The following is a 113,605-nucleotide window of genomic DNA, read 5'->3' as shown; positions in this document are numbered from 1 at the left end:
CGGCGCGCGGGCGGGCTACGCCGAAATGGCCTGTCAGCGCTTCAAGCGGGCGCACAAACCGGCGATAGAGAATGAAGTAGGCCAGCACCGCTTGCAGCGCCACGCCAAGAATTCCCAAACCCAGCGCAATCGAGAGTTTGCCGGCGATGCTCCGCCGCTGGATGTTGCGATCGACCAGTGAGACACTGAACCAGCCCGGGCCCTGCAAACGTGAATACGCTACCACCCACCGGCCGTCCCGACTGATCAGCGTGCCGAGTGTGCGTGTCGCCGGCTCCGCCAGCAGGAGTTCGGTAATCGCTGGCAGGTCGTAGGTGGCGGAAATTGCGTCGATCTGACCGTCTGTCACACGATCATGGATGAGGTCGGGGTGAGCGATCAGATGGCCGGCCTGGTCGAGCAGGATATTGACGCCATGCGCCGGCGGGCCCGCCATTGCAGCCTCGAAATAGGCGTGCAACTGGATCGTGGTTCCAAAGGCACCAACCGGAGAACCATCCAGATCGTAGGGCGTATAGCAACCGGTGGTCAGGGACTCTTCGTCGCGCACATAGATCAGCTGGGTCAGCTCGCCGCAGACGAATTGCCGGCCTGGATTGATGGCGGGCCGCATGAGTTCAACAAATGTCGCCCCGGTGAAGTCGAAATCGGCGGTGGCATCATGCCGGTAGAAGCGCAACTGGTCGTCGCGGTCGGCCGCCGAGATCACCAACTGATTGCGGAAGGTGAAGTAGTAGAAGTTGTCGACCAGCCCGTTTAGCGCCTGGCCCGTGCTGTCAACGACCTCATAGGCCGATACCAGTTGACGTCGTTCGAGTGGCGTCCAGTCTCCGGGCGGGTTCAGATAGGCGCCGACACCGGAATGGTGATTGCCCTGTTCGTCAAGATAACCGTCGAACATGTCGTCGCGGCTGCGTCGCGTGCCGTCCGGGCGGAGCGGGAACAAGGCATTGAAGCGCTGTTCGATCTCGTCGTCGGGCAAAGCGCCCAGGCGGCGTTCAAAGCGCTCGATCGCGGTCGCTTGCGCACGCTCCACGGTGTCGAAAATCGCGGCGTTCCGGCGGCCGCGTTCGTCGACATAATTTTCCAGCTGGATGAGTTGCTGGTTTTCGAGGTCGGTCCAAAAGGCCAGCGCTGCGACAAGAATGCCGGAGCCGGACACCAGCAGGGATGTCACCAGGATCACACTGAGCAGGGTCCAGGCGATGGAGCCACCCGTCCGGCGCGACACGCTTGGCCGAGTGATGCCTGTGCCTTGATCCATGCGAACGACCTCAGTTTTCCAGCGTGGCCCGGATTTCTGCCCGCATCACATCAATTGGGGCGAGACCCTGCTTGGTGCGGATATGCCAGTAGGTCCAGCCATTGCAGGACGGTGCGCTTTGCAGTTGGGCGCCGACCTGGTGGATGGAACCGGCACTGGTGCCGGCAATCAAGGTGCCATCTGCGCGCACCCGGGCCGTGTTGCGGCCCTTGGGACAATACAGCGTGTCGCCCGGCTTGAGCATGCCGCGCTCGACCAGGGCACCGAACGGAATGCGCGGCTGGGCGCGCTTGGACTGGGTGACATCGAGCGTGTCACTGGCGCCGCGCGTGATGGCGGCGAGCCGCTTGCGGGCAACATCCAGATATGCAGTGTCCCGTTCAATGCCGATATAATGGCGTCCCAGGCGCTTGGCGGCAGCGCCTGTGGTGCCGGTCCCGAAGAAGGGATCCAGGACCACATCGCCCGGATTGGTGGTCGACAGCAGGACGCGGTGCAGCAGCGATTCCGGCTTTTGCGTCGGGTGTGCCTTCTTGCCGTCCTCATCCTTCAGGCGTTCGCCACCGGTGCAGATCGGCAGGGTCCAGTCGGAGCGCATCTGGACACCGTCATTGAGCGCTTTCATGGCGGCATAGTTGAAGGTCGGGCGGGCGTCCTTGGTCTTGGCAGCCCAGATCAGGGTCTCGTGCGCATTTGTAAAGCGCGTTCCCTTGAAGTTCGGCATCGGGTTGGACTTGCGCCAGATGATGTCGTTGAGCACCCAGAAGCCGGCATCCTGGAGAATGCCGCCGACGCGGAAAATATTGTGATAGCTGCCGATCACCCAGATGGCGCCGTTCGGCTTGAGGACGCGGCGAGCCTCCTCCATCCAGTTCCAGGTGAACAGGTCATACTCGTCGAAGCCACCGATCTGGTCCCAGTCATTGTCGACCGCGGAGACTTTCGAATTGTCGGGGCGATGCAGATCGCCACCGAGCTGGAGATTGTAGGGCGGGTCGGCAAACACGAGGTCCACGCTTTCGTCCGGAAGTGACTTCATCACCTCCACGCATTCCCCTTCGAGGATCTGGTCGATCTTTGTTTTGGCCATAACGCGCCGCTCCACTCCCGATACAGAGGCAAGTTTTTCGGCTTTTAGGGCTAACGGGCCGTTAACCCTGCTTCAAGTTATCCACAGCGATTCGCATTTGTGGAAAACCGGGATTCGAGCGCGGCGCGGACCGGTGCATAGGACCGGCGGTGGATGGGGCAGGCGCCGGACGTCTCCAGCGCAGCCTTGTGTGCAGCGCTCGGATAACCCTTGTGGCCCTCGAAACCATAGCCGGGGAAACGGCGCGCGGCCTGTTCCATCAGGTCATCGCGCACGGTCTTGGCGATGATGGAGGCGGCGCCGATACAGGCTTCCTTGGCGTCGCCCTTGATTATGGCCTCGGCCGGGCAGGGCAGGCCCGGCGGAAGTCTGTTGCCATCGACCAGGACAAGGGTTGGCCGGACCGGCAGCCGGGCCACGGCGCGGCGCATGGCGGCCATGGTCGCGTGCAGGATGTTCAGGCGATCGATTTCGGCCGGTTCGGCTATGCCGATTCCGACCCAGGCATTGGCGCGGATCAGCCGGAAAAGTTCCCGTCGCCGTCTCTCGGAGAGCGCTTTGGAGTCCCCGAGCCCGGTGATGGGACGGGTTGGGTCAAGGATGACCGCGGCCGCAACAACCGGTCCGCTGAGGGGTCCGCGCCCGGCCTCATCGACGCCGGCAATCCGGACCGTATTGCCCATGCCGGCCTTGTTAAGGCTCTGATTGTCTTTTTGTGGAATGGTTACGCTCAAAGCAGATCCTTTGGGGCATTTGGTGTATCGCGTTTATTACTGCCTGACGGTTGAGCACGATCTCGGTCTTGTAGCGGTGGCGGCTCTTTTGTGTGCGCTATCCGGCCTCGCCGCAATGTCCATTGTCCGTCGGGCCAGAGAGGCGGACCGCGCGCGGCAACCCGCCTGGTTGCTGTTTGCCGGATTCGTAACCGGCACGGGCATCTGGGGCACACATTTCGTTTCCATGCTGGCCTATGAAAGTGTGGTGCCGATCGCTTTCGGGCTTCTCGAGACCGTGATTTCACTCGCTCTTGCGATCATTGTATCGGCCTGTGGCTGGGCATTCGCGATCCGCTCGGAGACCCGTTTCGCCGCTCCGATCGGTGGTGCGCTGGTCGGCGGCGGCATTGCTGCCATGCACTTCATGGGCATCGAGGCGATGCGGACCAATGCTATTTTCACCTGGGATGCTGGCCTGATCATCGCCGCCATCGTGCTGGCAATCCAGTTTTCTGCCGCGGCGTCGACCGTGGCTATGGGAAAGTCCCTGAAGCCAAGCCTGATCGGCGGCACTTTGCTTTTGGTCTGTGGCGTTGTCAGCCTGCACTTCATTTCGATGGGCGCCATGCAGCTTGTCCCTGACATGACCGTTGCCGAGCCGGAAGGCGGGCTGTCACCCAAATTATTGGCTGTCACGGTCGCGCTGGGCGTGGTTTTCGTCGTGAGCGTCGGCTTGGCGACGGCGGCGATTGATTTGCACCTCGGAAAGCGCCGGATGGCAGAAGGCGCCCGGATGCGAGCGCTGGCCGAGGCGACGTTCGAAGGCATTGCGGTCGTGCGCGACGGGCAGATGTACGACATGAATGGCCGCTTCTGTGAAATGCTGAACCTGGCGCGTGAGGATCTGGTCGGCACGCCAATCATGAAGCTCGCAGTCGACCCGGAGGATATTCGGGTCCTGCAGCTGGACCAGGATGATGCACCGACGACCTGTCGTCTTCGCTGCCGGGATCGCGCGCCGATAACGGTGCAGGTTCGCGCCCGGGTCATGGACTTTGATGGGCAATCATCGCGGATATTCACATTTCGCGACGTGTCATCGGAGGAGCGCGCCCGCGCCCGCATCACCCATCTCGCACACCACGACACTCTGACCGGCTTGCCCAACCGCCTGAAATTCCGCGAAGCACTTGAGGCCGAGCTGAGCAGTGCCTGGGATAATGACAGCCAGGTCGCGCTGATGTTCTTCGATCTGGATCGGTTCAAGGAAGTCAATGACGTTCACGGTCATGCGACGGGTGACCGCCTGCTTGTTGCCGTGTCCGAGCGATTGCTGGATGCGCTGCCGCGCAATGCTGTGGCCGCGCGCCTGAGCGGCGACGAGTTCGCCGTGATCCTGCCGGACGTGGACAGCCGCGAAGACGGGCTCAACACGGCCCGGCGCGTCGTCAACAATGTCGGTTCACCGCTGAGTATCGGCTCCCTGCACCTGAAGGTTTCAGCCTCGGGCGGCGTGACCATGTTCCCGCTGGATGGTGAGGACCCGGACCGCTTGATGAACCAGGCCGATCTCGCGCTCTATCGGGCCAAGGGGCAGGGCCGTAACCAGGTCTGTGATTTTGATCCCAAGCTCGGCATGATGATGCAGGAGCGCCGGATGCTGGAGGCCGACCTGGCCTTGGCCATTGAGGACGATCTGCTGACGCTGAACTATCAGCCGCAGGTAAGACTCGGCGACGGCTCCATTGCCGGCTTCGAGGCGTTGGTGCGTTGGCATGACGATCGCCGTGGCGCGGTTGCGCCGGCGGAATTCGTGCAGATTGCCGAAGAAACCGGACTGATCCTGAAAATGGGGGAATGGGTTCTCGAAACAGCCTGCCGGGAAGCGGTGAACTGGCCGAATGATCGACGGGTGGCCGTCAATGTCAGCCCGGCCCAGTTCAAGCAGGGCAATCTGGTCTATTCAGTCCAGCGTGCTCTGACCAATTCCGGGCTTGATCCGGCCCGTCTCGAGATCGAAATCACCGAAGGTGTGCTGATTGATGACGAGGCGCGGGCGCTGAAAGTGCTGCGCGGTCTCAAGGATCTGGGAGTCGGTCTGGCAATCGACGACTTCGGGACCGGTTACTCGTCGCTCAGCTATTTGCGCGCCTTCCCGTTCGACAAGATCAAGATCGACCGGTCCTTCATCACGGGCCTTCAAAATGACCAGGAAGCGCAGATCATTGTACGCGCGACCATAGCGCTGGCCCGTGATCTGAACATCGCCGTTGTTGTCGAGGGGGTCGAGGAATTTGATGAGCTTGGTGCGCTTGGTTATCAGCCGGACCTCGTCCTGCAGGGCTATTTGCTGTCCCGGCCGCTGACCCGGGGCCTGATTTCCGGGTTCGATGAGGCGTCGAAAGCCATTCGGGCCGAAATGGCGACCCTGGTCGCGTCGGCCAGGCCGTTGCGGCAGCGCAGCGCCTAGCGACCTGCCGGCGGGCGTCCTTCCCGGGCAAACGGGTCAAAACAGGCTTGGCTGTCCGGCCGATCCAAGCGGTCGTGCGAACCGGCTTGTGTCGAGCGCCTGACGCGGCACATCCAGACCGAAACGCTTGATGGCATGGCGAAAGCGGCTGGCGATCAACTTCGCGTAAGGGCCGGTGCCGCGGCCGCGCGTTCCCCAATTGGCATCATAATCCTTTCCGCCCCGCATCTGCCTGATCAGCGACATGACATGGTCGGCGGCATCTGGGCGCTTGTCGGCAAGCCATTCGCGGAACAGGTCGCGGATTTCCAGCGGCAGGCGCAAGAGAACATAGGCGGCATTGTCGGCGCCGGCCTCCGCCGCCGCTTCGAGCAGGGGCTCGATCTCGTGATCGGTGAGAGCGGGTATGACCGGCGCCATCATGACGGTGACCGGGATGCCAGCCTGTTTGAGGGCGGTGATGGTTTCCAGGCGACGATGCGGGGCTGCGGCGCGCGGCTCCATGTCGCGGGCGAGTTTGCGGTCCAGCGTGGTGATCGAGATTGCGGCCCTGACCAGGCCGTCGGCGGCCATTGGAGCGAGAATGTCGAGATCGCGACGGATCAGGGCTGATTTGGTGATGACGCTGATCGGATGCTTGTAGCGGGCGCAGACCTTGAGAATGTCACGCGTGTGCTGGCGCTCACGCTCCAGCGGCTGCCAGGCGTCTGTATTGGCGCCGATCATGATCGGTTTCGGTTGGTATCCGGCCTTGTTGAAATGGGCTTCCAGCAGGGTCGGGCCGTTCGGCTTGGCAAAGATCACGCTCTCAAAGTCGAGACCGGGCGAATAGCCCCAATAGGCGTGGCTGGGGCGGGCGTAACAATAAATGCAACCATGCTCGCAACCCCGATAGGGGTTGATCGACTGGTCAAAGGAAATATCCGGCGACTGGTTGGTCGAAATGATCGATTTCGACGCGTCTCGCAATACCAGGGTCGCCAGCTTGGGTGGCTCTCCGTCGGCGTCTGTCCATCCGTCGTCGAAAGCCTCTCGCCCCTGTGCCTCGAAACGTCCCGAATTGTTTGACCGAGCGCCCCGACCTCTCGCTCCGGGGCGGTGGAGCGGGGAGGCCTCCTGAGGGGCATTAAGGGCATAGCCACCAGGGCGCTCGGTCATGTCCGCATCATGACTCGAAAATGGAACAAATCAAGAACATTTTTCAGAAATCAGGTGATCAACACGTGCGCCGCCCTGATGTCATGATCCGTTCGGGGTGCCGAGTTGGTCGGCCAGGGCCAGCATGTCCTGCCAGGCGAGGCGCTTTTCGACAGGCCTTGCGAGCAAATAGCGCGGTGAGAACACCGGCAGCGCCTTGATCGAGGTGGATGTCGGATTGCCCTCGGCATCGCGCAAGACATAGTCGACCCATCGGCCGCGCAGGCGGGTAATGGCTGTGTCGCTGCGCAACAGGGCTCGCGCGCCCAGCTCGCCGGCCAGCACCAGTATGTCGGGCTTCTTCAGGGCAATATGCCGTTCGATGAAGGGCAGGCATTGCGCGATCTCGTCCTGCGTCGGCGCGCGATTGCCCGGCGGCCGCCAGTTCAGCATATGGGCGATGTAGGCCTGGTCCCGCTCGATACCGATTGCGGCGAACATCTGGTCAAGCAACCGGCCGCTCTGGCCGGCGAAGGGTTCGCCGCGCTCGTCCTCGTCCCGGCCCGGGGCCTCTCCGACCAGCATCACCCGGGCGGCGCGTTCACCGCGAGCAAAGACCGTATTGCGGGCGGTACGTTTCAGGGCGCAGCCTTCGAAGGCCTCGATCGCCTCCCGCAGCGCGTCGAGACTGTCCGCCTTGGCGGCGACAGACCGGGCACCAGGCCCGGTCGCCGGGCTGTCGCCAAATCCGGCCGCCCGTGCCGCTTGCGGCGTCGCGGCCCGGACCGGTTCGGCGGGCGCCTGACGCCTTGGCTCGGTCGTGTGGGGTGATACCGGCGCTGCCGCCGGGCGGGGTGTGACAATCGGCTCGTCCATCTCGATCCCGGCATCCGCCCACCAGGCAATCAGCGCCTGTAGCGCTTTCTCGTCTTGTAGGGTCAGGGTGGGTCCGGAATCGGTCATGGTTGACGTGCACGTTAACGTAATAGCTTTGATCCCGACGGCGGGACGCGCTAGATGGGTATTCGATCCTAGGGTATGACCGAAGACCTGCAAGCCGAACACCGCATTAAACAGACGCAGACCACGAAACGGGAAGGGTGCCAGCGAGATGACCGACGCCGCAATCGAACGCGAATCCATGGAATATGACGTCATCATCGTCGGAGGTGGCCCGGCCGGCCTGTCCGCCGCGATTCGTCTCAAGCAGATGGCCGCCGAAGCCGGCAGCGAGATTTCCATCGCCCTGCTGGAAAAGGGCGCCGAGGTCGGCGCGCACATCCTGTCCGGTGCCGTTGTCGATCCCAAGGCGATCAACGAGCTCTTCCCGAACTGGAAAGAGCTGGGCGCCCCGCTCGAGGACGAGGTCAAGACTGACATCTTCGAGGTCCTCGGCGCAGCCGGCTCGATCAGCCTGCCGACCCTGATGTTCCCGCCGCTGATGAGCAATCATGGCTGCTACATCGTTTCCCTGGCCAATGTCTGTCGCTGGCTGGCCGAGCAGGCCGAAGCGCTGGGTGTCGAGATCTATCCCGGCTTCCCGGCCGCCGATCTGATCGAGGAAGACGGTGTCATCAAGGGCGTGCTGACTGGTGATTTCGGTCTCGCCCGCGATGGCGGCCACAAGGATGGCTATCAGCCCGGCATGGAGCTGCGTGGCAAATACACGCTGATCGGCGAGGGCGTGCGTGGCTCGCTGGCGAAGAAGCTGATCAGCCGCTTCAACTTGTCAGAGGGCAAGGAACCGCAGAAATTCGGTATTGGTATCAAGGAACTCTGGCGCGTGAAGCCCGAGAACCACAAGCCCGGCATGGTCAAGCACACCATGGGCTGGCCGCTTGATGGCAAGACGGGCGGCGGCTCCTTCATGTATCATTTCGGCGATAATCTCGTTTCGGTCGGCTATGTGGTCCACCTGAACTACAAAAACCCCTACCTGTCGCCCTTCGAGGAATTCCAGCGCCTGAAGACGCACCCGGTGATGTCACCGGTGTTCGAGGGCGGCGAGCGTATTTCCTATGGTGCCCGTGCGATCACCGAGGGTGGCTACCAGTCCGTTCCCAAGCTGGCCTTCCCGGGCGGCGGGCTGATCGGCTGTTCGGCCGGTTTCGTGAATGTGCCGCGCATCAAGGGCAGCCATAACGCCATGAAGACCGGCATGCTGGCCGCGGAAAGCGTGTTCGCCGCCATTACCGACGGGCGCCAGCATGACGAGCTGAGCGACTACCAGATCGCCTATGAGAATTCCTGGGTGGCCAAGGACCTCAAGCGGGTCCGCAATGTCAAACCGCTCTGGTCCAGGCTGGGCACTTTCTTCGGCGTCGCTTTCGGCGGGCTGGACATGTGGTGCACCACGATCTTCGGGGGCTGGTCGCCGTTTGGCACGATGGGACACGGCAAGACCGACGCGGAAAGCCTTGAGCCGGCCTCCAGGCACAAGCCGATCGACTATCCCAAGCCGGATGGCGTGTTGACCTTTGATCGCCTGTCCTCGGTCTTCATCTCGAACACCAATCATGAGGAGGATCAGCCGATCCACCTCAAGCTCTCCGATGCCGAGCTGCAGAAACTGTCCGAGCTGGGCGAGTTTGCCGGCCCGTCGACCCGCTATTGCCCGGCCGGGGTGTATGAATGGGTCGAGGACGAGACGTCGGGCGACAAGCGCTTCCAGATCAACGCCCAGAACTGTGTTCATTGCAAGACGTGCGACATCAAGGATCCCAACCAGAATATCAACTGGACCACGCCCGAAGGCGGTGGTGGTCCGATGTACGCGAATATGTAGCGACAACCGCCTCCGGCCCTTGCGCCGGACGGCCAGCGGGGCGAGCATGCGGGCATGAGTTTTCCTGTCCGCCTGCTTCCGCTGTTTCTCGCCGCCACGGCCTTGTCTGCCTGTGCCAGCCCGTCCGATCCGCCAGCGGATGACGAGGCTTCGGTCTATGGCGCATTCCTGGCGGCCCGCTACGCCGGTGTGAACCGTGATGTTGCCGGCGCGGCTGCCAATTATGCCAGGGCCCTGGATCAGGCACCCGGCGACCCGACCCTCGCCGACCGGGCCTTCATCACGGCCTTGCTGGCCGGTGACCGATCACAGGCAGCGCGGCACGCTCGGACCACGGTTGAAGCCGGCGATCCAAGCCGCCTGGCCACGCTCTATCTCGCTTCCGACCAGATTGCCCGGCGCGAGTATCGGGCCGCGATCTCCAGCCTCGAAGCGGCTCCGGACTATGGGCCCTTCAATACGTTGATGCGTGACCTGCTGATGCAGTGGGCCCTGATGGGCGATGGCCGCGAGCTGGCCGCCATGGACGCTGCCAATGCGACGGCCGCCCCGGAATTCCTGTCGGCGCACCTCTGGCTTCACAAGGCCATGCTTGCGGACATTGCCGGTGAAACCGAGGCGGCAGACGGTGCCTATCGAACCGCTGCCTATTCGTCGGTCTTTCCGCGTCTGGCGGCGGAGATGTACGGCAATTTCCTCGAGCGTGAGGGGCGTGTCGACGAGGCGCGGGCGCTGTACCAGACCAATCTCGATGCCAGTCCTGACGAGCCTTTTGTGCTTGATGCGTTGCGACGACTGGACGCGGGTGAGCGTCCGAAGCGTCGTCTGACCGTTCCGGAAATGGCGTCGCGCTCCCTGTTCGGTCCCGCCTCGGAGCTCGCCGCCCAGGCTGATATGGATCTGTCGGTGATCTATCTGCGCATGGTCGAACGACTGGACCCGGCCTATGCGCCGACGCGGATGAGCCTGGCCGGTACACTTGAACGCATCAGCCTGCCCGAGGCTGCACTGGCAGAATATGCGGCCGTAGCCGAAGGGCCTTTCCGGTTTGCCGCCGACATAGATCAGATTTGGTTGCTCGGCCGGCTGGCCCGGACCGAGCAGGCGACTACCTTGGCACGGCGTCTGGTCGATCAAAGCGGTGATATCGAGGCGCGTCTGTTGCTGGCCGACCTGTTGCGGGTACAGGGGCAGTGCCCGGAAGCCATCACGCTGTACGAGCAGGTCATTGCGGACCGCGATGCTGCAGGCCAGGCTGGCGACTGGCGCTATCATTACTACGCCGGGGCCTGTCATTACGACGCCGACAACTGGTCCGATGCCGAAGCGCATTATCTTGCCGCGCTGACGCTGTCCCCGCGGGAAAGCCGCATCCTCAATGATCTCGGCTATTTCTGGATCGACCGCGGCGAACGCATCGATGAAGCTTTCGAAATGATCATGCTGGCAGCGGAACTCGATCCGGAAAACGGCAATGTGATCGACAGCCTTGGCTGGGCCCATTACCGGCTTGGCCAGTATGAAGCGGCCGTGCAGGCGCTGGAGCGTGCGGCAGAACTCTCTCCGGGCAATGCCACCGCCAACTATCATCTGGGCGATGCCTATTGGCAGGTCGGTCGCGAGCTGGAAGCGGGTTTCCAGTGGCGCAGGGCCGTCGATCTTGATCCGCGTCCCGAGCAGCTGGAGGGACTGGAATACCGCATCGCCCACGGCCAGCCGCCGGCTGACGACGAGGCTGTCGCGGCCACAGACGCTTCGGGCGAGCCTTGAACGCCGCACCGGTCATCGAAACCGCCGCCGCCAAGGTCAATCTGACCCTTCGTGTCGGGGCGGCCCGTGCTGACGGCTATCATCCGCTCGACAGTCTCGTGGTGTTTGCGGACTGGGGCGACACGGTCGAGGTGAGGGCAGCGCCCGGCCTGTTGCTGACCATGTCGGGCGAGGCCTCGAGGGGCCTCGCCGGTGACCATTCCAATCTTGTTCTCAAGGCCGCGCGGGCGTTGCAGGTGGCCGCTGGTACGGATGCGGGCGCAATGATCCGGCTGGACAAGCAGATCCCGGTCGAGGCCGGCCTTGGTGGCGGATCGGCCGATGCTGCGGCGACCTTGCGGGCCCTGAACCGGCTCTGGGGTCTGGACTGGCCGCTCGATCGTCTGGCTGAGACCGGCCTGACGCTGGGGGCGGATGTCCCGGCCTGTCTCTATTCGCGGCCGCTGCGCATGCGCGGCATTGGTGAGTGGATCGACATTCTGCCCCGCTTCGGGGCTTTCGATGCGGTGCTCGTCAATCCGGGCGTCAACGTGCCGACCGGACCGGTCTTCAAGGCTTTCGACAGGTCCGACCCGGCACCTCTGGCCGAAGCCGAACCGATGGGCGAGGACCGGCTGGATTGGTTGCGAAGCGAGCAAAATGCACTCGAGGCCGTAGCTTGTGCCCGCCATCCCGAGATTGCCGCGACGCTGGACTGGCTGCGCGCTCGCGACGGGGTCGAGCTGGCTCGCATGTCCGGCTCCGGTGCCAGCTGTTTCGCCCTGTGTCGCGACCGTGTCGCGGCCGAGCGCGTGGCCGAAGCCTTTGACGGCTTTGCTCGCGTCGTATGTCTGGGCGACCCGGTGTGATGATGGCGGCCGGTCTCCCGCTGGTGCTCGCATTTGTGTCGGGCCTGGTCGTTTCCGGCCTTGTGATGCGTGCCGGCATTCTTGACCATCCCAATGCCCGGTCCAGCCATGTCCAGCCGACCCCGCGCGGCGGCGGGCTGGGGATCGTTGTCGGCTTTCTTCTTGCCCTGCTTCTTCTTGTTCCGGTCGCGGCACCGACCGATCAGGCGGCCTTGGCCGGGATTGCCCTGTGCGCGCTGCTGGCGGCCGGCCTGGGTTTCATCGATGACCTTGTCACGCTGGGCGGGGCGCTGAAATTCGCAATTCTGGCACTGATCTCCCTGGCCCTTGCCGGGATGGCCGGACCGGTCACCGAGCTGGGCCTGGCCTTGCCGTGGATTCTGGGATGGCTTGGATCGGCCTTGTTCGTGTTCACGCTGGCCAATGCGGTCAATTTCATGGACGGGTCGGACGGGTTGATGGCCTCCAGCCTGATCCCGGCATCGCTGGCGCTGGCTGTGCTGGCCGACGGACCGATTTCCATCGCCGCGCTGGCCCTGGCCGCGGCGACAGCCGGGTTTGCGGTCTGGAATGCGCCGATACTGGCTGCTCGTGGCAAGCTGTTCAGCGGCGATGTCGGGTCTCTGGGCGCTTCGGTCATTCTGGCCGGACTGTCGCTGGCCTGGGCCTCTACCGGACCGGCCGGATCGGTCTGGCTGGTGCCGCTTCTGGTCCTGCCCCTGCTGGGCGATGTGCTGTTGACGATGGCGGCACGAGTGCGGGCGGGGCGTTCTCCCTTTGCGGCTCATCGGGCGCATGCCTACCAGCTGCTCATCTCGATCGGGCTCAGCCATCGCCGCGTGGCGCTGATCTGGGGTGTGATGGGCATGGGCTGTGGCGTGCTGGCCCTGGTCGGCACCGCCTTGCCGCCGAGCGGCAAGGCGGCCTGCCTGGTCGCGGCAGTCCTCATCTTCACGCTGGCACATCGCCATTGGCGCAAGCTGGCCGCTTCAAAGGGCTTGGATACCTACCAGTAGGCGTGATCAGTAGGCGCGGTCGGCGACGAAGTCGGCGAGGTCTTCCAGTGCGGTCCGCCATTTGTTGGCGGGGAAGATGGCCAGCGCCTCGCGCGCACGGCGGGCATGATTGCGGGCTTGCGTGACCGTCGCGGCCAGAGCGCCATGCGTATTGACCAGGCTGATCGCCCGCTCGAAATCGCCTTCGACCTGTTCGCCCCTGGCAATGACACGGTCCCAGAAGGCTGTTTCCTCTGTCGAGGCCGCCGCAATGGCGAGCGCGACCGGCAGGGTCACCTTGCCTTCGCGGAAATCATCGCCGGTCGACTTGCCCAGCTTGGCCGAGGCGCCGCTATAGTCGAGCGCGTCGTCGACCAGCTGGAAGGCCAGGCCCAGTTCGCGGCCATAGGTTTCCAGCGCCGTTTCCTCATTTGCCGGACGGTCGGCGACAATGCCCGACACCTGGGCCGCGGCGGCAAACAGGGCGGCGGTCTTGGCGTCGATGATCTGCATATAGGTCTCGACCGATACACCGACATCCTTGACCGCGGAGAGCTGGCGCACCTCGCCCTCGGCAATCGTCGAGGCCGCATCGGAGAGCACGCCGAGCGCTCGCATCGACCCGGCTTCGACCATCAGGGAAAAGGAGCGGGCGAACAGGAAGTCGCCGACCAGAACCGACGAGGCATTGCCCCAGACCAGATTGGCGGCGGCCTTGCCGCGCCGCATGCCGCTCTCGTCGACGACGTCGTCATGCAGCAGGGTCGCGGTGTGGATGAACTCGACGGCGGCAGCCAGCTTCAGCGGCGCAATGTCGGAATGGCCGATCATGTTGGCAGCGGCGACCGTGATCATTGGCCGGACGCGCTTGCCGCCGGCCTCGATCAGATAGCGGGCCAGTTCAGGGATCAGCTCGACATGGCTGTCCAGCCGTTCAAGAATGAGGGCGTCGACCCGGCGCATGTCGTCATGGGCCAGTCTTGCGAGCGCTTCGGCCGCATTCGGCCTGTCGGCGCTGTTCGCGACCGTTGCCGATTTGACACTCACCATGCTGTCCACGCCAGCTGTCCTCTTGATGCAGGCCCGATTGGTTCCGACAATAGAAATCGAGCGACCGCCCGGCAAGCGCAAGGGGCGGTGACGAAACAGCACAGGTCCGGCGGGAAGTTCCGTCCAGGCCGATCAAGACCAATCGAAGCGGAGGCGTGCCCACGTGAAAGAAGTCCTGCGGACCAATGATCCGGTCAAACTTTCCTATGCCCAGTCGCTTCTGCGCGATGCCGATATCGAGCCGATCGTGCTCGATCAGGGCATGTCATCCATGTATGGCGGCGGACTGCCGATGATCCGCGCCCGCATCATGGTGATCGATGAGGATGCCTGGCGGGCCGGGGAATTGCTGGCCGAGTTGCGCGAGGACGAGGCATGAGCACGACGCTCGACCGGCTGCTCGATGGCCGGGTCGTCCTGCGTCAGGGCCGGGACGGCTATCGTGCCGGCATGGATGCCGGCCTGCTCGCGGCGGCGCTGGATGCCAGTGAGGGCGAGATGCTGGCGGAATTCGGCTGCGGTGCCGGTGCAGCACTGCTGTGTGCCGCCTGGCGTCTCACCGGAGCGAGCTTTGTCGGTGTCGAGCGGGACCCCGAGGCGGCGGCGCTGGCCGGCGAGAATGCGGCAGCCAACGGCATGGGCGCGCGGGTGCGGGTGCAAAATTCCGACATCACCCAGCTGGGCACCTCATTGAAGGTCGACCAGGTCTTCTTCAATCCGCCCTTCTTCGACGACCCCGCCGCCCTGCGCCCCCCGAAGGACGAAAAGCGCGCCGCCTGGCTGACCGGCGATGTGCCCTTTGCCGACTGGGTGCGCTGTGCCGCCCGGGCGCTCAAGGCCAAGGGCAAGCTGACCCTGATCCATCGCGCCGACCGCCTGGCCGACATACTCACCGCGCTCGAACGGTCCTTCGGCTCGGTGGTGATCAAGCCGATCCATCCGCGTGCCGGCGAACCGGCCAAGCGGGTCATCGTGCGGGCGACGATCGGCGGCAAGTCGCCGCTTGTCCTGCTGGCCCCCTTGATCCTTCATGATGGTGAGAGCCATTCGGCCGAGGCGCACGCCATCCTGCGCGGCAAGGCGGTTCTGGAGATGACGCCATGACACTGACCCTTCTCCTCGTCCTGCTCGCTGTCATCCTGTGGCTGGCCTTTGCCAGTCGCGGTCGCCGGAAGCGGGACAATGCCGCCGAGGCGGCCCGACGCGCTGTCGAGGCCCGCTTTGAACCACCCGAGCGCGATGCTGCGTCGCACAAAGACGAGGACTCGCGTGCTTGATTACACGGGCCGGCTTGCCTAGTGTCCGCGCGATTTCTTGATCTCGATTTTTCCAGCGGGAATTAATGCCATGACGGCCGAAAAAGCGCCCTCCTTCCAGGAGCTGATCCTCCGTCTGCAGAGCTATTGGGCGAGCAAGGGCTGCGCCATCCTGCAGCCCTATGATGTCGAGGTCGGTGCCGGAACCCTGCACCCGGCGACCACGCTGCGCTCGCTCGGCCCGCGTCCCTGGAAGGCGGCCTATGTCCAGCCCTCGCGTCGCCCCGGCGATGGCCGCTATGGCGAGAACCCCAACCGGCTGCAGCATTATTACCAGTTCCAGGTGCTGCTGAAGCCGTGCCCGACCGATTTGCAGGACCTCTATCTGGGTTCGCTCGACGCCATCGGCATTGATCGCGACCTGCATGATGTCCGCTTCGTCGAGGACGACTGGGAGAACCCGACCGTCGGCGCCTGGGGCCTGGGCTGGGAAGTCTGGTGTGACGGCATGGAAGTCAGCCAGTTCACCTATTTCCAGCAGGTCGGCGGACAGGATGTCGAGCTGGTCTCCGGTGAGCTGACCTACGGGCTCGAACGCCTGGCGATGTATGTCCAGGGCGTCGAGAATGTCTATGATCTCGACTTCAACGGGGCCGGCATGACGTATGGCGACGTTTTCCTGGAAGCCGAGAAGCAGTATTCGGAATTCAATTTCGAGCATGCCGATGTCGACATGCTGATCGAATGGTTCAAGGGCGCGGAAAACCAGTGCATGGCGCTGCTCAATCTCGACAAGCCATTGCCTCTGCCGGCCTATGATTTCTGTCTCAAGGCCTCCCACCTCTTCAACCTGGTCGACGCCCGCGGCGCCATCTCCGTCGCCGAACGCGCCAGCTGGATCGCCCGCGTGCGAGAACTCGCCAAGGGCTGCGCGGATGCCTGGGTGAAGTCCGAGCGCGCGCTGGCGGAGGCGGCTGAGTGATTTCGCCGATCCAATCCCTTGTCATCCCGGCCGAATGCCCCGCGTATGCGGGGCGCAGAGCCGGGACCTATACGCATCAGTCTCAAAAGCGCCCAGCTCTGCCGTCCGTGACAGCGCGCCGCACACCGGGGATCTGGGTCCCGGATCTTCGCCCGGCTCAGGGCCGGGCATCCGTCCGGGATGACAATGGGATGCCGGGGCTGGCAGGAGGCGCACCATGAACCTCGTTCTTCTCGCAAGCCTCGTGAGTTTGGCAGCCAGCAGCGAAGTCGTTGCTGATGCTGACATCCCAAGGTTCCTGCCTGGCGGCGCGACGGCCTGGGTGTTGCAGGTCGATCCTGACGGCATTCCGATCGCGTATATTATTGAATTTCCGGTCGACGCCAGAGCGGCACTCGCGGCCAGCCTGCGGCCCGTGATCGCGGCGTCGACTCCCGCGGATGCCATCTACGGCCCCGATGCCCAGACTGGCGTGCACTTCGACGGTCGCGAGGGCGAGCTTTGCGTGGATGGTCGAGTGTGGCGGATCGGTTGGGCCCCCTCCGGACAGAGGGGCGTCGCGCGCCAAATGATGTCCGACGTCGATTGTGATGTTTGGAGGAGGCCACAATGAAACTCCCCCTTCGCGGTGGCTGCCAGTGCGGCGCTGTTCGCTTCGAGATCACGGAAAACCCGATGGCGCTGTATTGCTGCCATTGCACGACCTGCCAGCAGCAATCCTCCTCGGCCTTCGGCATGTCCATGCTGGTGCCGCGGGACGGGTTCAAATTCACCAAGGGCGAGCCGGCCTCATTCGCCATCCCGACCGACAGCAAGTCGAAGAAGCAGGGCCATTTCTGCGGTGAGTGCGGTACAAGGATCGCCAATGACACGGTCGGCAAGCCAGCCCTGTCCTTGAAGGCAGGTACGCTGGATGACCGCGCCCAGTTGAAACCGGTCGGTCATATCTGGGTCAAATCGGCCCAGGACTGGATGATCTTTGAAAGTGACGCGCTGATCTATGAAGGTCCGCCCGATGACGGTTATTTCGCGCTGATGCAGCGTTATGCCGACCAAGAATACGCCTCCTGAGCGGAAAGCCCGACACGATGTCTGAACTCCTGTTTGAAATCTTCTGCGAGGAAATCCCGGCCCGCATGCAACCGCGCGCCGAGGCCGACCTGGAAAAACTGCTGGGCGACAGGCTCAAGGCGGCGGGTCTGGCGTGGACCTCGCTGCGGACCTTTGCCGGTGCGCGTCGTCTTGGCCTGGTGATTGACGGCCTGCCGGTGAAGACCGCCGATGTCAGCGAAGAGCGCAAGGGCCCGCGCGTCGGTGCGCCGGACAAGGCCGTGGAAGGCTTTTTGCGCGGGGCCGGCGTGGCCTCGCTCGACCAGTGCGAAAAGCGCGCGGACAAGAAGGGCGAATTCTGGGTCGCCCGGATCGAAAAGCCGGGCCGGGCCAGCGCCGAGGTGATTGCCGAGTCCATCCCCGACATGATGAAGGCCTTCCCCTGGCCCAAATCGATGAAGTTCGGCGAGGGCGAGAAGGCCCAGCGCTGGGTCCGTCCGATCCAGCGTCTCCTGTGCGTGTTTGACGGCAATGTCGTGCCGGTCGAGGTGTTCGGCATCACGGCCTCCAATGTTACCGAAGGTCATCGCCGCATGGGCCGCGGGCCGTTCACGGTGTCGAATTTCCTGGAATATGCGACGGTCCTGGAAGGCGAGGGGCATGTCCTGCTGGACCGCGCCGCGCGCGAGTCGCTGATCCTGAATGGTGCCCGCAAGGTCTGTGTCGATGCCGGGTTTGAGCTGGTCGAAGATGCCGGTCTTCTGACCGAGGTCGCCGGCCTGGTGGAATGGCCGGTGCCGGTGCTGGGCGAGATGGATCCGGACTTTTTGGACCTGCCTCCGGAAGTCATCACGCTGACGATGAAGACGCACCAGAAATATTTCGCGGTGCGTGATCCGAAGACCGGTGAGCTGGTCTCCAAATTCGTCACCATTGCCAACCAGGTCGCGCCCGATGGCGGTGTCGCGATCGCCGCCGGCAATGCCCGCGTCCTCTCGGCCCGCCTCTCGGACGCCCGCCATTTCTGGGACAATGACCGCAAGACGCCGCTCTCGGACATGGCCGCACAGCTGTCGAAAGTGACCTTCCACGAGAAGCTGGGCACGGTGGCCGACAAGGTCGAGCGCGTCGCTGCCCTTGCTGAAGAGTTGGCTGATGTGGTCGGAGCGGACAAGAAGCTCGCCCGTCGCGCAGCGGAGTTAGCGAAGGCCGATCTCGTTTCCGAGATGGTCTATGAATTCCCTGAACTGCAAGGCGCGATGGGCCGCTATTATGCCCTCGACCAGCGCGAAGACGCCGCTGTCGCGGACGCAATCAAGGATCACTACAAGCCGCAGGGGCCGTCCGACGAAGTGCCGACCGCGCCGGTGTCGGCCGCTGTGGCGCTGGCCGACAAGCTGGATACGCTGGTCGGCTTCTGGGCGATCGATGAAAAGCCAACGGGGTCGAAGGACCCGTTTGCGCTGAGGCGGGCGGCACTGGGGGTGATCCGGATTTTGTTAGAGGCTGGAACGCGTGTTCCGCTTCTTGAACAAATTTTGGAGCATGTGCGAGTTCTGGCTTTGCGGGATATCCGAGACGCGTTGGAGGTCAGTCGCGAAATGGGTCTAGTTTTGGGCGCGAAGTATGCGGCGCGTTGGGTCCCGATTGAAGATGTAACTATTGGTGCGTTGGAGTTGGGGCTTGAGAATTATTCAGCCCCGGGGGCGCGCACGCGTGAAACCTCGCGTTTAGGCGCCGATCTCCTCTCCTTCTTCGCCGACCGCCTCAAAGTCCATCTCCGCGATGAGGGCACCCGTCACGATGTCATCGACGCTGTCTTCGCACTCGGCGATGACGACCTCGTCCGGGTAACCCACAAGGCGCGGGCGCTGCAGGCCTTCCTCGACACCGAGGATGGCGCGGCGCTGCTGGCGGGGAATAAGCGGGCGTCGAACATTCTCGCCAAGTCAGAGGGTGATCTGACCGGTGAGGCGGATGCGGGCTATCTCGCTGGCGCGCCAGAATCAGCCGAGCGCGATCTCATCGCGGCGCTGAACACGGCGGGACCGGCGGCGGAAAAAGCGCTCGCAGATGAGGACTTTGCTGCTGCAATGCGGGCATTGTCGCAACTTCGTGCACCAATTGATGCTTTTTTCGAGCAAGTGACCGTTAACACGGACGACGCTGCGTTGCGCCGTAACCGTCTTCTCTTATTGTCCGCCATTCGCACGGCCATTCGCGCCGTCGCCGATTTCGACAAGATTTCAGGCTAGGGGCCCTTTCCATGACTGCAGATACCAAGTGGGTTTACGCCTTTGGCGGCGGCGACAGTGAAGGTGAAGCCGGCATGCGCGAGCTGCTGGGCGGCAAGGGGGCCAACCTCGCCGAGATGGCCAAGCTGGGCCTGCCGGTCCCGCCGGGCTTCACTTTGACCACCCAGGTCTGCACGGCTTTCTACGACAATGATCAGGCCTATCCTGACACGCTGAATGGCCAGGTCGAAGCGGCGCTCGCCAAGCTTGAAGGGGCCGTCGGCAAGGCCTTTGGTGACCCGTCCAACCCGTTGCTGGTCTCGGTCCGCTCGGGCGCCCGCGCCTCCATGCCCGGCATGATGGATACGGTGCTCAATCTGGGTCTCAATGACGAGACGGCAGAAGGTCTGGCCAAGCTGTCCGGTGATCGCCGCTTTGCCTATGACAGTTATCGTCGCTTCATCCAGATGTATTCGGACGTGGTTCTGGGTGTTGATCACAGCGTGTTCGAGGACATCCTCGACGGCTTCAAGGACGATAATGACTACTCCCTCGACACCGAGCTGAGCGCCGATGACTGGGTCAGTATCGTTGCCGAGTACAAGGCCGCCGCGGCGCGCGAGCTGGGCCGTGATTTCCCGGCCGATCCGCGCGAGCAGCTGTGGGGCGCCATCGGGGCCGTGTTCGGCTCCTGGATGACCGATCGCGCCAAGACCTATCGCCGCCTGCACGACATTCCGGCCAGCTGGGGTACGGCGGTCAATGTCCAGGCCATGGTGTTCGGAAACATGGGCGAGACCTCGGCCACCGGTGTGGCCTTTACCCGTGACCCGTCGACCGGTGATACGGGCTATTACGGCGAATACCTGGTCAACGCCCAGGGCGAGGACGTGGTCGCCGGCATCCGCACGCCGCAATGCCTGACCGAGGCAATGCGCGAGAAGATGGGTGATGAAAACCCGTCGATGGAAATGGCCATGCCGGAGAGCTATGCCGAACTGGCCGCTGTCTTCGACAAGCTGGAACGCCATTATACCGACATGCAGGACATCGAGTTCACGGTCGAACGCGGCCGGCTGTGGATGCTGCAGACCCGCAATGGCAAGCGCACCGCCAAGGCAGCGCTGAAGATTGCCGTCGACATGGCGTCGGAAGGCCTGATCTCGACCGATGAGGCGGTGATGCGCGTCGATCCGGCCCAGCTGGACCAGCTGCTCCACCCGACCCTGGATCCCAAGGCCGAGCGCGATGTGCTGACCTCCGGTCTGCCGGCGTCGCCGGGCGCCGCCTCGGGCACGGTCGTGTTCGACAGTGACGAGGCCGAAGAGCTGGCCAAGACTGGCCATAAGGTCATCCTGGTCCGCATCGAGACCTCGCCGGAAGACATTCACGGCATGCATGCCGCCGAAGGCATCATCACCGCACGCGGTGGCATGACCTCGCACGCCGCCGTGGTGGCGCGGGGCATGGGGCGCCCGTGCGTGTCCGGGGCCGGCCAGATCAAGATCGACTATGCCGCCAAGCAGTTCGCGGTCGGTCGTCGCATCGTCAAGCATGGCGAGATGGTGACGATTGACGGCGCGTCGGGCCAGGTCCTGATGGGCGAAGCCAAGATGATCAAGCCGGAGCTGACCGGTGATTTCGGCAAGCTGATGGTGTGGGCCGACAAGGCCCGCCGGATGAAGATCCGCACCAATGCCGAAACGCCCGCCGATTGCGAGACGGCCGTCGAGTTCGGCGCCGAGGGCATCGGTCTTTGCCGGACCGAGCACATGTTCTTTGATGCCGACCGGATCGCCGCCGTACGCGAGATGATCCTGTCGAATGACCAGGACGGCCGCGTCACGGCGCTGGACAAGATCTTGCCGATGCAGCGCGATGACTTCGCCCAGATCTTCCGCATCATGGGCGAGCGTCCCTGCACGATCCGCCTGCTGGATCCGCCGTTGCACGAATTCCTGCCGCACACCGAGGAAGACGTCGCCGACGTTGCCAAGGCGACCGGTCTGCCGGCCGATCAGTTGATGGCGCGGGCGCGGGACCTGGCCGAGAGCAATCCGATGCTCGGTCATCGCGGTTGCCGTCTGGGCATCACCTATCCGGAAATCTACGAGATGCAGGCGCGGGCCATTTTCGAGGCCCAGGTGGCGGTCGAAAAGGAAACCGGCTTCCAGCCGCTCGCTGAAGTCATGATCCCGCTGGTCGCAGCACCGGCCGAGCTGGCCATCCTCAAGGCGCGTGTCGCGGGTGTTGCAAAGGCGGTGGCCGAGGAAAGCGGTGGCGAGCCGAAATACCTGATCGGCACCATGATCGAACTGCCGCGTGCGGCGCTGATGGCCGGCCTGATCGCCGAGGATGCCGAATTCTTCTCCTTCGGCACCAATGACCTCACCCAGACCACGTTCGGACTGTCGCGCGACGATGCCGGCAAATTCCTCAGCGAGTACATCGAGGCAGGGATCTTCGAGAAGGATCCTTTCGTCACACTGGACCGCGATGGCGTCGGCGATCTGGTGCGAATCGCGGCGGAACGCGGCCGTTCGACTCGTCCGAATCTCAAATTGGGCATCTGCGGCGAGCATGGTGGTGACCCGTCTTCGATCGATTTCTGCGAGGAAACCGGGCTCGATTATGTGTCCTGTTCGCCATACCGCGTGCCGATTGCGCGTCTGGCAGCAGCCCAGGCCCGCTTGCGTCGCCAGTAGCATCTGATTGGAATCACGTGTGAAAAACTCGCCCCTCTCGGCAGGGGCGAGTATTTTCTTATTTGTAACCAAGCGGGTGTCTTGACCGTTATCTTGCCCTCCCATAGAGAGGCGCGCTCGTTTCACGAAGGATTCAGGTCCGGCGCGTCATGATTGTCAGGTCGCTGGGCGGCATGATTCGTGAAAGGCCGAATTTGACGCTGAACAGGAAATACGGAGACCGAATGGACCTCGACGCGGCACGCAGCCAGCAAAAGCAGGTAGCGACAGCATTGCATATGCTGGCGACCCTGGTGCTGTGCGCGCTTACCGTCCTGCTCCTGAACTCCGCTTCCGACCGGGCCCGGCAACAGGACGAGACACTTGTCTGGCAGGCCATGGCCACGCGCTATCTGCACGCCGGCGATGTCGATGCGGCCTGGCAGGCGCCGGAACAGCTGCGAATTGCCTCCCTCATGCTGGAGGCCGACAGCGAGGTCGGCGCCGTGCTGACGGCCCGTCCGCTGGATGATCTGCGCACCTTCGACAGCTCGCACTTTGAAAACGCGGCTGGCATCAGCGCTCAGGTCGATTGCCTGGCCCAGGCGATCTATTATGAAGCCCGCAGTGAGGGTTTCGTCGGTCAGCTGGCCGTTGCCCAGGTGATCATGAACCGGGTTGATAGCCGCCACTATCCCAACACGATCTGCGGTGTCGTGTTCGAGGGGTCTGAGCGCACGACCGGTTGCCAGTTCACCTTCACCTGTGACGGCTCGATGGTGCGCGAAGCGCGGGGCCGGTCCTGGCGTCGCTCGCAGCTGGTTGCCCAGCATGCCTATATGGGTTTTGGCCGCGACGTCACCCGCCGCGCCACGCACTACCACACCGTTGCGGTGGATCCGTACTGGAACTCCAATCTGGTGCGCACGCGTCGTATCGGTACGCACATCTTCTACCGTTTCGCCACGCGCCGCGAACGCGCTGCAGGCATTGTGCGCGAGCGCGACGCGTAGGCAGTGTGTCTCCGGCTCTCCGGTCCGGCCTTTCCGCTTAAACCGCTTCCAGTTCAACCGGCAGGGTGTCGGCGAACGCCTTCACCTCGCACAAGCGGGCATACCAGGCCTTGATGCGGCCGCCGGCCGGGCGCCACCCGGCGAGACCGAGCTGGGTGATATTCGAACCCAGCACCAGGTCAGCAATGCTCGGACCGGGCGTCGCGGCGATCCAGTTGGCTTCGCCAAGCGCGGTTTCCATGAGCGGTACCAGCTCGGTCATCACAGTCTTGCCAAGCTTGACAGCGTCCAGGTCGCGGGCGTCCGGGGCGGCGAACACCGAGTTGAAAACAATGTCGAAGACCGCCGGGGCCATGCGTGACTGCCCCCAATCGGTCCACTGATCGACCATCGCTCGGCGACCCAAACCGGTTGGGTACCAGTCGTCCAGCCGGTGGCGATTGCACAGATAGCGCAGGATGGCGGTCGACTCATGCAGGACGAGATCACCATCAACCAGGGTCGGGACCTGGTGGTTCGGATTGACCGCGAGATAGGCGTCAGACATGTGCTCGCCGTTTTCCAGCGCCACAAGGCGTGGTTCATAAGGCAGGCGACAGGCATCCAGCAAAGCGACGACCCGGCGCGAATGCTGGGAGTAGGGATGGAAATAGAGCGTATACATGGCGGAGCTCCGCAAGGCAGACCGCCCTGTGCGGCCCGTTCGCCGAATGTTCTAAGCCAACCCTCCTGACAGCCTTGTGGCAGCAGTCTTGCCGGTGCATCGGACTTGGCGGCACCAAATTCATTGTTAATGTGTTGTTTCTAGTGTGCGTGTTCTGACCGAGTGCTTTTCAAGTCCCCGTGGAGACCGCATGGCGATCGCCCAATCCGGCAACACCCCTGACCGACTTTGGCTTTGCATGGCCGACAGCAACCGTACGCGCGTGTTGTCGCGGGCCCTGGCCAAGGGTTTGGGCATGACAGTTTACCTGGGCCCGACCATGGACCAGGAAGGTCCGGTTGCGATGATCGTGGCGGATGACGCCCATGCGGCCCGCATTGCCGAAGCGCGCACCAATGCCGCGCCCCGCCAGCGCTCCTTGCTGGTGACGGCGGGCACGCGCCGTTCCGGAGCCGATATTTTCCTCGATCATGATGCCGATGCCGGCACGGTCGCCAATGCGATTGACGGTCTGCGGGCCTTTCGAGCGCATGAATTGGCGATCCCGGATGATGCCGCCATCGGCCTGGGCGCAACCCAGTCGCTCGAGGCGGGCGAGTTCTCGATCCAGACACGCCAGCAGGCCAGCGATGTCGCCATTCTTCTGGGACGGGCAACACCGCGGCCGTGTGCGACGGCCGTTGGTCTTTATGTGCTGCTCGCCAATGCGATCGAGCATGGCAATCTGGGCTTTGACGCGACCGAGAAAGCCAAGGGCCTGGCCGAAGGCAATTGGGACCGCAAGCTCGCCAAGCGCATGTCCGAACCGGAGTTCGAGAATCGCCGGGTCAGCCTGCGCTTTCAGCGTGGCGGCCGGATCCTGTCCTTTATCATCCAGGATGACGGCGAGGGTATTGATGCGGAGACCGCCGAGATGGCGGATCCGTCCCGCGCCGGGTATCGCGGCAAGGGCATCAAGCTGGCCAAGTCCATGGGATTTGCTCAGGTCACCTATCTGGGTGTCGGCAATACGGTCGAGGCGGCAATTCTCCTGCCGCAGACAGCCGAAGACGGACAGGCTGCGCGCGCAGCAATGGCCCGCTGACCCGCGTCTTGCGCATGAACAGCGTCTGAACCGTCCGCTCAGCCAAGCCTCATCCGCGCCGCGCTAATGTCTGCTCCACAACGGAAATTCATCCGGAAGGGAGCCGCACATGACCCGCCTCAAAGCTTTTGCCAGTATATTCGCCCTGGGCGCCGCCCTGACGACCGCCTTGCCCGCTTCTGCCCAAGCGCTGGGTCCGAACGGGATTGATCTTCAACCGGGCCGCGATTGCGGTATCCAGGTCTATCTGTCCAATTCCTCCGGCATCGCCATCCCCAAAGCGGATGTCCAGCTGAACGGTTCATACGTGTTCCGCCTCTACCAGGCGATCCCGACCAGCGACCTCAATTTGAGCCTCAGCGGCCGTTTCAACAGCAATGGTGCTCGCGACACGCCGCTGGCCCGCAGCAATTTCGTACTCGGCTATGTCGTGCCCGGCGGCTATCGCGGCATGGATGAATTGCGTGATGCCGAGCTTGGCCAGGATGCCATGCTGGTGGGCTCGCTGGCCGTCTATGACCAGGCAGGCCGTCTGACCTGTTCGACGCAGCAGGTCGATATCATGCCAATGAGCCTGCTCACTTTCAGCCGGCCGACTGTCCGGCAAAACCGGAACCGTGTCGCTGTCAGCGGACCCACGCCAGCCGAACAGGCGCAAGCGCGAAACGCCGAGGCGAATGCTGCCCGCGCCGCCAACCCGTCGGCCTCCATGCGTCTGACCGCGGCGCAATGCGCCCGTCTCCGGGCCGCGCGACCGGCTCAGTGCACCTATAACTGACCTGACTGCCCCGACTGATCTCTTTGACCCCCGACTGGCCCGCCCTGCATGCAGTGGCGGGCCTTTTTCTGTTTGAAATCGGCAACATGAACAAGAACGGCCGAAACGTTCATCTACCTATTCTGACTATGAATATCTCCCTCAGCATTCGCTCATCACGGTCTCTTTAAAACAGGTGACAGGCTTCGATGCATCGGGCGTCGGCCAGCAAAATTGGAGTAGTCAAATGAAGACCCGCTTTCTCATTGCCAGCGCCCTCGCGGCAGTTTCCATCCTCGGCACGGTCGGTGCAGCTGAAGCTCAATCGCGCAATCGCGTTTCGGTCGCCCAGCAGGGCTATCAGAACGATATTGCCGGTCGCCAGACGGGCCACCGCCAGAGCATGGTGATCAACCAGCGTGGTGAGCGCCAGTATGTCACCGTCATCCAGGACGGCGCCCGTAACGGCACCACGGTCGGCCAGAACGGTCGCTACAACGAAGCCCATGTCGACCAGTACGGCCGCAATAATGACGCCGTGGTCGGTCAGCAGGGCTACAACAACTACACGCGCAACATCCAGACCGGCCGTCGCAATATCGTGGGCGTGTCCCAGATGGGCCGCAACAACACCGCGGTGACCGATCAATACGGCAACAACAACGCCGCTGGTGTGATCCAGGTCGGCAATGGCAATAACGCCAATGTCCGCCAGACCGGTTCCGGCAATGTGACCCTGGTTATCCAGGGCGACCACTAGGACGACCCCGCCTGACGCAGCGGCGCCTAGCCGCTGCGTCGACCGGGCCGCCCCCAGCCAAGGAGGCTGACATGGGTATTAAACTGATTTCCTTGAGTTCTCTGGCGGCACTCGCCAGCATCTGGTTCGCCGTAGAGGTGGACGAAGCCCCATCCGAAGCACGGTTGGCCCAGCTCGGGTCCGGTCCGGCTTGCGGGATTGACCTGACCGAAACGGTCGATGGTCTTGTGGTGACAGCGTGGAGCGCGCCCGATGCCGGCGCGAGCTGGGACATGATCATCACCCAGCGCACAGGTGGCGGCTCGTTCGACATCTACCAGGGCGGCGATATCGATGCCCGCGGTGAGGGCGCCGTCATCCTGTCCGACATTACCCTGGACATGGAGACGGACTTCAATGCCCGGCTCTCGACCTGGAGCCAGCAAGGTGAATTGCTTTGCCGCTGGGGACAGGACGCCTGACCGGTGAAACTGGGTCGCGGCCTGGCCGTGACAATCAAGCGAGCGTGACCGGGATGCCGCCGAGCGGATCCCGGTCGGCTTGTATCCGGACCTGGCTGTTCGGGCGGGCCGGCAATGTCTTGTGCTTGTTCGCGGGACACCCCATTTGAGCCACACCAATCAATGGGGAGACACCAAAATGAGCCTGACCCTGACATCCGTGGCCCGCGCACAGCTGGACCAGGTCTACCGCGCCCTCGATATCATCCTGACCAAGGGCGAGGCCTTTGCCCGCAGCAAGGATGTGGAGGATAGCGTCTGGCTGAACTGGCGCCTCGCACCCGACATGTTCGCTCTCGCCCGTCAGGTTCAGTTGGTGTCTGACTTCACAGTGCGGGGCATGTCCCGCCTCGCGGGTGTCGAGCCTGTTTCGTTGAGCGATGATGAGACGAGTTTCGCGGATTTGCGGGCCCGTATCGCGAAGGCCCGGGAGGTTGTCTGGGCCCTGGACTCGGCGGCCATCGATGCCGATCCGCATGCGGACATCACGTTTCCGGCCGGCCGGGGTCGCGAAATGACCCTGCCGCGTCAGGCCTATCTCCAGAATTTCATTCTGACGAATGCGCTTTTCCACGCCTCGACAGTCTACAATATCCTCAGGCAACTCGGTGCGCCTGTGGGCAAGGCCGACATGATGGGCATGAGCCCACAGGGCTGACCGGTCAGGCATGAGGGGGCGGGTCGGATAGCGGAACACCGCATATCCGACCCGCTCCGGCCTTGGCGTAGGGGCGGTGCTGCCCTATTTCCAAGACATGAGCCATCCAATCGACCCGCCTGAAGACCTGCCCCTGTTCCCGTTGCAGGGTGTGATCCTGCTGCCCGGCGAGATACTGCCCCTGAACGTGTTCGAGCCACGCTATCTCAACATGCTTGACGATGTCCGGCGTGGTTCAGGTCATCTCGGCATTATCCAGTCGCGTTCCGGCACGGATCTGCAACAACCGGTGCTGGCGGGAACCGGGAGCGTCGGGCGTCTCAAGCAATGGCAGGAAACGGGTGATGGCCGCTATCTGATCAGCCTGGTTGGCATCAGCCGCTTCCGCTTGGTCCGCGAAGTGGAACGACAGACGCCCTACCGGGTCGCCACGGTGGATTACTCGCTATATCGCGATGACCGTCTGCCCCGCGCCGCAATTGAGGGCGATCATGATCGGCTCTTGCAGTTGCTGCAGGCCTGGTTCAAGGCCGAGGACCTGACCGCCGACTGGGACAGCGTGCGGGCGACCCCGTTGGCGACACTCGTTGATCAGCTGTCGATGTCGGCGCCGTTTCCATCCGATGACCGACAGGCCTTGCTGGAAGCGCGTGGCCCGGCGCAGCGTTTGACCTTGATCCTGGCGCTGCTCGCCGAGCGGATTGCCGGAGAGGCAGGCGGCGCCATGCACTGAGCCAAGCCGGTCGCCTGCATGGGGACCCTTGCCCCCGTTGTGGTCAGCCGGTCGGGTTGGTTTCAGTGAGTGTGTCGATCCAGTCACGGGCCGATCGACGCGAGCGACAGGCCAGCGCCATGCCGCCCCGTATTTCGATCTGCTCGACGATACGGGCGATTTGTGCGGACTGGTCCGGGCGGCTGATGATCGCTGTCGGGACATGGTGGCACAGGCGCCCCAGCAGTCGGGCGCGTTCATCCCACTCTATGTCGGTGAACTTGTAATGGGCGCCGCGAACGTCAAACAGGATGCCGCGCACATCCGTATTGTTCAAGAAGGACTGGAATGACCGCCCTGGATCGGTGGCCATTTCGGACGTGCGCATACCCTCCGTCCGCATCTCCAGCACATTGCCGTCGATACGGATTTCAAAGCCTTCCATGGAATAGGCCTGGGCCACGCGCTCTCCTTGAAATTGCAGAAGGGGCGGTTATGGCGACAATCATGCCGACAATAAGGCGATTTGACCAATTGCGGGCCAATCGCGCTCAGAGCGGAAATGCATATTCGGGTAGCTAGCAGGCCTTCCGCGCCAGCGTTGCGAAGCTGGTTGGCATGAAGGGGTCAAGTCGGGTCGCTTCGGGCGACCACCGGTCCTCATAGAACCCTTCAATGACAAATCCCGCATCGATCTGACCGCCAATCTGGTCCTGCATGCTGTGCGAATACTCCAGCGCTTCCCTGTTCTTGATGCGGGCCTCGCGCAAATCGGCCGGCAGGTCACGGGCTGCTTGGAAGGGGAGTTTGTGCCGGACGGTCAATGGGCCACCGGCGTCCACCTCGTCATGGTCGAACAGGAAGAAATCCGGGTTCATGAAGCCGGACAAAAGACGGCCACCCGGCTTCAGGACCGCGGCGCAATCGCGCCAGACCGGGGCGAGCCGGCTGGCGAAAACATTGGAGGTCGCGTGGAAGATCAGGTCATAGCCGCTGTCCACCGCGCCGGCGAAGTCGGTCATGTCGGCTTCGATCGTCGTCAGGGACAACTGCTCTCGGGCCGCCACTTCGGCATCCTTGGCGAGCTGGGCCGGGGACAGGTCAACGCTGGTCACCTCGGCTCCGGCGGCGGCCAGAATGGGCGCCTGCTGGCCGCCGGCACTGGCGAGACACAGGACCCGTGCTCCCGAAATACTGCCGAACCAGGCGCGGGGCACAGACTTGTTCGGTGTCAGGATGACCGACCAGTCGCCGGCTCGCGCGGCGGCGATGGTGGCTGCATCGACCGGCTGGCACCATTCACTGGTCCCGCTGTCGCTCTCGGCGTTCCAGGCGTCGCGATTATGGTCGTGTACATTCATGGCCGGGCCTCCTGAGGCAAGGGCGATAGCGCCCCGGCCCCGGCCCGGCAAGGGGTCAGCCTGCCTTGCGCGCTTTCAGGCAGGCACAATCCTTCATCTCCGACGTGCACAGCCGGTCCAGCCATTCATCCAGGGCGAGGGCGAGAATGCGCTGTTGTGACCAGTTCATCTGTACCGAGACCGTGCCCAGCCGGCGCTTTTGCTCGGCCGTCAGCCGCACGCTGGCGCGATGGGTCAGTGGGGCATCAGGACCGGGCAGCGGGGGCGGCGAATTGGGGGGCGCCGCCCCGCTGCAACACCCGCCCAGCGGCGAGGCGGGAGCGGGTGTGTCCACTGCCGGTTGGCCCGGCTTTTCGGGACCCGTGTTCACGCGTGCCGGTTGACAGTCCGGCCCGGTCTTGCGGGCAATCATGGGTGTGTCTGCCCGGGGCAGGTCGGCGTCGCGCCGTTGCGGCTGGTCGGTATAGGAGACCGGTCCCGCCGGCGAAGGCAGGGCCGGGGAGGCCTCGCCCTTGCGGGCCAGGAGACCGGCGTGAAGGCTCGCATATCTGGCGCTCATGGCGGTGTCCTCTTGCTGGGGTTCAGGCCGTGAAACGGCGACCGAAGGGCTGGTGGGGGACGCGGCGGCGGTCGGCCTTGCCCGGCGGCGGACCGGCATCAGCCTGGCGTCGTTCAACCCCATCCCAGTTGGAGTTCGCTGACGGGGCGGCCGGTGGCGGCGCGCTGCCGGCGAGGGCATAGCCGGGCTGGTTTTCCAGCGCCTCCTCATCCTCATCAACCTCCTGGCCGGACATGCCGGCCGTTGCCGGTGAGAGAATATCGGCCTCGAAGGTCGAGCGCGGCGGGCGGTCCAGCAGATCGCGCGATCCATCCGACCGCATCCGCATCAACCGGTCATCCAGATAGGCCCACAGATTGGCGACCTCGACTGCCGAGCGGCTCGTCTCGGACACCTCGCCGACCGTGCGGCCGTCGATCATCGAGGCGGCAAAGTCGACGCGGTGATGCAGGGTGACCGGCGCGACGGTGCCGTGTTGTGACAGGGCGACCGCGGTTTCGCCGGTGATCCGGGCCCGTGCGGTGGCCGAATTGATGACGAAGACCAGTGGCTTGCCCTGCATCTGCACGATATCGACCGTCGGACCGACGGCGCGCAGATCGTGCGGGCTGGGGCGGGTCGGCAGGACAACCAGATCGGCATGGGTGATGACCTCGGCAATCGTCGAGGTCACCGCTGGCGGCGTGTCGATGATGATCAGGCGGTAGCCGGCCTCTTCGAGCAGCTGGATGTCGCGACCCAGATCGGGCACCGAGATGCGGGCGAAGGCCGGCACGCTGCTGGTCCGGGCATTCCACCATTTGGCCATCGAGCCTTGCGGATCGGTATCAACCAGGGCGACCGGGCCGGCGCCGGACAATTCCGCCTGTACGGCCATGTGGGCGGATACGGTCGTCTTGCCCGACCCGCCCTTCTGCGACGCGAATACAACGACTTGAGCCTTGCCTGTCATGAGGTGACCTCTCCCGTCCGGTCGCACGAAGGCGACCTGTCAGGCCCCATGAAAACAGGGATGTCTTGCCCGAGGTCTAAGCAGGGTCCCCGGATTTGAGTCGAAATTTCGCTGAATTGTCGGGGTCGGACATCGTCGGCGGCGGGCATGGGGGACGGTCTCACAGACAGTCCCGCCCGGCCAATGGGCCCCTTCATGCTAGGCTGAACGCCTGCAATGGAGGCTGTGACATGACCGAGACCGCGCTGAACCGCTATATCGCCCTGTTCGAGGCGCTTGAGCGTGCCCGGCCAAAGCCGGACAGCAGCGCCCGTCCGTTCGCGGCGTCAGCCCTGGTGCGCGCTCCGGCCGGTGAGGGCGGTTTCAATGTCCGCGCCCTGACCACCCGCACCCGCGAGATATTCCGCATCCTCAAGGAGGAATCAGGTGGCTGGCGTGCGCCCAGTGGCACGCTGCGCTGGATCTATGCGGCAATGATGGCGGCCCAGTCGATTGACCCGCAACGCTATTTCGCCATCCGCAATGCGTTGAAGGACGCCGCCAAACCCTCCGGCACCGGCTCGCTCTATGCCGGCGGTACGCGCGCGGCGCTGGTCCTGTCCCTGTCGAGCGAAAACATCGACACGCTGATCGCCCGTTTCTTTGCCATCAAGGAAGCGATCAAGCCGCCCTGGTATCGCCGCGACATGTCGGTCACTGACATGTTTGCCGCCGCTCATGCCGCCGAAGGCGCGACACCCGGCGAGGTCGTCGCCCGTCGCGACCAGGCCGAGGCGGTCTTTGCCGCCGACCGCGTGCTCAAGGGGAACAAGCACGAGGGCGCCCGTCTTTGCGCCCTGATGGGCACCAGCCCGCACCAGGTCGTCGCCGGTTTCGGCGCCCTGCGCGAGGCCGTCCGCGCCCAGCGCAAGCTGCGTCATGACCATGACAAGTCGATGCTGGTCGCCTGGTCCTGCGAAGGCCTGACCGCTGCCGATATCCCCGCCCTGGCCGAGATCCGCGAAGCCCTGCCGCGCCAGTGCAATGGTGCCGGCGGTGCCCGTACCCGTCTGGCGCAGCAGATCCTGGTCGCCGACCGGCCCGCCCCGCCGGCCGGCAGCCTCTCCGCCCTGACCGCCGTCATCGCCGCCCAGGCCGCCATGATGGCCGCGGTGATTGCCGGCAGCACCGTGGCGACGACGAGTGCAGCGTCCAGCTGACGCCGGGCACGCCTGTGGCTCCGCACGCTTTCGCGCCGGAGAGTTGGGAGGGAGCGGGATGTCGGCCGGAGCCGATAAAGCGCTGATTGAATAACGGTAGGCTTCGACAAGCATCCCGCTCGCGGAGATTTCCCGGACGCTCTCGCCCCCGATTCCAATGCGCCAGGTACTGAGGGTCGGTCGTTTAGTGCCCCTGGACCTGATCGCACGCCCTGCCGGAGTGTCGGGATGTCATCCCCGAGACGCGGACAGGCTCCGCAAGTTCCCGGGCACAAGTGACAGGGCCCGTGCCTCCCATCCCGAAAACCGAGGGCATTATCGCGCTGGGTGAAGGGGGGAGGATAAGTTTTCTGGATTTTCTGGCAGAGCGCACTTTCCCTCTCCCTTGTGAGAGGGCCAGGGTGAGGGGTAAATCCCGGTGAGTGCAGGTGTTTCCCCCCTCATCCGGCCTCCGGACACCTTCTCCCGAGGGAGAAGGAAGTTGGTGCACAGCGGGGATAAACGACGTCCGGAAGGGCGCATCCGCGCTCACCCACCCATACAATCCTTGCCGAGAGTTCGCCGCATCCGGTTTTCCAGGTCAAGGGCGCGAAGCGCCGCTGCGCGGTTTCACCCTTGAGCTGGAAAACCGGATGCGGCCTGCTGGCTGACAAGGACTGTATGGCTCAAACCGCGCGGTGCGCCTGTTTTGTCGGGAAGTGGCGGATTCCTTTCTGCCCCCGCTTGCGGGGGAAGTGGGCCGGTGCGCAGCACCGGGTCGAAGGGGGCGGGTGCCGCGAACAGACGCCCCCGCCCGTCACCCATTTGGCTCATTGTACAGTCATCTTCGCCTCGCTAGCTTGAGCCGACAGACAGGGGACCCTCATGACATCGACCACACGCACACTTGTCGCCAGCCTCGCCGCCCTGGCCGCCCTCGCCACACCGGCCCTGGCCCAGAAAGGCCCGGCGGCTGCGGCCCCGGACGATTGCGACCATGTCGCCATGGCCCATTGGGGCGGCGATCCCGACAGCGGGCTGGTCGCCGAAGCGGTCACGATCTGCGGCGAGGATGGCCGCGTCCGCGCCACGCTCACCCTGGTCGCCAGTGATGGCGAGATCCGCTTCCAGCGCCAATATCCCACCGACGAGGTCATGCTCCTCGCCTCGCCCGCCGACGGCGACATGCCGACCCGCCTCGGCTACTGGCTCGCCGCCTTCACCGACCTCGACAACACCACCCACATCCCCGGCGAGGACGCCGAATTCCCCTTCCTCCCCGCCGAAGGCCTCACCGACGCCGACATCAACGCCCTGCGCGCCGAAGCCCGCGACATGGCCTGCTACGTCCAGGGCCTGGAGAGCGCGAACTGCCTGGTGCGCGACGGCAAGGATGTGCGCGAGATCGGCCTGATGCTGTTTCCGGGTTAGTTTCTGCCTCTCCCCGACCGGGGAGAGGTCCCGGAGCGCGTTAGCGCGTAGGGGGTGAGGGGCGCGCTGCCCTGCGGCGCATGGGAAGGCTTTTTATTGGCGCTGCCGCGCCGCCCCTCATCGACCCTGCGGGCCACTTCTCCCCGGTCGGGGAGAAGCAATTGAGGTCCTTCCCCTTGATGGGGAAGGTGCCCAGAAGGGGCGGAAGGGGCGAAACGCGTGAGCGTTCCGTCGCTGGCCGCCGATCACCCACTCCGTCTGGCCGCTGACGCGTCCAGCCACCTCGCCTTGTCTGGGCGAGGACCCACCGCCCCATCTCCCACCGTCATCCCCCGGTCGCGGCAAAGCCGCGATCCGGGGGACCCCATCCACCCCGCCGGTCGTTCTGCCTCCGCCAGCGCGTCTAAGCGATCAACCCGGCGAGCCGAGGTCCCCCGGATGCCCGCTGCGCGATCCCCGTGGGATGACGGAGTGTTTGGGGCGATGTAGAGAGATGGCCGGTCGCCACCTGCTCGCGCGCCCACCGATGCAAAGTCGTAACCGTTACCTCGGCTGTCTCCGCCATCGACACGGTGTCATGCCCCGTTCGACGTATGGCAATCGCCATCCACGCTGGAACCGCACGGCGCTCAGGAGTGTTCTTGAATCAAGGCATGGGCGCAGTTTAGGCGCTGTGAGGTGGGGGATAAGGTAGTTTACTCGGCTGCCAGCGGCAACGCGTTCTTCGAGTCCAACTTGCTTGCTATCACACTAAAAATCGCTTCCGAAAATATCGGTGAGACGCTATTTCCGATCATCCTGTGGCTGTGCCACTTGGTCGGGTGAAACAGAAACCAATCAGGAAAGCCTTGAAGTCGAGCGGCTTCTCGAATTGAAATCACACGCGGCTCGCGTGGATGTATTGGGCGAGCGGCTTGATAGGAGCCTTTGTCTGATCCTGTGCCAGCGCGCAGTGTCGGAGCGATACCCTCCCAACTGAGACGTTGATACCGACTGACGGATTCTTGCTTGCCTGGCAGGGTTTCCGAGAAGCGTTCAATAGTCTTGGCGGTATGCTCGGTCGGTTGAAGCCCGGTTACATAACCCTTGGCGAACAGCTGCCTCGCGTATTCTGGCAAATAGCCTCGCGGTGGTGGAGTGCGCATCTTTCGAGCGTACGCACTTTTGGGTTCAGTTGTGTACTTGACCCAGTCGTATCCGCCGTCTTTACGAACGCCCGCGCTAGGCGAAGGTAGATCGTGAATGGCTTCTCGAACAGACGTGGAGGGTAACTTCACCCGATCGAAATCGGCCACTGAAAGGGCATCCATTTCACTGGGGTTGAAGCCAACAATTAGGACGCGCTCTCGACTGGTCGCGGCGCCAAAATCCGCCGCGTTCAGTTTGATTGGCCCGAGTACCTCGTAGTGGTCAGGGATTGATGAAAGCACGGCATCGACAGTGGATTTATGTCGCGGTGCCAATATGCCGGGGACGTTCTCCATCACGAAAAACTTGGGGCCCAAAGCTGCCGTGAGTTCAATGAAACGGACCGCCAAATTGTTTCTGGGATCATCATCAATTGAACGCCCCATAACGCTGAACCCTTGGCAGGGCGGGCCGCCGATCACACCAACAGGGCGCTCAGGCCCTGATTTGCGCTTTAGAGTAGCCGCCTTCGTTTTGGCGAGATCGAGTTTCTCAGCGTTTCCGACGCCGAAATTGCGGCGGTACGCAGAGCGGAGGTCGTTGTCGACATCGACCGCCAAAGCGGTGTTGAACCCGGCGTAGTGGGCACCGAGTGAGAGGCCACCGCAGCCACAAAAGAGATCAACAATGTTCAAAGTGCGTCCACCTGATTCCAAGCGCCATTCTAGCTCGATAGCTGAGCGAAGTGAGGATAGTAACGGTAGAATTCCTGAAAAGATCGAATTTGCTCCTCTTTCAAATCGAAGCCAATTCGTTTGAGGCTACCTCTGGTCATGGGGCGTGTGCGAGGCAGTGAAGCTTGAAGAGCCGCACTCTCTTTGAGGGTCAGAGGTGGGGTCTCGATTTTGAGATCGGGGAAACCTCGACGATCATTGTGCATATGAGCTTTCGCTGCTTCACGCGCTGCAGGTTCAGGAAAGCAACCTCCTACAGTGACCATCGGTGCTCCATCACGATACGGGAGCAAACAGCTTGGCACAAAGCCTCCCGGTCGACCGTTTGCGATTGCAGCTGACTGGAGACTGTCCAGTGTTAGTTGTCCTAGAAATCGTTGTAGGCGATCTGCACCAAGCAACTCTCGGTCGACATCATCAGGGTACCCGTCCCCGAACAATGCTCTTAAATTCTCATCGATCTGCCTTGGTTTGCCATACTTGTGCGGCACCGCATTAAAAGTTACGAATAGTTGGCTGGAATGCGGCAAAATCGTTGTTAAATCATATATTTCCTGAAGTGAATCCTCAGAGAGACGGTCATCGTAGTCCAGCCACACAATCCAAGGTCGGTTACCGTATCTCGAGTCTGCACCGATCTCGGGGATTACGTCGCAACTCCACCCATGCCTTACGTCTATGCACTTGAAGGGTTTATTGAATTTTGCTCGCTTGTACCCGATTTCATCGGCTTCGATTGAGACTAGGTCGCCTATTTCCAATGCTTTATGGGCTATGTGAAAATCGGTGAACCAGACGGACCCGAATCCAATGTAAACTGGATTAGAGACCTCCATTGCGGCTACTGTCGAACGGACAATCTCGAATACGATCGAACGCTGGATGGCCTTGTTGGGCCTCAGGCTATAATTCACAGTGTCAAACGTGGCCATTAGTCTTCGCCGACGAGCTCATTGAACGCTAGTTCAAAGGTATTTATTCCGACATCACGATAAGGCAGTCCTACATTGCCCATAGCCGCGGCGAGCTCTCGAACCCTATTCTTCGGCATCTGATAAGCGATGTTTGCGACCGGCTCGCGGGTTTTGGCTGTAAAGCTTGGCAATTTTGCAGTTTTAGAATGTTCGATCTCGAATATCGAAATGTTGTTAGTTGCACTTTCGCTTTTATATGCGGCATCTCGCTGCGACTTCCGCGCATTTGTGTATTCAATCCAGGAGGTTGACGGCTTCCTCATCTGAGCCAACGCTCGGCGGAACATCGGCTGTGTTGCATCCACACTTCGCTTGGTTGTGGTCAACGGAAGAGATTCTGCATTCTCAGCTGAGAATATAACGATCCCGAGAAATCCACTGTACTGTGGGTGCCATTTCGGCCAATTGGGCGTGCCCCATCCAGTAATGGTAGATTTGTCTGCGGCCACTACTACTCTACCATTGCAGATGACATACCAGCCTGATCGCTGCTCAAAGTCTTTTCTTCGTTCGCCTGGTTCGAGGTCATCAGGAGGTGGGGCGCCCATTCCTGCAAGAATTTCAACAAAGACTTCCTCGCCGTTCACTTCGTCGACGTACGAGTCGCGCATAGGTGTGAATTCCGCGCTCTCCCGCAGTTCAATCAACCAACCCGTGACCGGCATGCCATTTACGGATATCTGAAGCCCGCGATGAAGATGTATACTGTAGTCTCTCGAGATCACCCGTATTAGCTGTTTCACAAAATCCGGGTTCGAAAAATCAGCTTTGGTGTTGTCAGTTAGATTATCTACGCTGATCTGGACGCCGGGCTCTGGTAGAGGGTTGTCGCTTTCTATATCGAAATCCCAATCTTCTTTGTCGCCGTGCGCTAGCCATCTGTCCACGTCGATGGGAACTCGGAATGCTTCAATTTCGCCATTCGCTTCCGAAGTGCTGCGAACTAAAATTTTGCGCCCAATCTTGAAGACGGCACGTTTCATTCCAATGCCGTAGATGCCGATACTATATGATTCTGCGTCTGCGTTGGCTGATCGCCCAAAAGTGAATGCGTATTCGACGGCATCATCGAAGGATATTCCGCCGCAATTGTCGCTTATTGTGAATCCATCTTCAGATAGGCTGATGTCAATTTTGTACTGATCGAGCTCAACGTTGTTATTCAGCGTGAACGCGTTTCCACCGGCTCTTTCCCAAGCGCCATCGATACAGTTGTCGATCAAATCCAATATGCAATCAGTGAGCGTAATGTCTCTTGTCAGCATTCTGACAAAAAACGCCCTAGTTGGATTAGCGCTCGCGCTGCCTAGCTTTTTCATTCCAATCCTCATGCGCCCCTAGATTGCGGCATGATGGGAATTTCTCTTGGAGCCGTCAATTTGTATGTGGGGTGATCGCGGTATCGCGTTCACTATCGCCCTCCGCTCGCCGATTCTAGTGTGCCCGGAGTTGCTAGTTAGCGAATTCTGTGGACGTTGACCCCGAATGTGAGAACACGATCCCGCGCACAAATTCCGGATTTCATCTCTGACCTTAGACTTTTTCCCACCTGCTGTCCCTGGCGCTGCGGCGGATGAAGCCGTCTACTCCCCCCGCAACTTCAAAACCTCATCCCTTAACCTCGCCGCTTCCTCAAACTCCAGATCCGCAGCCGCCTCGCGCATCCGCTTCTCAAGATCCGCAATCACCGCGACCACATTATCCCCCGCCACAAACGCCGCCTGATCGGCCTCGCGCAGGCCTTTCGGCTTGCCATCGCCCTTCTTGCGGCCCTTGGCCGCCACGCCGCGGCCCTTGGCTTGGGACTCCATCACTTCTTCCAGGATGTCGCTGATGCCCCTTGTGATCGTCGTCGGGGTGATGCCGTGTTCTTCGTTGTGGGCGATCTGTTTGGTGCGGCGGCGGTTGGTTTCGTCCATGGCGCGTTGCATCGAGCCGGTGATGCGGTCGGCATAGAGGATGACCTTCGAGTCGGCGTTGCGGGCGGCGCGGCCGATGGTCTGGACCAGGCTGGTTTCTGACCTGAGAAAGCCTTCCTTGTCGGCGTCGAGAATGGCGACGAGGCCGCATTCGGGGATGTCGAGGCCTTCGCGCAAGAGGTTGATGCCGATCAGCACGTCATAGACGCCGAGGCGCAGGTCGCGGATCAGTTCGATGCGTTCGACCGTGTCGACGTCGGAGTGCATGTAGCGGACCTTCAGGCCCTGCTCATGCATGTATTCGGTCAGGTCCTCGGCCATGCGCTTGGTCAGCGTGGTGACCAGGGTGCGGAAACCCTTTTCGGCGGTGGCGCGGGCCTCGTCGATGACATCATCGACCTGGGAGGCGCCATCTGTGGAGACCGGGCGGATCTCGACCGGCGGGTCGATCAGGCCGGTGGGGCGGATGACTTGCTCCGTGAACACACCGCCAGTCTGGTTCAGCTCCCACTGGCCCGGTGTCGCCGAGACCGAGATGGTCTGCGGCCGCATGGCGTCCCATTCCTCGAATTTGAGCGGGCGGTTGTCGAGACAGCTTGGCAGGCGAAAACCGTGATCGGTCAGCGTCTTCTTGCGGCTGAAATCGCCCTTGTACATGGCGCCCAGCTGCGGGATCGAGACATGGCTCTCATCGGCGAAGACGAGGGCGTCCTCCGGAATGTATTCGAACAGGGTGGGCGGCGGCTCGCCCGGCTTGCGACCGGTCAGATAGCGGGAATAATTCTCGATGCCGGCGCACGAACCGGTGGCGCCGAGCATTTCCAGGTCGAACTCGGTGCGCTGCTGCAGGCGCTGGGCTTCCAGCAGCTGGCCATTGGCCTCCATCCAGGCGAGGCGTTCCTTGAGCTCGGCCTTGATCTTGACCACGGCCTGGTTGAGCGTCGGGCGCGGCGTCACATAGTGCGAATTGGCGTAGAACTTGACCGATTTGAGCTCGGTCATGGTCTTGCCGGTCAGCGGATCAAACTCGGTGATCTGCTCGACCTCATCGCCGAAAAAGCCGATGCGCCAGGCGCGGTCGTCATAATGGGCCGGGAAGACTTCCAGATTATCGCCGCGAATGCGGAAAGTGCCGCGGATGAAGGCGGCGTCATTGCGGGTGTATTGCAGGTCGACCAGCTGGCGCGTGATGGCGCGCGGATCGACGATGTCGCCGGGCTTCAGCTCGAAAGTCATCGCCGTATAGGTCTCGACCGAGCCGATGCCGTAAATGCAGGAGACCGAGGCGACGATGATCACGTCATCGCGTTCGAGGATGGAGCGCGTCGCGGCGTGGCGCATCCGGTCGATCGCCTCATTGATCGACGATTCTTTCTCGATGTAGGTGTCGGTGCGCGGCACATAGGCCTCGGGCATGTAGTAGTCGTAATAGGAGACGAAATACTCGACCGCATTGTTCGGGAAGAAGCTCTTGAACTCGCCATAGAGCTGGGCGGCGAGGGTCTTGTTGGGCGCCAGGATCAGGGCCGGGCGCTGCACCGCCTCGATGATCTTGGCCATGGTGAAGGTCTTGCCGGTACCGGTGGCGCCCAGGAGGACCTGGTCGCGCTCCTCATCCTTGAGCCCGGCGACCAGTTCCTCGATCGCCTGCGGCTGGTCGCCCTTGGGGGAGTATTCCGAGACGCACTGGAAACGCTGCCCGCCTTCGGACTTTTCCGGCCGGTCCGGGCGGTGGGGCGTCCACTCGCCGGCGGTCGTCACGCTGGTCAGCGTGTCGAGCACGAAGTCTTCCGGGGCGGTGAGGGTGTCGTCGAGGGTCAGCTTGGCCATGGGGGGAATATGTGACGCTGCGCGCGCGAGGGCCAGTGCCGCACTGCGACCTCCTTGCCAGCATGCTGTCAGGAGGCCGCATAGCGCATGAGCGGGCGTTAGGCCGGTGTTCAGCGGTTTGTGGTTCACTGGTGGACGAGGAGATGAGGATGACCGCTCATTCAATACCATCACCGGCAATACCATCACCGGCAATACCATCACCGGATCGTCTCACCGTGCTGCTCGTCGATGACAGCCGCCCGGTCCGAGGTGTCATCCGGACCCTGCTCAACGGCATTGGTTTCGCCCGTGTTTTCGAGGCGGCTGATGGCGATGAGGCCCTTGTCCTCGCCCGCACCTGCCGTCCGGATCTGGCCCTGGTCGATTATGATCTCGGCCAGGCGACCGGTCTCGATCTTGCCCGCCGCCTGCGCGATCCGCTGCAATGCGCCCGGCCGGACCTGCCGGTGTTTCTGCTGGCGGCGGACGGGTTTGCCCATCTCGTGCGTGGCGCCCGGGCGGCGGGTGTGTCCGCTGTCCTGCCAAAGCCGGTCAATCCGCGCACCCTGCTGGCCGGACTCGCCGCGTCATTTTCCGCACCCGGCTTATTGCCGGAATCGACCGCCATGTTAGATTCTGCGACCAGAGAGGGTTGATGCATGTCGAATTTACCATTGGCCGGGCAGCGAATCCTGATCGTCGAAGATGTCGCGTCCATCCGGACCCTGGTGGCGAAACTGCTGGAACGGCTGGGCTGCGAGGATGTGTTGGAATCGGCCGACGGCGAAACCGCCTGGCAACACCTGCAACGTCAGAAAATCGACGCCATGCTGCTCGATTATGAGCTGCAGGGCGATGACGGCATTTCGATCGCCTGGCGCGTGCGGGCGGACAAGGATTTGCTGAACAAGGATGTGCCGATCATCCTGCTGACCGCCCATGACGAAATCCGCATCGTCGAGGCGGCGCGGAAGGCCGATATCGACGCCTATCTGGTCAAGCCGGTCATGCCCGACCGCCTGGGCAGGCGCATTCTCGAAGCGATCAAGCATCGCCAGGAAGTTGTCGGACTGCCGCCCGGCGCAACGGAAGTGTCCTGGTAGGGAGACGTGTCCTGGCAGGGGCCGGCAGGCGTGGCCCGGTCAGGCGTCGTCGAACACGTCCGCCTCGATCACCGAATCCAGACCCAGCTCCAGATAATCACCCAGCATGGGCGCGCCGAGCAGGTAGTCCTCGGTGGGGCCGCTGCGGCGGCTGCGGGCCTCGCGGACGGCGCGACGGAAATCCGGCCCGTCATAATCACCGCGACCGATCCAGTACAGCGCCACCAGTTCGGCCTGGGCTTCTTCGTCGAGCGAACCCAGCCAGTCCTCGATTTCGGTGCGGATCGGATCCCTGTCGCCGGTGAGCAGGCTCTCTACAGCATCGGTCTCGCCGCTATCAGCGTCGCGCTCGAAATCGTCGATCTGTTCCTTGCTGTCATAGGCGCGGGCCCGATCAATCAGGGAGCGCACCATTTTCTCTGCGATGTTCATGACCATGCCCTCTTCAAGCTGCCAGATTGAACGCAACGCAACGAAATGAGCCTAGCACGGATCGGGTGGTTTGTGACCTGTCGACCCGGCCGCCCGCGTGCGGCAGTCTGTCGCCATGCCTGCCCAGCACGGTCAAGACTTGGTTAAGGCCGCATGTGCACAATTGGGCTGACCGTTGATTCCCTTTCGCGATTGCGAGAATTCATGTCCGGCAGTTTCGACCGCATCCGCGTTCTCATCGTTGAGGACAATGCGCACATGTCGACCATCCTGCGCACCATCCTGCAGGGGTTTGGCGTGCGCACGATCGTGGAAGTGCGCGACGCGGCTGATGCCTTCGAAACCATGCGCGATGTCAATCCGGATTTTGCCCTTGTCGACTACATGCTGGGCGATCTCAACGGGCTGGAATTCACCCGCCTGGTGCGCACGGCTTCGGACAGTGCCAACAAGTATCTGCCCATCGTGATGGTCACCGGTCATACCGACCGCTCCAAGGTGATCGAGGCGATCAATGCCGGCGTGAACGAATACCTCGCCAAGCCGGTGCGTCCGGTCGACCTCTTCCATCGGATTTCTGCCCTGATCGAGCGGCCGCGCCGCTTCATCAAGGCACCGACCTATTTCGGTCCCGACCGCCGTCGTCGCCAGGATCCGCGCTATGCCGGGCCGTGGCGCCGCGAGGGCGATGAGGACAAGGCCTAGCTGATGTAAGGTCCGGTCGGCGCGGGCCTAGTCGCCCCCGGGGCCGTTCAAGATGGTGATCGTGCAGACCGGGTTGGCGCTCATCGTGTACTCCAGCTCTGACGACACTGTCACCGCCTGAAGGTTTGTGCCATTGGCTGTACAGCTGGCGTCGCTGCCAAAGCCCCACTCGAATTCGATCAGGATGGAGTCCCCGAAAGGCAGTAACAGCCTGATCATGCCTCCCAGCGCGTCATACTGATTATCGACCCCATTTCGATAGCTCACGACATCGCCCGGCTCGACGGTTGAACCCGGGATCGGGGTTTGTTCCCATACACCGCCGGTCAGTTCGGCATAGCCCAGCTCCACCGGGTTCGCCGAGGCGGATTCGATCTCGATCGTCAGGCTGCGGGCAAACTCGTCCAGCAGGACTTTCCCCCGGACGGGTTTGGGCGCGGACTCGACTGCAGACGTCATGACATCCGGGGCGGGCGAGGCGGACGACAGGGCGGCGGCAAAGACGATCGTCGACAACATGGGTGGCTTTCTCCGGTTGATCGCCCGAACGCTGGCACGCCTGGCGCTAAGATTGTCTGAATCGGAAGCGACCGACTCGGCCTTCAATTCGACTCGGCCTGCAAGTCGGCACGGCCTGCAATTTGGCGCGGGGGCTGGGGCGGCAGAGCATTGGGGCGCATTTGCGTTGGGCTGTCAGCCCGTCAGGCTCGCTCTGCCGCGATCTGCTCGATCCCGACCCGGCAATAGGTCGAAAACACGATCACGGCCTCCTCGGCCCCGACAGCCTTGCGCTTGCGGATGATGGTGGCGAAATCTGCATTGTTGACCAGCAGGTCGGGCCCGACGCTGGTCAGTTCCTCGCGCAGGATGAGGGCCGTGTCACAGCTCAGCGGCGCGCCACAACCGGAGCGGCAGGCGATGGCATCGGCTTCGGCCAGCAAACCCAGCATGCGCCGCGCGGCTTTCCTGTCAGCGACAAGCGCCCGGCCATAGGCGTCAAAGCGGACCGCATCGAGGTGAAACAATACTCCCCACTCGGTCGACATGTGGATCTCCCTGCTACACGCAAAGAGTGTACTTGTTTTGTTCCACGCCTGCAAGTGGCATCAGATGGCGGCCAGTGTCGCCACGATTTCCGCTTTGGTGGTGCACCAGCTCGTCACGAAGCGGGCCGAACCGTCCGGCCATTGGTAGAATTGCGCGCCTGCGTCCCGCATCTTCGCCGCAATGGCCTCGTCGAGGCGGACGAAGATCTCGTTGCCATCGACCGGATGCAGCACTTCGGCACCATCGACGCAGCGAAAGCCGTCGGCCAGGGTCTTGGCCCGGGCATTGGCGGTGCGTGCGAGATCCAGCCAGAGATCATCCCTGAGCCAGGCCTCGAACTGGGCTGCCATGAAGCGCATTTTCGGCGCCATGTGGCCGGCGCGCTTCTGGCGCGCCTGCAACTCTTCGAAACGGTCCATGACCGACGGGAAGAGAATGACGGCTTCGGCGCCCAGGGCGCCATTCTTGGTGGCGCCAAAGCACAGCGCATTGACCCCGGCCTTCCAGGTCAGCTCGGCCGGGCTGCAGCCGAGTGTGACCAGCGCGTTGGCAAAGCGCGCGCCGTCCATGTGCACAAGGGCGGGGCGGTCCTTCACCCGACCCGCCCGTTCGCGGACCTCTGAAGGGGTATAGGCCGTGCCGCTCTCGCTCAGATTGGACAGGGACAGCACACGGACCGGGCTGGTGTGGACGAAGCCTTCAGGGATTTCCGCCAGCGCCCGTTCGAGCCCGTCCATCCCGATTTTTGCATGGTCGCCGGGCAGCGGGATCAGCTTTCCGCCGCCGGTAAAGAATTCCGGCGCCCCGCGCTCGTCGCGATGAATGTGCGCCTCGTCATGACACAGGATCGCGCCATGGGACGGACACAGCACTGACAGGGCCAATGCGTTGGACGCCGTTCCCGAGACCGCGAACAGGACCTTCAGATCGGTCTCGAATATCGCTTTCAATTGTGCTTCGACCCGGGCCGAGACCGGATCGGCGCCATAGGAAGGGGCGAAATCGCGATTGGCAGCGGCGATCGCTTCGATCAGGTCGGGATGGGCTGGCGCGGTGGTATCGGACAGAAAATTCATGGGTCGCAATGGACAGAGGAAGACGCCGGTCGTCAATCACCGAAGGCGGGGTCGGGGACCAGCGGCGGCAGGCTGTCGCGCATCTGGTCGGCTGACGAGGTCGGTCGTCCAAGCACATCCGCCAGCGTCGCCTGACCGCCCAGATCGCGGCCGGGATAGGCATTGCGCTCGAACAGGGCGCGGATCTGGTCGGCGGTGAATTGCGCCATCGCGGCGCGGCCGCGGGCGATATTCTCTTCGCTGGCATATTGCAGCATGGGCAGTCCGTCGTCGGACCTGAACGGGGTGCAGGCCAGTGCCCGGCGATTGGCATCGGACGTCGACAGGCAGAAGACCGAGCGGACGGCGTATTTAGTTCCGCCTCCGCCGCCCGGGAAAGGTATCGCCGTCCGGTCATCATTGAAGGGATTGGTGTCGCTGAGAATGTTCGGCGCCTCGACGGCGGATGCCGCACGATCGGCAGGGGGCAGCTCGTCTGACGGGGCGACCACAGCCGCCGTATCCAATGGCGGCTCGGGTGAAGGGGCCGGCTCGGGTTCGGCAACAGGCTCTGGCTCAGGATTCGGTTCGGGGGTGCTCTCGGGTTCCGGCTCCGGCTCTGGCTCCGGCTCTGGCTCCGGCTCTGGCACGGGCTCCGGCGCTGGCTCGGGCAGGGACACAAACACGATATCGAGCACGGCCGGCTCGGTCTCGACAGGTTCCGGGCGAGGCGCGAACAACAGGCCGATGATGATCAGGAGGTTGGCGGCAAGCGCAAGCGCGCCGGCGGTCAGACGGCGGCGCAAGGCTTCGGAAAGGGGCGTCAAAAACACCACGCCCGGTCAATCCTTTCACTCGGCCCCCGCCGTCACCTCACCTGCTTAGACCAGTGTGATGACGGAGGCCAGAGCCATGATGCGACGGCCGGATCAAAGTGACAGAACCGGCTCGGCCCAGACCACATAGCGGTCCGGGCCAGGTACCAGGCTGCCAAAGGGCCAGCATGTGACCAGGGCCAGCCTTGCCGGTCCGAGCGAGGGTTCGATTCCCGAGCGGGCGGCGTCGACGATCTGGGTCGAGGTCACTCGAAAGCGCATCGGACTTTCGCCGGCCTGTTCAACGATCACGATGTCGCCGGGGACAAGTCTTTCCAGGAAAGCGAAATGGGTATCGCGATGGGCGGCGATCACGCTGACACCGGCTTCGCCGGGCCGGGCTGATGTGTCGAGCAGGGCCGGACCGAAGGCCAGTGCCTCGCCGCCGCCATCCGACAGGATGATAGCGTGCTCGCCAAGAGACGGGACGGAGAGCCGCGCCACGGGCCGAAAATCGGCCCAGGGCCATGGTGTGGACGCGGACTCTCCGTCGATTGCGCGGGTCCAGGACTGTGCAAGGAGGACCTGCGCAATGTCGGCCTTCACGCCCAGCCAGGCGCCTTGTGCGAAGACAACAAGGCCGGTCGCCATCAGGCCGAGGGCCAGCAGGCGGGAGGCGGGAAGGCGGGATGGAAAACGGATCACCACAGGCGCTCCTCGCGGCGGGTGATCAGCCAGATCAGGGCGAGCAGCATCATCAACGCGCCCAGTATCATCAGGACCTGCCGCGGTGTGGCGGTGGCGGGCAGGGCCAGACCGGCGCTGTCAGCGGCGGTTGCGCCAGCCATGGGGGCGGGCCGGGCAGCGAACAGGCGGGCATCGGCGGCGGCATGGCGGACAAGAGGCGCCGCCTCGCGCTCAACAGCATCCAGGTTCCAGCCGTCCGGGATCATGGTGGGGACGTCGCGGCTGGCCAATGGTGTTCCATCCGGTCTTGCCGGGGTGATATCGACCGCGACCAGGCTGGTCAGGCGGGAGACCAGGCTGAAATCGAGCGCGGTTTCCAGTACCGCCGCGTCGATCCGGCTGGCGGCCACACCCTGGAAGCGGGTCTCTTCGAGGGCGCGGATCCGGTTGCGGCCAAACAGGGTGGCGATGCCGTGTCCCTCATGGGCGTCGGCGAGGGAAAGGGTCTCGCGCCAGCGCGCCCCGGCGGTCTCGCCTTCGATGACCATGTTGCCGTTGCGGCTGGCCAGGCGGGCGGTCAGGGTGACCGGTTCGCCGTAATAGAGATCGGGCAGCGGCGCCGGCCAGATTTCGCTCAGCGCCCCTTCAGGAAAGAGGGCGTCGAGATCGGTCATGACCGGACGTTCCAGCGCCGTGAAAAGCTCTTCCATGCGGGCCTCGACTTCGCTGACCTGTCCGATCTGGGTCGAGGTACCTCGTCCCAGCCGCGCGGCGCGGCTCATGAAATAGCCGTTCGGGGCCGATCCGATTCCGACCGGGAACAGGCGCGATCGCCCGAGGCCGGCCTCGATGGCGGCGAAGAGTTCGGCCTCATTGCCGATTGCACCATCGGTCAGGAAGACGATCTGGCGGACCCGGCTATCATCGTCGGGGCTGGTGTCGCGCAGCGCGGCGTTGAGAGCCGGCAGCATCACTGTGCCGCCTTGCGCTTCCAGCCGGCGGGCGAAGGTCAGGGCGGTCGCGACATTGTCCGGCGAGGCATCCACTGCCTGCGGAAAGACCTGTTCCATCGTATTGTCGAAGCGGATGACATTGAAGCGGTCACCCGGCTCCAGGCGTTGCAGGGCCGTGATCAGGGCGGCACGGGCCTGGCGCATGGAGGCGCCGCCCATCGAGCCGGAATTGTCGATCACGAAAATCGTTTCGCGGGCCCGGCGCGGCGTATCGGCGCCCAGCTCGGCGGGCGGCAGGATCTGGGCCAGCAGATAGGTCTCCCCCTGCCATTCCTCGATGAAGAGGGCGGCGCTCGCTTCGCTCGGGTCGGCGGCGCGCCAGGTCAGGACAAAGTCGCGATTGGCCGGGATGGGGCCGTCGGCGAGGCTGATGCGGGCCGTTCCGTCGCTTCGCCGCTCGACCAGCGTGGCGTGGTAGAGGCTGGCGATCTCGCCCAGCGCATAGCCGGCGTCCAGATCGGCGGTGATCGTGACCGGCAGACGCAGCTGGTCTCGCGGCTCCAGCGATGCCGGCATGACCGGCGGGGTAATGCGCGACGCGTCAGGGACTGACGAGCTGTCGGTCGAAACCATCTGGAAGTCGCCCCCGTCCGGAATGTAGCGTGGTGTCAGGCCGAGCGGCTGGGTCAGCTGGAAGCGTCCATCCACGAAGCGCGCCACATCCTGGTATTCGAACTGGACGATGATGGTCTCGCCTGGCCCGATATTGGCGACCGAGGTGGTGAACATGTTGGGCCGTTCCTGCTCGACCAGGCTGGCGCGCTGGCCATTGGCGCGGGCGGCCTCATAGGTGCGGCGGGCGGCCTGGCGTTCCTGGATCTCGCCCTCGATGAAGCGGTCTCCGACCTGCATGCGCAGCCGGTCGACACCGCTGTCTTCGGGCATCGGGAAGACATAGGTCGCCTCGACCCAGGCGTCGGTCGGATTTTCGAAGCGCTGGGTGATGGTGGCGCGCACGACCGGTCCGGAAATGTCGAAGTCGATGTCGGTGGCGACCATCGGGGCGGGAATATAGCGGCCGGGCTGGATGGTCTTGATCAGGAGGGCGCCCTCATTGATCTCGGACAGGCGGACCATGTCGCTTTCGCCGATCTCGACCGGCTCCGGCACATCGGCGCGGGCCTCCGACCAGAGCAGCGCCGAAGCGGCCAGGGCCGCGATCGCCAGTGTGAGTGCGAACCAGGCCTGTGAGCCTGCCGAGTGGTGAGTGTGTGCGGTCGCCATGCGAACCTCCCCGAAATGTGCCGGCCGCCCCCACTTGCGAGGGTGATTGCGCGGCGACCGACCTCCCTGTCCACGGTCACGCTGTGCCCGGATCGAGAGTGTGACAGGGCGGCAATGCGGCGATTGCGGGGAAAATTGGGGCGATGTCAGGGCGGTTCGGGCGGGTCCGCAGGGCGTACAGCCATGCAGAAACGCTGTCGCGCATTGGCGATCTTGCATAGCTGGGGGATTGGCCTGCCGGTCGAGCGGGACTAGGCTTTTTCCTTCCAGCCAAGCTCTACCGGGACATCATCATCATGACATTCACGCCGTCCGCCGCGCTCCAGCGCGTCCAGCCTTCTGCCACGCTCGCCGTCACCCAGAAAGCGCGCGAACTCAAGGCCAAGGGGATTGACGTGATTTCGCTTGGCGCAGGTGAGCCGGATTTCGACACGCCCGACCACATCAAGGAGGCGGGAATCGCCGCCATCCGGCGCGGTGAGACGAAATACACCAATGTCGACGGGACGCCGGAGCTCAAGGATGCGATCATCAAGAAGTTCCGCCGCGACAATGGTCTCGACTATGCCACCAACCAGATCCACGTTTCCACGGGAGGCAAGCCGGTCATCTATAATGCCCTGCTGGCCAGTCTGAATCCGGGCGATGAAGTCATCATCCCGGCGCCGTATTGGGTGAGCTATCCGGAAATGGTCAATTTGGTCGGCGGCACGCCGGTCGTGGTCAAGGCCGGGATCGGGAACCGCTTCAAGATCAGCCCCGACCAGCTCGCCGCCGCGATCACGCCGAAAACCCGCTGGCTGATCCTCAACTCACCGTCAAACCCGACCGGTATGGGCTATACCCGCGACGAGCTGCGGGCATTGGCCGACGTGCTGCTGGCCCATCCGCATGTCTGGATCATGACCGACGACATGTATGAGCACATTGTCTATGAGGGCTTTGAATTCGCCACCATCGCCGAGGTCGAGCCGAAACTCTACGACCGCACCCTGACCATGAACGGGGTTTCGAAGGCTTATTCCATGACCGGTTGGCGGATCGGTTATGCCGGTGGTCCCGCCGCGCTGATCAAGGAGATGGGCAAGGTGGCGTCGCAGACGACCTCAAATCCATGCTCCATCTCCCAGGCGGCGTCGGTCGAAGCGCTCAATGGCGACCATTCATTCCTGGAGGCCCGCAATGCGGCCTTCCTGCGCCGGCGTGATCTGGTGTTGGAGGCGATCAACGGGGCTGAAGGGCTTATCGCTCCCACGCCGGAAGGGGCGTTCTATGTGTTCGCCGACTGCTCCGGCACGATCGGCAAGACGGCGCCGGACGGGACGATGATCAATAATGACACGGATTTCTGCGCGGCCCTGCTCGGAGCGGAGGCCGTGGCCGCCGTTCCCGGTGTCGCCTTCGGGCTCGAGCCCGGTTTCCGCATCTCCTACGCCACCTCGGATGAGGCGCTGGTCGAAGCCGGCAAGCGTATCCAGCGGTTTTGCGCGTCGCTCCGGTAGGTATAAATTCGGCCGATATCTGTTCCAGTAAATACTGATTTGAACTATGAGTCCTGCCGGCCTACACAGGGTCCAGAGACAGTGGTTGATCCGCTGGAAGGCAAATTGAGGAGAACGACATGGGCATCAATATGGGTCTGTCCGACACGCAGCGCGAAGCCATGGCCAACGCGGTGACGGCCGTCCTGGCCGACACCTATGCGCTCTATTTCAAGACGCATGTCTATCACTGGAACGTCACAGGTCCGCGCTTCCATGACCTGCACGCCCTGTTCGAGACGCAGTATAATGAACTCTGGATGGCGACGGATGTGATCGCTGAGCGCATCCGCGCGCTCGATGTGGTCGCTCCGCGCTCCTATGACGAGATGACGGACGCGGCCACGGTCAAATCCGGCGGGGAAGCGACCGAAGCCAATGACATGTTGCGGGACTTGCTGGGCGGACACGAGACCGTTGTCGCGACCATCCGCAAGGCGCTGACCCTGGCGGCCGAGCATGGCGATGAAGCGACGGCCGATGTCCTGACGCCGCGGCTGACCGAGCACGAGAAGTCCGCCTGGATGTTGCGCTCCACGATCGGCTGAACGACCCGGTCGGTTCGTTAACGAGAGCCTCGACGCCCCCGGTGTCGGGGCTTTTCTCTGTCTTGATGCCGGCTTTCACCGGACAAAAAAAGCCCCGGCTCGATGAGCCGGGGCAGTGATGGTTGTGCGGGCCGGGGAAGCCCGAAAGATATGGCGCCGGGTCCTAAAGGGGAGGAGAGGGACCCGGCGCGATCTTGCGCGCCCAAATGGGGAGGAGGGGCGCACAAAACTCAGAAAGGGGAAATCTGAGGAGCGGCGTGATCGCCGCGTCGGGTGGGTATATGTGTGATTATTGCCCGTAACAGAAGTGTCATCGCGTCATGTCTGGTATGCAAAAAGCGAGATTTGACACATTGTTGCCATGCAATGCCGGGTAGGCAGCGGCGCTGTCAGGCAAGTGCCTGAATTCCCGAACCTGATGCGGCAGAAATGTGGCTAGCTCTGCCAGCGACGCGCTTGTTCGATCAGGAAATCGCGGAAGGCAACGATGCGGCGGGACCCTCGAAGCTCACTCGGATAGACAAAGAAGACCTCGAAATCCGGCCCGTCCAGGTCGGGCAGAACGCGGACGAGCTTCGTATTCTCGCGCGCCACATAGTCCGGAAGGGCGGCGATGCCCATGCCGGCCTCGACCGCTTTCATCACGCCATAGATCGTATTGACCTCAATGACGGCCGGGCGCGGCGTGGCACCGTCGGCCCGACCGGCCTTGGCGGCCCAGTCGAGGCCCGGGATCGGGGCCAGTTGTGGCGGGCCATAATAGATGATGGCGTGGTCGTCGAGTTCGGACGGCGCCTTCGGGCTGCCCTTGCGCTCGACATAGTCGTGGCTGGCATACAGATGCTGGCGCACCGACAGCAGCTTGCGCTGGACCAGGTCATTCTGTGTCGACGGCCAGGGCCTGATGCCGACTTCCGCTTCCAGGCCGGCCAGGTCGAGCTCGTGGTCGTCGAGCATCAGGCGGATGCGGATATTGGGATATTCGGTGTTGAATTCGGCCAGACGTGGGGCCAGCCAGATCGCACCCAGCGCCGTCGGGGCGGTGACCTTCAGCTCACCGGACGGTTCGTCGCGGGCGTCCTGGACATGCGCTTCGGCAATCGCGACCTTGGAAGCGATCTCATGGGCGGCGCCGTAGAGGAGGTTGCCCGGTTCGGTCGGAATCAGCCCGCGCGCGTGACGGTGGAACAGGGTCACACCGAGATCGTTTTCAAGCGCCGCGATCTGCCGGCTGACCGCCGACTGCGACAGGCCCAGCATTTCAGCGGCCTTGGTCAGGGACCCGGCCTGTGCGGCCGCATGAAAGGTTTTCAGCTTGTCCCAGTCCATGCCCGGCATCTCCCCCGAATGGAATCATTGCGGGCAGTCTAGACACATAGCGTCAAAGCGCGAGCCCGCTAGTTGGACTCGCCGTCGTTGTCTTCGGCGTTGTCTTCGGCGTTGTCGTCGGCGTTGCCTGCAGGCAGGTCCGGGTCGATGGTCGGAAGATCATTGGTGAAAACCTCGCCATAGCGGCCTTCATTGATCAACTCGATCCGACGGGCACGAACCGCCGTCAGCAAGATCGCGGCATTGGGCGGCAGGCTGGCACAATTGGCCACGACGCCCGTCGGTTGGTCCTGTGGACCACTGTCAAAGGCGAAGGATGACATGGTCGAAGGTCCGGCAACACCCGTACAGCGCCGCGACCCGTTGATCATGTCGGCGATCTGCCAGTCCGAAACCTGCGCGGAGACAGGGCGATCAATATCGATCTGCTCGGCGGTTTCGTCATTGGCGTATTGGCGCAAATGGGTCCGCAGATCGGCCTCGAAATCCGGGAACAGCACACGGGCCTCGTCATAGGCTTCCGACACGCGCAGTTCGCGATTATTGACCTCAACGCCGCGCAGGGAGTTGACGAATTCACGGGCGGTGGAGTCTAGCTGCTGCCAGATCGCGTCGCCGGTATAGGCCGAGCGGCGCAATTCCGGGCTGCCGACGGAGCCCTTGAAGAAGCCATACATGACCCGCGGATCGTCCCAATTGGCGTAGACAATGCCATGGCGGATGTCGTTCAGGCTGAGGCGCTGACCTTCGACGGTCAGGATCTTGGCATCGAATACATTGTCATCGGTGCCATGAGCCTCCATGCGATTGATCCAGTGAACCGGATAATTCAGCATCGTCTGTTCGATGATGGTGACGTTGTAGAGATTGAACCAATAGGCCAGCTGCTCGTCACGGCTGAGCCGGGCCAGGCCGCCGAACTGGTCGGGCAGGGCCTCCAGGTCTTCGCGCATATAGGTGATGGCATCGCGATATTCGTCATTGAGGACGTGATAGACGACGCGATTGCCTTCATGGCGGTAGCGGCTGGTGCTGGCAGTATTGATCCGGGTTCCGGTCAGGACCGGTCGGTCACGCTCCGGCATGCGGTCCATCGGTGGCACATTCAGGACAATGCCGCGCAGGATGACGGACCAGCCCTCATGGTCGATCACCATGTTGGAATTGTCGTTTGCCTGCGAGAAGACCGACAGGTCGGTCATGGTCTGTGCCTGGGTCACTCCGACGGGAAGGGTGGAGACGGCGATCAGGGCGATGCCGGCAAGAAAGGTACGACGCATGGACTTGGCTCCACTCACGGAATGAACGCGACAGGCACGGATTTGCTGGCGCGAAACTAGCCCCGCAAGCCGGCAAGACAAGGGGGACGCGCGTTAAATGAATTCCATGTTCCGGTCAGGCCGGGCCTGATAGGCGCGGTTTATTCCTGCGACGCCAGGAAGCGTTCAGCGTCGAGCGCGGCCATGCAGCCCATGCCGGCGGCCGTGACGGCCTGGCGATAAACATCGTCGGTGACGTCGCCGGCGGCGAAGACGCCGGGGATGGAGGTTTTCGGCGTGCCCGGTTCGACCACCAGATAGCCGCCATCCTTGGTTTCCAGCTGGTCCAGGAAGAGCTCGGTTGCCGGCGCGTGGCCGATCGCGACGAAGAAGCCGTGCGCCGGTATGTCGGTGGTGGCGCCGGTCTTCACATTCTTCACCCGCACCGCGGTCACACCGGCCGGATCGCTGTCGCCGAGAACTTCCTCGACTTCGCTGTCCCAGACGATCTCGATCTTCTCGTGCTTGAACAGGCGGTCCTGCATCACCTTCTCGGCGCGCAGGCTGTCGCGGCGGTGGACCAGCGTCACCTTGGAGGCGAAATTGGTCAGGAAGAGCGCTTCCTCGACAGCCGTATTGCCGCCGCCGACCACCACGACTTCCTTGCCGCGATAGAAGAAACCGTCACAGGTCGCACAGGCAGACACGCCGAACCCCTGGAATTTCTGTTCGCTTTCCAGACCCAGCCATTTGGCCTGGGCACCGGTGGCGATGATGACGCTGTCGGCGGTGTAGACCGTGCCGCTGTCCCCCTTGAGGACGAAGGGTCGCGCCTTGAGGTCGGCTTCGACGATGATGTCGGCGACCATGTCAGTGCCGACCTTCTCGGCCTGCTCGCGCATCTGGTCCATCAGCCACGGCCCCTGGATCACGTCCGCAAAGCCGGGATAGTTCTCGACATCGGTGGTGATGGTCAGCTGGCCACCCGGCTGCAGGCCGGCGATCAGGGTCGGCTCGAGCATGGCGCGGGCAGCATAGATGGCGGCAGTGTATCCGGCAGCGCCGGAACCGATGATGATCAGGCGCGAGTGGCGCGTCTCGGACATGGTCGAACCTCGAAATCGTGGAAGGGCAGGGCCCCGGCAAGGAGTGATTGTCGTCTATATAGGCAATCGGCCGGGCTTTGCCTGCCTGTCGTTGCAGTCCGGCTATTCGTTGGCGGGAGGCAGAAGGGCTCGCACCAGATTGGTGTCCCGCCCACCTGGCCAGTTCATGGTGGTGAAGGGGTCTTCGCCGGCCGCGTCGGTTGACACCAGATAGGCGGCATAAAGATGTGCTGAGCGGGTACCCGAGCGGCAATGCATCACCACCGGCCCGTCCTGCGACGCCAGGATCTCCGTGAGGGCGGTCGTCAGTGACGGGTCGGCTCCATGGGCGCCGCCGATCGGCATCTCGACATAACGCATGCCGCGAGCCTCGACCGCCGCCGCGAGATCAAAGGGCAGGCCGGCTGTCTCTTCCGGTGTGCGTGAGTTGATCACGATGCCGGCCCCCGCCTGCGCCCAGGCATCAAGATCGGATTCGTCCGGCTGGCTGGCAAACCAGACCTGGTCGTGGCGGGCTACGATGGAAGCGTCGTCCTGCATGGTCATGGTGACTCCCAAAAGGGTGAGAAAAGCGATGAATACCGGCATCAGGCGGCCTCACTGTCTGCGGCGCCACGCTGGGCGCGGTATTGGTTGAGAAGCGCGTCGGCGACACGCCTGGTTTCGTCGAGCGGGACGTAGGACCAGTGGTCCAGTCGACCCAGATAAGGGCGGACAGCGCCGCAGGCCTCCAGCTCGGCATGGAGCAGGGCGAATTTGCCCGGCGTGCCAACCAGCGGCAGGACATAGACCGGCGCGCCGGTCGCGCTCGCCTCCACCAGCATATTGGTCGATTCCTCGGTGACGAAGATCCAGTCCGCCGCCGCCAGAAAGGCGAAATACGGATTCTCGCCTTCGCCATCATGATACCAGACCCGCTCGTCGGCCCCGAAATGCTCCCGCAGGATCTTGCGCGCGCTTTCCGGCGTCCGCCTCGAGACCGTGACCATCAGGGAGGCCCCACCGGCGATCAGCGTATCCATGCGGTCGGTCAGATAGCGGACACTGGCGGTGTCCAGCTTGAAGCGTTTGGAATTTCCGCCGATCAGCACAGCAATGCGGCGGCCGGCAAGCGTGTCGAGCCGGTCGGAGAAGCTGTCCTTCGCGGTCGCCAGGACCTCGGCCGTCACCCGGTTCGGAGAACCGGTCATTGAGATGGCATTGGGTTTGACCAGCCGGTCATGGGTGGGCGCGACGATCAGGTCGAAATCATCGTGCCGGGTGCGCGGATCCTGGACATAGGTGAAGTGGCAGTCCGGGAAGATGCGCCTGTGCCGCCGGGCCAGGGGAATCGCGGCGCGGCCGCACCCGATCCAGAAATCCGGGTGTGAGTGCGAGGGCAGGGTGACAAAGCCATCCTTGCGGACCGTGACCCGCTCGATGTGGTGCGGGGTTCCCAGCCCGCGACCGACCGCCTCGGCCAGGCCGAGGGCCTGGTTTTCGATGCCGCGACGTCCGTCGGAAACGACCCAGATTGTCGTGTCATGGCTTGCAGGATCAGACATGGTGACAGTTAGAAGCCGCACGCCCGGAGCCGTCAAGCACGGGCCTCGCTTGACAGGGCGTGTTACGCGTGTAGCGTAGTGTGACATCTGTAGCGTCGAACGATGCCGCAATCCCGGAAACCCGGGCGAAACATGGACAGGAATTGATCGCATGACCGCAACCGCGCCATCGCAAGCCGAACTGGCCATCCTGAAACATCTGTGGACCGCCGGTCCCCAGGCCGCCCGCGAGGTCCAGGACCGGATCGCCGGCCCGACCGGCTGGTCCTATTCGACCACGCGCACCTTGCTGGCCCGGATGACCGAGAAGGGTCTGGTCGAGCGGCAGGACGTGCACGGCCTGTCCGTGTTCAGTGCCAAGGTCGAGAAAGTCACCCTGATGGGCCGGTTGATCCGCGATTTCGCCGCCAATGTGCTGGACATGGACGGGCCGATGCCGGCCACGACCTTCGCCAATAGCCGCCTCTTCTCCGAGCAGGAGGCCGAGGCATTGACCCGGCTGCTCGAAACGTCTGGCGAAGACAGCGAGGGAGAGTCGAAATGACCGGCCTGCTCGACGCCATCCTGATCGGCGGCGCGTTATCGCTTCTTTCGGGTCTCGTCGCCTTGTGTTTCGCGAGCTGGCAGACCCGCCGCGGTCGGGGCGGTTCCGGGCTCTGGCGCGCTGCCCGCTGGGCCGCCCTGGCACCGCTGCTCCTCGCTCCGGTGATCTTTGTCATTCCGGAAACAGGAGTCGCGCCGATGCACGCGCCGCTTCCGGACGCCCTCCTTCCGGCAACGCTTGGCGGTCCGGCCGCTGGCACCGCCAGCTTTGACCCCTTTTCCGTTTTCATGGCCATCGAGTGGCTGCCTGTCCTGGTGGCGCTCTATGTCGCCGGCCTGCTGGTCGCCCTGGCCGGTGCCGGTTTGCGCCATCTGCGGCGTTCGGCCCTGCTGCGGAGCAGCCGCGCCGCTCCGGATCTCGCGCAGGATTATCTGTCTATCCTGGCGTCGCGGGTCGGGGTGGAGGCGCCGGACTTCCGCCTTCGGGACGGCCTGGCGTCGCCTCTGCTTACCGGTTGGTCGCCGGTTATACTGGCAGCGCCCGATCTGCTCGATGACACCACCGCCAGTCGCTACGCCCTGACCCATGAACTCGTCCACTACCGCCGCGGTGATGAACAGGACCGTCTGTTGGGTGCGGCACTGGTGGCGGTGCTCTGGTTCCACTGGCCGCTGCGCCGGATCGAACGTGAACTCCACGAAGCCCGTGAAATCGACTGCGATGCAGAAAGTCTGGAAGCGCTGGGGGGCGCTGAGCGAAAGCCCTATGCGGCAACGCTGATCACCATGATGCGAAGCCCGGCCCAGCTGGTGTCGGCCTTCGGTCCCGATGACAGGAGACATCGAGAAATGCGTATCAAAGCCATCCTTTCCGGCCGGTCCGCCCGCCCGTCCTCACGCTTGCTGGCGGTCATGCTGGCTGGTGTGTCCATCCTGCCTGTTGCCTGCGCCCAGGCCGCCATGACCGAGCGAAACCAGCTCGCGGTCAACCTGTCCAACCCGGCCGAGAACCATTTTGTTCTTCGCCACGTCGAGGCCGGCGCCGATGGCGACCATTCGGTGAAACACGACCTGCATTTGGGCGAGGATGTGGATGTCGAGCATGATTTAGAGGCGGAGTACGGCCATGACGGTGAGGACGGCCACATGGTTTTCCGCACCGAAGACGGCAACGAGCTCCGTTTCGATCCGCGCGAGCTGCACGTCGACGAGTCTGTGATGTTCATTCCGCAAGACGATGAGACCGAGACCGTCATCTTCACCTCACGCGAGGGCGCGGCAGGCGGCTATGCCTTCATCGATGAAGACGGCAATGTCACCCGCTTCGATCCGGCACCGGGTTCGGTCTGGGAGAGCGATGACGGCACCTTGCGACCGTTGGCACCGCCAGCTGCTCCGACAGTTGCCGAGCCGTCCGCCGAGCCTGCACCCGCTGCTCCGGCGAGCGAGCCGGCTCCGGTCCTCGACCGGGTTGAACCCGCCGCAGCACCGCGGCCTGATGGCCCCAAGCGCGATGTCCAGCCCGCCGCGGCCGTGGCTCCGGTATTCACGCATCCTGTCGCCGATGGTCGTATCTCAAGTCGCTACGGGACCCGTCCTTCGGCGCCGGCCGGCATTCCGCGCAATCATCGCGGCACCGACATCGCCGCTCCGACCGGGACCCCGATTCGCGCACCCGGTGCCGGCACGGTCACCCACGCCGCAGCTGGCCTGAACGGCAGCGACGCCTGGGGAAATACGGTGGTCATCGATCATGGTGCCGGCTGGCAGACCGTCTATGCCCACATGGACGGGTTTGATGTCGAAGTTGGCGATTTCGTGGATGCGGGCGAGCAGATCGGCCGCGTCGGCTCCACCGGGCGCTCGACCGGCCCGCATGTCCATGTCGAACTGCGTCATGATGGTGAACGGATCGATCCGGCAACCCGGCTGCCCGGCCTGCGCTGACATCAGGTCTGGCTGGCGGTATGGGAAATGGGAGCCGGTCCGGCAGCGGGCCGGCTCTTTTCATGGTGTTCGGAAAACTGGACCTTCGACTTGCCGGTATGGACTGGATGGGCCAATTATTCCGGTAATCTGAAACCCAAAGAAGAGTTTCAACGGTCGGGGATGAAAAAATGGCAGAGCGTGAATTTGATGTGGTCGTCTTCGGGGCGACTGGTTTTACCGGGCGCCTGGTCGCCGAGTATCTCGCCGCCGAACATGGCGCGATTTCCTGGGCGATGGCCGGTCGGTCCCAAAGCAAACTCGCGGAAGTGCGCGATCTGATCGGGGCGCCGGCCAACACACCGCTGATCATTGCTGACAGTGCCGATACGGCATCACTCGACGCGATGGCGGCTCGCACACGGGCCGTCATCACCACGGTCGGCCCCTATCAGCTCTATGGCGAGCCCTTGGTGAAAGCCTGTATCGCGGCGGGGACGGATTATGTCGACCTGTGCGGTGAGCCGGCCTGGATGCACGACATCATTGCCGATCATGACGCTGCGGCGCGCGCGAGCGGGGCGCGGATCGTCCTGTCCTGCGGCTTCGATTCCATCCCCTTCGATCTCGGCGTCTATCACCTGCAGCAGGCCGCGATCGCCCGGACCGGTGCCCCGATCAGCCGGGTGAAGGGCCGCGTCCGCAAGATGAAGGGCACATTCTCGGGCGGCACCGCGGCGAGTTTTGCCGAAACGATGAAACGCGCCGGAAAACAGCCCGAGATCATCGGCTGGCTGAAGGATCCTTTCTCACTGGTACCCGGCTTTGACGGTCCCAAACAGCCCAGCGGAGCCAAGGTCATCTTTGAGGACGATCTCAACTCCTGGGCCGCGCCCTTTGTCATGGCCTCGATCAATACCAAGAATGTGCACCGCTCGAACGCCCTTCTGGGCCATCGCTGGGGCGAGGACTTCGTCTATGACGAGATGTTCCTGACCGGACCCGGCGAGCAGGGCGAAGGCTTCGCCAACATGATCGCCAATGACAAGTCGATGTCGGAAAACCCGCCCAAGCCGGGCGAGGGACCGTCCAAGGAAGAGCGCGAAACCGGCTTTTACGACATCATGTTCACCGGCCTGACCAAGGATGGCAAGCGGATGACGGCCAGCGTCTCCGGTCAGAAAGACCCGGGTTACGGTTCGACCTCGCGCATGATCGCCGAAGCCGGGCTGTGCCTGGCCTTTGATGTTGATCGCGAGACCACGCCGGGTGGAGTTTACACCACGGCACCGGCGATGGGTGAGGCGTTGATCGACCGCTTGCAAAAGCATGCGGGGCTGACGTTTGCGATCGAGGGGTAGGGCTCGCGGACTGCAGCACCAAGCTCACGAATCTCGGGGTCCGGCGTCGCATTCAGCGCGGCCGGATCCTGAGTGGCGAGGCGAGCGACGCTCGATCCGGACCTTAAATCCCATGCCAGCCAGCGGGCCTCAGAGGTTCAGTCGGGTCAAGGGCCGCGCAGCGGCCGCTTCGCGGTTTCACCCTTGACCCGACTGAACCTCTGAGGCGGAATCCCGGCAAGAGAATTAAGGGGAACTCCGCTTGCGCGCACGGAATGACGGTTCGTCCTGATCGGGGAGAGGCGGGGCCTCGCTAGACCCCAAACACAAAACCGGCGCCCCATCGGAGCGCCGGTTTGGCAAATCATCGGGTGGCGAGAGCGGGCTACCCCCAGCTCACCGACATGATCTCATAGCTTTTCAGGCCGCCGGGTGCGTTCACTTCCGCGACGTCACCAACTTCCTTGTTGATCATCGAACGGGCGATTGGCGACGAGATGGAAATCTTGCCGGATTTCACATCCGATTCGTCCTCGCCGACGATCTGGTAGGTTGATTCCTGCTCGGTATCCTCGTCGAGCACGGTGACGGTCGCACCGAACTTGACCGTGTCGCCGGACATTTTGGTGATGTCGATCACCTGGGCGCGAGCGAGCTTGTCTTCCAGCTCCTGCACCCGGCCTTCGATCCAGCCCTGGCGTTCCTTGGCAGCGTGATACTCAGCGTTTTCAGACAGATCGCCATGCTCGCGCGCCTCCGAAATCGCCGCGATCACGGCCGGGCGTTCGATGGTTTTCAGACGTTTCAGCTCTTCGTCGAGGGCGATCTGCCCGGCAACGGTCATCGGGATCTTGTTCATGCGACCACTTATCTTCGGGAAAGTGGAGACAGGCTAGCCTCCGCTTTATTGACCATCAAGAGTAGGTCTGCAGCGCCTGCGGTTCAAGCGCTCCCTCATCAATCCGGCGCAGCGATGCAATTGCGGCCCGGGCGGCGGAAGCGGTGGTGTAGCAGGGAATGCGGGCTTCAAGGGCAGAACGGCGGATGGAATAGCTGTCCAGATGTGACTGGCGGCCTTCGGTCGTATTGAAGATCAACTGCACTTCGCCATTCTTCATGGCGTCGACAATGTGCGGTCGGCCCTCAAAGACCTTGTTGACCCGGGTCACCGGAATGCCTGCATTTTCGAATGTGCTGGCCGTGCCGCCGGTCGCGAGGATGGTGAAACCCAGCATTTTCAGGACACGGACCGGCTCGATCATCGCGGCCTTGTCGCCTTCCTTCAGCGAGATGAAGACCGCGCCCTTGCGCGGCAGGGCGATGCCGGCCCCCAGTTCGGCCTTGGCAAAGGCGGCCTCGAAAGAGGTGTCGATGCCCATGACCTCGCCGGTCGAGCGCATTTCCGGTCCCAGGACCGGATCAACGCCCGGGAAGCGCGACCAGGGCATGACCGCTTCCTTGACCGAGATATGTTTTGGCGCCGGCACTTTCAGGCCGAACTCCTTGAGCGGCGTTCCGGCCATCACCTTGGCGGCAATCTTGGCGACCGGCTGGCCGATGGCCTTGGCCACGAAGGGCACGGTGCGCGAGGCGCGCGGATTGACCTCAAGGACGAAGATCTCGCCATTCTTGACCGCGAACTGGACATTCATCAGGCCCTTCACGCCGATGGCCTTGGCCATGGCGACGGTTTCGGCCTTCAGTTCGGCAATCATCTCGTCGGACAGGTTGTAGGGCGGCAGCGAGCAGGCGCTGTCGCCGGAATGCACGCCGGCTTCCTCGATATGCTGCATCACGCCGGCGACCCAGACATCGGTGCCGTCGCAGATCGCGTCGACGTCGATTTCGTCGGCGTCGGTCAGATAGCGGTCGAGCAGGAGCGGCGACTTGCCGGAGACATTGACGGCCTCGCGGATATAGCGCTCGAAACTGTCCATCTCGCGGATGATTTCCATGGCCCGGCCGCCCAGCACATAGGAGGGGCGCAGGACCAGCGGGAAGCCAAGCTGTTCGGCCGCGGTGCGCGCTTCGGCGTCCGAGGAGGCAATGGCATTGGGCGGCTGTTTGAGACCGAGATTGTCCAGGAGGTCCTTGAAGCGCTTGCGGTCTTCGGCGAGGTCGATGGCGTCGGGCGCGGTGCCCAGGATCGGCACGCCTTCATCTTCCAGTTCGCTGGCCAGCTTGAGCGGCGTCTGCCCGCCATACTGGACGACCACGCCCAGCAGGGTGCCGTTCTGGCGCTCGGTCTCGATCAGCTCGAGCGTGTCCTCGATGGTCAGCGGCTCGAAATAGAGGCGATCGGCGGTGTCGTAATCGGTCGAGACGGTCTCGGGATTGCAGTTGACCATGATCGACTCGATGCCCATCTCGCCGAACGCAAATGCGGCATGGCAGCAGCAATAGTCGAACTCGATGCCCTGGCCGATCCGGTTCGGTCCGCCGCCCAGGATGATCGCTTTCTTCGCATCCGTCGGATTGCTTTCGCAATCGGTCTGGCCACCAAAGGCCGGCAATTCGTAGGTCGAGTACATATAGGGCGTCGCGGCGAAGAATTCGGCGGCGCAGGTATCGACGCGTTTGAACACCGGGCGGACACCCAGGGCGCGGCGGGCCTTGCGGATATCGCCCTCTTCGACCTTGACCAGCTTGGCCAGGCGAGCGTCGGAAAAGCCCATCGCCTTGAGATCGCGGAAGGCCTCGGCGGTATCAGGCAGGCCCAGCGTGGCGATGTCTTCTTCGGTGGTCACCAGTTCGGCGATCTGGCGCAGGAACCAGGGTTCATACAGGGAGGCGCGCTCGACCTCGTCAACCGTCAGCCCTTCGCGGAAGGCCTGGGCGATGACGCGCAGACGGTCCGGTGTGGCCAATGCGAGTGCGGCACGGACAGCCTGTTTGCGGGCGTCCAGGTCCGCGGCATCCTCGACACCGGGAATCTCGATTTCGTCGAACCCGGTCAGGCCGGTTTCCATCGAACGCAGGGCTTTTTGCATGCTTTCCTGGAAGGTCCGGCCAATGGCCATCGCTTCGCCGACAGACTTCATCGAGGTCGACAGCTTGGCTTCGGCGCCGGGATATTTCTCGAAGGCAAAGCGCGGGATCTTGGTGACGACATAGTCGATCGTCGGCTCGAAGGCAGCCGGGGTGGCGCCATCGGTGATGTCATTGGCGATCTCGTCGAGCGTATAGCCAACGGCCAGCTTGGCGGCGACCTTGGCGATCGGGAAGCCGGTCGCCTTGGAGGCCAGGGCCGAGGAGCGGGACACGCGCGGGTTCATCTCGATCACGACCATGCGGCCGTCAGCCGGATTGACGGCGAATTGAACATTCGACCCGCCGGTCTCGACACCGATCTCCCGCAGCACGGCGATCGAGGCCGTACGCATGATCTGGTATTCCTTGTCGGTCAGCGTCAGGGCCGGGGCGACAGTAATCGAATCGCCCGTGTGAACGCCCATCGGATCCACATTCTCGATCGAGCAGATGATGATGCAATTGTCGGCCTTGTCGCGGACAACCTCCATCTCGAACTCTTTCCAGCCGACAATGGATTCCTCGACCAGGATCTCGTCGACCGGCGAAGCGTCGAGCCCGGTGCCGCAGATATGACGGTATTCCTCGACATTATAGGCGATGCCGCCACCGGTGCCGCCGAGCGTGAAGGATGGGCGGATGATGGCCGGCAGGCCGATCTCGCTCATCACCGCTTCGGCTTCGGCCATGGAGTGAACCGTGCGCGAGCGCGGGCTTTCCAGGCCGATCTTGTCCATGGCGTCGCGGAAGCGTTCGCGGTTTTCCGCCTTGTCGATGACATCGGCCTTGGCGCCGATCATCTCGACCCCGAACAGGTCCAGCACACCGCGCTTGTCGAGTTCGAGCGCGCAGTTCAGTGCCGTCTGGCCACCCATGGTCGGCAGCAGGGCGTCCGGGCGTTCCTTCTCGATCACCTTGGCGACCATGTCCGGCGTGATCGGCTCGATATAGGTCGCGTCGGCCAGTTCCGGATCGGTCATGATGGTGGCCGGGTTGGAATTGACCAGGATGACCCGGTAGCCCTCGGCCTTCAGCGCCTTGACCGCCTGAACTCCTGAGTAATCGAATTCGCAGGCCTGTCCGATGACGATGGGACCGGCGCCGATGATCAGGATGGACTGGATGTCATTGCGTTTGGGCATGGGCGTGGCCTTCTTTTCCCGTCTCGTGCTTGTCGCGGCGTGTCTGTCATGCGCGCGCGCTCGTCGCGGCCTTCCGGGTACGGAGTGCCGTGCGAGCGATCAGTTTTAGTGCTGAAGCGGGTACCTATCGCGGAATCGGCGTCATGGCGAGAGGTAAACTGTGTGAATCGGTGCATTCCCGGCAACGGTCTGAAATGACGTACTTATTCCGGCTCATAATTGATGGCTTCGCGAGCGGTTCAGGCGTCGCGCAGGGCCCGGGTCAGCGACCAGATCGCAGCTTCTGCCGGGACGTCGCGGTCATTGGTCATGGCGGCGATGATCAGATCATCCTCGGCCAGCCAGGCGACACCGGCGGTAAATCCGGTGACGCCGCCTGAGTGGTGGACCAGCAGGCCCGGCCCTTCGACCTGCGAGACCTGCAGGCCGCGGCCATAGGCGGCATTGGCTTGTCCGAACATCGGGTAAAGCGCTTGGGTCATGCGTGTGAGTGCGGCCGTGGAGGTGATCCGGGCGGCCAGGAGGGCGGACCAGTAGCGCACCAGATCGCCGGCCGTGCTGCTGACCGGTCCGGCGGCAAAGGGTGTCGCGTAATCTACCGGGCCGACCGGCTCGCCGCCTGTATGGCCGGTCACCATCAACGGATCGGGCGTGCCCGCTTGCAGGACATGGGTGGCATCCAGTCCGAGCGGTTCCAGGATCCGGGCCTGCAGGCTGTCCCCATAGCGGCGTCCGTCAACCGCTTCGATGACCCGTCCCAGCAATTGATATCCGACATTGGAATAGGCCCAGTTGGTGCCCGGGCAAAAGACCGGGCCAGTGTCTCGCAGGCGTTCGAAATCACGTTCGGGCGGTGTGTAAGGGCCGCCGAGGGGCGCCGTGGCGGGCAGGAAATACCCCGAGGTATGGGTGAGCAGCTGATCGAGTGTGACCAGGCCTGACGACGGCAGGTCGGGAAACCAGCGATCAAGGGTATCACTCGCCTGCAACCGGCCTTCGTCAGCCAGCTGGAAAATGACAACCGCCGTCATCGACTTGCCGATCGAAGCCGCTGCAAAGCGGTTGCCGGGCGATGTGCCACGGACGCTTTGCCACAGTCCCAATTCCGGATGCGCGATGGCGAGGGACAGGGCCGGCGCGTGGGCCGCAATCCTGTCGGCCGCGCCTTCCAAAACGGCGATGAAACCGGGGTCGGTCGCGGTTGCGAGTGATCGCGACGGGCGTGGCAACTGATCCAGCCCGGCTGGCGGGCTCATCAGGGGCGGGCCGTCATAGCGCAGGCCGGGTCGGCAATCGGAAGCAGCTGCCCAAGCGGATCCCGGCGTGAGGATCGGGATCATTGCGAGGGTGGCCAGACATATACCGCGACGGCTGGGGGTTGGGTTGATCACGGTGGGGCTTCCGATTGCCGATGGGCAACCCTTCAACTAAGATCGCTATAAATTCAAGTTAAACTTTAATTCAGGAACTGAAATGGTGTCTGAAACCAGTCCCGATCTCACCCGGTCCGACCGCCACATCAGAGGGTTGAGCCAGTTCATGATGTGGGCGGTGACGCTATTGGCCGGCCTGCTGCCGATCATTGTCTGGGGCATGTGGCTGTTTCCCGATATCTCGGGAATTGCCGCTCAACCGGCACCGGGCGGCGGTTTCGGGGGCGGCGATCTGGGCTGGTATGTCTGGCCTGTGCGGCTGGGCGCTGCCGGCCTGTCGACGATCGGCATCGCCATCACGGTTTATGGCCTGTTGAATTTGCGGACCCTGTTCCGGCAAGCCATGCAGGGCCGGTATTTTTCCGCCGATGCCGTGATCGGTTTTCGCCAGTTCGCCCTGGCAAGCCTGGTGGGAGCGCTGTGGCAGCCGCTCGAACATACCCTGACCGGCGTCTATCTCACCGTCAGCAATCCACACGTCCCGAACGCGCTGGAGATTTCGCTCGGTTCCGGCAATCTGGAAGCCATCGGCGCGGCGTTGCTGTTCTTCGTGATCGCCTTCATCCTCGCCGAGGGGCGCAAGCGGCATGAGGAGCTGGAGCTGATCCTGTGACCGCCGACCCCGACCTGCCCCCCGGGCTTCCTGGAGAAATCATCGTCCATCTCGACGTGCTGCTGGCCCGTCGCAAGGTGCGCTCGAAGGAGCTGGCCGACCGCATCGGCGTGTCCGAGCAGGCGCTGTCCATGATCAAGACCGGCAAGATCAAGGGCATCCGCTTTTCCACCCTGATCGCGATCTGCGACGCGCTGGACTGCCAGCCGGGCGAGTTGTTCGAATTCAGGCGGTTGCCGGACTAGAGCTTGCCGCCCAGTGCCAGGAATTCGCGCCGCATGTTGGCGCGGGCCTTGTCGTCGAGTTCAGTTTCGAATTGATCCGTCAGGAAAGTGCGTTCTGCCGCCTGGGCGTCCTTGAGGAAGGCACGCCGGCCCTGTCGGTAGAGCAAGCCGGGTGCCCAGCCATATTCGTCCCGCACGCCCTCGGCATAGCGGTCATAGACATCCTCTGGAGCGCCTAGGATGGAGTAGTCGACGTCGAGAAACAGGGCGTCATCATTGTCCCGCCCACCATCCTGATGGCTGGCGGTGGCCCGGATCAACGCATCCACCCGCCCGACCAGGCCGGGATCGGCACCGAGACCAGGCAATTCGGCACTCGCCCGGTCGGCGCTCCTGGCCTCATTGTCCTTGCGATGGGTGTCGTACAGGATGTCGTGATACCAAGCCGCCATCCACACCCGCGCCGGTTCGGTCAGCGTGTCGTGCAGGCCGTCGAGCCGGTCGAAGATATAGATCAGATGCGACAGGCCATGATAGCGGCGATGGGGTTCGCTGTAGGCGGACAGGATGCCGGCGATTTCCGTGTCGCCGGGCTTCCAGCCGAGTGCGGTCATCTGCGCGTGCCAGCGTTCCTTCAGCGCATGTGACAGGTCAGCCATCGATCAACTCCAGATCCCGCCACAACATTGGTTGTATGTCTCTCCGTGTGCCGATGACACGCTCGCCGACCAGCCAGTGAGCGCGCTCGTGAAGGAGCGGGATGACCGCCATCTGGTCGTGGATGCGCGCCATGGCCGCCAGGTAGAGCTGGCCGCGGGCGCCCGGTTCATTCTGGCGCCGGGCCGCGGCCATCAGCTCGGCGAAGATTTCGTCATCCCAGTTGAAATTGGCGGCAAACCCGTCCGGCGCGAACGGGTCGAGCATGAAAAACGGATCGGACTTCAGACCGCGATTGAAGCTGGCAATGGCGATGTCGAAATCACCCGTATCGACGGCCTGGTAGAGGTCGGTAGGATAGCTGACCAGCAACTCGGTCTCGATCCCGAAGCGCGCCCAGTCGTCGCTGATCGCCACGGCGAGGCGCTCGCCTTCGCCGGTCGTGGTACGGATCTGGAGCGGTCTGGAGACGCCGCCGGCCTGCGGGGTCAATTCGGAGTGGGTAACGACGCCGCCTGGCAGGACAAACTCCGTGGCCGCCGCCGTATCGGCATAAAACTCGTGGGCCAGGAAGTCGCGGTCGATGGCCCGCGACAACAAGCGTCGCACCCGCACATCTTCCAGCGGCGCCCGCGCATGATTGACCTTGAGATAGCGCAGGATCGGCGCGTCGAAGCTCTGGAACTGATCGCCCAGCCGCTCGCGCCAATAGTCGATCTGGTTGGCCGGCGGCCGGTCGGCGAGGTCGTAATCGCCGGCGCGGAACAGGCGCATGCGGGTAGCATCCTCGCGCACGCCGTCGATGCGGATGGCCGGGATGGAAACCTGTTCCACAGCGTAGTGGCGGGGATTGCGCACCAGATCGAGGCTCATCTGGCTCTCGGCAGTCACCGTATAGGCGCCCGCCGTGACGATGTGTTCGGGGCGGACCCAGTCCAGCCCGACACGCTCGATGACATGGCGCGGGAAGGGGTAGAATTCGCGCATCAGGGTGGGCAGCAGGCCCAGCGGCGTGTCGAGCCGGAATTCCACCGTGCGATCATCTGGCGCGCTCACGCCGAGCTGGTCCGGCGCCATATCACCGGCATGGATCGCCCGCGCATTCGTGACGGCATAGAAATCGCCCAGAACGGCAAAGCTCTGGGTCGGATCGACAATGCGCCGGGCCGACCAGGCCACATCTTCAGCTGTCAGCGGATGGCCATCCGACCACATCAGCCCCTCGCGCAACCGAAAGGTCCAGACGAGGCCGCTCTCATCGACCGACCAGCTCTCCGCCAGTCCCGGCCCAACCGATCCGTCCGGTGCATACTCGGTCAGGCCGGCATGGATCTGCTTGTAGACCAGCGCCGCGGCTGCGAACTCACCACGGGCGGGATCTAGGCTGTCCGGCAGGCCGCTGGTGGCAACGCGCAGGAGATCAGACGGCGGGCCAGCGCGCCCACAGGCGGCGAGCGATGTGGCGGCGGTGGCGGCGAGAAGGGTGCGTCGGTTGAGCATCGCGCCATGATGGCGCGATTTGTGTCGGGGTTGTCCAGTGAAAGTACGAGTTCATGTTTGAAATGCGGCGCGCAGCGCAGACCCAGCCATAGGCCACTTGCCAGCCAGCGCGCCGTATCCGGATTGTCAGGTCAAGGGCCGCGCAGCGGCCGCTTCGCGGTTTCACCCTTGAGCTGACAATCCGGATACGGCTGAATGCCGCCAAGTGGTGTATGGCCAGCTTTGCGCATTGCGCGAGCTTTCAATCGATCTACGGTCGATGGGGGCTTGTTTGCCTAGGCCTCAACCCGCCCCTTCAACTCACCCACAAACCGGTCAAACACGCCGAAGCTGTCCTGCGGGCCGGGGCTGGCTTCGGGGTGGTGCTGGACGGCCCAGACGGGCTTGTCGGTCAGTTTGAAGCCGGAATTGGAGCCGTCGAACAGCGAGACATGGGTCTCCGCGGCATTGGCGGGCAATGTGGTGCCGTCGACGGCGAAGCCGTGATTCATCGACACGATCTCGACCTGGCCGGTCTCGTGGTTCTTGACCGGGTGATTGGCGCCGTGATGGCCCTGGGGCATTTTTGCCGTCTTGGCACCAATGGCGAGCGCCAGCATCTGGTGGCCGAGGCAGATGCCCAGGGTCGGGATGTTGGCGTCGAGCACGGCCTTGATCGTCGGCAGGGCGTATTTGCCGGTCTCGGCGGGATCACCCGGACCGTTGGAGACGACGACGCCATCGGGATTGAGCGCCTTGATATCGTCGATGGAGGCCTTGCCCGGCAGCACGGCGACGCGGGCACCGGCCCCGGTCAGCAGGCGCAGGATATTGGCCTTCACGCCATAATCGAGCACCACGACGCGAGGTCCGTCTTCCGGCCCGACCGCATAGCCTTCGCCCAGTGTCCAATTGCCCTCGGTCCAGTCTCCACCCTCGGTGCGGGCGACGTCCGCGGCCAGTTCGCGGCCTTCCATGGTCGGCGCGCCGGCAGCGGCGGCCTTGAGGGCCTCAATGTCGATATTGCCGGCAGCGTCATGGGCAATGGCGCACATCTGCATGCCGCCTTCGCGGATCTTGCGGGTCAGGGCGCGGGTGTCGATGCCGGTCAGCGCGACAATGCCACGCGTGCACAGCCATTCCTCGAAAGTTGTATCGGCGCGCCAGCTGGCCGGCGGGGTGATCTTGGCGCGGGCGATCATGCCGACAGCCGCTTTGCGGGCCTGCGGCGAGGCGGCTTCCTCGTCTTCCCCGTTGGCGCCGACATTGCCGACATGGGGGAAGGTGAAGCAGACGACCTGGCCGGCATAGGACGGGTCAGCCAGGATTTCCTGGTGCCCGGTCATCGCGGTGTTGAAGCAGACTTCGCCCAGGGCGATGCCGGTCGCACCCGTGCCATGGCCCAAAAAGACGCTGCCATCGGCCAGAGCCAGCGCGCCGGTCGGTGTGGGGGTCGGCGTGGACGTCATGGCTATTCTCCAAGCATCTGGCTGGGCGCGTCGGAGCCGACCGGAATCGGTTGGCGGCGAGGGGCGGGTAAACGGGCGCTCTGCTAGTCTCTAACGCGGGTCGGGTCAATAGCCCAGCGTCGCCGCGACAGGTCGGTTCTGCCACCTGCGCGCCCGGCTCGAGCGAATCGCCAATTTTCATGCGGCCTGTTTCGATCACTGGGATCGGTTTGTGACCTGGCGCAAGCCGTGGCTCGCTGAAGTCAGGCATGAAGCGCTGAGCGATGATCTGCGGTCAGAGGTCGCCCCGGTGATGTCCATGCTCGGCCTCGAATGGGAAGACGGGCAGGCACTTTTTTCGAGACCGAGCGGGCACGAGGCCGGATTTTGAGGCCCGGCGCTGATCCGGTCACCCGGCCGCTCTGCACACGCTCCTGCGAGCGCGGGCGCAAGTATGAGTTGGCCCTGTCCGATCCGTCGTGTGAGCCCTTGTGCAATCGTACCAGAGCCTGGGGGTATGACACCGGCCCCCGGCCCGAAGACGGTTGATTTGTGGTGGTGAGCGTCGAATATGCAAACCGGACATTCGATCACGATTTACAAACGGGCTTGATTCTTCGCCGCCAACGGAATAATTCCCGGCCCCTCGTTTCGGGGGCAAATGTCGCTCACGCGAGTTGCCATCAACAAAAGGCCCGGCATTGTTCGAAACAATTGGCACGCGATCGCGTGCAATCGACAGGTTCTTCTCCCCGGAGACCCCGTCACAAAGCGCCTCCCATGGCGCCCGGATAGGTTTGATTGCCATCATGTCGCTTCGCGAACGCATCATTACGGATATGAAAACGGCCATGAAGGCCCAGGACAAGGCGCGTCTGTCGACGCTTCGCCTGATCTCGGCTGCCATCAAGGATCGTGATATCGCCGCCCGCGCGGAAGACCGTTGTTCCGGCTGTGGCGACACCGAAATCATGACCCTGCTTACCAAGTTGGTGAAGCAGCGTGAGGAAAGCGCCGAGACCTATGAGAAGGCCGGCCGTCTCGACCTCGCTGAAGCCGAGCGCGACGAAGCCGCCATCGTCCGCGAATACCTGCCCAAGCCGATGGATGATGGCGAGATCGCCGATGCCGCCCAGTCCGTGGTCAGTGAGCTTGACGCCACCGGTCTCAAGGACATGGGCCGCTGCATGGGCGAGCTGAAGTCGCGCTATGCCGGTCGCATGGATTTTGCCAAGGCCGGTGCCAAGGTGAAGACCCTGCTGGCGTCAGCCTGATCCCGACACCTTTTGCGGCCCGATGGTGGTCGCGGATTGAGGACGTGACGCGCGCGGCTTTCGCGCGCATCATGCACGGCTGATCTGTGTGGGGCGGGTCGCGGTCACAGGGTATTCGACGGTCATGCGTCTCAATGAGGACTTCATCGACGAGATCAAGGCGCGTGTGCGCCCGTCGGACCTCATTGGCCGCTCGGTTCCCCTGAAGCGCCAGGGCCGCGAATTCGTCGGCCTCTCACCCTTCAAGAAAGAACGCTCGCCCTCGTTTTTCGTCAATGACGAGAAGCGCTTCTATCATTGTTTTGCCTCCGGCAAGCATGGCGACATCTTCACCTGGCTCGAAGAGATGGAGGGCCTGTCCTTCATGGAGGCGGCCGAGCGTCTGGCCGGTGAGGCGGGGCTGCGCCTGCCCGAGCCGGATCCGGAGAGCCAGCAAAAGACCCAGCATCGCAAGTCCCTCGTCGAGTGGATGGGGAGCGCCCAGGCCTTTTTCCTGCGCGCCCTGCGGTCGCCGCAGGCCGAGGAGGCGCGCCTCTATCTCAAATCGCGTGGCCTGACCGGCGAGGATTGTGTCCGCTATGGCATCGGCTATGCGCCGGATAGCCGGACGGCGCTGAAGGACGAGCTGGTCACCGCCGGGGCGCCGGTCTCCGACCTGATCGAGTGCGGCCTGTTGATCGAACCCGATAGCGGCTCGCCCTATGACCGCTTCCGCGACCGCATCACCTTTCCGATCCATGATCCGCGCAATCGCCTGGTCGGTTTTGGCGGGCGGGCCCTGTCGAAAGAGGCGCGGGCCAAATATCTCAACTCGCCGGAGACCCCGATTTTCCACAAGGGCTCGGTGCTTTATCGCTATCCGGAAGCCCGCAAGGCGGCGTCCGATCCCAAACAGGATATTCGCGGCCTGATCGTCGCCGAAGGCTATCTGGATGTGATCGCCCTGTCGCGCGCCGGGCTGGAGCACGGTGTTGCCCCGCTGGGAACCGCCATCACCGAAGAGCAGATACAGCTGCTCTGGCGTGCCGGTGGTGAGCCGGTCATGTGCCTGGACGGTGACAGTGCCGGCCGCGCCGCGGCGTTCAAGGCCGCCGACCGGGCGCTGCCGCTGCTGCAGCCGGGCAAGACGCTGCGCTTTGCCTTCATGCCCGATGGCAAGGACCCGGATGACATTTTGCGCGAGGAGGGCGCCAACGCCCTGCGCGCCGTGTTCCGCGAGACGCGCTCGCTGGCCGATCTGATCTGGGAGCGCGAGGTCCTGGTCGAGCCGCTGGATGACCCCGACCGCCGGGCCGGCTTCCGTCGTCGCATCCGGGCGCTGGTCAGCCAGATTACCGATGGCGATATCCGCGAGGAGTACAAGCGCGAATTCGACCAGCGCATGGATGCCCTGTTCGGTGCTCGTCCGCAGTCGGGGCAGCGCGGTCAGCGCGGACCGTGGAAGCCGGGCAAGGGCGTGGCGCTGGGGGCCACGGCGGAGCTGCGCAACAAGCAGTCCAGACAGGCCGATCCAACCGCGCGGCTGGGACATCTGCTGCTGGTTGCTGCCATGGAATACCCGGAAATCGCCGCCTCGCAGGTCGAAACCCTCGCGCTTTTGCGGTTGGGATCGCTTGACAGGCTGCGCGACGCCGTTCTAGACGCCTGCTCTTCTGGGCAGTTTGTGCAGACCGACACGCTAAGGGCCGAATTGGCCGATGCCGGATACGCGGCAGAGATAAAGCGGCTCGACGGTGAGCGCAGACCCATGCGAGCGGAACTGGGCGGTATGGAGGCGTCTCCAGAGGTGAGGGCTAAGGCTTGGATGAGGCTGGCTCACGCCTATATGGAACGAAGCGAAGCACAGACACGTCGTGATGAGGCGCGCGCCCGTCTGGACGAAGAACTCAAGCAGGCGGATTCGGAACGCTTTCGGCAGGTAGTTGACGCCTACCGGCATGAAAGCTCTCGTTCAGAATCATCCTGATGCGTATAATTCTGATTGCGCGCCCCGTGGGCGGCGCGACAAGGGACGATTAGATGAGCAAATCGGCTGAAGCCAACGACGCGACGGAAAACTCGGACGGTCCGCTGCTGGACCTGACCGACCAGTCCGTCAAGAACATGGTGAAGACCGCCAAAAAGCGCGGTTATGTCACCCATGATGAGCTGAACGCGGTGTTGCCGAGCGAGGAATTCTCGTCCGAGCAGATCGAAGACGTGCTCGCACAATTGTCCGAGATGGGCATCAATGTTGTCGACAATGACAGCGATGTGGACGACGACTCCGCCGAAACGCCGAAGCCGGCCAAAGGCGCAGCCTCCGCGGCCACCACATCATCGGATGATGATGAGGAAGACAGTGATGACGAGGAGGAGAGCGACAGCCGTGCTGTGGCCGGCGCCTCCAAGACAGCCGTCACCGGTCTCAACACCCCGTCCTCCGCCGATCGCACCGATGACCCGGTCCGCATGTATCTGCGCGAGATGGGTTCGGTCGAGCTCCTGTCACGCGAAGGCGAAATCGCCATCGCCAAGCGCATCGAGGCCGGTCGCAATGCGATGATCCGCGGCCTGTGCGAGAGCCCGCTGACCTTCGAAGCCATCATGGTCTGGCGCGACGAGCTGCAGGAGGGCCAGGTCCTTCTGCGCGACATCATCGATCTCGACGCCACCTATGGCGGCCAGCAGGCCGAGGCTGCTGAAGATGACGATGAAAACGCCGACGGTACGGGCGAGGGCGAAACCCCGACGCCGGCCGGTGGCACAACGCCGAAACCCGAATCCGATGACGAGGACGACGGCGAGGATGGCGAAAAGAAGTCGGAAAAGTCCGGCGATGACGATGAAGAAGACGGTGAAACATCATCCAGCGATGATGATGACGATGATGATGAAGACGGTGTCTCGCTGTCGCTGTCGGCCATGGAGGCCGAACTGCGCGATGGCGTGATGGAGACACTCGATTCCATCGCCACCGATTTTGCCGCCTTCCGCAAGCTCCAGGACAAGCTGGTTGCCGCCCGCATCGAGGGCAAGGACCTGACCAAGCAGTCGCGTGAGAAATACGAGGGCTTCCAGAACGCCATCGTGACCAATCTCAACACGATGCACCTGAACAATGCCCGGATCGAGGCGCTGGTCGAACAGCTCTATGCGATCAACAAGGAACGCATGGCGCTGGAAGGCAAGCTGCTGCGCATGGCCGACGCCCATGGCGTGCCGCGCGCCCAGTTCATGGACAGCTATTTCGGCAATGAGCTGAACCCGGAATGGCCGACCTCGATGGCGTCCACCTCCAAGGCCTGGGCCCGCTTCATCGACCGCGAAGGCGTTGATGCCGGCAAGATCCGTGATGATCTCGCCGACCTCACCCAGCGCGCCGGCGTGCCGATCGAAGACCTGCGCCGCATCGTCCGCACCGTCCAGAAGGGCGAGCGCGAGGCCCGTGTGGCCAAGAAGGAAATGGTCGAGGCCAATCTGCGTCTCGTCATCTCCATCGCCAAGAAATACACCAATCGCGGCCTGCAATTCCTGGATCTGATCCAGGAGGGCAATATCGGCCTGATGAAGGCCGTCGACAAATTCGAGTATCGCCGCGGTTACAAATTCTCGACCTATGCCACCTGGTGGATCCGTCAGGCGATCACCCGCTCGATCGCCGACCAGGCGCGCACCATCCGTATCCCGGTGCACATGATCGAGACGATCAACAAGATCGTCCGCACCAGCCGCCAGATGCTGCACGAAATCGGTCGCGAACCGACCCCGGAAGAGCTGGCCGAAAAGCTCGCCATGCCGCTGGAAAAAGTGCGCAAGGTGATGAAGATCGCCAAGGAGCCGATCTCCCTTGAAACGCCGATCGGCGATGAGGAAGACAGCCATCTGGGCGATTTCATCGAGGACAAGAATGCCGTCCTGCCGATCGATGCCGCCATCCAGGCCAATCTGCGCGAAACCACGACCCGCGTCCTCGCCAGCCTCACCCCGCGTGAGGAACGCGTCCTGCGCATGCGTTTCGGCATCGGCATGAATACCGACCACACGCTGGAAGAAGTCGGCCAGCAATTCTCGGTCACCCGCGAACGCATCCGCCAGATCGAAGCCAAGGCGCTGAGGAAGCTCAAGCATCCGAGCCGGTCTCGGAAGCTGCGGAGTTTCCTGGATAATTGATCCACGCCAAGGCGTGGATCATCCCGCACGGTATAACGCGGCGATCCGGGATCCGGACATGACAAGTTCAGACATTGAAAAAGCCGGCCCCACGGCCGGCTTTTTTGTGATGTGGGTCTCAAATGAAACAGGGTGAAGCGCTGCGCGCGCTGTACGCAAAAATCGAGACCCAGGAAGTCGCTTGTGCCTTCTGGTGTGCTGTCTTGGAGATGCCCCGCATCCCGGATATCGCTATCGAAGCGGAAACGCACGGATATATGAGCTCTCTACGTATAAAGCGCGGCGGGGACTGGTGTTTTTCCTTGGCCCCTGCTCGAGAATGGCTCTTGTTCTATGTTCGGAGACCTGAGCTAAAGCGCTCCAAATTAGATTATGCAAGGGTCAAAAGCGTGCTTTCTCAATCTGAAGAGCGGGGTGATGGTGAAATCACTGCCCGTGTGTCGAGCGAGCATGAAATCTTGAAGATTTGCGATCTCATTCGGGATACTATTTAGCAGGCGGCCCGCTTGCGATGAGACGTGCTCCAAAGCTACATGTTCCTCTAGGTAGAGGTTCTGACCTATGCCCCTCCACCGCCTCCACATCCAGACCACCGGTCCCGGCCTCTACGATGTCACGCATCAGGTGCAACGTTTCGCATCCGAACTAAACCCGTCCGACGCCCTCCTCACCGTCTTCGTTCGGCACACTTCCTGCTCGCTTGTCATCCAGGAAAATGCCGATCCGGACGTCCAGCGGGACCTGCAGGCCTTCTTCGCCCGGCTGGTGCCGGCCGGTGACGACCCATCCATGTCCTGGCTGGCGCATACGGCGGAGGGGCCGGATGACATGCCGGCGCATATCAAGGCGGCGCTGACCCAGACATCGATCGGGATACCGGTTGCCGACGGGCGGCTCATGCTGGGAACCTGGCAGGGGATTTATCTGTTCGAGCACCGCCATCGGCCGCACCGGCGCGAGATTGTCCTGCACCTGACCGGCTGATGATAGCTGGCCCCTGAAAGGATCAGCGCGGCCGGGCTGTGGCCGGGCGGGCAGATCGACGAAGATTGGTGCCCATCAACAGGCGCCGCATGGTGCGTTCGAGGCCTTCGGGGCTCAGCGGCTTCTCGGTGTGGGCATCAAAGCCCAGCATGGCGTAACGATTGACCTGGTCGGCCATGACATTGGCGGTGAGGGCGACCACGGGGGTCGGCAGCCGGCCCTGATCGCGTTCGAAGGCCCGAATCTCGCTCAGGGCATCCTCGCCATTCTTGATCGGCATCTGGATGTCGAGCAGGACGAGATCGTAGTCTTCGTTGAGGAAGGCCGTGACTGCCTCGGCCCCGTTCTCGACCATGGTCAGGTCGACCGCCAGCTTGTCGAGATAGGCTTTCAGGACGAGCCGGTTGGTGAGGTTGTCCTCGGCCGCGAGAATTCGGACCGGCCGCCCATCCATCGTCATGGCTCCGCCGATCGTGATGAGGTCAGGCGAGCGTGGTGAAGCGGTGTCCGCAATGACCGGTGCCAGGGGCAGTCTGACCGTGAAAGTGGTGCCCTGGCCGGGATTGCTGGCGACATCGATGGTGCCGCCCATCTGGTCGGCGAGGCCCTTGCAGATCGCCAGCCCCAGGCCTGTCCCACCGAAACGGCGGGTGGTTGAGCTGTCAGCCTGCACGAATTTCTCGAAAATCGACTGGCATTGCGCCTCGCTCATGCCAATACCCGTATCGCTGACGACAAGCTCGATCATGTCGCTGTCTGGCCCATCGGCAGTCGGGCCGAGCGTCATGCGGACCTTGCCGCTGGCTGTGAACTTGATTGCGTTGGCGACCAGGTTATTGGCGATCTGTGACAGGCGCAGCGGATCACCATGGCGCGACACGCCATCGCGATCGGTGACCTCGACTTCCAGCGTCAGGCCCTTTTTGTCGGCTGTGTCACGATACAGCGCTTCGACGCGTGACCCGATGATCTCCAGATCGAAAGGAGCCTCATCGAGTTCGATCTGGCCCGCCTCGATCTTGGACAAGTCCAGTATGTCGTCGAGCAGGTGCATGAGTGTGTCGCCGGAACGGACGATCACATCCAGCTTGCTGTTCACGTCGTCGGGCAGGTCCTTGTCGGCCAGGACGCGCGCCATGCCGAGAATGCCGTTCATCGGGGTGCGGATCTCGTGGCTCATATTGGCCAGAAAGTCGGACTTGGCGCGGTTGGCCGCATTGGCGCGATCGCGAGCCTCGATCAGGTCGGTGATGTCGGTAATGGAGCCTGCCATCCGCACCGCCCGACCATCATTGCGCTGGGCGATGCCGCGGGTCCGGAACCAGCGATATTCGCCATTGGCGCAGCGAAAACGGAGCTGAAGGTCATAGTCGGCTCCGGTCTTGATGTGGGCGGCCAATGCACGTTCCGAGCGATCCCTGTCGTCCGGATGGATGTCGTCCGCGTATTCGGCATCGACAATATGGGCCGCCTCTTCCGGATGCCCCAGCAAGGCGCGCAGGCGTGGCGAGTGATAGAGAACATTTCGCTCCAGATCCCAGTCCCAGAAACCGTCCGAAGATCCGCGCACGGCGAGCGCAACGCGTTCACGATTGCGTTCGAGCGCCTCGTAGGCAGACTCCCGTTCCTCAGCCAGTTCTCTCTGGCGGATTTGCCCGCTGGCCAGGAAATGAGTGCCAACCCCGACGGCAATTGAAAGCAGAACGCCAAGACCTAGCAGGAAGATCGGGATCGACGAGAATTCCTCGGCGTACAAGGCTCCCGCCGGAAAGAGATTGACCGTCCAGACCGATCCTGGCAGCGCGACGGTCCGTTCGGCAGTCAGCTGCAGGCTGACCGGGGTTCCGGCCTGGTGGATCAATCCGCCGCCTTCGCTGACCTGGATGGCGACGTAATCGGCGTAATCCTCGGGCAGTCCGGCAGCGACCATGTTGGCTGCGTCGAACACGCCGACGATCAGGCCGTCGAAACGATCGCCATCATAGAGCGGGAAATAAGCCAGGAATCCTGTGCCGCCCTGGATGAAATCAATCGCCGCACTGTTGTTGGCGCGACGGGAATTGACGGCTTGCATGACCGCGCGGGCCCGGAACTCCTCGAACAGGATGTCGAGGCCGATCACCGCTTCATTGCCTGCCACTGGCTCGACCCATTCCAGGACGAAGTCCGGATTGGCCCACTGCACCGAACGCAATTCGGCGTGGTCGCCGACATAATCGAGTGCGTCGGCCCGCCATTCGGTTTGATCCGTGCCGCCGACCCGAATCCAGCGCTCGGCCATTCGCTCCAGGCCGTTCAGATTCATCTCGACGCGTTCGGTCAGATTGTATTGGAGATTGGTGGCGATCTCTTCGAGGTGCACGCGTACAGCGTAGTGCTCCTGCGAGCGGACATGCAGCGACAGTGACGTGAAGACGATCACGCAAAACAGGGCCGCGCTGAGCGGGATGAGAAGTCGGTAGCGTGGCATGGGGAACCTCGGCTGGTCCCAAGACACATCAGTAGGGTTAACTCCCGCTTTACAGGGCTGCCGACCGCATCTCGTCTGCCCCCCGTCAGGCCTTCTTGGCGCCTTCGCGACGACGTTTCATCATGCCGCCAAGCCAGCGGGTTAGGATCCAGCCGGCCGGCACGATCACGATCAACCAGGGCAGGAAGCCGGCGAGGAAGGTGAGCATGTTGGCGAGTCCGCGGGCGAAATTGCCGGTCAGATTGCGCAGGGCGCGATTGAGCGGGTCAAAGGCGCTGCGAGACACCGGGTCGACACGTGACGTGTAGTTCAGCGTCAGCGAGGACATCGACACCCGACCCCGCATGGCCCGGATCTGCGCTTCCGAACCTTCGATATCACCCTGTACCCGAGCCAGCTCGCGCTCGACCTGGACCATCTCCTCGACCGAGGCGCCGGGCCGCTCCAAAAGGGCGGTCAGGCGGGTGCGCAAGGTGCGCTTGGCCTCGAGCCGCGCTTCCATGTCGTAGATGGTGGCGGTCAAATCCTCGGCCGACTGGGACTGGTGGCGGATGCGGCCGTCGGCGGCATCGACTTCATCGAGCAGGCCATCGCGAAAGCTCTCAATCCATACCGGTAGCGCGCGCAGGGCCAGACTCCCGGCGACGCCATTGCCCTGCTCATAGACATTGGCACTGATGACCTGGCATGTGCCGGGACCGGCCGCGAGACAGGCCTCGCGGTGGCGGTCGATCAGGCCCGACGTCGCGTCGGACGGAGTTTCCAGCTGATAGTTGAAACTGTAGGCGATCAGCCGTTGCACCACATCGTCGATCTGCGGGGTGTCGGGCGATTGCGCCATGTCCACCGAGGGCGGTGGGGGCGGAGCTGGTGGCGGGGCGCTGGCCATGAACCCGTCTCGGGCCTGGCGCGAACCGGTGACGGTGACCTCATCGGTGATCGCGTACATGCGGTCCCCGGACTCGGCCTCGTCATAGCTACCATTCTCGCAGCCAGCCAGAAGGGCGGCGGCCAGCAAGCCGATCAACGCAACATGTTTCATTCAATATCCCTTTGACCGTCGGTCGTTTCAGGTTTCATCGCCGGCGATCAGCCGTTCATAGCTGTCGACGAGCGCCAGATAGGGCGGCACCGGCGTGTTCTGGATGCCCGACCCGGTATCAACCGCCATCTTTATCTCGAAATGCAGATGAATTGTGGTCGCTGTGTCACCGAATTCGTTGGAGACATAGCCAAGGCGTTCGCCGCGCTCAACCGTGTCACCGGGTTCCACCAGCAGCGTGTCCTTGTCGAGGTGGAGATAGGTGTAGCGGATGCCGTCATCGGTCATCAGCCGGACCGAATAGGTGCCGATCGAGGTGATGGTTCCGGCTGCGGTCGCAACCGCCCAATGGGTGTCGTCCTGGCAGCTGGCCGGGCGGATATCCTGGCCCTGGTGGCCGACGCCGGCCGGGCACATCGGTGTGCCATAACCGCGCGTCTCGCAGAAATTGTCGCGCCAGGCATAGGCGTAATTGCTCGCATTGCACTGGCCGCCCGCCGGTCCGAGATAGCCGCCATACCCGTAGACCTGGCTGTTGGCATAGGCCTGTCCGGCTTCCATCGGAAAGCGCATGTCGGGGGCATAATTGATCTGGACCGTCTGGCCGGTGCCGGAGTCCTCGACCAGGTCACCGGCCGGCATGTAGGCGAAGGGGTCGCCAGCATCATCCACCGGGTCTGCCGGAGGTTCCGGCTCAGGCTCCGGCTCGGGTTCCGGTTCTTCGGCTTCGTCGGCTTGCGGTTCCGGCTCGACCGGCTCAGGCTCGATGACCTCGCTGTCAGCAGGCGGTGCCGGGGCATCGTCGATCGGCCACCATATCATCGCGGCGATACCGGCGGCGGCGACGGCAGCGGCGAGGGTGAGTTCGGTTTCGCGTGACATCACTGGCCTCCCGCGTCGGGCGTCCCGGCGGCGATGATCAGCGAATTGGCGAGGTTGCGGACATAGGCGTCGGACGCGCAGCGCGCATCGCCGGTCGGCTGGTCACATTCCACCGTGATGGAGTAGGCGGCGCCGTAGCGATTGAAGCTCAACTCGCGGCCGTATTCAGTTTCGCTGATGCGATAGCCATCACCATTGGTGGCGTTGAGGCGTCGTGTGCTGAGCGGATCGGGTGCTCGGGCATGCGCCAGGCGGGTGCCGAAGACCTCGACCACAAGGCCGGGCGCGATGACCGATAGCGTGTAAAAGTTTTCCTGCGGAAACAGCAGGGTCCGGGCCTCATCGCCAACGCCCAGGGCGGCGCTGCCGGGGATAAGGACCGGCAGTCGGGTTGCGACCACGCCGGCGGCTTCCGGATTGGTCGGACGAACAAATGGCAGATTGCCTTGCGACACGGCGGCGACCGTGTCGAAGCGCCGGTTTTCGCGCGCCTGCAGCTGGGCATCCTCGGCTGCTGCGCCCCAGTTGATCGCCATGGGCACAGGCGCGTCAGGCCGCGGCTCCCGGCCTGGTTGCTGCAGGGTCAGGCGGCGAAGAGCCGACGGGTCGATCTGGCTCGGCACGGTCTGGCCGGTCGGTGCCGTACCCGGCGGCGTACCTGTCGGTTGTTGCTGTGCCGGCGAGCCGGCGGTGACCAGCACCATCGCGGCAAGCGGGGCCATAAAGGTCAATCTGGACGTCATGGTCATCTCTCCAGCACAAGAGTATAACCGGTTTTTGCACGTCCTGCATGAACCTTCGATGAGGCCGCACGGGGATCTGCGTTCATGAACCGCCGAGGCGAACGCAGCGCAGGACGCATTGGCACTTGAAATCCAACATTGTTGTGATCCGCGCATACGGCGGCCAAGCGTTGAATTTTGTCACGCCAAGACGTATGTGCAGCGCAATATGTTGTTGTTGGAGGAGCGCCATGCGCCTCACCATGATGAAATGCAAACTGCACCGCGCCACGGTGACCCAGGCCGATCTTCATTATGAAGGCTCGATCTCGATCGACCGCGACTATCTCGAGGCGGCTGGCATCCTGCCGCACGAGCAGGTCGATGTGCTCAATATCAATAATGGCGAGCGTTTCACCACCTATGCCATCGAGGCCCCGCGTGGCAGCCGCACCTTCGGCATCAATGGCGCCGCCGCACGTCTGGCCCAGGTCGGCGATCGCATCATCGTCGTTGCCTACGCCGAGATGGAGGCCGCCGAGGCCGAGCAGCATGACCCGGTCGTGGTCCTGCTGGACGAGCACAACAAGGTCATCGCCAAGCCCCAGGCGGCCTGATCCGGTTTCGCTTACTGATTGATGCAGAAATCGGCACTGACCGTGGCGGTGAGCGTGAGCTCGCCGGCCGCGACCGGCGTGGACGCACTGTCGTCAAAGCTCATCATGCGCGCTTCATAGACCGGCTGCGGCCGGTAGCTGCTTTCGCCCATGCGCCGTATGCCGCACAGCTCGAAACCGGCCGCATCGGCGAACAGTTCAGCCTTGGCCAGAAGGGCCGCAATCGCTTCGCGGCGGGCATTGTCCAGAGCGTCGTCAGTGTTTTCGGCACCGAAGGTCACGCCATTGATATTATTGGCCCCGGCCGACACCATCGCATCGATGACCTGACCGACGCGGCTTGTGTCACGGACCTTGGCCGAAACCTGGTTGCGGGTCTCATAGCCGATAATCGTCAACTCGACCTGGTTGGGCTGGCGGCGGTCGGCATAGACCGGAGACACTGACAACTGGGAGGTCTGCATGTCTTCATTGTCGACGCCGGCACGGCGCAAGGCATCAAAGACCTGGCTCATCGCCGCCGAGTTGGCGCGGACGGCCTCCCGGGCCGTTTCGGCGCGGGTCACCACACCTGAGGATACGGTCGCGAACTCCGGCGCGATCTGAACCGTCGCGCTTTCCGACAGGGACAGGGTCGGCTCGCTCTCACCGGCCTGGGCGAAAGAGGGCGCGGCGAGGCTGGCGACGAGGGCGGTGGAGGTGATGAGGGCGCGGATCATGAACAATACTCCGTGGCGAAATGTGCCGTCTGCTCCGGGACCGGAGGTGTCGGCTTGTTGGCGTTGAGGGCGACACTAGCATCTTCGCGCCTGAGCGCACGCTGAACGCGTGCGGTCCATTTTGGCCATCATGATGTCAAAGCCGTAACATTGCCTGCACACCCGTCTTGGCGCGCCCGCGAAGAGCCAGTAACCATGGGCCACGCTTTAACAGCGGGGCCTGTAGCTCAATTGGTTAGAGCCGGCGGCTCATAACCGCTTGGTTGGGGGTTCGAGTCCCTCCGGGCCCACCATTTCCTGATCTCACGGCAGTCCGCATCGCGGACGCCTCCGATGGGGCGGGCTGGCCGCCCGGCGCGCGGTCGCGCTTGCGAACCCTGCGGGTTCGGTTTTGGTCCTTTCGGCTCCACCATTTTCTTGATCTCACGGCAGTCCGCATCGCGGACGCCTCCGATGGGGCGGGCTGGCCGCCCGGCACGCGGTCGCGCTTGCGAACCCTGCGGGTTCGGTTTTGGTCCTTTCGGCTCCACCATTTCCTGATCTCACGGCAGTCCGCATCGCGGACGCCTCCGATGGGGCGGGCTGGCCGCCCGGCCCGCGGTCGCGCTTGCGAACCCTGCGGGTTCGGTTTTGGTCCTTTCGGTTCCGCCATCGGCTTGATCTCACGGCCGCCCTTGATGGGGGCACCCGTGTCAGCCTGTCGTCTCCTGGCCTCGATAGTGCGGCATGAAAAGGGTCTCCTTGGTTTCGATACGGGCATGATCTGCCGTGATCGACTTTGCTGGCTTGCGACTTGTTGCGCGCCCCGAACCCCGTTAACGGTGCCGCTTGAAGGGTGCCAGAGGCTCATCCGGCCGGCACATCTCCAGGGGGACACTATGAAACGAAAATTTTTGACGTTGGGCGTGAGTGCATTGACGCTTGCGGCGGCGGGACCGGTCGCATTCGCCGATGACGAAGCCGATGCGCGTATCGAAGCGCTGGAATCCCGGATCGAACAGCTCGAGGAGACCAATCGTCGCCTGCTGGCCTATCTCGAGAGTCAGGGCGCGCCGGCTGCGCACCAGGCGCCGCATGCCGGCCATACCGGTCATGCCGGTCATGGGGGCCATGGTGCCGATACCGTCCCGGCCAGCGATGCGCCTGCGCAGGTGGCGCATGCGGACCATCATGTGGCGCATCATGGCGACAGCATGAATGACCGCTTCGTCGGTCTCAGCACCGATTACAGTTTTGCCATGCTGGATCATGCCGAAGGCATCAACCAGCGTCAGTTGATCCAGTTGCGGGCGATGCAAAGTGGCGAGCTCGACAATCGGGTCACCCTCAGCGGCGGCATCACGGTCCTGGCCAACTATCAACGCTCGAATTCGGACACCAAGTTCGGCTGGCTGATGCGCCATCCGACCTCGGCCAACCAGATCGGAGAAGAGGTTTCCGAGCTGGTGGTTCACTCCGCCCAGCTGGCGGCAACGGCGCGCATTTCCGACAATGTGACCGCCTATATGGAATTGCTCTACAATCCGGAGCAGAGCTTCGGGTCGGGCACGATCACCGATCTCAACCGCAACCAGGTGCAGGTCCGCAAGGCCTGGGTCATGTATGGCAATCTCGACAATTCACCGGTCTATGCGGCGATCGGCAAGATGGATACGCCCTTCGGCCTGAACGACACGGTCAGCCCGTTCACCAACTCCACCACCTGGCACTCCTTCGCCGGCCTCGCCTATGGCGGGTTGGTCGGATATTACGCCGACGGCCTTCATATCCGGGCAATGGCGATCCAGGGCGGTGCCCAATTCCGCGCCGCAAACACCCCGGTGAACGGCACCAATGTGCCGTCACGGGTGAATAATTTTGCCGTCGACGTGAACTATACGGCCCCGTTGGGTGAGGATGGCAGCGTGCTGGTCGGGGCGAGCTATGAGCATGGCAGCCCGTATTGTCAGGCCTATCCCGTCTTCCATTTCAACCCGTGTGCCGACAATAACCCGGCCTATGCGGTCTACAGCCGAGTGCGCATGGGCGCGTTTGAATTCCTCGGCGAATTCCAGGAGACGACGGATGTCTGGCCAGGTTCGGCCGTGCCTGACCCGTCAAATCCGCTCAGCGTGTATGAAGCCCGCGAAACCCGGTCCTGGGCTGTTGGTGGTCGCTACGGGATGGATATCGGCGCCGAGTCCCTGCTTGACCTGTCGCTGGAGTTCAGCCGCTTTCGCGCCGGCGCGGATGGTGCGCCCTGGGAGCGTCAGGACCAGTATGTGGCCGGTCTGTCCTACTTCCTCGCTCCGGGCGTGAACGTGTTCGGCGAATACATTCACACCGATGGCTGGGTGCCGCTGAACTTCCTGAGCGGTGGCAATCTGCCGGGTGGGGCAACCTGGTCGGAGTTCGATGCCACGACCGATATCCTGGCGTTCGGCGTCCAGGCGACCTTCTGATCGGCCAATCTGCCGTGCATTCCAGGCGCCGTGCTCCCAGTGGGCACGGCGTCTTTTTTGTGGCGTTGACGGTCAGGCTCCCAGCCCGGCTTTCGCCCACATTTCGCGGATCGTGTCGCCCAGGCTGATCGGGTCGAAGGGTTTGGCGATCACGCCGAGGATGTCCATGTGGGCGTATTTTTCCTGCTCGTGGGCTTGGGCCTTGGCAGTGATGAAAATGGCCGGCATGCCGGCATGACCTGCGGTGGCGCGTATCTGGCGGAGTGTCTCCGGGCCGTCCATGTCGGGTACCATGACGTCGAAGAGGCAGAGTTGCGGCCTGAAGCTGTCCAGAGAGGCGAGCGCCTTGGCGCCGCGGTCTGCGTGCCGGACCTGAAAACCGGCTATATCCTCAAGGGCCATGACTGCGAGATCGGCGATAGCCTGCACGTCTTCAAGATAGAGAATCCGTTCCAGGGGCTCCGGCATGTCCTATCTCCAACGCGGCCTGGCAGATCAGCAGATGACAATGGCAATCCGATCCTTGCCCGACCACAGTGTCGTATTTGATCGTCCCGTCAAAGGCTTCGATGCCGTGTTTTCCTCCAGGCTGACCTGTTGAGCGAGACCCTCGCGGGGCAGTCGCTCAGTCGTCGCCGCGGTATCAAATATGGATCTGCGATTTGATGGTCGGCAGGGCCTTGCCAGAAACGCATTGCCGAACGCAGTCAAAGGTGTGAATTCTTCGATGGCACGCGGATTTATTAACCCTACGGTGCTAGCCTCCAATGGCGTTCGAGGAGGGAAACGGCGACATGCTCTGGAGACGGATCGACCGCTGGACGGGGGCAGACCCGCAAATTGATTTTGATTATGCGGTCAAGTCGCGCATTGCCGTGGCCTACACCGCGATCTTTACACTTATGGGTCTGGTCAATGCCGGCGTCCTCGCCTTTGTTCTTGACGGGCGTCCCGGCATGGCAGAGCTGGGTCTCGTTTCGGCGGCGATTGCCGCAACGGTCGGCATTGTCGGCCTGCGCCTGCGTCGTCCGAACCTGACGATTATCGTCATGATCGCGTTGGCGTCACTGGTGCTTTACGCGGCCGCCTGGGCCAATCGTGGTTCGTTCCCACCGGCGACTCTGTATCTTCCCGGTATTGTTTTGGGGGCCTATATCGCTTGGGGCGCACGGGCCGCTTTCATCGCCATTTTACCGCTCGCTGCCTATTTCGGCCTGATCCTGGGAACCGCTGATTATTCGAGCACCGGCCCGCTGGGCTTCCGTCCAACGGAATTGCTCAACATGCTGGTCGCAGCCGGCTCGCTTTCCTGCGTTTGGATCGTGTTGTTCGGGTCGAGTTTCCGCTCCGCGACCACAGATGCCCAAAAAGCGCTCACCGAAGCCAATCAACAACTGGAAACGGCGCTGATTTCGGCCCAGCAGGCCAGTCGAGCCAAGTCAGACTTCATTGCCAATATGAGCCATGAAGTCCGGACGCCGCTGAACGGCGTTCTGGGCATGACCAATGTGTTGCAGGCGGATGCCACATTGACTGACGAGCACCGCCGCAGCCTCGGTCTCATCGATGACAGCGGCAAGGCGCTGCTGGATTTGCTCAATGACATTCTCGACCTGTCCAAGATCGAGGCCGATGCGGTTGAGCTTGAGACGCGCACCTTTGATCTGGCGGCACTCATCCACAACACATCCGAACACTGGCGCTTGCAGGCAGAGACCAAGGGCGTGGCATTGACGGTCAGCAATCAACTGGGCGAACCGGCATTCGTGACCGGCGATCCGATCCGTTTGCGCCAGGTGATCAACAACCTGTTGGGCAATGCGGTGAAGTTTACCCATAATGGCCGCATCAGTGTGTCGCTCGCGGCTGTGGGTGAGGTGCGTGACGGGAAGACCCGTGTGCGTCTGGCTGTCCGGGATACCGGCATTGGCATACCCGGCAACAAGCAGGCTGCGATCTTTGACCCGTTCAGCCAGGTCGACGCAACGGTGACGCGGCGTTATGGCGGCACCGGGCTCGGATTGGCCATTTGTCGCCGTCTCGTGTCGAAAATGGATGGCAAGATCACCCTGTCGAGCAAGATGGGTCGCGGCTCGACCTTTACGGTCGACTTGCCGCTCGAACGCGTTGCGGCGAGCGAACCGGAGGCTGCAAAGCGCGGCGTGGTCGAGCTCACGCCCATCGAAGCACCGGGGCGAATTCTGGTCGTCGACGACGTGATAACCAATCAATTGGTGATCAAGGCCATGGTCCAGCAGATCATCAAGGCCGACGAGTTGATTGTCGATTGCGCCTCTGGCGGCCGGGAAGCGGTCAACAAGGCGACGTCCATGGCCTATGATTTGGTGCTGATGGACATCCAGATGCCGGAGATGGACGGCGTCAGTGCCATGCAGTGCATTCGCGAGACCCGCAAATCGGCCGATGCGCGGATCATCGCCGTCACGGCGCTGGCGTCGGACGATCATCGTCGCGAATTCCTGGCCGCAGGCTTTACCGACTACCTGCCCAAGCCGGTCGAGATCAGCGAACTACGCCGTGTTCTCAAGTCGGCCCTGGTCACCGACCGCCGATCGGAAGATGTCCGGCCGGACGAGAGCCGGGCGATCCGTAACTGACGGTCAGATCTCCGCAACGATCATTTGTGGTCCGCCGGCGGCGAGTGCGCGCGCCAGTGCGGAATCGAACTCGCCGGCAGTCCGGGCTGTCTGACCCGGTACGCCAAAGCCTTCCGCCAGCTTGACCCAATCCATCTTCGGGTTGTCCAGCGACAGCATCTGCTGTGCCGCCGGTCCGGGATCACCCGCTCCCACTCGCGCCAGTTCAACATTCAGGACCAGGTAGGAGTGGTTGGCGAAGACGATATTGATCACATCCAGCTTCTCCCGCGCCTGAGTCCACAGGGCCTGCAGTGTATAAGCGGCGGCACCGTCGCCGCAGAGCGCGAAAACCTGCTTGTCGGGGCAGGCCATGGCGGCGCCGATGGCCTGCGGCATGCCGGATCCGATGGCGCCGCCGGTCAGGCACAGCCAGTCATGACGCGGGCCGTGCTCGATCCAGGGAAAGACGCCCATGCCGGACGTGGTCGCATCGTCGCAGATGATGGAGTCCTCGGGCATGTGCCGCAAAAGGGAAATGCCCACATAGCCGGGATTGAGTGGTTCGTCGGGGAAGAGTTTGGGCGCCTGGGACTGGGCCGGCAGATCGGGCTCCGTCTGACCGGAGCAAAGCGCTTCCGCTAACGCTTGCAGGCCAGCGATCACGTCGTCTGCCGGCCCGGCCAGGATCTCGGTTCTGGCACCTGGCGGGGTCAGTTCGCCGGGCTGGTCGGGATAGGCGAAGAAGGCGACCGGCGGCTTTGAGCCGGCAATGACCAGCAGGTCGGTTGCGCCAAGTTCTTCCAGCGCCTGTTCGCCGAAATATCCAAGCCGCTTCGCAGAGACCCTGCCGTGACCACGCGCGATGCGTGGCACGAATGTGTCCATGAACAATCTGGCGCCGGTGGCCGCGGCGATCCTGCCCGCGGCCGCCAGGCCGTCTTCACGGCAGGCATCATTGCCAAGGAAAAGGACCGGGTCGGTTGCCGCGCGAAGGGCTGCGGCGACAGTCTCGACCGTGGTGGCGTCTACCGCGTTGGGCGCGGGAACTGGCTGAGCCTCGATCACGCTGGGTTCAGCGTCCGACCAGGCGCAATCGGCCGGCAGGATGAGGGAGGCGACGCCGCGCTCCGGACCGTAGGACTGCTGCACCGCCTCGACGGCCATTGTGGAGACCTCAGACGCATCAGCGACGCATCCCACCCAACGCGACATCGGTCGGCAGACCCCGGCAGCGTCCGAGGTCAGCGGTGCGTCGAGCTTGATGTGGTCGCGGGCATGATCGCCGACAATGTTGACGACCGGGGCGTAGGCCCGGCGGGCATTGTGCAGGTTGGCGAGGCCATTGCCGGCGCCGGGACCCAGATGGAGCAGGGTGCAGGCCGGCTTGTCCGCCATGCGGGCATAACCGTCCGCCGCGCCGGTCGCGACGCCTTCAAACAGGCACAGGACCGAGCGCATGCCCTCAGTACGGTCGAGCGCGGCGACCATATGCATTTCGGATGTGCCCGGATTGGTGAAGCAGACCTCGACGCCCTGGTTGATAAGCGTTCGGACAAGGCTTTCAGCAGCAAACATGGATCGACCCCGTTGAGATGGTTTGTTGGCTTGTTGGGTGAGAGCCTAGCGCGGCATGCGGACAAAGTCCGGTGTCAAATCCGACAGGCGCGTGGCGCCGACCAGGGCCATATCGCGCTCCAGCGCCGACACCAGAATGTCCAGCGCCCGTTCGACACCAGCCTGGCCGCCCGCTCCCAGGCCGAACAGGTAGGGCCGCCCGACCGCGACGGCTGTGGCGCCGAGTGCGAGAGCCTTGATGATGTCGGTCCCGCGCCGGATGCCGCCGTCAAGGATGACCTCCGCCTGACCATCAACCGCCGCGACAATGTCGGCCAGCGTGTCGATGGTCGCCGGGGCGGTGTCCAGCTGACGGCCACCATGATTGGAAATCCAGACTGCGTCCGCGCCCGCATGGACACAACGCAAGGCATCGTCCGGTCGGGCGATGCCCTTGATGGCAAACGGCCCGCCCCAGGCCTCTTTCATCCATTTGGCGTCCTCCCAGGTCACCGTGCGGTCGAACTGGCTGTCGAGAAACTGGATGATACCCATGCCGCCGGTATCCATGTCGGCCCAGTTGGCGGCGAGGATTTTCGGCGTGGTGGCCATGTCCCAGAGATAACCAGGCCGGGCGAGCACCTGGCTCACCGTCTTGGCATTGATCTTTGGCGGGATGGTGAAGGCGTTGAGATGGTCACGCTCGCGATTGCCCGCGACGGGGACATCGACAGTCAGGATCAGGCCGGTAAAGCCGGCCGCCTTGGCCCGCTCCATCGCCTTCTCAACGATCGCCCGGTCCTTCCAGACATAAACCTGGAACCATTTGGGCCCGTCCGTGTGCCGGGCGATATCCTCGATCGTGGTCGAGGCGAGGGTTGAAAGGCAATAGACCAGCCCGGCCTTGCGCGCCGCTCTTGCCACAGCGGCTTCGCCGGCGCGCGGATTGAACAGGCGCTGGGCTGCCGTCGGCGTGACGATGATCGGTGCCTTGCTGGTGGCACCCATGACCGTCGTTTCCAGCTCGATCTTCGAGATGTCAACCAGGGATTTGAAGTTCAGCTCGTAATCGCCATAGCGGCGGTCATTGCGACCCAGCGTGATCTCGTCATCGGCGCCGCCATCGATATAGTCGAACACCATGCGCGGCAGCCGCTTGCGGGCCAGCGCCCGCAGCGCCTCGATATTGTGGGCATTTTCAATCGCTGTCATGGGCGGGAGCGTTGGCCGCTTCCCGCCCCAGCGTCAAGCCTCGACGGGCTCTGGCAGCGTGTCATCCTTGCGACGTTTTTCCGGTTTGATGCCGAAGAAGAGCGCGTACAGGACCGGCACGGCGATCATGGTCAGCACTGTGGCGAAGGTCAGCCCGCCGATGATGGTCACCGCCATGCCCTGGAAGAAGGCGTCGCTGATCAGCGGCGTCATGCCGAGGATCGTGGTGCTGGCGGCCAGAAGGACTGGCCGGAGACGACTGATCGACCCATCGCGAACCGCCACCAGCCGGTCAGACCCGCTGCGGATCCGCATGTCGATCTCGTCGACCAGCACGATCGCATTCTTGATCAGCATGCCGGACAGCGACAAGAGGCCCAGAAGGGCGGTGAAGGAGAAGGCGACATTGGTGGCCAGAAGACCGATCACCACCCCGTTCACCGACATTGGGACAACGGCCCAGATGATCAGCGGCTGGCGGATGGTCGCGAACAGCAGGAAGGAGATGGTCAGCATGGCGATGAAGGTGAGCGGCAGCTGTCCGCCCAGCGAGGCGTTGGCTTCGGCCGAGGCTTCATACTCGCCGCCCCATTCCAGCGAATAGCCGCGCGGCAGGTCAATGGCCTCGAGCACCGGCTGGAAGCGGGCAAAGCCTTCCGCGGCGGTTTCCCAGCCATGGGGATTGGCCCGCACCGAAATCGTCCGGGTCCGGTCACGCCGTTGGATCAGCACATCCTCGAATTCGAGCGCGAATTCGGACACGATCTGACTGATCGGGACATAGGCCGCCTGTTGCGGGCTCCACACCAGGCGGTCACCCAGATAAGCCGGATCGGCGCGTTCGGCTTCCGGTGCGCGGGCGAGGATCGGGATCAGGGTCTCGCCTTCGCGATAGACGCCGATCTGATTGCCGTCCGTGGCGAAGCGCAACGCATTGGCGATGTTCTCACGGGTGACACCGATGGTCTGCGCCGTCTCCTCGATGATGACCGGGCGCAGGACCGGGGTGCGATTGCGCCAGTCGGTGCGGATGTCGATGACATCGGCCTCGGCTGCGAGGGCGGCCATCGCCTGTTCGGCGAGTTCCCGCAGGATATCGGCGTCCGGACCCGAAAAACGCGCTTCCAGCTTGGCACCAGAGGGCGGGCCGAAGACGATCCGGTCGGTGCGGATTTCGGCATCCGGGACTGTGTCGCGGACATGGGCCAGGATGCGGTCGGCCAGGTCCGGTATGGACTCAAGGTCGCGGGCCCAGACGATGATCTGGCCATAGGCGGTATTGGGCTGTTCGGCGGTGTAGGTCAGCATGAAGCGGGTTGCGCCGGCGCCGACAAAGGTATCGATGGCCGTGGTTTCCGGTTGATCGGAAACGAAACTGCCAATCTCACGCATGGTGGCGTCGGTGGTCAGGATGTCGGTGCCCTCGGGCAGTTCGACATTGACGTAGAAGACCGGCGTGTTGGTGGCCGGGAAGAAGGAGTTGCGGACGGACCCGAAGCCGGCATAGCAGACAAAGGTGATGACGATCAGCAGGGCCAGCACGACCCAGCGCCGTGACAGGGCGAGGTTCAAAAGCCCGCGATAGCCATTGAACAGGCGACCGGTGTACAGGCTCTCCTCATCATGGCTGTGATCGCTGACGGCCTGCGCTGCGGCGCGCTGGGCGGAGAAGAGGTGGAAGCCCACCATCGGCACGACGGTGACAGCGATGACCCAGCTCAGCAGCAGCGAGATCGCGATTACGGCGAACAGGGAGAACAGGAATTCGCCGGTCGCATCCGGCGACAGGCCGATCCCGGCAAAGGCGAGGATGCCGATCACAGTGGCGCCCAGCAGCGGCCATTGCGTGGTGGCGACGGCTTCTTCGGCCGCCTGCATGCGCGGCTTGCCCCGCATGACGCCGGTCAGCATGCCCTCGGTCACCACGATGGCATTGTCGACCAGCATGCCCATGGCGATGATCAATGCGCCCAGGGAGATGCGCTCCATCTCCAGCGAGAACAGGCTCATGAAAAAGATCGTGCCGGCGATGGTCAGGAAAAGGACAGCGCCAACGGTCAGGCCGGCCCGCCAGCCCATGAAAATGCACAGCACGCCGATCACGATGGCGATCGACAGGGCAAGGCTGACCAGGAAGCTGTTGATCGCATCATCGACGACCTGGTGCTGCTGGTAGATCGGATGCAGCTCGACACCCAGCGGCAGGCTGGACTCAAGCTCCGCCAGGCGCGCTTCGACCGCATGGCCGACATCGACGATATTGGCTGTTGGCAGGCCGGCCACGCCGATCGTGAAGGCGCGGACATTATTGTGGTAAATCAGTTGCGTCGGGCGCTCGACCGTGTCGCGGCGGACCTCGGCAATGTCCGACAGGCGGATCGCCTGGTCGCTATCGCGTGGCGTGATCAGCAGGTTGGAAATCGCTTCCGTTCCGCCGAGCGTCTGGGGAATATCGACCCGGACGAGCCGGTCATTCAGCGGCGCCGATCCGGCGGCGACGACGGCATTTTCCTGTTCCAGATCTTCGAGGAGATCGGCATAGGACAGGCCCAGGCGGGCGAGGTTTTCCTGCGGGATCTCGATATAGATGCGCTCGTCCGGCTCGCCCTCGACGGCGACCTTGGCGACGTCCTCGACGGTCAGCAATTCGCGCCGCAACATGCGCGCCACATCACGGATGCGACTGTCGGAATAGCCTTCCGCGGTGACCGCATAGAAAATCCCGTAGGTATCGCCGAAATCATCATAAACGACGGGCGCGCCGGCGCCGGGCGGCAGGCTGCCGACCGTGTCCCTGATCTTGGCCCGCAGCCGGGTCCAGACGGCCGGCATGTCGCCGCTGTCGATCGTGTCGTCGATCGTGACATGGATTTCCGAGATTCCGGGCGAGGATTCCGACCGGATTTCGTGGACTTCACCAAGCTGCTGGATGGCGATTTCCAACGCTTCGGTGACTTCCTGTTCGACCTCTTCCGCGGTCGCGCCGGGATAGGCCGTGAAAATGATGGCCTCCTTGACGGTAAAGGCCGGGTCTTCCAGACGGCCGACATTCATGAAGCCGGCCAGCCCGCCGAGCAGGCAGAACAGGATGACCATCCAGGTCAGGACGGGCTTTTCGATCGACAGTCTTGCAAGGGCGCTCGACGGGGTGGATGCGGTGCTCATTGCGGTTGTCCGAAGCGGGTATTGTCGGCGAGTGGGCGGACGGTCATGCCTTCGTGCAGGGCTGAGACCCCGGCAGTGACAACCTGGTCACCGGCAGCAAGGCCGGTTTCGATGATGATCATGTCGCCCTCGAAGCCGTCGCTGGTGACAGGGCGGGAACTGACCGTGCTGGTGTCCGGATCAAACACCCAGACACGCTGCGAACCGTCCGGTGCCGCCGCGACCGCATTGAGGGGGACACGCAGTCCCGTGCCGGAATTGCCATTGTTGGCGAATTCGGAAAACACCGTCGCCGTCATGCCGGGCAGGAGATTGGCCGGCATGTCACCGGGCAGGGCCGCGATGGCGCGATAGGTGCGCGAGGCCGAGTCCGGTTCGGACACCAGTTCGCGTGGCTCCAGCGGAAAGGTCTGGCCAGGCAGGAAGGCAAATGCCGCTTCCAGCGATACCAGGTCCTCGCGGTCGAAGGTGGCGACCATGCTCTCGGAAATCGGGATGGAGACGCGCAATTCCGACACATCCATCAGGCGCACCACCGGCTGGCCGGGCGAGACGATGGTGTAATTGTCGACGAGACGGCGGCTGACCAGCGCGTCGAAGGGCGCGGTCAGGGTCGCATAGCCCAGATTGCGGCGAGCCGTCTGCAGCGCCACTTCACGCAGGTCGTAATTGGTCTGGGCGCTGTCGAGGGCGGCCTGCGAGGCGATGCCGCGCTCGTGCAGGGTGCGCTGGCGTTCCAGCTCGGTATTGGCCTGCTGCAACTGAACCCGGGCTTCGCGTTCGGCGCGCTGGAAATCTTCACGGTCGAGGGCAGCGACCAGCGTGCCCTGTTCGATCAGTATGCCCTCATTGAGCGGCAGGTCGGCCAATTGCCCGCCGACCTGGAACGCCATGTCGACGCTCAGACGGGCCTCGACCCGGCCAACAAATTCGTGCCGCGTCTCGCCGCTGTCTGCGACCACTTCGGCAAGCTGGACCAGGCGCGGCGGCGATGGCGGCGCGACAATTTCCTCGGCGCAGGCCGCGAGGAGGAGGCTGGTGCCGAGGGCGGCGAGGAGCGGGATGCGGGTCATTGATAAAGCTCGTGGGTCAGGCGCACCAGCCGATCGCGGATCTGGGTGAGCTGATTTTCAGGAATGGTGTCGAAGCCAAGCAGGGCGGAAAGTTTCAGCCCGTCCATGGCGAGAAGAAGGAGCCGGGCGCCGACCGGGTCCGGCGTGTCGTCGCTGAGGCGCTGGAAGGTGGACGACAGGAAGTCGCGGGCCGGGTCCAGCAGATCAGGGTGTTCGGCCGAGGCGGCCAGAAGCGCCATGGACAATGCCTTGCGCTCGTCGTGCCGGTCGAACATGGCGTTGAAAACATGGACGAGCGGCGGCTCGCCGGCGGCATGGGCCGCGGCTTCGCAATTGGCGAAGTCCTGACTGATATCCGCCATCATCCGCTCCACCATGCCCTTGAGCAGGGCGATCTTGTTGGGGAAATGATAGAGGACACCGCCCTTGGAGACACAGGCTTCGGCGGCGACCGCGTCGATCGTCAGACGGCGTGAGCCGTCGCGACCGACCACGGTTTCAGCAGCGTCGAGAATGGTGTCCCGGGTGGAAGGTTTGCTCGCAGTCATATGGGATTGGTCCTGGATTGTTGCGCTGCACATAAACCGTCCAGACGGTACAGTCAATACCGTCCAGACGGTAAAGATTGAGCGCGTCAAGAAAACAAGCCGTCGCATTCTGCCGCCAGACCAGGTGCGAGGAAGATTACAAATTCCGATTATTCGACCAGGGGTTGCGCTGATGGAGAATTGCCAGCCCTGACTAGTGGAGGTGTCGCGCCGCCTCTTCTACAGACCGGGGATGGCACCGGGCGGGTGCCGTCGTCCGGAGCAACCCATGTCCAGTTTCCTGCGCCTTTTCTCGGCTGCCAGCCTGATGGTATCCGTTGTCACAGTGGCTCCCGCTGAAGCCTATGGACCAGACGGTCATCGCATCGTCTGCGACCTTGCCTGGCGCTACCTCTCAGACGAGACCCGCACCGAGATAGACCGGCTGGTCGCCCAGGACCCGGAATTCGACCATTTCCGTGATGTCTGTTCCTGGGCCGATGACGTGCGTGGTTCGACCCACCGCCACACGGCGCCCTGGCACTATATCAACCAGACCCGTGACGATCCGCATGTCGACGCCGAGGACTGCGCCGAGGATGGCTGCATCACCTCGGCCATCGACCTGCATGCCGGTATCTTCGTGGATCGTTCGCGTTCGGATGAGGACCGCCTGGAAGCGTTGAAATTCCTCGCTCACTGGATGGGCGATATCCACCAGCCTCTGCATGTCTCGATCGAGGGTGATCGCGGCGGCAATGACATCAATGTGCTGTGGCGCGGCGAGCGCCGGACCAATCTGCACCGGGTCTGGGACAGCGAGATCCTGCTCGATTACATGGCCGAGACCTGGCCCTATATCGATGACGGGGACCGTTGGGCCCAGCTGGCCGACCAGCTGGCCGCCGACATTCCGCTCAATGGCATCAGTGTCTACACACCTCTGGCCCCGGTCGACTGGGCCCAGGAAAGCCACGACATCGTCCGCTCGCGCGGCTTTGCCTATTACTGGGCGCGTGCCGAGGAAATGATCGAGCCGGGCGATGCCTACTACGACCGCAACCTGCCTGTCTCGCTGCAGCGTCTCAAGCAGGGCGGGGTGCGCCTGGCTGGCCTCCTCAACCAGCTGGTCGAGGAGCGTCAGCTGTCCGGTACAGGCGCCGTCACGGGTTCCGGGGCGCTGAACTGATCAGGCTGCGCCAGGTGTGTCCGGCCGGACACGTAGCTGAAGCGATCGGACACCACCTCCGGTTCTGCTTGTCGCACTTGTTAGGCTTTGGTTAATATCCCGCCCGTGCAGCGTGCGCGTGGGGGTGAGTATGATCGACGGTGTGGACAATACGGTGCTTTACGGTGTGGCCGGGGCCGGGCTGTTTGTCCTGATCGTGGCGGTCAGTGCCATATCCATGCATCTCAACCGCCAGCGCGCCGTGTCGGACGAGCGCCAGGTCCACAAGCTGCGCCGCAAGCGGGTGGCGCGCTATGAGGACGCCAAGAAGGACTACGAGAAATTCCGCAAGAAGATCGAGAGCGGCAATACCGTCCTGATCGATCTCATCCATGATCTGGGCGATGATTTTGTCGGTCGCGACAGCGCCCAGCAGCAGATCGCCTTCGACGAGGCCTTCGAGGCTGTCGCCTCGGTCAGGCAGGCCAATCCGCGAGCCCGGATCATTGTCGTGCTGCACACGCTGGGTGGCTATGCCCGTCCGGCTCACATGATCTCGCTGGCCTTGAAGCAGCACCTGGCGAAGGCCAAGGCCAAGGGGCATTACAATCCCAAGCGGGAACCGCAGGTGATTGCCTATGTGCCCTATGTGGCCATGTCCGGCGGCACGATGATCGCGCTGGCTGCCGACAAGATCGTCATGGATCCGACCGCCTCGCTCGGGCCGATCGACACCATCTATGGCGGCTTCCCGACCGAGGCCTACAAGGAATTGCTCGCCCAGAAAGGCCCGCTGGCGACCCAGGACGTGCTGGTCATGCTGGCCCATGAAGCCGAGAAATATGATCGCTATGCCGGCAAGGTGGCGCGCGACATCGTCAATCCGGTGCATCGGGTCGACGAGAAGGTCGAGCATCACATCGCCGACACCCTGTCGGCCGGCACGCTCTCGCACAGCCAGGCGATCACGCCTGAAGACGCCAAGGCGCTGGGGATGAACGTCAAGACCAAGATCCCCGATCTCATCTACGGTCTGGTCGATGCCCGCATCCGCATGATCCATACCCGGCTCGAATTCGAGGCGCGGCGGATGGAGGATGAGGACGGGCACGGCGAGGGCAAGGGCGATGATGCGGAACAGGCCGTTGGGCAGGTCATCGAACGCGCGATCCGCCAGTCGCTGCGCGGCAATGTGCGTCTTTGACCGCTCGCGCTGCCGACACCCCTTGAACCTTTGCCGTCGCGCTCCGATCTTCCCGGGCAGCCAGCAAGGGAAGATCTGATGAGCTCGAAAGCCGACGCCTACCAGGATGTGCGCAAGCAGATCGCCGCCGTGATCGCTGGCGAGACCAGCCGCACCGCGCGTCTGGCGACCGCCAGCTGCCTGCTGCGGGAGATGTTCGGCGAGCGCTTTTTCTGGACGGGCTTTTACGAGGTCGACCCGGCCAAGCCGACCGAGCTGGTTGTCGGCCCCTATCAGGGCACGATGGGCTGTCTGCGCATTCCTTTCGGTCGCGGTGTCTGCGGCGCGGCGGCGGCGACCGGCGAGACCCAGCTGGTCGAGGATGTGCACGCCTTTCCGGGCCACATTGCCTGTGACAGCCGCTCAAACTCGGAGATCGTCGTTCCGGTGCGCGACGCCGCCGGAGCGCTGGTCGCGGTCCTCGACATCGACTCGACCGAGTTTGGTGCCTTTGATGAGGTTGACCAGGCCGGGCTGGAAGCGATCTGCGGCGAGCTGCTCACAATCGATTGAACGGGCTGACCAATCTCAAGAAATACGGGTGGTCGCGCCTTATGGGTTTGGGCATGACACGACCACCCTGTCCCGCCCGTTTGGGGTCCGCGTTTGACGGCGGCGTGCGGGATGTTGTGTTGCGGCTCCCCTAGCGGGCCACGATCTCGACGCGCCGGTTGAGTGTCCGGCCGTCGTCGGTGCCATTGCTGGCTTCCGGGGCAAGGGGGCCGACGCCGGCTGCCGTCAGCCTGTCCATCCTGATCCCGTAATCCTCGACCAGCGCCGTGACCACGGACGCCGCGCGTCGCTCTGAGAGTGACATATTGTAGGTCAGCGATCCGGACATGTCGGTGTGACCAACCACGTAGAGCGTCAGCGACGGGCGCTCGGTGAGCAGGTCGCGCAGGGCTGTCAGCGCCGTCGCGGAGTCCGGCAGCAGGACGTCACTGTCATGGGCGAAGAGCAGGCCGTCGACACGCACATGCCCATCGGCATCGAGGCCAGCGGCGAGCGCTTCGGCGGAGATCGAGACCATGCCGCGGTCCATCTCGTCAGTCTCGACAATGACGATCGAGGTGGTGTGGCGACCGACGCCGATCGCGACATAGGCGAGATGGCCGTCAAAGCTCAGCGTGCCGGCGGTATAGTGCGAATTTGGCCCGTTGATCGCCCGCATGCCATTGGCCTGGTAGAAGGCGTTTCGGGTCGAGCCGGTGGTGCAGGACCCGTCGCGGGCACAGGACCAGATCGGCTGATAGCCGGCGGCGTCGAGCGCTTCGCGGTAATTGGTGAAGATCTCCAGCTCGGACCGGTCGTCGGGATTGTCGTAATCCAGCTTCGTGACCCGTCCCTGGACTGGCGTGGTGATCGCCTCGCGGGCGTCGAAATCAAAGCCGGTAACCAGGGCGTATTCGTCGAACCGCCAGAACTCGCCGTCTCCGGTCGAGCCTTCATAGGGGGTCACCAGCGGGTGTCCGTCGACGCGCTCCTGGGCGAGTACGGCGGTCGCCGTGGCGGCGAGGATGAGGGCGAGGGTCAGGCAGGCGGCGATGGCGCGGATCATGGTCATCCTCCTTCACATTGGCTCATGGCAGCAAAGCTGTTGGTCGGGGCGTGGTAGCAATGGATAATGCGATTATCGCCCTCTGCCGTTTCGGCGATCCGGTTGGTGGCGTCGAGCACCGCTTCGATCAGCACATACTCGTAGCCCTGCCCCCAATCGCCTTCCAGATCATCGCCGGCACCAAGCAGGTTGGCATCAATGTCGACAGGCGCGACGGCATTGGCGGCGATGTCGGGGAGGCGAGCGACGTAGGGCGTTGACCAGCCGTCTCCGCTACGCTGGCCGGGGCCTTCATTGAGGCGCAGATGGATTTCGACGGGACACCGGTGCAGGGCATGGAAGTCGCGACCGCCGGCATTTTCCACCCGGATGTGATTGGTCAACCGGTTCAGCGTCATGGCGCCGCCACCATTGGCCCGTGTCTCGACGCGCAGGGCCATGTCCGGCGACAGCGGGCCTGGTTCCGGCGGCATCTGTCCGAAACGGAACTCGATATCGAGATCGATCGGCAAGCGATATACGTGGCACGGATCATCCTGCAGCGTGGCGACCGGCTGGTCAGGGTGTTCATCGTCATCGTCTTCCTGGCCATCATCGTTTGGCTGCCCTGTTCCATCATCGTCGACGCTGGTCCAGGTGACCGGCGGCTCGCCGATATTCTCGATGAAGATCACGCCGCCGCCGCGAAACTCGCCGTCCAGGACCAGATTGCCGATCGTGACAGCGTGAACGGGAGCAGGGATGAACAGGCCCAGATGATCAGCGTGCCCGGAGGTCGATTGCTGGTGCACGGTGCGCCAGTTCATGCCTGTGTGGAAACTGCGGACCTGGACACGAAATTCCCGGGCGGTCTGGCAATCCGGGTCGGCGAAGGCGACGGCCGATGTGATCTGGACGAACCCGTTCGCGTCTGAAGCGGTCTCCGGCCAGTTGATACTATTCCACAATCCGCCGGGGGTTCGGGCCTGGACCCGGGTAGCCAGCGCTCCCAATGGCCAGGAGCGGGCGGCGAAATTTCCAACAGCTGGCTGGTGCCCGACCAGGCGCGTGGAGACCTGCCAGTGGCAATTGGCGTCAGCCGGCGCCGCCATTGCCAGCGCAGTCATCAAGCTTGCCACAAGTACCAGAATCCGCATCGCGTCCTCCCATTCGTCCTCCGGGACAGAATACATTTGCTGAATGTTTATTCAATGAATATATTTTCAGCCAAGGTGATTTGCGTGTGGAGTGGTGATTTGGCGAAAGGACGGCGCGAGCAAAAGGACGAGACCCGGGCCAAGCTGGTCCGGGCCGGCAGCGTCGTGTTCGCGGCCAAGGGCATTGAAGGTGCCCGGATCGGCGACATTGCCCGCGAGGCCGGCGTCGCCATGGGGACGCTCTACACCCACTTCCCCGACAAGGAGGCGCTGTTTGTCGAAGTGATGCGGGCGGGCAAGGATCTGGTCCTGGCCGGACTGGCCATCGCCCAGCAGACCCCGGGCTCGCGCGAGGTCAAGGATCGCGCCGCGATGGAGGGTGTGGTCGCCTTTGCCGGCGAGTTCGGCCCGCTCTTCCGTCTGCTGCTGAGCCGCGGCGCCGGCTCCGACCCGATGCAGCGCGAAGTGGTTGATGCGATCGCCGGAATCCGTGTCACCGAATTGCAGGCCGGCCAGCGTGATGGCTGGGCCCGTTCGGACCTGGACCCGCAAGCCACTGCCCGTTGCGAGGTCGGCGCCGTCTTCCACCTGCTGGACTGGTGGCTGGACGATCGCAGCCGGCTGAGCGATGAGGCGGTGGTGGAGCAACTCTGCCTGATCCGCCGTTTCGGGGTGGAAGGTTTGATACCGGATGGCGCGGTCTCATGACGGATCATACAATCGAGCTGGACGGTCGTGTTGTTGACTTCACCCTGCGCCGGTCGGCCCGGCGCACGATCGGTTTCACAATCTCCCGCGACGGCCTCACGGTCGCTGCGCCTAAACGGGCGAGCGAACGGGAGATCCGGCGCGGGCTGGAAAGCAAGGCCGGCTGGATCCTCGCCAAGCTGGACGCCTGGGCCAGCCGTCCGGCGCCGCGAGAGCTGAGCTTCCAGACCGGCGAAACTCTGCCCTGGCTCGGCGATGACCTGACCCTTGACCTGCGCGGCGAGGGTGTCCGAACAACAGTGCGCCGCGATAGCGGAACCCTGATCGTCCGGCATGACCCGGACCTTGCCGGTGAACTGCGTCAACGCACTCTGGGCCAGGCCTTGCAGCGTTTTTACAAGCGCGAGGGCACGGCCTTCATGACGCCCCGCGTCGAGCATTATGCCGCCAGGCTCGACCGCCCGGTCCGCAAGGTCATTGTCCGTGACCAGAAACGCCGCTGGGGATCGTGTGCCCCGGACGGGACGATCCGGCTCAACTGGCGCCTGATGGGCTTTCCACAAGCGCTGATCGACTATGTCTGCGCCCATGAGGCCGCCCATCTGGTCGAGGCCAATCATTCGCCGGCCTATTGGCGTGTGGTGGAAAGCCTGATGCCCGACTGGAAACCGCGCCGCCAGCGCATGCGCGAGGAGGCGGATCGCTGGGTGGCGCTCTAGGGGCTTCGCCAACCCCTCACCCGACCCTTCGGGCCACCTTTCGTCGTGTCAGACAGTCCACAGGACTGTCCTTTGGCTCCTCAACCCGCAAGGGGAGAGGGCGTTCTTGCCCGCGGCAGGCTCATACGCCTTCTCCCCTTGCGGGAGAAGGTCCCCGCAGGGGGGATGAGGGGGCCTACCCCTCATCCTTCAGCTGGTGATTGAAATAGTTCACGATCATCGTCCACAGATGGACCGACCGGTCCTCGCCGCGTACGCCGTGGCGCTGGCCGGGATAGGTCATCATTTCGAAATCGGCGCGTTGCTGCTGGAGTTCCGAATAGAGCCGGACCGAATTGGCGAAGATGACATTGTCGTCGGCCATGCCGTGGATCAGCAGGAGCGGGGTCTCGTAACTGTCCAGATGGGCGAAGACCGAGGATTGCTCATAGCCGTCGAAATTGGCGTCCGGGTGACCCATGTAGCGCTCGGTATAGGCGGTGTCATACAGCGTCCAGTCGGTAACCGGTGCTCCGGCAACGCCCGCTGCCCAGGCGTCCGGTGCCTGCAAGGTCGCCATCAGCGTCATGTAGCCGCCATAGGACCAGCCCCAAATGCCGACGCGATCCGCATCGACGAAGTCGAGGCTCTTGAGATAGTCCAGCCCGACCAGCTGGTCCTCGACCTCGACCGAGCCCATGCGATGGCGCAACTGCCCCTCGAATTCACGTCCGCGATTCCATGAGCCGCGGTTGTCGATGGTGAAATAGACATAGCCGCGCTGGGCGAACATCTGCGCCCGCAGCGATTGCCAGCCGCGGTGGACCTGCTGGCTGTGCGGGCCGCCATAAAGATACTGGATCGCCGGGTATTGCCGGTTCGGATCAAAATCGGCCGGCAGGAAGATCTGGTAGTGCAGCTCGGTCCCGTCTGCGGCCGTCAGCGTGCCGTATTGCGGCGTGATGTGATCGTCGAGATAGGGGGCATACGGATGTCCCTCGACCAGGGCGTTTTCCTCGATCCAGCGAATGCGGCTTCCGTCGACCGCATAGAGGGCGGTCTGCGGCGGGGTTTGCGGGTCGGAATAAGTGCCGATGAAGCGTGTCGCATCACGTCCGAAGCGAGCCGACCAGCGACCATCACCCGACGTGATCCGCGTCGGAGCGGCCGAGCCGTCCAATGGCACCGAATAGATGTGTCGTTCCAGCGGCGTCTCGATCCAGCCGGTGAAATAGACCAGGCTGTTGTCCATATCGACTGAATTGATACTGCCGACCACCCAGTCACCCGAGGTGACCTGATTGATCAGGCTGCCATCGGCGGCGCGGTGCTGGATGTGACGGAAACCACCCGGCGTGTCCTCGCTGGTCCACAGGACCGTGCCATCAGACAGGGCGCGGAAATCATTGGTCAGATTGATCCAGATATCGGTGTTTTCAACCAGCCAGGGAGCGGCCTCGCCGGTCGCTGGATCAGCGGTCAGGATGGTGAGCTGGTCCTGCATCCGGTTGAGCACCTGGACATAGGCCGTAGCGCTGTCGGAGGCCCAATTGACGCGGGCGAGGTAGATGTCGTCGGTCTGCGCCAGCTCGACCTGGCGGCGTGTCCCGGTCGCGCGCTCGGCGATGAACAGCTCGACGATCGCATTGTCAGTCCCGGCGCGCGGATAGCGCTGGTCGACAACCCGGGCCGAGCCGTCGGCGCCGATTTCCATGCGCTGGATATTGTCGACCGGGCTTTCATCGACGCGGGCGAGGGCGATGTATTGCTCGTCCGGTGACCACCAATAGCCGGTCCGGCGTCCAAGCTCTTCCTGGGCAACGAATTCCGCCATGCCGAAGGAGACCAGGCCGCCGCCTTCAGAGGTGATGGCGGTCTCTTCACCGCTTTCCAGATCGATGACGTATAGATTTTGTTCGCGCACAAAGGACACGAAATTGCCGCGCGGGGAGATGCGGGCGTCGGTCTCGTATTCCGGTGTTTCCATCAGGCGGCGCGCTTGCCCGGTCGCCACATCGACATGGAACACATCGCCGTCCAGCGGCACCAGTATGGCCTCGCCCTGGCTGTCCCAGTCATAGCGCACGATGCCGGTCGAGGAGATTCGAGCCCGCTCGCGCAGCTGGCGTTCCGCCTCGGTGAGTTCACGCTCATCCGGGGCGAGGACCTGGCTATCGACCAGAAGGTAGGGCTCGCCGCCATCGATATCCATCGCCCACAGATCAAGCACGCTGGCATCATCGTCCTTGGCCCGCAGGAAGGTCACGCGCGATCCGTCCGGCGAGAAGGTCAGCGAGCGCGGCGTGGCGCCGGTCAGGGAGGGGCTGGCATGGAGGCGCTCGATCGTGAGCGCCGGCTCGGCAGTCTCGGTCTCGCCCGGCGCTTCGGGCGCAGGCTGGCAGGCGGTGAGGGCGGTGACGACAGCCAAAAAGCTGGCAAGGCGAACAGACATGAGAACTCCCCGGATGGCGCGGGCCTCATTTTAGGAGTGGCGGCATATACTGGCCAGACCTGAGTCAGGCGCCGCCGTATGCGGACAACACCATTCGCGCCACGGTGTTTCCACCTGGCGGTTTGGGCTGTAGAGGGGTGCGAGGTGCCGTTCCGGAGCCTTGCTATGTGAGTGTGTATGGGTGGCGCCGGGGGCACCTCGCACACGGAGGTTTACTCAGGATCGTTACCGACCCCGTCTCGAAACCGATGGGTACAAACGGTCGAGCTTTGTGCCGCCGTCCCATCGATGGCCACGCCGGGTTGGTCTGGCGGTGATTCCAGGCAACCGGACGAGCTCCGTCCTCCCAACGCCCCCGGATCACCAATCCGGGCCTCGAGTGACGCGGGACAGGGGGATTATGCGGTGGGTCTGATGGGCGGGGATAAGATTTCTGGATTTTTTCGCAGAGCTCACTTTCCCTCTCCCCTGGGAGAGGGCCAGGGTGAGGGGTAAATCCCGGTGGGCGCAGGAGAAATCCCCCTCATCCGCGCTACGCGCACCTTCTCCCAAGGGAGAAGGAAAGGGGTGCGCAGCGGGGATAAAGGCACAAAATCTTGTCAGAACACATCCCATTTTTCCCGGCCGCAGCCCCGCAAAAGCGGGGCGGAGAGCCGGGACCAACGAAACCCTCCGGCAAGCGATGAGTCCCCCGTCGGTCCCGGATGGCGCTGCGCGCCTCCGGGAAAAATGAAAAGGCGTCAATGGGAGGCACCCCGCGGCGTCGGCGCGCCAACGCCAAGCCGCACTCCCTTCCCGCATTGCCCTTGCAGCCGCTCTCCGCTACACGGTGCGGCTCAAGATTCCCTGCCAGACAAGAGAGCCTCTCCCCCATGGCCGCTTACAAATTCGTCTATCACATGGACAAGCTGTCGAAGACCTATCCGGGCGCTGCCAAGCCCGTCTTTGACGGGATTTCCCTGCACTTCCTGCCCGATGCCAAGATCGGTGTTGTCGGCGTCAACGGTGCCGGTAAATCGACCCTGCTGAAGATCATGGCCGGCATGGACACCGAATTCTCCGGCGAGGCCTGGGCTGAAAAGGGTGTGAAGGTCGGTTATCTCGCCCAGGAACCGCAGCTCGATGAGAGCAAGACGGTCTGGGAAAACGTGATCGAGGGCTCGGCACCGAAACAGCTTCTGGAAGAATTCAACGCCATCTCGATGAAGCTCGCGGAAGACTATACCGACGAGCTGATGGAGGAGATGACGGCGCTCCAGGAAAAAATCGACAATGAGAACGCCTGGGACATCGATAGCAAGATCGAGATGGCGATGACGGCGCTGCGCTGCCCGCCCGCCGACTGGCCGGTCACCGACCTGTCCGGTGGTGAGCGTCGCCGCGTGGCCCTGTGCCGCCTGCTGCTGTCCGACCCGCACATGCTGCTGCTCGATGAGCCGACCAACCATCTCGACGCCGAGAGTGTGCAGTGGCTGCAGAACTATCTGGAAGACTTCAAGGGCGCCGTCCTGGTCGTCACCCACGACCGTTACTTCCTCGATAGCATCACCACCTGGACGCTCGAACTCGATCGCGGCCGCGGCGTGCCTTATGAAGGCGGCTACTCGGCCTGGCTGGAGCAGAAGTCCAAGCGCCTGGCCCAGGAAGATCGCGAAAAGAGCGCCAAGGACCGCGCCCTGATGCGCGAACTGGAATGGATCCGCTCCTCGCCGAAAGCCCGCCAGGCCAAGTCGAAAGCCCGTATCAAATCCTATGAGGATCTGCGGGATGCGGCCGAACGCGCCGAGATCACCACGGCCCAGATCACCATTCCGCCGGGCCCGCGCCTGGGTGGTGTCGTGGTCGAGGTCGAGAATCTCAAAAAGGGTTTCGAGGACAAACTCCTCATTGATGGCCTGTCCTTCAAACTGCCGCCGGGCGGCGTGGTCGGCGTGATCGGTCCGAACGGCGCCGGTAAATCGACCCTGTTCAAGATGATCACCGGGCAGGAAACACCCGATGCGGGCACGGTCCGCCTCGGCGACACGGTCAAGCTGGGCTATGTCGACCAGTCGCGCGACACGCTCGACCCGAACAAGACCGTCTGGCAGGAAATCTCCGGCGGCAATGACATGATCGAGCTGGGCGGCAAGGAAGTCCCGTCGCGCGCCTATGTCGGCACGTTCAACTTCAAGGGCGGCGACCAGCAAAAAAAGGTCGGCCTGCTGTCCGGTGGTGAGCGCAACCGCGTCCACCTCGCCAAGATGCTGCAGACCGGCGGCAATCTTTTGCTGCTCGATGAGCCGACCAACGACCTCGACGTGGAAACCCTGGCGGCGCTGGAACAGGCGCTGGAAGCCTATCCGGGCTGTGCCGTGGTCATCTCGCACGACCGTTTCTTCCTCGACCGTCTGGCCACCCACATCCTCGCCTTTGAAGGCGACAGCCATGTCGAATGGTTCGAAGGCAATTTCGAGGACTATATCGAGGACAAGAAGCGCCGGTTGGGTCCGGACGCCGACATGCCCAAGAAGATCAAGTTCCAGAAATTCGGTCGGTAATGTGCTGAGCGAAGACGAACGCCGTGAATTGAGGGCCTGGCGGTCACGCCAGGTCTTCTTCATGTTCGCGCTGTTCGTGTTTGTTCTGCCGTTTCTCGGCATGTCGATCTACGGCGCCGTGCGCGACCCATCGACACTTTTCAACAGCCCTTCCGGGCTGGTCTTGTTGCCGTTTCTTGGCGTCGCCATCTTTCTTTCCAGGTCACCATTGCGCTGGCGACAGGCCCGACGCGATGAAGACAATCGTCTGGTCAAATCTGTCAGGGGCCATGCAGATGTACGCTCTCGGCTTGGTATCGGCCTCATTGCGCCAACGCATGATGTGCTGCACATCGGGGGGGAAGCCTTCCCGCTGGCGCAATATTGGCGCGACCAACTGATGCCGGGCCTGGTCTATGAGGTCCGTTTTGCGCCCCTGAGCCGCGCTATCCTGTCGATCTCGGCGGTTGAAAGCAGGGCCGCCCCGTCCGGGCATGAGCCATTGCCATCTCATTTCGCCGAGCTTTCGGAGCGCGAGCACGCGCTGATACGCCTGCTCGCCCGGGGCCTGACCGACAAGGATATTGCCCGCAAGCTCAATCTCTCGCCTACGACGGTGCGGACCTATAATTCCGATCTCTATCTGAAGCTGGGCATCCAGCGCCGCGGCCAGGTGCGGGCAATCGCAGAGCGCTTCGGCCTTCTGGACGAACCGGCCGAAAAGGCCTGACATCTGTCGACTGACAGATTGCCAACATCTGTCGATGGTCGGCTGGCCAGCGACCCGACAGCCTCTCTGTAAATATTCAGGGAGGTAACATGTCCGCAAAAACCGCAAGCTTTGACAGTCCGTGGCGTTTCTGGCCCGGCGTCGCCATCCTCGCCGCCGCCATGACGGGATACATGCTGCTCAGCTGGGCGCATATGGAGTTCGTGCGCCAGACGGTCGGTCTGGACGCTTATCTGGGCGAGGGGCCGCGTCTGCCGCCTGAAGTGCTGATGATCGGTCAGATCAACAAGGCAGTCGCCTTATTGGCCGCCGTCGCGATCGGGGCACTGGCGCTGCACCGCGTCGGGCCGAGCCGGGTCGGTCTGACAAGGGTAGCCTGGCGCTGGATCTGGCTGGCGGTGCTGGTGGGGGCGGTCGCCTTTGCCCTGCGCCTGGTTCTGGCCAAGTTGATGGTTGTCGTCATGCCCGACTGGATCGCCTTCATGGGCACACCCTTTGCGCTCGACCCGGCCAACGGGGTGTGGATGAGCGTCGGGTTTCTGGTCATGACCATACTGGTCACTCCGTTTGCCGAGGAAGTCTTCTTTCGCGGCTTCCTGTTTCGCTGGATGAGCGGAAACCGCCCGGTCTGGCTGGCGGCGCTTGTGTCCTCGGTGATGTTTGGCGTCGCTCATATCCTGCCGCCACAGGCCATCTCGGCGGTGTTGATGGCGCTCATACTGTGCTGGCTCTACTGGCGCACCGGCTCGATCTGGCCGGCCGTTGTCGCCCACATCACCAATAATGCCTTGGGGATCTCGCTGGGGCTGATCTGGTCTCCGGCTGTTTAGAACCGCCGAGCCGAGAACGCCTCCGCCGGCACTGGCGGCGTCTCGCCATCCAGCAGCGAAGCCAGCAGGCCGGCCGAGCCCATCGCCTGCGTCCAGCCGAGATGGCCGTGGCCGGTGTTGAGCCAGAGGCCGGGCGCCCGGGTTTCGCCGATGAAGGGACGGCCATCGGCAGACATCGGACGGAAGCCGCACCAGGCCTTGTTGTCGCCATCCAGCAGGCTGTCGGCGAGGGTCGGGTAGAGGCGGCCGAGCAACATGCGCAGATTGTCGACGCGCTCGCCGCGCAGCGTGCGGTCCTCACCGGCGAACTCGGCCGTGCCGGCGATGCGCAAAGTGTCGCCGAGCGGTGAGACGATGGCGTGTAATTGCTCGTCTACGACCGGCAAGCCGGGGCGCTGGTTCAGTTGCGACATGTCGAGACTGAGCGAATAGCCTTTCACCGGACGCACCGGCAGATGCAGGCCCAGCGGCGCCAGGAGGCGGCGCGTGGCATGGCCGGTGGCCAGGACGACCTGGTCGGCCTCGATTTCTTCGGTCGCCGTGCGCACGCCGGAGATGCGCCCGGCCCGGTCGATCAGGCTGTCGACGGGCGAATTGTATTCAAAGCGCACGCCCATATCGGTGGCGACCGAGGCCAGCGCCTTGGTGAACAGGTGAGCGTCACCGCTTTCATCGTCCGGATAGAAAACCGCTCCGGCGAGATCGCCGGCGACGTCCGCCAGCATCGGCTCACGTGCGACCATTTCTGCCCGGTCGAGCACTTGCCAGCGCAGGCCGGCATCGGTCAGGGCCTGACTGGTCTGGCGGTCCGGCTCAAGTGCCCGGGCATCGCGGCACACTTTCATCGTACCGCGGGCGAGATTGGCGAAGTCCAGCTTGTGGGCATCGCGCACTGCCTGTGTTTCGGTCAGCGAATAACGAGACAGGGCGAAATTGGCGAGGGCGGCGGCCTCGTAGCGTTTGCGGGTCGAATTGGCGAGGAATTTCAGGCCCCAGGGGATGAGACCGGGCAGCGGCGCCAGGCGCAGCTTCATGGCAGAATGCGGGTCGGGCAGGGAGGCCAGCAATTGCCAGTGCACGCCGGGCGCATTCCAGGGCTCCGGCTCGGACGGGGTCAGCGCGCCGGCATTGGCGAAACTGGTCTCACGGGCCGGGCCGTCATGGCTGTCGAGGACCAGGACATCATGACCGCGCTGGCGCAGCGCATGGGCCGCGGCGACCCCGGCCAGTCCGGCGCCGACAATGATGACATCCTGATGGCTCACGAAATACTCCTTCACAGCCAGCCTGAGCGGCTTGGTTTGAACTTCGCGGGGATGCAGATAAAAGCAAGGCATAATCTGCACTTCTCAACCGGGATTTCATGGACGCTCTCGTCACACAGCTCAAGGCGCTCGCCGAACCGACGCGCTTGCGGATCATCGCCCTCCTGTCGCGAGGCGAGCTGACCGTGTCGGAGCTGGTCTCGATCCTCGGCCAGAGCCAGCCGCGCGTGTCGCGGCACCTCAAATTGCTGACCGATGCCGGTCTGGCCGAGCGCTTGCCCGAGGGCGCCTATGTCTTCTACCGGCTCACCGATGCCGGCGGCGGTCGCAAGCTGGCGCAGATGGCCAATGAGCTGGTGCCTGAAGACGATGCCGTCCTGACCCGCGACGTGTCGCGGCTCGAGGCCATCAAGCAGGCCCGCGCCCAGGCGGCGCAGGCCTATTTTGAAAGCGTCGCTGAGGATTGGGACACGATCCGTTCGCTGCATCTGGCTGACCACAAGGTCGAGGCCGCCATGCGCGAGCTGGCAGGGGCGGGACCCTTTGATCTGATGATCGATGTCGGCGTGGGTACCGGTCGCGTGCTCGAGCTTTTTTCGGACCGGGTCGAACGTGGCATTGGCGTCGACATCAACCATTCCATGCTCAATGTGGCGCGCCTGAACCTGCAGGCCGCCGGGCTGAAGCATTGCTCGGTCCGCCATGCCGATGTTGGTGCCTTGCCGTTTGATACAGCGGTCGCCGATCTCGTGACCGTGCACCAGGTGTTGCACTATCTGGAAGATCCGGCGCTGGCTGTGGATGAGTGCGCCCGCGTGCTGAAACCGGGCGGCAATCTGGTCATTGTCGATTTCGCGCCGCACCAGTTGGAGACGCTGCGGGAGGACCATTTCCATCGTCGGCTTGGCTTTGCCGACGAGGAAATGGCGGACCTGATCGGCCATGCCGGCCTCGAGCTGGCGCATCAAACTGCGCTGCATCCCGAGGACCCCAGCGGTCAGCTGACCATGAAAATCTGGATCGCACGGCGCAAGCCCGCCACTCCCTCCTGACGCGAATGCGCTTCCCGCCATCGCTGTGTCGGTGTAGCGTCTGCCTTGTCTTGCAGGGGGGCAGACATGAAAACCACGTTGAATCTTATCAGTATTGCTGCGCTTGGCGCGCTTGCGGGTGGCCTGTATCTGGGCGCCGGCAATGAGGTCGGTGACACGCAAACGGTCGTCGACGACCTTGCCGCCATCACGCCGGATCCGGCACCGTCGGCCGATACGGTCCCGGCGGACCCGCTGGCAACCGGCCGCGAAGGTGACGATAGCGTCGTCATCGATCCGATCGACGACACTATTGTCCACACCGTTGCCGGGACGCAGTCGGGCTATTTGATCGCAACCTCCGAGATCCGCTTCGGCGATATCATCCTGGAAAATGTCGAGCTGTGGCCGGCCATGCCGGAATGCGATGAGCCCGCTTTTGTGCGCCTGGCTCTCGAGGATACGGCCGACCAGCTTGGCGAGAATGAGTACGGACCGTATTACCGGCTCTACGCCATGACCATCGACAGCGCGTCCATCACGGATGGCGGCGTGAGGATCGAGGCATCGGACCCGGATCTCGGCACGCTGGTCATTGAAGCGGATTATGCCGCTGGCGCACTGGCGCAATGGCAGGCGGGTGCCGATGCGATCGACACGCTTGTGACCGGCACGGCGACCCTCAACGGCGACACCCAGCCGGCGAGCTTTGCCTTCTGGATCGGCGACTGATCAAACCGGCATCATCGTGAAAGCAAGCGGGGCCGGTATGTCCCGCTTGCCTTTTCATCAGGCCGGGTGCTTGCATGGGCTGAACACCTGTCAGGGACGCCAGCGCCATGGTTCGCAAGACAAAATCGAAATCGTCCGGCCCGTCCGGTGCGCCATCCATCGTCGTCGGTTGGCGTGAATGGGTATCTCTGCCGGAGCTGGGCGCTGTCCGGGTGAAGGCCAAGATCGACACCGGCGCGCGCACCTCGGCCATTCATGCCTGGAAAATCCAGCCATTCGAGAAGGACGGGGCCAGCTGGGTCCGTTTCGAGCTGCATCCCAACCAGGACGACAACAAGACGCGGATCGCCTGCGAAGCCCCGGTCCATGACAGCCGCCTGATCAAGAGCTCGAACGGGCAGGAACAGCGCCGCTATGTCATCAGCACGCCGCTGCGGATGGGGCCCTATGTGTGGCCAATCGAGTTGACGCTGACGCGCCGGGATGAAATGGGATTTCGCATGCTGGTCGGACGCACCGCCTTGAAGCCGGGTGCGCTGGTCAATCCGTCAAAATCCTTTCTCTGCCCGACCCCGGCTTAGGCCGCGGCGGGTTTCGTGCTACCCGTTCCCGACAACCGCCACCCTGGAGACCGTTCTGATGAAACTGCTCATGCTGGCCCGCAATCCGAACCTCTACTCGCACAGGAGACTCGTTGAAGCGGCTGAGGCCCGGGGCCATGAACTCGACATCTATGATACGCTGAAGATGTACATGAACATCACCTCGCATCGCCCCGAAGTGCGTTATCAGGGCCGTGTTCTGAGTGGTTATGACGCGATCATCCCGCGGATCGGGGCCTCGATCACCGGTTACGGCATGGCGGTGGTCCGCCAGTTCGAGATGATGGGCGTCTGGGCGCTCAACGAGTCGGTCGCCATCGGCCGCTCGCGCGACAAGCTGCGCTCGCTGCAACTCCTGTCGCGCGCCGGCCTCGGCCTGCCGGTGACGGCCTTTGCCCACGACACCTCGATGACCGATGACGTGCTCGACATTGCCGGTGGTGAGCCGGTGGTGATCAAGCTTCTGGAAGGCACGCAAGGCGTTGGCGTGGTACTGGCGGAAACGCGCCGTTCGGCCAAGTCCGTGATCGAAGCCTTCCGCGGCGCCAAGGTCGATATCCTGGTGCAGGAATTCATCAAGGAGGCCGGCGGCGCCGACATCCGCACCATCGTGGTTGGCGGCAAGGTTGTCGCGGCGATGAAGCGCCAGGGTGCCGAGGGCGATTTCCGCTCCAACCTGCATCGCGGCGGCTCGGCTTCGAAGATCAAGCTGACCCCGGAAGAACGCTCGACCGCCGTCCGTGCCGCCAAGGTGATGGGGCTCAATGTCGCCGGTGTCGACATGCTGCGCGGCAATCACGGCCCGTTGATCATGGAAGTGAATTCCTCGCCGGGCCTGGAAGGCATCGAAGCCTCGACCGGTGTCGATGTGGCCGACAAGATCATCGATTTCGTGGAAAAAACGGCGGTGGCCGGCAAGACCAGGACACGTGGTACCGGATGACACGCGACCATTTCGAGATAGCTGGCGAGACCGTCGCGCCGGGCACGACGAAGATTGTCCAGATTCCGGTCTCGGTACTCTCCGATCACACGCCGATGTCGCTGTCCGTGCAGGTCCTGCATGGCAAACGCCCGGGGCCGGTCATCTTCGTGTCCGCGGCCATCCATGGTGACGAGATCATCGGCGTGGAGATGATCCGCCGCCTGATCCGCACGCCGCAAATGCGCTCGATTGCCGGTACGCTGATCTGTGTGCCGGTGGTCAACACCTATGGCTTCATCACCCATTCGCGATACCTGCCCGACCGGCGCGATCTCAATCGCTCCTTCCCGGGCGCCCCGACCGGCTCGCTGGCCGCACGCCTGGCCGATATTTTCATGACCGAGATTGTCGCCCGCTGCGAGGCCGGGATCGATCTCCATTCGGCCGCCGTCAATCGCACCAACCTGCCGCAGATCCGTGTCGACACCAAAGTGCCCAAGGCGCTGGAACTGGCCCAGGAATTCGCGGCACCGGTGATTGTCCACTCATCCTTGCGCGACGGATCCCTGCGTGAAGCGGCGCAAAAGCGCGACATCCCGGTCATCGTCTATGAAAGCGGCGAGGCGCTGCGCTTTGACGAGACGGCCCTTCGCATGGGCGTGAAGGGGATTCTTCGCGTGCTCGGCAAGCTCGGCATGATCCGTTCGGACAAGCGTATCAAGGCGACCCTGCGCTCGGAGCTCGGCAACAAGTCGAGCTGGGCCCGCGCCTCGATGGGCGGCGTGTTGCGCATGCACCGCGATT

General features: G+C 63.3%; 100 protein-coding genes, 1 tRNA gene and 1 pseudogene (2 of these 102 running past the window's edge). 54 read left to right on the top strand and 48 right to left on the bottom strand.

The features are described 5' to 3' along the window. From MMAR10_RS16370 to rnhB, 3 genes are all read right to left on the bottom strand, one after another. A protein-coding gene (locus tag MMAR10_RS16370) for a hybrid sensor histidine kinase/response regulator (protein WP_011644131.1) crosses the window boundary here: on the bottom strand, positions 1 to 1,264 show its start. Its footprint begins 1,313 nt before the window's first position; the window shows 1,264 of its 2,577 coding nt (coding positions 1–1,264); it begins with the start codon at positions 1,262 to 1,264; its stop codon lies beyond the left edge, outside the window. Between the two features lie 10 nt (positions 1,265 to 1,274). Continuing rightward, on the bottom strand, positions 1,275 to 2,354 hold the full coding sequence (locus tag MMAR10_RS11380; RefSeq protein WP_011644130.1) for a site-specific DNA-methyltransferase: 1,080 nt from the start codon (positions 2,352 to 2,354) through the stop codon (positions 1,275 to 1,277). Between the two features lie 77 nt (positions 2,355 to 2,431). Continuing rightward, complete coding sequence (rnhB, locus tag MMAR10_RS11375) at positions 2,432 to 3,037, bottom strand: ribonuclease HII (protein ID WP_041636954.1); 606 nt, start codon at positions 3,035 to 3,037, stop codon at positions 2,432 to 2,434. A 73-nt stretch (positions 3,038 to 3,110) separates the two neighbouring features. Between rnhB and MMAR10_RS11370 the strand changes: the two genes are divergently transcribed. Continuing rightward, positions 3,111 to 5,540: an EAL domain-containing protein gene (locus MMAR10_RS11370; RefSeq protein WP_011644128.1), complete on the top strand. Its 2,430-nt coding sequence runs from the start codon at positions 3,111 to 3,113 to the stop codon at positions 5,538 to 5,540. 36 nt (positions 5,541 to 5,576) lie between these two features. Here MMAR10_RS11370 and MMAR10_RS11365 read toward each other — a convergent pair whose 3' ends face one another. After that, the gene (locus tag MMAR10_RS11365) at positions 5,577 to 6,698 is read right to left on the bottom strand and encodes a PA0069 family radical SAM protein (protein WP_011644127.1); all 1,122 of its coding nucleotides are present in this window, start codon (positions 6,696 to 6,698) and stop codon (positions 5,577 to 5,579) included. An 81-nt stretch (positions 6,699 to 6,779) separates the two neighbouring features. After that, entirely contained in the window at positions 6,780 to 7,640 is an 861-nt protein-coding gene (locus tag MMAR10_RS11360; RefSeq protein ID WP_011644126.1) for a uracil-DNA glycosylase, read from the bottom strand. Between the two features lie 148 nt (positions 7,641 to 7,788). Between MMAR10_RS11360 and MMAR10_RS11355 the strand changes: the two genes are divergently transcribed. The 4 genes from MMAR10_RS11355 to MMAR10_RS11340 are packed head-to-tail and all read left to right on the top strand — an operon-like array spanning position 7,789 to position 13,096. After that, positions 7,789 to 9,462: an electron transfer flavoprotein-ubiquinone oxidoreductase gene (locus tag MMAR10_RS11355; RefSeq protein ID WP_011644125.1), complete on the top strand. Its 1,674-nt coding sequence runs from the start codon at positions 7,789 to 7,791 to the stop codon at positions 9,460 to 9,462. Between the two features lie 54 nt (positions 9,463 to 9,516). Continuing rightward, the gene (locus MMAR10_RS11350; RefSeq protein WP_011644124.1) at positions 9,517 to 11,232 is read left to right on the top strand and encodes a tetratricopeptide repeat protein; all 1,716 of its coding nucleotides are present in this window, start codon (positions 9,517 to 9,519) and stop codon (positions 11,230 to 11,232) included. Next, positions 11,229 to 12,080, top strand: a complete 852-nt coding sequence (locus tag MMAR10_RS11345) for a 4-(cytidine 5'-diphospho)-2-C-methyl-D-erythritol kinase (RefSeq protein WP_011644123.1) — start codon at positions 11,229 to 11,231, stop codon at positions 12,078 to 12,080. Before MMAR10_RS11350 ends, MMAR10_RS11345 begins: the two co-directional genes overlap by 4 nt. Beyond that, positions 12,059 to 13,096, top strand: coding sequence for a glycosyltransferase family 4 protein (locus tag MMAR10_RS11340; protein ID WP_083759557.1), 1,038 nt, complete (start codon positions 12,059 to 12,061; stop codon positions 13,094 to 13,096). The genes MMAR10_RS11345 and MMAR10_RS11340 overlap by 22 nt, the downstream gene beginning before the upstream one ends. A gap of 6 nt (positions 13,097 to 13,102) precedes the next feature. On the opposite strand, the gene MMAR10_RS11335 is transcribed toward MMAR10_RS11340, so the two are convergent. After that, positions 13,103 to 14,125 carry a polyprenyl synthetase family protein gene (locus MMAR10_RS11335; protein WP_011644121.1) on the bottom strand — a complete coding sequence of 341 codons (1,023 nt, stop codon included), beginning with the start codon at positions 14,123 to 14,125 and terminating at the stop codon, positions 13,103 to 13,105. A gap of 163 nt (positions 14,126 to 14,288) precedes the next feature. Between MMAR10_RS11335 and MMAR10_RS11330 the strand changes: the two genes are divergently transcribed. The 9 genes from MMAR10_RS11330 (at position 14,289) to MMAR10_RS11295 (ending at position 23,344) form a co-directional block, all read left to right on the top strand. Further along, complete coding sequence (locus MMAR10_RS11330; protein WP_011644120.1) at positions 14,289 to 14,504, top strand: DUF2007 domain-containing protein; 216 nt, start codon at positions 14,289 to 14,291, stop codon at positions 14,502 to 14,504. Beyond that, positions 14,501 to 15,229, top strand: a complete 729-nt coding sequence (locus MMAR10_RS11325) for a tRNA1(Val) (adenine(37)-N6)-methyltransferase (RefSeq protein ID WP_011644119.1) — start codon at positions 14,501 to 14,503, stop codon at positions 15,227 to 15,229. The genes MMAR10_RS11330 and MMAR10_RS11325 overlap by 4 nt, the downstream gene beginning before the upstream one ends. Then, positions 15,226 to 15,402, top strand: coding sequence for a hypothetical protein (locus MMAR10_RS17075; protein ID WP_190273918.1), 177 nt, complete (start codon positions 15,226 to 15,228; stop codon positions 15,400 to 15,402). Before MMAR10_RS11325 ends, MMAR10_RS17075 begins: the two co-directional genes overlap by 4 nt. Before the next feature lie 70 nt (positions 15,403 to 15,472). Continuing rightward, entirely contained in the window at positions 15,473 to 16,363 is an 891-nt protein-coding gene (locus MMAR10_RS11320) for a glycine--tRNA ligase subunit alpha (protein WP_011644118.1), read from the top strand. 217 nt (positions 16,364 to 16,580) lie between these two features. Beyond that, positions 16,581 to 16,976 (top strand): hypothetical protein, encoded by a 396-nt coding sequence (locus tag MMAR10_RS11315; RefSeq protein ID WP_011644117.1) that lies wholly within the window; start codon positions 16,581 to 16,583, stop codon positions 16,974 to 16,976. Beyond that, complete coding sequence (locus tag MMAR10_RS11310; protein WP_011644116.1) at positions 16,973 to 17,434, top strand: GFA family protein; 462 nt, start codon at positions 16,973 to 16,975, stop codon at positions 17,432 to 17,434. Before MMAR10_RS11315 ends, MMAR10_RS11310 begins: the two co-directional genes overlap by 4 nt. A 17-nt stretch (positions 17,435 to 17,451) precedes the next feature. Then, positions 17,452 to 19,668, top strand: a complete 2,217-nt coding sequence (glyS, locus tag MMAR10_RS11305) for a glycine--tRNA ligase subunit beta (protein ID WP_011644115.1) — start codon at positions 17,452 to 17,454, stop codon at positions 19,666 to 19,668. Between the two features lie 11 nt (positions 19,669 to 19,679). After that, complete coding sequence (ppdK, locus tag MMAR10_RS11300) at positions 19,680 to 22,352, top strand: pyruvate, phosphate dikinase (RefSeq protein ID WP_011644114.1); 2,673 nt, start codon at positions 19,680 to 19,682, stop codon at positions 22,350 to 22,352. A gap of 224 nt (positions 22,353 to 22,576) precedes the next feature. Beyond that, entirely contained in the window at positions 22,577 to 23,344 is a 768-nt protein-coding gene (locus MMAR10_RS11295) for a cell wall hydrolase (protein WP_011644113.1), read from the top strand. A gap of 37 nt (positions 23,345 to 23,381) precedes the next feature. On the opposite strand, the gene MMAR10_RS16365 is transcribed toward MMAR10_RS11295, so the two are convergent. Continuing rightward, positions 23,382 to 24,008, bottom strand: a complete 627-nt coding sequence (locus MMAR10_RS16365) for a glutathione S-transferase family protein (RefSeq protein WP_011644112.1) — start codon at positions 24,006 to 24,008, stop codon at positions 23,382 to 23,384. A 190-nt stretch (positions 24,009 to 24,198) separates the two neighbouring features. Between MMAR10_RS16365 and MMAR10_RS16360 the strand changes: the two genes are divergently transcribed. From MMAR10_RS16360 to MMAR10_RS11260, 6 genes are all read left to right on the top strand, one after another. Continuing rightward, positions 24,199 to 25,092 (top strand): hypothetical protein, encoded by an 894-nt coding sequence (locus MMAR10_RS16360; protein WP_011644111.1) that lies wholly within the window; start codon positions 24,199 to 24,201, stop codon positions 25,090 to 25,092. Between the two features lie 109 nt (positions 25,093 to 25,201). After that, the gene (locus tag MMAR10_RS11280) at positions 25,202 to 25,870 is read left to right on the top strand and encodes a hypothetical protein (protein WP_011644110.1); all 669 of its coding nucleotides are present in this window, start codon (positions 25,202 to 25,204) and stop codon (positions 25,868 to 25,870) included. 226 nt (positions 25,871 to 26,096) lie between these two features. After that, complete coding sequence (locus tag MMAR10_RS11275; RefSeq protein WP_011644109.1) at positions 26,097 to 26,609, top strand: curlin-associated protein; 513 nt, start codon at positions 26,097 to 26,099, stop codon at positions 26,607 to 26,609. Between the two features lie 71 nt (positions 26,610 to 26,680). Further along, complete coding sequence (csgH, locus tag MMAR10_RS11270; RefSeq protein WP_011644108.1) at positions 26,681 to 27,070, top strand: curli-like amyloid fiber formation chaperone CsgH; 390 nt, start codon at positions 26,681 to 26,683, stop codon at positions 27,068 to 27,070. 178 nt (positions 27,071 to 27,248) lie between these two features. Continuing rightward, on the top strand, positions 27,249 to 27,767 hold the full coding sequence (locus MMAR10_RS11265) for a DUF1993 domain-containing protein (protein ID WP_011644107.1): 519 nt from the start codon (positions 27,249 to 27,251) through the stop codon (positions 27,765 to 27,767). A gap of 97 nt (positions 27,768 to 27,864) precedes the next feature. Then, positions 27,865 to 28,500: an LON peptidase substrate-binding domain-containing protein gene (locus tag MMAR10_RS11260; protein ID WP_041637628.1), complete on the top strand. Its 636-nt coding sequence runs from the start codon at positions 27,865 to 27,867 to the stop codon at positions 28,498 to 28,500. A gap of 43 nt (positions 28,501 to 28,543) precedes the next feature. Here MMAR10_RS11260 and MMAR10_RS11255 read toward each other — a convergent pair whose 3' ends face one another. From MMAR10_RS11255 to MMAR10_RS11240, 4 genes and pseudogenes are all read right to left on the bottom strand, one after another. Beyond that, a complete protein-coding gene (locus MMAR10_RS11255) occupies positions 28,544 to 28,942 on the bottom strand; it encodes a hypothetical protein (RefSeq protein ID WP_011644105.1) in 399 nt (132 codons plus the stop codon). A gap of 115 nt (positions 28,943 to 29,057) precedes the next feature. Continuing rightward, a complete protein-coding gene (locus tag MMAR10_RS11250; RefSeq protein WP_011644104.1) occupies positions 29,058 to 29,840 on the bottom strand; it encodes a class I SAM-dependent methyltransferase in 783 nt (260 codons plus the stop codon). Positions 29,841 to 29,895: 55 nt separating this feature from the next. Beyond that, positions 29,896 to 30,399 (bottom strand): hypothetical protein, encoded by a 504-nt coding sequence (locus MMAR10_RS11245; protein WP_041636952.1) that lies wholly within the window; start codon positions 30,397 to 30,399, stop codon positions 29,896 to 29,898. Between the two features lie 328 nt (positions 30,400 to 30,727). Continuing rightward, a pseudogene (locus tag MMAR10_RS11240) lies at positions 30,728 to 31,351 on the bottom strand (AAA family ATPase); the annotation flags it as partial. A gap of 230 nt (positions 31,352 to 31,581) precedes the next feature. Between MMAR10_RS11240 and MMAR10_RS11235 the strand changes: the two are divergent. Then, positions 31,582 to 32,550: a hypothetical protein gene (locus tag MMAR10_RS11235; RefSeq protein ID WP_011644102.1), complete on the top strand. Its 969-nt coding sequence runs from the start codon at positions 31,582 to 31,584 to the stop codon at positions 32,548 to 32,550. Positions 32,551 to 33,414: 864 nt separating this feature from the next. Next, positions 33,415 to 33,960 carry a hypothetical protein gene (locus MMAR10_RS11230; RefSeq protein WP_011644101.1) on the top strand — a complete coding sequence of 182 codons (546 nt, stop codon included), beginning with the start codon at positions 33,415 to 33,417 and terminating at the stop codon, positions 33,958 to 33,960. Positions 33,961 to 34,655: 695 nt separating this feature from the next. Here the strand turns inward: MMAR10_RS11230 and MMAR10_RS11225 are convergent. From MMAR10_RS11225 to uvrB, 4 genes are all read right to left on the bottom strand, one after another. After that, the gene (locus tag MMAR10_RS11225; protein WP_011644100.1) at positions 34,656 to 35,783 is read right to left on the bottom strand and encodes a DNA cytosine methyltransferase; all 1,128 of its coding nucleotides are present in this window, start codon (positions 35,781 to 35,783) and stop codon (positions 34,656 to 34,658) included. Positions 35,784 to 35,812: 29 nt separating this feature from the next. Then, a complete protein-coding gene (locus MMAR10_RS16920; protein ID WP_011644099.1) occupies positions 35,813 to 36,754 on the bottom strand; it encodes an O-methyltransferase in 942 nt (313 codons plus the stop codon). Next, a complete protein-coding gene (locus tag MMAR10_RS11220; protein ID WP_150099765.1) occupies positions 36,754 to 38,115 on the bottom strand; it encodes an ATP-binding protein in 1,362 nt (453 codons plus the stop codon). The genes MMAR10_RS16920 and MMAR10_RS11220 overlap by 1 nt, the downstream gene beginning before the upstream one ends. 264 nt (positions 38,116 to 38,379) lie before the next feature. Beyond that, positions 38,380 to 40,545, bottom strand: coding sequence for an excinuclease ABC subunit UvrB (gene uvrB / locus MMAR10_RS11215; RefSeq protein ID WP_011644097.1), 2,166 nt, complete (start codon positions 40,543 to 40,545; stop codon positions 38,380 to 38,382). A 149-nt stretch (positions 40,546 to 40,694) separates the two neighbouring features. Between uvrB and MMAR10_RS11210 the strand changes: the two genes are divergently transcribed. Then, positions 40,695 to 41,183 (top strand): response regulator, encoded by a 489-nt coding sequence (locus MMAR10_RS11210; protein ID WP_011644096.1) that lies wholly within the window; start codon positions 40,695 to 40,697, stop codon positions 41,181 to 41,183. A 3-nt stretch (positions 41,184 to 41,186) separates the two neighbouring features. Next, a complete protein-coding gene (locus MMAR10_RS11205; protein ID WP_011644095.1) occupies positions 41,187 to 41,630 on the top strand; it encodes a response regulator in 444 nt (147 codons plus the stop codon). Positions 41,631 to 41,669: 39 nt separating this feature from the next. Here MMAR10_RS11205 and MMAR10_RS11200 read toward each other — a convergent pair whose 3' ends face one another. After that, complete coding sequence (locus MMAR10_RS11200; protein ID WP_049755723.1) at positions 41,670 to 42,068, bottom strand: DUF3775 domain-containing protein; 399 nt, start codon at positions 42,066 to 42,068, stop codon at positions 41,670 to 41,672. Between the two features lie 198 nt (positions 42,069 to 42,266). On the opposite strand from MMAR10_RS11200, the gene MMAR10_RS11195 reads away from it, so the two are divergent. Beyond that, positions 42,267 to 42,767 (top strand): response regulator, encoded by a 501-nt coding sequence (locus tag MMAR10_RS11195; RefSeq protein WP_041636950.1) that lies wholly within the window; start codon positions 42,267 to 42,269, stop codon positions 42,765 to 42,767. Positions 42,768 to 42,794: 27 nt separating this feature from the next. Here MMAR10_RS11195 and MMAR10_RS16355 read toward each other — a convergent pair whose 3' ends face one another. From MMAR10_RS16355 to MMAR10_RS11165, 6 genes are all read right to left on the bottom strand, one after another. Next, positions 42,795 to 43,286: a hypothetical protein gene (locus tag MMAR10_RS16355; RefSeq protein ID WP_011644092.1), complete on the bottom strand. Its 492-nt coding sequence runs from the start codon at positions 43,284 to 43,286 to the stop codon at positions 42,795 to 42,797. A 182-nt stretch (positions 43,287 to 43,468) separates the two neighbouring features. Then, positions 43,469 to 43,813, bottom strand: coding sequence for a hypothetical protein (locus MMAR10_RS11185; protein ID WP_011644091.1), 345 nt, complete (start codon positions 43,811 to 43,813; stop codon positions 43,469 to 43,471). Positions 43,814 to 43,873: 60 nt separating this feature from the next. Beyond that, a complete protein-coding gene (locus tag MMAR10_RS11180; protein ID WP_011644090.1) occupies positions 43,874 to 44,890 on the bottom strand; it encodes a threonine aldolase family protein in 1,017 nt (338 codons plus the stop codon). A gap of 32 nt (positions 44,891 to 44,922) precedes the next feature. Next, positions 44,923 to 45,702 (bottom strand): hypothetical protein, encoded by a 780-nt coding sequence (locus MMAR10_RS17070; protein WP_190273917.1) that lies wholly within the window; start codon positions 45,700 to 45,702, stop codon positions 44,923 to 44,925. 96 nt (positions 45,703 to 45,798) lie between these two features. Further along, positions 45,799 to 46,389, bottom strand: coding sequence for a class GN sortase (locus MMAR10_RS11170; protein ID WP_011644088.1), 591 nt, complete (start codon positions 46,387 to 46,389; stop codon positions 45,799 to 45,801). After that, the gene (locus MMAR10_RS11165) at positions 46,386 to 48,608 is read right to left on the bottom strand and encodes a marine proteobacterial sortase target protein (protein ID WP_011644087.1); all 2,223 of its coding nucleotides are present in this window, start codon (positions 48,606 to 48,608) and stop codon (positions 46,386 to 46,388) included. Before MMAR10_RS11165 ends, MMAR10_RS11170 begins: the two co-directional genes overlap by 4 nt. A 296-nt stretch (positions 48,609 to 48,904) precedes the next feature. Between MMAR10_RS11165 and MMAR10_RS11160 the strand changes: the two genes are divergently transcribed. Next, a complete protein-coding gene (locus MMAR10_RS11160; RefSeq protein WP_011644086.1) occupies positions 48,905 to 50,110 on the top strand; it encodes a pyridoxal phosphate-dependent aminotransferase in 1,206 nt (401 codons plus the stop codon). A gap of 119 nt (positions 50,111 to 50,229) precedes the next feature. Beyond that, positions 50,230 to 50,697 (top strand): Dps family protein, encoded by a 468-nt coding sequence (locus tag MMAR10_RS11155; protein ID WP_011644085.1) that lies wholly within the window; start codon positions 50,230 to 50,232, stop codon positions 50,695 to 50,697. A 435-nt stretch (positions 50,698 to 51,132) separates the two neighbouring features. On the opposite strand, the gene MMAR10_RS11150 is transcribed toward MMAR10_RS11155, so the two are convergent. From MMAR10_RS11150 to MMAR10_RS11130, 5 genes are all read right to left on the bottom strand, one after another. Continuing rightward, positions 51,133 to 52,026 carry a LysR family transcriptional regulator gene (locus MMAR10_RS11150; RefSeq protein ID WP_011644084.1) on the bottom strand — a complete coding sequence of 298 codons (894 nt, stop codon included), beginning with the start codon at positions 52,024 to 52,026 and terminating at the stop codon, positions 51,133 to 51,135. 68 nt (positions 52,027 to 52,094) lie between these two features. Further along, positions 52,095 to 53,306, bottom strand: a complete 1,212-nt coding sequence (locus tag MMAR10_RS11145; RefSeq protein ID WP_011644083.1) for a DUF547 domain-containing protein — start codon at positions 53,304 to 53,306, stop codon at positions 52,095 to 52,097. A 140-nt stretch (positions 53,307 to 53,446) separates the two neighbouring features. Next, entirely contained in the window at positions 53,447 to 54,391 is a 945-nt protein-coding gene (trxB, locus tag MMAR10_RS11140; RefSeq protein ID WP_011644082.1) for a thioredoxin-disulfide reductase, read from the bottom strand. A gap of 102 nt (positions 54,392 to 54,493) precedes the next feature. Next, positions 54,494 to 54,979, bottom strand: coding sequence for a beta-lactamase hydrolase domain-containing protein (locus MMAR10_RS16345; RefSeq protein WP_011644081.1), 486 nt, complete (start codon positions 54,977 to 54,979; stop codon positions 54,494 to 54,496). Beyond that, positions 54,979 to 55,935 (bottom strand): mitochondrial fission ELM1 family protein, encoded by a 957-nt coding sequence (locus tag MMAR10_RS11130; RefSeq protein ID WP_011644080.1) that lies wholly within the window; start codon positions 55,933 to 55,935, stop codon positions 54,979 to 54,981. Before MMAR10_RS11130 ends, MMAR10_RS16345 begins: the two co-directional genes overlap by 1 nt. A gap of 151 nt (positions 55,936 to 56,086) precedes the next feature. Here MMAR10_RS11130 and MMAR10_RS11125 point away from each other — a divergent pair, with 151 nt between their 5' ends. From MMAR10_RS11125 to MMAR10_RS11105, 3 genes are all read left to right on the top strand, one after another. Next, entirely contained in the window at positions 56,087 to 56,479 is a 393-nt protein-coding gene (locus MMAR10_RS11125) for a BlaI/MecI/CopY family transcriptional regulator (protein WP_011644079.1), read from the top strand. Next, complete coding sequence (locus tag MMAR10_RS16340; RefSeq protein WP_011644078.1) at positions 56,476 to 58,425, top strand: M23/M56 family metallopeptidase; 1,950 nt, start codon at positions 56,476 to 56,478, stop codon at positions 58,423 to 58,425. The genes MMAR10_RS11125 and MMAR10_RS16340 overlap by 4 nt, the downstream gene beginning before the upstream one ends. A 170-nt stretch (positions 58,426 to 58,595) precedes the next feature. Beyond that, complete coding sequence (locus MMAR10_RS11105) at positions 58,596 to 59,765, top strand: saccharopine dehydrogenase family protein (protein WP_011644077.1); 1,170 nt, start codon at positions 58,596 to 58,598, stop codon at positions 59,763 to 59,765. A gap of 364 nt (positions 59,766 to 60,129) precedes the next feature. On the opposite strand, the gene greA is transcribed toward MMAR10_RS11105, so the two are convergent. The 3 genes from greA to MMAR10_RS16335 all read right to left on the bottom strand — a co-directional run bounded on the left by greA (position 60,130) and on the right by MMAR10_RS16335 (position 65,256). Next, the gene (gene greA, locus MMAR10_RS11100) at positions 60,130 to 60,603 is read right to left on the bottom strand and encodes a transcription elongation factor GreA (RefSeq protein ID WP_011644076.1); all 474 of its coding nucleotides are present in this window, start codon (positions 60,601 to 60,603) and stop codon (positions 60,130 to 60,132) included. 55 nt (positions 60,604 to 60,658) lie between these two features. Beyond that, positions 60,659 to 63,916, bottom strand: coding sequence for a carbamoyl-phosphate synthase large subunit (carB, locus tag MMAR10_RS11095; protein ID WP_011644075.1), 3,258 nt, complete (start codon positions 63,914 to 63,916; stop codon positions 60,659 to 60,661). Between the two features lie 239 nt (positions 63,917 to 64,155). Next, a complete protein-coding gene (locus tag MMAR10_RS16335) occupies positions 64,156 to 65,256 on the bottom strand; it encodes a serine hydrolase domain-containing protein (RefSeq protein WP_011644074.1) in 1,101 nt (366 codons plus the stop codon). Positions 65,257 to 65,389: 133 nt separating this feature from the next. Between MMAR10_RS16335 and MMAR10_RS11085 the strand changes: the two genes are divergently transcribed. Both MMAR10_RS11085 and MMAR10_RS11080 read left to right on the top strand, forming a co-directional pair. Continuing rightward, the gene (locus tag MMAR10_RS11085; RefSeq protein ID WP_011644073.1) at positions 65,390 to 65,962 is read left to right on the top strand and encodes a DUF2975 domain-containing protein; all 573 of its coding nucleotides are present in this window, start codon (positions 65,390 to 65,392) and stop codon (positions 65,960 to 65,962) included. Beyond that, positions 65,959 to 66,207 carry a helix-turn-helix domain-containing protein gene (locus MMAR10_RS11080; protein ID WP_011644072.1) on the top strand — a complete coding sequence of 83 codons (249 nt, stop codon included), beginning with the start codon at positions 65,959 to 65,961 and terminating at the stop codon, positions 66,205 to 66,207. The genes MMAR10_RS11085 and MMAR10_RS11080 overlap by 4 nt, the downstream gene beginning before the upstream one ends. On the opposite strand, the gene MMAR10_RS11075 is transcribed toward MMAR10_RS11080, so the two are convergent. From MMAR10_RS11075 to carA, 3 genes are all read right to left on the bottom strand, one after another. Then, a complete protein-coding gene (locus tag MMAR10_RS11075) occupies positions 66,204 to 66,845 on the bottom strand; it encodes a hypothetical protein (RefSeq protein WP_011644071.1) in 642 nt (213 codons plus the stop codon). The genes MMAR10_RS11080 and MMAR10_RS11075 overlap by 4 nt on opposite strands. After that, a complete protein-coding gene (locus MMAR10_RS11070; RefSeq protein WP_011644070.1) occupies positions 66,838 to 68,343 on the bottom strand; it encodes a peptide ABC transporter substrate-binding protein in 1,506 nt (501 codons plus the stop codon). The genes MMAR10_RS11075 and MMAR10_RS11070 overlap by 8 nt, the downstream gene beginning before the upstream one ends. 275 nt (positions 68,344 to 68,618) lie before the next feature. Next, positions 68,619 to 69,791: a glutamine-hydrolyzing carbamoyl-phosphate synthase small subunit gene (gene carA, locus MMAR10_RS11065; RefSeq protein ID WP_011644069.1), complete on the bottom strand. Its 1,173-nt coding sequence runs from the start codon at positions 69,789 to 69,791 to the stop codon at positions 68,619 to 68,621. A gap of 788 nt (positions 69,792 to 70,579) precedes the next feature. Between carA and MMAR10_RS11060 the strand changes: the two genes are divergently transcribed. From MMAR10_RS11060 to MMAR10_RS11040, 5 genes are all read left to right on the top strand, one after another. Next, complete coding sequence (locus MMAR10_RS11060) at positions 70,580 to 71,044, top strand: GatB/YqeY domain-containing protein (protein WP_011644068.1); 465 nt, start codon at positions 70,580 to 70,582, stop codon at positions 71,042 to 71,044. Positions 71,045 to 71,168: 124 nt separating this feature from the next. Continuing rightward, entirely contained in the window at positions 71,169 to 73,010 is a 1,842-nt protein-coding gene (gene dnaG, locus MMAR10_RS11055; RefSeq protein WP_011644067.1) for a DNA primase, read from the top strand. Positions 73,011 to 73,063: 53 nt separating this feature from the next. Next, positions 73,064 to 75,196 (top strand): RNA polymerase sigma factor RpoD, encoded by a 2,133-nt coding sequence (gene rpoD, locus MMAR10_RS11050; protein WP_011644066.1) that lies wholly within the window; start codon positions 73,064 to 73,066, stop codon positions 75,194 to 75,196. Between the two features lie 122 nt (positions 75,197 to 75,318). After that, the gene (locus MMAR10_RS11045) at positions 75,319 to 75,690 is read left to right on the top strand and encodes a hypothetical protein (protein ID WP_041636945.1); all 372 of its coding nucleotides are present in this window, start codon (positions 75,319 to 75,321) and stop codon (positions 75,688 to 75,690) included. Positions 75,691 to 75,757: 67 nt separating this feature from the next. After that, a complete protein-coding gene (locus tag MMAR10_RS11040; RefSeq protein WP_011644065.1) occupies positions 75,758 to 76,180 on the top strand; it encodes a secondary thiamine-phosphate synthase enzyme YjbQ in 423 nt (140 codons plus the stop codon). A gap of 22 nt (positions 76,181 to 76,202) precedes the next feature. On the opposite strand, the gene MMAR10_RS16330 is transcribed toward MMAR10_RS11040, so the two are convergent. The 4 genes from MMAR10_RS16330 to MMAR10_RS11020 all read right to left on the bottom strand — a co-directional run bounded on the left by MMAR10_RS16330 (position 76,203) and on the right by MMAR10_RS11020 (position 81,317). After that, a complete protein-coding gene (locus MMAR10_RS16330; protein WP_011644064.1) occupies positions 76,203 to 78,650 on the bottom strand; it encodes an ATP-binding protein in 2,448 nt (815 codons plus the stop codon). An 85-nt stretch (positions 78,651 to 78,735) separates the two neighbouring features. Further along, a complete protein-coding gene (locus tag MMAR10_RS11030; protein ID WP_011644063.1) occupies positions 78,736 to 79,692 on the bottom strand; it encodes a DUF4349 domain-containing protein in 957 nt (318 codons plus the stop codon). Positions 79,693 to 79,719: 27 nt separating this feature from the next. Continuing rightward, positions 79,720 to 80,574: a M23 family metallopeptidase gene (locus MMAR10_RS11025; protein WP_011644062.1), complete on the bottom strand. Its 855-nt coding sequence runs from the start codon at positions 80,572 to 80,574 to the stop codon at positions 79,720 to 79,722. Next, on the bottom strand, positions 80,574 to 81,317 hold the full coding sequence (locus MMAR10_RS11020) for a hypothetical protein (protein WP_011644061.1): 744 nt from the start codon (positions 81,315 to 81,317) through the stop codon (positions 80,574 to 80,576). Before MMAR10_RS11020 ends, MMAR10_RS11025 begins: the two co-directional genes overlap by 1 nt. A 230-nt stretch (positions 81,318 to 81,547) precedes the next feature. Between MMAR10_RS11020 and panD the strand changes: the two genes are divergently transcribed. Continuing rightward, positions 81,548 to 81,913 (top strand): aspartate 1-decarboxylase, encoded by a 366-nt coding sequence (gene panD, locus MMAR10_RS11015; RefSeq protein ID WP_011644060.1) that lies wholly within the window; start codon positions 81,548 to 81,550, stop codon positions 81,911 to 81,913. 11 nt (positions 81,914 to 81,924) lie between these two features. Here the strand turns inward: panD and MMAR10_RS11010 are convergent, their stop codons facing one another. Continuing rightward, on the bottom strand, positions 81,925 to 82,632 hold the full coding sequence (locus MMAR10_RS11010; protein ID WP_011644059.1) for an SIMPL domain-containing protein: 708 nt from the start codon (positions 82,630 to 82,632) through the stop codon (positions 81,925 to 81,927). A 216-nt stretch (positions 82,633 to 82,848) separates the two neighbouring features. Between MMAR10_RS11010 and MMAR10_RS11005 the strand changes: the two genes are divergently transcribed. After that, positions 82,849 to 82,925, top strand: a tRNA-Ile gene (locus tag MMAR10_RS11005). A gap of 585 nt (positions 82,926 to 83,510) precedes the next feature. Continuing rightward, positions 83,511 to 85,073: a porin gene (locus tag MMAR10_RS11000; protein ID WP_011644058.1), complete on the top strand. Its 1,563-nt coding sequence runs from the start codon at positions 83,511 to 83,513 to the stop codon at positions 85,071 to 85,073. 72 nt (positions 85,074 to 85,145) lie between these two features. Here MMAR10_RS11000 and MMAR10_RS10995 read toward each other — a convergent pair whose 3' ends face one another. Continuing rightward, positions 85,146 to 85,541, bottom strand: coding sequence for a response regulator (locus tag MMAR10_RS10995; RefSeq protein ID WP_011644057.1), 396 nt, complete (start codon positions 85,539 to 85,541; stop codon positions 85,146 to 85,148). Between the two features lie 326 nt (positions 85,542 to 85,867). Here MMAR10_RS10995 and MMAR10_RS16325 point away from each other — a divergent pair, with 326 nt between their 5' ends. Next, complete coding sequence (locus MMAR10_RS16325; RefSeq protein ID WP_011644056.1) at positions 85,868 to 87,691, top strand: ATP-binding protein; 1,824 nt, start codon at positions 85,868 to 85,870, stop codon at positions 87,689 to 87,691. 3 nt (positions 87,692 to 87,694) lie between these two features. On the opposite strand, the gene MMAR10_RS10985 is transcribed toward MMAR10_RS16325, so the two are convergent. The 5 genes from MMAR10_RS10985 to MMAR10_RS10965 are packed head-to-tail and all read right to left on the bottom strand — an operon-like array spanning position 87,695 to position 95,225. Continuing rightward, positions 87,695 to 89,248, bottom strand: a complete 1,554-nt coding sequence (locus MMAR10_RS10985) for an acetolactate synthase large subunit (RefSeq protein WP_011644055.1) — start codon at positions 89,246 to 89,248, stop codon at positions 87,695 to 87,697. Between the two features lie 45 nt (positions 89,249 to 89,293). Continuing rightward, positions 89,294 to 90,439, bottom strand: a complete 1,146-nt coding sequence (locus tag MMAR10_RS10980; RefSeq protein WP_011644054.1) for an alpha-hydroxy acid oxidase — start codon at positions 90,437 to 90,439, stop codon at positions 89,294 to 89,296. A 33-nt stretch (positions 90,440 to 90,472) separates the two neighbouring features. Continuing rightward, positions 90,473 to 93,604: an efflux RND transporter permease subunit gene (locus tag MMAR10_RS10975; RefSeq protein ID WP_011644053.1), complete on the bottom strand. Its 3,132-nt coding sequence runs from the start codon at positions 93,602 to 93,604 to the stop codon at positions 90,473 to 90,475. After that, positions 93,601 to 94,677, bottom strand: coding sequence for an efflux RND transporter periplasmic adaptor subunit (locus MMAR10_RS10970; protein WP_011644052.1), 1,077 nt, complete (start codon positions 94,675 to 94,677; stop codon positions 93,601 to 93,603). The genes MMAR10_RS10975 and MMAR10_RS10970 overlap by 4 nt, the downstream gene beginning before the upstream one ends. Then, positions 94,674 to 95,225: a TetR/AcrR family transcriptional regulator gene (locus tag MMAR10_RS10965; RefSeq protein WP_011644051.1), complete on the bottom strand. Its 552-nt coding sequence runs from the start codon at positions 95,223 to 95,225 to the stop codon at positions 94,674 to 94,676. Before MMAR10_RS10965 ends, MMAR10_RS10970 begins: the two co-directional genes overlap by 4 nt. A gap of 268 nt (positions 95,226 to 95,493) precedes the next feature. Here MMAR10_RS10965 and MMAR10_RS10960 point away from each other — a divergent pair, with 268 nt between their 5' ends. The 3 genes from MMAR10_RS10960 to MMAR10_RS10950 all read left to right on the top strand — a co-directional run bounded on the left by MMAR10_RS10960 (position 95,494) and on the right by MMAR10_RS10950 (position 98,128). Further along, positions 95,494 to 96,393, top strand: coding sequence for a S1/P1 nuclease (locus tag MMAR10_RS10960; RefSeq protein ID WP_011644050.1), 900 nt, complete (start codon positions 95,494 to 95,496; stop codon positions 96,391 to 96,393). Positions 96,394 to 96,523: 130 nt separating this feature from the next. Then, on the top strand, positions 96,524 to 97,576 hold the full coding sequence (locus MMAR10_RS10955) for an SDH family Clp fold serine proteinase (protein ID WP_011644049.1): 1,053 nt from the start codon (positions 96,524 to 96,526) through the stop codon (positions 97,574 to 97,576). A gap of 78 nt (positions 97,577 to 97,654) precedes the next feature. Then, positions 97,655 to 98,128 (top strand): GAF domain-containing protein, encoded by a 474-nt coding sequence (locus MMAR10_RS10950; protein ID WP_011644048.1) that lies wholly within the window; start codon positions 97,655 to 97,657, stop codon positions 98,126 to 98,128. A gap of 130 nt (positions 98,129 to 98,258) precedes the next feature. Here the strand turns inward: MMAR10_RS10950 and MMAR10_RS10945 are convergent, their stop codons facing one another. Together MMAR10_RS10945 and MMAR10_RS10940 are read right to left on the bottom strand one after the other, a co-directional pair. Beyond that, positions 98,259 to 99,173, bottom strand: coding sequence for an OmpA family protein (locus tag MMAR10_RS10945; RefSeq protein WP_011644047.1), 915 nt, complete (start codon positions 99,171 to 99,173; stop codon positions 98,259 to 98,261). 2 nt (positions 99,174 to 99,175) lie between these two features. Next, positions 99,176 to 100,309, bottom strand: coding sequence for a hypothetical protein (locus MMAR10_RS10940; RefSeq protein WP_150099761.1), 1,134 nt, complete (start codon positions 100,307 to 100,309; stop codon positions 99,176 to 99,178). 99 nt (positions 100,310 to 100,408) lie between these two features. On the opposite strand from MMAR10_RS10940, the gene MMAR10_RS16320 reads away from it, so the two are divergent. Together MMAR10_RS16320 and MMAR10_RS10925 are read left to right on the top strand one after the other, a co-directional pair. Continuing rightward, the gene (locus MMAR10_RS16320; RefSeq protein ID WP_190273916.1) at positions 100,409 to 101,017 is read left to right on the top strand and encodes a TetR/AcrR family transcriptional regulator; all 609 of its coding nucleotides are present in this window, start codon (positions 100,409 to 100,411) and stop codon (positions 101,015 to 101,017) included. Next, a complete protein-coding gene (locus MMAR10_RS10925) occupies positions 101,014 to 101,736 on the top strand; it encodes a M48 family metallopeptidase (RefSeq protein WP_011644044.1) in 723 nt (240 codons plus the stop codon). The genes MMAR10_RS16320 and MMAR10_RS10925 overlap by 4 nt, the downstream gene beginning before the upstream one ends. Before the next feature lie 175 nt (positions 101,737 to 101,911). Here the strand turns inward: MMAR10_RS10925 and MMAR10_RS10920 are convergent, their stop codons facing one another. Beyond that, positions 101,912 to 104,167: a DPP IV N-terminal domain-containing protein gene (locus MMAR10_RS10920; protein WP_011644043.1), complete on the bottom strand. Its 2,256-nt coding sequence runs from the start codon at positions 104,165 to 104,167 to the stop codon at positions 101,912 to 101,914. An 872-nt stretch (positions 104,168 to 105,039) separates the two neighbouring features. On the opposite strand from MMAR10_RS10920, the gene ettA reads away from it, so the two are divergent. From ettA to MMAR10_RS10905, 3 genes are all read left to right on the top strand, one after another. Then, positions 105,040 to 106,707 carry an energy-dependent translational throttle protein EttA gene (gene ettA / locus MMAR10_RS10915; RefSeq protein ID WP_011644042.1) on the top strand — a complete coding sequence of 556 codons (1,668 nt, stop codon included), beginning with the start codon at positions 105,040 to 105,042 and terminating at the stop codon, positions 106,705 to 106,707. Position 106,708: 1 nt separating this feature from the next. Then, complete coding sequence (locus tag MMAR10_RS16315; protein ID WP_011644041.1) at positions 106,709 to 107,416, top strand: helix-turn-helix transcriptional regulator; 708 nt, start codon at positions 106,709 to 106,711, stop codon at positions 107,414 to 107,416. Between the two features lie 89 nt (positions 107,417 to 107,505). Next, a complete protein-coding gene (locus MMAR10_RS10905) occupies positions 107,506 to 108,246 on the top strand; it encodes a CPBP family intramembrane glutamic endopeptidase (RefSeq protein WP_011644040.1) in 741 nt (246 codons plus the stop codon). Here MMAR10_RS10905 and MMAR10_RS10900 read toward each other — a convergent pair. After that, positions 108,243 to 109,511 carry a D-amino acid dehydrogenase gene (locus tag MMAR10_RS10900; protein ID WP_041637598.1) on the bottom strand — a complete coding sequence of 423 codons (1,269 nt, stop codon included), beginning with the start codon at positions 109,509 to 109,511 and terminating at the stop codon, positions 108,243 to 108,245. The two genes, MMAR10_RS10905 and MMAR10_RS10900, sit on opposite strands and share 4 nt — an antisense overlap. Before the next feature lie 98 nt (positions 109,512 to 109,609). Here MMAR10_RS10900 and MMAR10_RS10895 point away from each other — a divergent pair, with 98 nt between their 5' ends. The 5 genes from MMAR10_RS10895 to MMAR10_RS10875 all read left to right on the top strand — a co-directional run. After that, entirely contained in the window at positions 109,610 to 110,563 is a 954-nt protein-coding gene (locus tag MMAR10_RS10895; RefSeq protein ID WP_011644038.1) for an ArsR/SmtB family transcription factor, read from the top strand. A 66-nt stretch (positions 110,564 to 110,629) separates the two neighbouring features. Next, positions 110,630 to 111,274 (top strand): hypothetical protein, encoded by a 645-nt coding sequence (locus MMAR10_RS10890; RefSeq protein ID WP_011644037.1) that lies wholly within the window; start codon positions 110,630 to 110,632, stop codon positions 111,272 to 111,274. A gap of 107 nt (positions 111,275 to 111,381) precedes the next feature. Further along, complete coding sequence (locus MMAR10_RS10885) at positions 111,382 to 111,855, top strand: ATP-dependent zinc protease (RefSeq protein WP_011644036.1); 474 nt, start codon at positions 111,382 to 111,384, stop codon at positions 111,853 to 111,855. Between the two features lie 58 nt (positions 111,856 to 111,913). Continuing rightward, complete coding sequence (gene rimK, locus MMAR10_RS10880) at positions 111,914 to 112,819, top strand: 30S ribosomal protein S6--L-glutamate ligase (protein ID WP_011644035.1); 906 nt, start codon at positions 111,914 to 111,916, stop codon at positions 112,817 to 112,819. Continuing rightward, positions 112,816 to 113,605 carry the 5' portion of a succinylglutamate desuccinylase/aspartoacylase family protein gene (locus tag MMAR10_RS10875; protein WP_011644034.1) on the top strand. It continues 248 nt past the right edge of the window, so only the first 790 of its 1,038 coding nucleotides appear in the window; its start codon is at positions 112,816 to 112,818; its stop codon lies off the right edge, out of view. The genes rimK and MMAR10_RS10875 overlap by 4 nt, the downstream gene beginning before the upstream one ends.

The sequence above is a fragment of the Maricaulis maris MCS10 genome, from assembly GCF_000014745.1.
GTDB classification, from domain to species: Bacteria; Pseudomonadota; Alphaproteobacteria; order Caulobacterales; family Maricaulaceae; genus Maricaulis; species Maricaulis maris_A.
Note: the sequence above shows the minus strand (reverse complement) of the source record. Positions and strands in the feature narration are given on the sequence as shown.

Excerpts from the sequence above, each read along its gene's own strand:
- MMAR10_RS11380 (WP_011644130.1), bottom strand. The coding sequence starts at position 2,354 with ATGGCCAAAACAAAGATCGACCAGATCCTCGAAGGGGAATGCGTGGAG.
- rnhB (WP_041636954.1), bottom strand. The coding sequence starts at position 3,037 with ATGGGCAATACGGTCCGGATTGCCGGCGTCGATGAGGCCGGGCGCGGA.
- MMAR10_RS11365 (WP_011644127.1), bottom strand. The coding sequence starts at position 6,698 with ATGACCGAGCGCCCTGGTGGCTATGCCCTTAATGCCCCTCAGGAGGCC.
- MMAR10_RS11360 (WP_011644126.1), bottom strand. The coding sequence starts at position 7,640 with ATGACCGATTCCGGACCCACCCTGACCCTACAAGACGAGAAAGCGCTA.
- MMAR10_RS11355 (WP_011644125.1), top strand. The coding sequence starts at position 7,789 with ATGACCGACGCCGCAATCGAACGCGAATCCATGGAATATGACGTCATC.
- MMAR10_RS11350 (WP_011644124.1), top strand. The coding sequence starts at position 9,517 with ATGAGTTTTCCTGTCCGCCTGCTTCCGCTGTTTCTCGCCGCCACGGCC.
- MMAR10_RS11340 (WP_083759557.1), top strand. The coding sequence starts at position 12,059 with ATGTCTGGGCGACCCGGTGTGATGATGGCGGCCGGTCTCCCGCTGGTG.
- MMAR10_RS11335 (WP_011644121.1), bottom strand. The coding sequence starts at position 14,125 with ATGGTGAGTGTCAAATCGGCAACGGTCGCGAACAGCGCCGACAGGCCG.
- MMAR10_RS11325 (WP_011644119.1), top strand. The coding sequence starts at position 14,501 with ATGAGCACGACGCTCGACCGGCTGCTCGATGGCCGGGTCGTCCTGCGT.
- MMAR10_RS17075 (WP_190273918.1), top strand. The coding sequence starts at position 15,226 with ATGACACTGACCCTTCTCCTCGTCCTGCTCGCTGTCATCCTGTGGCTG.
- MMAR10_RS11320 (WP_011644118.1), top strand. The coding sequence starts at position 15,473 with ATGACGGCCGAAAAAGCGCCCTCCTTCCAGGAGCTGATCCTCCGTCTG.
- MMAR10_RS11315 (WP_011644117.1), top strand. The coding sequence starts at position 16,581 with ATGAACCTCGTTCTTCTCGCAAGCCTCGTGAGTTTGGCAGCCAGCAGC.
- MMAR10_RS11310 (WP_011644116.1), top strand. The coding sequence starts at position 16,973 with ATGAAACTCCCCCTTCGCGGTGGCTGCCAGTGCGGCGCTGTTCGCTTC.
- glyS (WP_011644115.1), top strand. The coding sequence starts at position 17,452 with ATGTCTGAACTCCTGTTTGAAATCTTCTGCGAGGAAATCCCGGCCCGC.
- ppdK (WP_011644114.1), top strand. The coding sequence starts at position 19,680 with ATGACTGCAGATACCAAGTGGGTTTACGCCTTTGGCGGCGGCGACAGT.
- MMAR10_RS11295 (WP_011644113.1), top strand. The coding sequence starts at position 22,577 with ATGGACCTCGACGCGGCACGCAGCCAGCAAAAGCAGGTAGCGACAGCA.
- MMAR10_RS16365 (WP_011644112.1), bottom strand. The coding sequence starts at position 24,008 with ATGTATACGCTCTATTTCCATCCCTACTCCCAGCATTCGCGCCGGGTC.
- MMAR10_RS16360 (WP_011644111.1), top strand. The coding sequence starts at position 24,199 with ATGGCGATCGCCCAATCCGGCAACACCCCTGACCGACTTTGGCTTTGC.
- MMAR10_RS11280 (WP_011644110.1), top strand. The coding sequence starts at position 25,202 with ATGACCCGCCTCAAAGCTTTTGCCAGTATATTCGCCCTGGGCGCCGCC.
- MMAR10_RS11275 (WP_011644109.1), top strand. The coding sequence starts at position 26,097 with ATGAAGACCCGCTTTCTCATTGCCAGCGCCCTCGCGGCAGTTTCCATC.
- csgH (WP_011644108.1), top strand. The coding sequence starts at position 26,681 with ATGGGTATTAAACTGATTTCCTTGAGTTCTCTGGCGGCACTCGCCAGC.
- MMAR10_RS11265 (WP_011644107.1), top strand. The coding sequence starts at position 27,249 with ATGAGCCTGACCCTGACATCCGTGGCCCGCGCACAGCTGGACCAGGTC.
- MMAR10_RS11260 (WP_041637628.1), top strand. The coding sequence starts at position 27,865 with ATGAGCCATCCAATCGACCCGCCTGAAGACCTGCCCCTGTTCCCGTTG.
- MMAR10_RS11250 (WP_011644104.1), bottom strand. The coding sequence starts at position 29,840 with ATGAATGTACACGACCATAATCGCGACGCCTGGAACGCCGAGAGCGAC.
- MMAR10_RS11245 (WP_041636952.1), bottom strand. The coding sequence starts at position 30,399 with ATGAGCGCCAGATATGCGAGCCTTCACGCCGGTCTCCTGGCCCGCAAG.
- MMAR10_RS11235 (WP_011644102.1), top strand. The coding sequence starts at position 31,582 with ATGACCGAGACCGCGCTGAACCGCTATATCGCCCTGTTCGAGGCGCTT.
- MMAR10_RS11230 (WP_011644101.1), top strand. The coding sequence starts at position 33,415 with ATGACATCGACCACACGCACACTTGTCGCCAGCCTCGCCGCCCTGGCC.
- MMAR10_RS16920 (WP_011644099.1), bottom strand. The coding sequence starts at position 36,754 with ATGGCCACGTTTGACACTGTGAATTATAGCCTGAGGCCCAACAAGGCC.
- MMAR10_RS11220 (WP_150099765.1), bottom strand. The coding sequence starts at position 38,115 with ATGAAAAAGCTAGGCAGCGCGAGCGCTAATCCAACTAGGGCGTTTTTT.
- uvrB (WP_011644097.1), bottom strand. The coding sequence starts at position 40,545 with ATGGCCAAGCTGACCCTCGACGACACCCTCACCGCCCCGGAAGACTTC.
- MMAR10_RS11210 (WP_011644096.1), top strand. The coding sequence starts at position 40,695 with ATGACCGCTCATTCAATACCATCACCGGCAATACCATCACCGGCAATA.
- MMAR10_RS11205 (WP_011644095.1), top strand. The coding sequence starts at position 41,187 with ATGTCGAATTTACCATTGGCCGGGCAGCGAATCCTGATCGTCGAAGAT.
- MMAR10_RS11200 (WP_049755723.1), bottom strand. The coding sequence starts at position 42,068 with ATGGTCATGAACATCGCAGAGAAAATGGTGCGCTCCCTGATTGATCGG.
- MMAR10_RS11195 (WP_041636950.1), top strand. The coding sequence starts at position 42,267 with ATGTCCGGCAGTTTCGACCGCATCCGCGTTCTCATCGTTGAGGACAAT.
- MMAR10_RS16355 (WP_011644092.1), bottom strand. The coding sequence starts at position 43,286 with ATGTTGTCGACGATCGTCTTTGCCGCCGCCCTGTCGTCCGCCTCGCCC.
- MMAR10_RS11185 (WP_011644091.1), bottom strand. The coding sequence starts at position 43,813 with ATGTCGACCGAGTGGGGAGTATTGTTTCACCTCGATGCGGTCCGCTTT.
- MMAR10_RS11180 (WP_011644090.1), bottom strand. The coding sequence starts at position 44,890 with ATGAATTTTCTGTCCGATACCACCGCGCCAGCCCATCCCGACCTGATC.
- MMAR10_RS11165 (WP_011644087.1), bottom strand. The coding sequence starts at position 48,608 with ATGGCGACCGCACACACTCACCACTCGGCAGGCTCACAGGCCTGGTTC.
- MMAR10_RS11160 (WP_011644086.1), top strand. The coding sequence starts at position 48,905 with ATGACATTCACGCCGTCCGCCGCGCTCCAGCGCGTCCAGCCTTCTGCC.
- MMAR10_RS11155 (WP_011644085.1), top strand. The coding sequence starts at position 50,230 with ATGGGCATCAATATGGGTCTGTCCGACACGCAGCGCGAAGCCATGGCC.
- MMAR10_RS11150 (WP_011644084.1), bottom strand. The coding sequence starts at position 52,026 with ATGGACTGGGACAAGCTGAAAACCTTTCATGCGGCCGCACAGGCCGGG.
- MMAR10_RS11145 (WP_011644083.1), bottom strand. The coding sequence starts at position 53,306 with ATGCGTCGTACCTTTCTTGCCGGCATCGCCCTGATCGCCGTCTCCACC.
- trxB (WP_011644082.1), bottom strand. The coding sequence starts at position 54,391 with ATGTCCGAGACGCGCCACTCGCGCCTGATCATCATCGGTTCCGGCGCT.
- MMAR10_RS16345 (WP_011644081.1), bottom strand. The coding sequence starts at position 54,979 with ATGCCGGTATTCATCGCTTTTCTCACCCTTTTGGGAGTCACCATGACC.
- MMAR10_RS11130 (WP_011644080.1), bottom strand. The coding sequence starts at position 55,935 with ATGTCTGATCCTGCAAGCCATGACACGACAATCTGGGTCGTTTCCGAC.
- MMAR10_RS11125 (WP_011644079.1), top strand. The coding sequence starts at position 56,087 with ATGACCGCAACCGCGCCATCGCAAGCCGAACTGGCCATCCTGAAACAT.
- MMAR10_RS16340 (WP_011644078.1), top strand. The coding sequence starts at position 56,476 with ATGACCGGCCTGCTCGACGCCATCCTGATCGGCGGCGCGTTATCGCTT.
- MMAR10_RS11105 (WP_011644077.1), top strand. The coding sequence starts at position 58,596 with ATGGCAGAGCGTGAATTTGATGTGGTCGTCTTCGGGGCGACTGGTTTT.
- greA (WP_011644076.1), bottom strand. The coding sequence starts at position 60,603 with ATGAACAAGATCCCGATGACCGTTGCCGGGCAGATCGCCCTCGACGAA.
- carB (WP_011644075.1), bottom strand. The coding sequence starts at position 63,916 with ATGCCCAAACGCAATGACATCCAGTCCATCCTGATCATCGGCGCCGGT.
- MMAR10_RS16335 (WP_011644074.1), bottom strand. The coding sequence starts at position 65,256 with ATGATCCCGATCCTCACGCCGGGATCCGCTTGGGCAGCTGCTTCCGAT.
- MMAR10_RS11085 (WP_011644073.1), top strand. The coding sequence starts at position 65,390 with ATGGTGTCTGAAACCAGTCCCGATCTCACCCGGTCCGACCGCCACATC.
- MMAR10_RS11075 (WP_011644071.1), bottom strand. The coding sequence starts at position 66,845 with ATGGCTGACCTGTCACATGCGCTGAAGGAACGCTGGCACGCGCAGATG.
- MMAR10_RS11070 (WP_011644070.1), bottom strand. The coding sequence starts at position 68,343 with ATGCTCAACCGACGCACCCTTCTCGCCGCCACCGCCGCCACATCGCTC.
- carA (WP_011644069.1), bottom strand. The coding sequence starts at position 69,791 with ATGACGTCCACGCCGACCCCCACACCGACCGGCGCGCTGGCTCTGGCC.
- MMAR10_RS11060 (WP_011644068.1), top strand. The coding sequence starts at position 70,580 with ATGTCGCTTCGCGAACGCATCATTACGGATATGAAAACGGCCATGAAG.
- dnaG (WP_011644067.1), top strand. The coding sequence starts at position 71,169 with ATGCGTCTCAATGAGGACTTCATCGACGAGATCAAGGCGCGTGTGCGC.
- rpoD (WP_011644066.1), top strand. The coding sequence starts at position 73,064 with ATGAGCAAATCGGCTGAAGCCAACGACGCGACGGAAAACTCGGACGGT.
- MMAR10_RS11045 (WP_041636945.1), top strand. The coding sequence starts at position 75,319 with ATGAAACAGGGTGAAGCGCTGCGCGCGCTGTACGCAAAAATCGAGACC.
- MMAR10_RS11040 (WP_011644065.1), top strand. The coding sequence starts at position 75,758 with ATGCCCCTCCACCGCCTCCACATCCAGACCACCGGTCCCGGCCTCTAC.
- MMAR10_RS16330 (WP_011644064.1), bottom strand. The coding sequence starts at position 78,650 with ATGCCACGCTACCGACTTCTCATCCCGCTCAGCGCGGCCCTGTTTTGC.
- MMAR10_RS11030 (WP_011644063.1), bottom strand. The coding sequence starts at position 79,692 with ATGAAACATGTTGCGTTGATCGGCTTGCTGGCCGCCGCCCTTCTGGCT.
- MMAR10_RS11025 (WP_011644062.1), bottom strand. The coding sequence starts at position 80,574 with ATGTCACGCGAAACCGAACTCACCCTCGCCGCTGCCGTCGCCGCCGCC.
- MMAR10_RS11020 (WP_011644061.1), bottom strand. The coding sequence starts at position 81,317 with ATGACGTCCAGATTGACCTTTATGGCCCCGCTTGCCGCGATGGTGCTG.
- panD (WP_011644060.1), top strand. The coding sequence starts at position 81,548 with ATGCGCCTCACCATGATGAAATGCAAACTGCACCGCGCCACGGTGACC.
- MMAR10_RS11010 (WP_011644059.1), bottom strand. The coding sequence starts at position 82,632 with ATGATCCGCGCCCTCATCACCTCCACCGCCCTCGTCGCCAGCCTCGCC.
- MMAR10_RS11000 (WP_011644058.1), top strand. The coding sequence starts at position 83,511 with ATGAAACGAAAATTTTTGACGTTGGGCGTGAGTGCATTGACGCTTGCG.
- MMAR10_RS10995 (WP_011644057.1), bottom strand. The coding sequence starts at position 85,541 with ATGCCGGAGCCCCTGGAACGGATTCTCTATCTTGAAGACGTGCAGGCT.
- MMAR10_RS16325 (WP_011644056.1), top strand. The coding sequence starts at position 85,868 with ATGCTCTGGAGACGGATCGACCGCTGGACGGGGGCAGACCCGCAAATT.
- MMAR10_RS10985 (WP_011644055.1), bottom strand. The coding sequence starts at position 89,248 with ATGTTTGCTGCTGAAAGCCTTGTCCGAACGCTTATCAACCAGGGCGTC.
- MMAR10_RS10980 (WP_011644054.1), bottom strand. The coding sequence starts at position 90,439 with ATGACAGCGATTGAAAATGCCCACAATATCGAGGCGCTGCGGGCGCTG.
- MMAR10_RS10975 (WP_011644053.1), bottom strand. The coding sequence starts at position 93,604 with ATGAGCACCGCATCCACCCCGTCGAGCGCCCTTGCAAGACTGTCGATC.
- MMAR10_RS10970 (WP_011644052.1), bottom strand. The coding sequence starts at position 94,677 with ATGACCCGCATCCCGCTCCTCGCCGCCCTCGGCACCAGCCTCCTCCTC.
- MMAR10_RS10965 (WP_011644051.1), bottom strand. The coding sequence starts at position 95,225 with ATGACTGCGAGCAAACCTTCCACCCGGGACACCATTCTCGACGCTGCT.
- MMAR10_RS10960 (WP_011644050.1), top strand. The coding sequence starts at position 95,494 with ATGTCCAGTTTCCTGCGCCTTTTCTCGGCTGCCAGCCTGATGGTATCC.
- MMAR10_RS10955 (WP_011644049.1), top strand. The coding sequence starts at position 96,524 with ATGATCGACGGTGTGGACAATACGGTGCTTTACGGTGTGGCCGGGGCC.
- MMAR10_RS10950 (WP_011644048.1), top strand. The coding sequence starts at position 97,655 with ATGAGCTCGAAAGCCGACGCCTACCAGGATGTGCGCAAGCAGATCGCC.
- MMAR10_RS10945 (WP_011644047.1), bottom strand. The coding sequence starts at position 99,173 with ATGATCCGCGCCATCGCCGCCTGCCTGACCCTCGCCCTCATCCTCGCC.
- MMAR10_RS10940 (WP_150099761.1), bottom strand. The coding sequence starts at position 100,309 with ATGCGGATTCTGGTACTTGTGGCAAGCTTGATGACTGCGCTGGCAATG.
- MMAR10_RS10925 (WP_011644044.1), top strand. The coding sequence starts at position 101,014 with ATGACGGATCATACAATCGAGCTGGACGGTCGTGTTGTTGACTTCACC.
- MMAR10_RS10920 (WP_011644043.1), bottom strand. The coding sequence starts at position 104,167 with ATGTCTGTTCGCCTTGCCAGCTTTTTGGCTGTCGTCACCGCCCTCACC.
- ettA (WP_011644042.1), top strand. The coding sequence starts at position 105,040 with ATGGCCGCTTACAAATTCGTCTATCACATGGACAAGCTGTCGAAGACC.
- MMAR10_RS10905 (WP_011644040.1), top strand. The coding sequence starts at position 107,506 with ATGTCCGCAAAAACCGCAAGCTTTGACAGTCCGTGGCGTTTCTGGCCC.
- MMAR10_RS10895 (WP_011644038.1), top strand. The coding sequence starts at position 109,610 with ATGGACGCTCTCGTCACACAGCTCAAGGCGCTCGCCGAACCGACGCGC.
- MMAR10_RS10890 (WP_011644037.1), top strand. The coding sequence starts at position 110,630 with ATGAAAACCACGTTGAATCTTATCAGTATTGCTGCGCTTGGCGCGCTT.
- MMAR10_RS10885 (WP_011644036.1), top strand. The coding sequence starts at position 111,382 with ATGGTTCGCAAGACAAAATCGAAATCGTCCGGCCCGTCCGGTGCGCCA.
- rimK (WP_011644035.1), top strand. The coding sequence starts at position 111,914 with ATGAAACTGCTCATGCTGGCCCGCAATCCGAACCTCTACTCGCACAGG.